The sequence below is a fragment of the Rhodococcus sp. 06-1460-1B genome (assembly GCF_002258475.1).
In the GTDB taxonomy this organism is placed as follows: Bacteria; Actinomycetota; Actinomycetes; order Mycobacteriales; family Mycobacteriaceae; genus Rhodococcoides; species Rhodococcoides fascians.
Genome location: NZ_NOYS01000033.1, coordinates 57,672 through 171,493, shown reverse-complemented (window position 1 = coordinate 171,493; position 113,822 = coordinate 57,672). Strand labels below are relative to the sequence as shown.

Genomic DNA, 113,822 nt, shown 5'->3' with positions numbered 1-113,822 from the left:
TGTGAGTGGAACTTCGTAGCAGGCTACGAAGTTCCACTCACATGGGTGGTGGTCAGTTGAGGTCGGAGGCCCAGTCGTAGGTCTCGAGGAACGGGTCGGGAGCGATGGCTTCGGGGGACTCCCACACCGTGTAGATCAAGCCGTCGGGCCGGATCTCGCCGATGCGGGCGGTCTTGGAGATGTGGTGGTTGTCGCCGTCGATGACAACCTCGCCCTCGGGAGCGGCGAAGCTGACACCGTCGGCTGCGGCCTGAATGTCGGCCACCGCGAACGAATTTGCCTTCTCGACGGTGTTCTTCCACAGGTAGACCGAGGTGTACGCGGCTTCCATGGGGTCCGAGGTGGGCTTGTCGGCACCGTACTTCGCCTTGTAGTCGGCGACGAACTTTGTGTTCTCCGGGCTGTCGACGGTCTGGTAGTAGTTCCAGGCAGTCAGCTGGCCCGCGATGTTCGCGGCTCCGATGCCCGCCACCTCTTCCTCGGCGATGGACACCGAGATGACCGGCATGTCAGCAGCTTTGAGGCCGGCGTTGGTGTACTCACGGAAGAATGCGACGTTGGAATCACCGTTGAGCGTGTTGAACACGGCATCGGCGTCGGCGGAGCGGACCTTGTTGACGATGGTGGAGAAGTCCGTCGAACCGAGCGGGGTGTAGTCCTCGCCCTTGATCTCGATACCGTTGGCGGCCGCATACGCCTTGATCTCGCGATTGGCGGTCTGCGGGAACACGTAGTCGCTGCCCACCAGGTAGAGGGACTTGACGCCCTTCTCCTTCAGGTAGTCCAGGGCCGGGATGATCTGCTGGTTGGTGGTGGCTCCGGTGTAGAAGATGTTCTTCGACGCCTCGAGGCCCTCGTACTGCACGGGGTAGTAGAGGAGTGCGTCGTTGTCCTCGAACACCGGCAGCATCGCCTTGCGCGACGACGACGTCCAGCCACCGAAAACTGCTGCGACACAGTCGCTGCTGATGAGTTTCTCGGCCTTCTCGGCAAACACGGTCGGCTCGGATGCGCCGTCCTCTGCGACGACCTCGATCTGCTTTCCGTTGACGCCACCGGCCGCGTTGATCTGCTCGACGGCCAGTGCGATCGAATCACGCACTGTCACTTCGCTGATCGCCATCGTGCCGGACAGGGAGTTGAGCGAGCCGACCTTGATGGTGTCACCGGAGGTGTCCACACACGAGGTGGACGAGCCTCCGCCGCCCTCGGCGGTGGTGGTGTCGCTCGCCTTGCTACCGCAGGCAGTGGCAACCAGGCTCAATGCAGCCAGTGCTGCGGGAACGACCATGACGCGCTTGACGGACATGCGCTTCGAGACAGCAGGCATCTACGGCCCTTTCGGAAAGTGTGTATACGGAGATGTATTCGCGATTGCGAACAGTAAAGGCAACTTATTGCGTTGGTATTTTCTGCGGTGACGAGTCTGTTTCTCGCGTTACGAGTAGGTAAAGGCGAACGAATGACAAGACTGCTTGACATTTTCTGACAAGCAGAGTTGACTTTTTGTCATGCCCGGATCCAACAACGTTCGCGCGCATCGCAAACAGGCACGCATCACGCAGGCCGAACTCGGCACCATGTGCGGAGTCAGCCGGCAGAGCATCGTCTCCGTCGAGGGCGGCGACTACGCACCGAGCGTGTACCTGGCACTGCGACTGGCCCGAGCACTCGACACGACAGTCGAAACACTGTTCGGCGACGACGAAGGGAAACGAACATGAGCGCATTCACCAAAGCTGCCCGCTTCGTGGGAGACCTGGACGACGACTTCTACGCCGACGAACTACAACGCGACATCTGGAACGAGGCCTCGGCCGTCGGATTCCAATCCCTGCTGTGGATCGGAATGATCGTCGGCGCTGTACTGCCCTTCGCGGCGGGTGTCACCGGGGCCTGGGTGGCATTGGGAATCTTCGTGGCTCTCCTCACGGTCGCCAACGTAGTTGTGGGGTACGCCCGAGCGCGGGGGATCGACATGTACACCTCGCAGAAGCTTCGCCGGTCGCGGATCGGGGTGTTGGTGGTTCTCTATCTCGTGGGTGCTGGTGGTGCCGGCCTGCGCCTGCTGCTTCATTACGGACACGGGAGGCTCGCACCGATCCTGGTCGGTGCCGGCATCGGCCTTGTCGGAGGTCTTGCCGGTGTCGTGGTGGGCATCAGGGGTAGGCGGCGGCAGGCCCGACAGGCCGAGCGTGCCGCCGAGCTGGCCGAGCAGCGGGCTTTCGATACGGACGAATGAATTGGGTCTCGAATGTGTCGCACGATCTGTTACAGGGTGCAAGGATGCGTAAAGGCTTCGGTTGGACCGTCTCCGTTTCGCAGATTTGCAGGCCGGAGGGTATGTTCTGACCGATGACATCGCGATTTCCCGGTGTTGCGGCTGTAGGGGTGCTGTTCGGCGGCGGTTTCGGTAACGCGGACGGATGCACGTTCGATGTAAAGGGAGGCTCGGGTGGACGGCGATGACGACGTGTAATACCAATCCGTCCTCCGTCGCGCCACGAAGTACCAACGAGACCGTGTCGGGCGTCCACCCTCCGGTGGAGCATGCAAACAGGGAAGTCGAGACCGTGCGCAGAGAAAAGAGCTACCTCAGACTCGTAGGGTCGAGCACTCCCACGATCGAGGTTCTGGGCGGCCCCAGAACCATCACCGTCGATGTGGACAACGTTTTTCCGGGTCAGGTATGCGAGGTCCTGCACAACGGCATGCTGTCGCTGAGCCCACGCGTCGTCGTGGAAGACAACGCGACAAGCATCACGATCACCACGTTCGCGCTCAAGCCGGGTGAGTACAACGTCTCGCTGCGTCTCGACGGACGCCTGGATTGCGTCACCGAATCGCAGACTGCTGTCGTCGGCGAGCAGTTCGAGGTCCGACGTAGTTCGTAGGCCGAACACAGCTCCTAGGCCGGATGCAAGGCCCGGTCAACACAAGACAGCGAAGCGGCGCGTAGCTCAGGTGAGCTACGCGCCGCTTCGCTTCGTTGTCGGTCCTCGCTGCCGTCGGGTCGCGCCAGTCAGTGACAGGTGCTGCCGGGATCGGTGTGGCAGTGCTTCTGCTCCGATGGTGCGACGTCGAGCGAGGGGTTGCGGTCGAAGAAGCCGAAAGGCTTGAGCCAGAACGAGACGGTGTCGGACGGCATCACCGGCCAGTCCTCGGGCCTGGTGATGTGATGGATGCCGAAGGTGTACCAGACCACCACATCGGTGTTCTCGATCGAACGGTTCTTCTCGGTCCACTCGGGGAGGCCATGGTCGACGCCACTCTGATTGACGAACTCGCCACTGGGCCAACGCTCGTCGGGTGAATTGGGCGTGACCCATACGGTGTGACCGATCACCTGGGAACGCTGGAAGATCGGCGACGCCGGATCGAACATCGCCGGAATCGCCGAGCCGGGCACCAACTTGTACGCGGGCCGGGTGCCGAGACCGTTGGTGACGTTGTCGTTGACCACCTTCCACGCCTTCTGCGTGTTCCAGTCGTAATCCTGCTTGCCCTCGGACTCGGTGGTGAGCGGGGTGTTCACTTGTGTCAGGGCCAGGCCGTACGGATTGTCGGGACCCATCGGCACCATCTGGGTCTGGCTGGAATAGACGGTGTTCTCGGTGCCGTCGATGTCCAGATCGAGCCGGGCGACCAGGAAGTGCTGGTGGTACGGCGCATACGTGCGATTGTCGATCAGCGTGCCCGACGGATGGGTGCCGCCCTCCTCGAAGTGGGTGACGACCATGATGCCGGTGGCGCGCACCTCGCACTCGATGTTGCCGTCCTGATAGAAGCGCCAGTAGACGAGATACTCGTAGTTGGCGACGGTGGCGTGGAAGCTGACGGTGAGACGGCGCATCCGACGCACCTCTGCCCCGGCGTCGTGATCGACGTGCTTCCACAGCACCGCGTTGTCTTCCTCGTGGATGCAGATCGCGTTGGTGATCGTGTACGGCTCGCCTTTGCTGTTGTGCAGCACGGCATCGAGGTACCGGATCTCACCGAGGCAATCGCAGCCGAGCTCGAGCGAGGTGGTCATGAAGCCCAGGCCCCACTCGCCGATGTCGAATGCGGTGCGCCGATAGTGGTCCTCGGTGGGGTCACGATACGGAACGATCATCTCCGCGAACGACATTCGGTTCGCGACGGATCGCGTGTTCCCGTTGTCGTCGTAGGTGACGGCGTGCAGCGTCATGCCCTCGCGGTAGTTGAACCCCACACGCAGCGACCAGTTCTGCCACGTCAGCTTGTTGCCGTCCAGCTCGAACGACGGGCCGTCCGGCTGGGTGATCTCGAGCGGCTTCAGCGGCGGACGGCTGCTGGCGTTGCGGATGCGCTCCGGAATATGGCGGGGTACATACTCGCCCATGATCTCCGGCCGCTCGACGCGGTAGGTGTCCTCGATCTCGAGCAGTTCCATCGTGTTGGCGTCGATGACGCAGTGGAAGCCGCCCACCGGCCCCGCGTACGGATTGGCACCCTCTGCGGCTTTGACCCACGTGTCCGACCAGCCCAGGCGTCGACCCTTGTACTTCTCGGGCGTCACCGCCTCGCCGTACGTCCAGGTGTCCATGAACACCAGATCGAGATCGGTGATCCCGCGATCGGCAAGCGCGGCAATCACATCGGGGTGTGCACGCAGAGCCGCGTCGGCCTCTTCCCACTCGTCGACGGTGAAGTTGGGCTGCACGTCCGGGATGTGGGTCCAGGATTCGGTGCTCCTGTTGTCCAGTGACACCACGGCCTTGAACGTGCTGTTCTCGGCGCGGTTCAACACCACCGAGACTGCGCGACGGGCGGGGACGGTACCGTCCGCATCGAACGCGGCGACCTCGGACTTGGACGGTTCGATCATCTCGATCGAGGCGAATCGCCACCCGTCGCCGACACCGTGTTCCCGGCCCAGAACCTCGGCGACGGCGGAGAACTCGTCGCTCGAGAGTGGGTCCAGGGGATGAAGTGTCATGCGATGGTCTCCGTCGAGCTCATCACGTGCTTGATGCGGGTGTAATCGTCCACGCCGTAGGCCGAGAGGTCCTTGCCGTAACCGGAGTACTTGAAGCCGCCGTGCGGCATCTCGGCCACCAACGGGATGTGGCAGTTGACCCAGACGGCACCGAAGTCCAGAGCCGCCGAAATACGAAGCGTGCGAGCATGATCGGACGTCCAGACGCTCGACGCGAGACCGAAGTCGACGTCGTTGGCCAGCTCGATCGCCTCTGCCTCGTCGGAGAATTTCTGCACCGTCAGCACCGGGCCGAACGTCTCCTCCTGCACGATGGGATCGGACTGCTGCACGCCCGTGATGATCGTGGGCTCGTAGAAGAATCCCTTGTCGCCGATGCGCTTTCCGCCGGTGACGATGGTGGCGTGCGCGCCGATACCGTCGACCTTGGAGCTGACCTGGCCGAAGTGGTTGACGTTGTTCAGTGGGCCGAGGAAGGTGTCGGGGTCGTCGGGCAATCCGACCTTCAGTGTCTTCGCCTTGGCGACGAGTGCGTCGACGAGCGAGTCGTGTACCGACTCGTGAACCAACACGCGAGTGACCGCCGTGCAGTCCTGGCCGGCGTTGAAGAACGCGGCCTCGGCGATGCCGTCGGCGGCCTTGGTGATGTCGACGTCGTCGAACACGATGGCCGGTGCTTTGCCGCCCAGTTCGAGGTGCGCGCGCTTGAGCTGCTTGGCAGCGGCGACGGCGACGGCGATGCCTGCCCGCACCGAACCGGTGATCGAGACCAGGCCGGGCGTCTTGTGTTCGACGATGGCGGCGCCGGTGCCGCCGTTGCCGAGCACGATGTTCAGCACGCCGTCGGGGACGATGCCCTTCGACAATTTCGCCAGCACCAGGGTGCTCTCGGGGGTGGTGTCGCTCGGCTTGAGGACGACGGTGTTGCCGGCCGCGAGGGCAGGCCCGATCTTCCAGATCGCCATCATGAACGGGTAGTTCCACGGAGTCACCTGCCCTACGACGCCGATCGGCTCGCGGCGTACGTACGAGGTGAACCCGTCCATGTACTCGCCGGCCGACTTGCCTTCGAGCATCCGTGCAGCCCCGGCGAAGAACCGAATCTGATCTGCTCCGACGGTGACTTCCTCGGCGGCGATGGTGGCCTTCGGCTGACCGGTGTTACGACTCTGCGCCTCGACGATCTCGTCGCTGTGGGCCTCGATGGCATCGGCGAGCTTCAGCAGTACTTTCTGCCGCTCACTCGGAGTCGTCTTGCCCCAGGTCTCGAAAGCTTTGGCGGCAGCCGACATTGCGGCGTCGACATCGGCAGCATCGGAAATCGGGGCTCGAGCGACCACCGACTCGTCCACCGGACTGACGACATCGAGCATCTCGGTACCCGAGGGCGTCACGAATGCCCCGTCGATGTAGTTCTGCAGGACAGGCACCGTCATCACAACCCCTAGCGTCGACTATTTCGGTTCTGCAAAGCCTGCACCCGCGGACGAGACTTTGCCACCCGACAAGATGTACACGACGATGCGAGTAATCAGGACGAAATGTCAGAAGAACAAGCAAGTACAGGAGATGCTCAGCGGATAGCCTGTGGCAGTGCGAAACACCGAGGTGGGATACCAGCAGATCGCCGACGACACCTGGGCCTTCATGCGTCCACCGGGCAGTTGGGGGCAGACCAACACCGGGCTCGTCGTGGCACCCGGTTCGGCGTCGATGCTGATCGACACCGTCTGGGACGTGAACTGGGCCGAGCGGGTTGCCGCCGACACCGCCGAGTTGGTTGCCGCCGCACCGATCACCGAGGTCCTCAACACGCATTCGGACGGTGATCACTGGTGGGGAAACGACAGCGTGCCCGCCTCCGCACGGATCACCACCAGTGCGGCGTCGCTGCACGCGATGAAGGAGGAGACCCCGCCGAAGGGAGTATCCGCATTCGCGTCCTTCGGCAAGGCAGTCGGCTGGGTGCCGGGACCGATCGGTGCGATGGGCTCCTACATGGACCGTGTTCGCGGCGATGCGCTGTTTCCGTCGGCGCTGCCCCGGCTGCCTGATCACACCTTCGAAACCACCGAAACCATCGATGTCGCAGGACGACTGGTTCACCTGCGCTACCTCGGTCCGGCGCACACCGAAGGCGATCTCATCGCGCACCTCCCGGACGCGGGGGTCGTGTTCGCGGGCGACCTGCTCTTCATCGACGCCACCCCGGTGCTCTGGCACGGCCCGCTACAGAACTGGATCGACGCCCTCGACCACCTCCTCGAACTCGACGCCGACCTGTACGTTCCCGGCCACGGACCCCTGTGCGGCACCGACGAAATACGCGCCGTGCGCAGCTACTGGACCTGGGTCGGCGAGGCCGGACGAGCGTGCTTCGACGCGGGACTCGGTTCCACCGAGGCCGCCCTGAACCTGCTCAAATCACCCGAATTCGGCCATTACGCGCACTGGGATTCGCCGGAGCGACTCATCCTCAGCATGAGCACGCTCTACCGCCTGTGGCGAGGCGAACCCGCTGCGCCACCCACGCTGACGCGTCGAGCACGCGCGTTCGCCGACGCGGGACGCTATCTGCGGGAGCGCTAGTGTCAGCCTTTGGGTGAGGCTGCTGGTTACCGGGCTCCGAACTCCGCCGTCAAGGACGCGGCGTGCGCGAACAGTGGGGTCGGATCCGGTTGTTCTGCAGTCGGTTCGAGTACGACAGTGGTCGCGCCCGCATCGATCCAGCGCTGCAGATTGCTCATGGCGGCATCGGAGTCGGATCCGACGGCGACATAGACGACGATGTCGTGCCCCGGCCCCGCGGCGATATGCCCGACAGCAGTCCGCAGCTGATCCGGGTCCGTCTCGCTCGTGAGAATGGTGCCGACACTCCTGCGGCCGCTCAGAGCAAGGGTTTTCGGGCCTGTCGCCCCGACGAGCAGTGGAGGTGCCTGCAGCGGAGGCCAATCGAGCTGCACATTGTCGAGCGAGACGTACCGACCCTGCACGGTGACGCTCTCGCCCGCCAACAGCGCGGTGAGCGCCGTCATCTGCTCGTCGAGCAACGTCAGCGGAGACTGCACTCGCGCGCCGATCTGGCCCATCCACGACTGGACGCCGTGGCCGAGCCCCACGCGGAGCCGGCCCGGATGGACCCGAGCGACGGTCGCGATCTCCATGGCCGTCGACGCGACGTTCCGCATCGGAGTGGGCAACACCCCGATGCCGACGTTCACGCGATCGGTGCTCGCGAGAATCAGTGCAGCAGTGGACAGCCCGCCGGAGAAGAAGCAGTCTTCCCACAGCCAGACCTCGTCGACGCCCGCGGCATCGGCTGCGCGAGCCGCGTCGACCAGCGCCTCCGGTGCGATCTCGGGCCGGAGTACAACGCCGATTCGGGTCATGGAAATTCTCTTTCTACTCAGCGAACGAGATACGGGGACACCGAGCTTCGGTGCTCGTCTATGTCGAGATCCTTGCCGAGCGGCGGAAACGCACGCTGCGGGCAGTTCGAGCGTTCGCAGACCCGGCAACCCGCTCCGATCGGAGTTGCGACCGCCGAGCCCTGCACGTCCAGTCCATCGGCATAGACGAGCCGTCCGGCATGGCGCAGTTCGCAACCGAGGCCGATGGCAAAAGTCTTGCCGGGCTGCCCGTATCGAGCGGCGCGGCGTTCCACCGTCCGCGCGATCCACAGGTAGTTGCGGCCGTCGGGCATCTCGGCGATCTGCGTCATGATCTTGCCGGGATACGCGAACGTCTCGTACACGTTCCACAGCGGGCACGTGCCACCGCTGGAGGAGAAGTGAAAGCCGGTGGCGGACTGTCGTTTCGACATGTTGCCGGCGCGATCGACCCGGACGAACGAGAACGGAACACCGCGCATCTCGGGGCGCTGCAGCGTGGAGAGTCGGTGGCAGATGGTCTCGTAACTCACCGAGAAGAAGGCCGACAGCCGCTCGATGTCGTATCGGAAATCCTCGGCGACGTCGTGGAACTGGTGGTACGGCAACACCGTCGCGGCCGCGAAATAGTTGGCGAACCCGAGCACCGCCAATTTCTTCGACGCCTCGCTCGTGAAGTTTCCCTCGTCGGCCATTTTGTTCAACAGATCACCGCATTCGAGATACGCGAGCTCGGCGGCGAACTTGAACACCTTCTGCCCACCAGAGAGGTGAGGAGAAATCTCCAACACCCGCGTCTGCGGGTCGAACCGATGCAACACGTTCTCACCGAGGTCGATGCGATTGACGATCTGCACGTCGTGCACCGTGCGCAACCGCTTCGCGATCTCACCGCCCACATCGGCGCGATGGAACCGAATTCTCGACGTCAATGCCTCTGCGGCGGTATCCAATTCGTGCAGATAGTTCTGTCGTTGATAGAAGTAGTCGCGCACCTCTTCGTGCGGCTTGCTGATCGAGCCGCTGCCACTGCCGTCGGAGAATCGTTCCTCGGTCGCTGCCAACAGCTGAGCCGTCGTATTGCGGTATCGGCGATGCATATTGACCATTGCCCGAGCCAGCTGCGGGTGCGAGCTGACCATCTGCGCGATCTCGTGCGGATCGGCATCGATGCCCATGTCCTGATCGAGTGCGACCTCGCGCAACTCGGCAACCAACCTGGTGTCGTCCTCCGAGGAGAAGAACGAGGTGTCGACGCCGAAGACCTCCGAGATCCGCAGCAGTACCGGAACCGTCAACGGGCGTACGTCGTGCTCGATCTGGTTGAGATAGCTAGCCGAGATGCCGAGCTTCTGCGCCAGAGATACCTGGCTCATGCTGCGTTCGCTGCGGAGCTGCCGAAGGCGAACGCCGACGAAAGTCTTGGACACGGTTGCCAGGCTACGCCTGCGAAGAATTGCCTTAACACCGTTCGCAACTAGCTGCTGGGTCACGATTCGGTGACCGTCGGGAACATTAGCCGAAGTAAAGGCGTATACCGATATACGAGCTATTCATCACGCACCTCGAGGAGCGGTCATGTCCAATCGTCAGCGCACATCGGAAATCGTCAGGGACGTCGTCGTCTTCGTCACCGGAGCCGTTCTCGTCGCCTCCACCGTCTGGCTTCCCGTCCAGGGCGACCAAGAAGTCACCGGAGCCATCCTGGTGCTCGGCATCCTTGCGGCATCGTCGGCGCTCTGGGCCATCGGATCCGCGTCCAGGCAGAGTCACTGGACTCACGTCGGCCTCGGTGTGTTGCTCGCCGTCTCACCCGCGCTGATGGTCTTCCCCTCCGGATTGTTGGCCGCGGACCTGTTCGCCATCGTCGGCGGACTCGTGATCGCCGCCATGGGTGCGTTGGGAGTCATCGCATCGCGCCGGGCACCGGTCACCTCGCGAGTGGTGGCCTCCAACAACGAGCGCACCGGCGTTCGCATCTGAGGCTTCTCTGCAACTGATGCTCCACTGACTGGGGCGGGCGCGGTAAATCCCGTGTGCGGCCCAGCGAGTGGAGCATTGTGTGCAGTCATCGCCGCGATGCCCGTCGTCGTCGAATCACCGCTGCGATTTCGGCAGCCACGGCGTCAGGCGCGGCGAGCACATCGAACGCCGAGTAGCGCAGCACCAACCAGCCATCGAGGATCAGCGCGTTCTGTCGTCGGCGATCCTTGCTGAATACGGCTGCTGCACTGTGGAATTCGCGACCGTCGACTTCGATGATCGTTCGGCTGCGGCGGTCGACGAAATCACACACGAACGGACCGACTGCAGCGTTCATCTCCAGGCGCAGGCCGAGTCGATGCACTGCGCGGCCCAGAGCGCGCTCGGGCTCCGACGCAAATCTCGATACCGCGAGCCGCACCTGACGAGCCAGCTCGACGTTCCCGTGCCGACCCGGGAATCGGTCGAGTAGGCAGAGCAACGAAGCCGGGTCCATTCCGAACTTCAGGCGCTCGTCGATCAGCAACTCGGCATCGGGGCGGGGGAGTAGCGCCAGACAATCGAGCATCGTCTGCGCCGAGATGGTGCAGGGCAACGTCGCGACCTCGTCGACGAGCGTGGAGTCCATGTCGCGACGGTGCAGCCGAAGCCACGACGGAGGTCGCAGCCGCGCAGTTCGAGGGACGGTGGCGTCGAGCATTGTCGGTTCGGTGGTCCAGCCGCGCAGGTACGCGGCCGATCGATGACTGAGGACGGCGTCGGGTCGCCACAGCGTGATCGCCCGACAACGGTCCATCGTCGACGGCTCCCCGCGAATATGGACCGTCGGCAGGACGCGGGTGAAGCGACGCGAGATGGTGCTGGGGTGAATCCCTGCGGCGACGAGATCCCTCCACGTGGTGGGAGTGGAGCCTGCGGGGGTGGGAGTGGAGCCTGCGGAATGACCTGCGGGGGTGGGAGTGGAGCCTGCGGAACGACCTGCGGGGTTGTGGTGTGTCATGGCTGCAACATCGGTGCGTCGTTGTGGGGCGTTGATCGGTCGACCTGGGGAAATGGAATGGCCTGTGCATGGCCGAATGCTTGTGGATGGTGCAATTCCTGCTCCATTCGACGCACTCGCACGGGGGATTCTCCAACGAGAGATCGCGAGAGGAGCACCTTGTGCAGCGTCCACATCGTGAGACAAAGAGTGTGTGACGTCCATCACTACCAAGCTGTTTTCTGACTCGATTCAGACGCTCGATTCAAACCGTACAAGCGTCCCGTAAAGAATTTTGTTCATTCCGTTCACCAACTGGGGATTCGTCGCTACCGACGAGTAACCACGCTGCCCGATCGGCGAGGTATGTGAGCCCCGAAAATTTGCAGACTTAGCAAAGGGCTCTGGAAAGCTAGCCAAGATTGGCACTAACAACTGGTAGACGCCTGTTTTCGGGTGTGCCATTGTTTTGGAGTACACCAGAAGGGCCTGGCAACGATGTGAAGATTCGTCTCGCGGCAGGCCGAGAAGCAGAGAAGAGACTGGAGCTCCGATGTCGACCACCGGCACCCCGAAGACCACCGCCGAGATTCAGCAGGATTGGGACACCAACCCGCGCTGGAAGGGCGTCACCCGTAACTTCACCGCGCAGCAGGTCTCCGACCTCCAGGGCACTGTGGTCGAAGAAGCCACACTCGCTCGCCGCGGCAGCGAGATCCTGTGGGATCTCGTCAACAACGAGGACTACATCAACTCGCTCGGTGCCCTCACCGGCAACCAGGCCGTGCAGCAGATTCGCGCCGGCCTCCAGGCGATCTACCTCTCCGGCTGGCAGGTCGCCGGCGACGCCAACCTCTCGGGCCACACCTACCCGGACCAGAGCCTCTACCCGGCCAACTCGGTTCCGTCGGTCGTCCGTCGCATCAACAACGCACTCCTGCGCGCCGACGAGATCGCCAAGATCGAGGGCGACACGTCCGTCAAGAACTGGGTTGCACCCATCGTGGCCGACGCCGAAGCAGGCTTCGGTGGCGCACTGAACGCATACGAGCTGCAGAAGGCCATGATCGTGGCCGGCGCTGCCGGCGTGCACTGGGAGGATCAGCTCGCATCGGAGAAGAAGTGCGGCCACCTCGGCGGCAAGGTTCTCATCCCCACCCAGCAGCACATCCGCACCTTGACCTCCGCCCGTCTGGCCTCGGACGTCGCCGACGTCCCCTCGGTCATCATCGCCCGCACCGACGCCGAGGCAGCCACGCTGATCACCTCCGACGTCGACGAGCGTGACCGCGAGTTCCTCGACGGAACCCGCACCGCAGAAGGCTTCTTCGGCGTCAAGAACGGCATCGAGCCCTGCATCGCTCGCGCCAAGGCCTACGCACCGTACGCAGACCTCATCTGGATGGAGACCGGCGTCCCGGACCTCGAGGTCGCCAAGAAGTTCTCCGAGTCGGTTCGCAGCGAATTCCCGGACCAGCTGCTCGCCTACAACTGCTCGCCTTCGTTCAACTGGAAGGCGCACCTGGACGACGCCACCATCGCGAAGTTCCAGAAGGAACTCGGCGCCATGGGCTTCAAGTTCCAGTTCATCACCCTCGCAGGCTTCCACTCGCTCAACTACGGCATGTTCGACCTGGCACACGGCTACGCCCGCGAAGGCATGACCGCGTTCGTCGACCTGCAGGAGCGCGAGTTCAAGGCTGCCGAAGAGCGTGGCTTCACCGCCATCAAGCACCAGCGTGAGGTCGGCGCGGGCTACTTCGACCGCATCGCCACCACCGTCGACCCCAACACCTCGACGGCAGCACTGAAGGGCTCCACCGAAGAAGGCCAGTTCCACTAGAGGTACCGCCTCTCCTCACCTTCTAGCGCACCAGTCGGGCGGTCCGCAACTTTCGTTGCGGGCCGCCTGTTCTGTATCGCGAGGGTCTTGGGCGTACCCGGCAAGAGTTACCCCCATCTCACCAAAGATGTTGTAGCGCAATGTTTTTTGAAGGAGTGTCTCAGTGACGGTCGAGAGGGTGGGGATCGTCGGAGCCGGACAGATGGGTGCGGGAATCGCAGAGGTCTGCGCCCGCGCGCACGTCGACGTGTCGGTCTACGAACAGACTCGCGAACTGGCGACGGCCGGCCGCAGCCGCATCCTGCAATCACTGGACCGCGGAGTGAGCAGCGGCAAGATCACCGAGCGCGAACGAGAACACGCCGCCTCCCGGTTGCGGTTCACCTGCGATCTCGGGGACTTCGCAGACCGCCAACTCGTCGTCGAAGCAGTCCTCGAGGACGAAGAGATCAAGGCGGCAATATTCGCAGAACTCGACGCGGTGGTGTCCGACGCGAATGCCGTGCTCGCGTCCAACACTTCGTCCATTCCGATCACGACGCTCGCGTCGGCCACCACGGCACCGCAGCGCGTCGTCGGACTTCATTTCTTCAATCCGGTACCGGTGTTGCCACTCGTCGAGCTGGTCACCACGAGCACAACGTCCGATGCGGTGGCCGACCGCGCCGAAGCCTTCGCCGGAGATGTTCTCGGCAAGCAGGTGGTGCGATCCGCGGATCGCTCGGGCTTCGTCGTCAACGCACTTCTCGTTCCGTATCTGCTCTCGGCGATCCGCATGGTCGAGTCGGGATTCGCCACCAAGGAAGACGTCGACAAAGCGACGGTTCTGGGTTTGGCGCACCCGATGGGACCGCTCGCGCTCGCGGATCTCGTGGGTCTCGACACCGTCAAGTCCATTGCCGACTCCATGTATTCGGAATTCGACGAGCCGCTGTTCGCGGCACCGCCGTTGTTGCTGCGCATGGTCGAGGCGGGACAGACGGGCAAGAAGACCGGGGCCGGGTTCTACCGCTACGAGAACGGCCGCGTAGCAAAGTAGTGGGCGTCTCGGGCGGGTCGCCGCGCAGCGGCTTGCAGAGCGCTATTGTCGGTCTGCCGGTGCAAATCCATCGATCCCAGGGAGCATGTCAGTGAGCAAGTCCAAGAAGTCGAACGGTCTGGTGCCCAAGGCATTCGGAATCGGGTTGGCCGCTACAGGCGCGGCCCATTTCGTGGTGCCGGAGGCCTTCGAGGGAATCACCAAGCTTCCGTTCCCCAAGGACACTCGAACCTGGATCAGTCGTAACGGGGCCACCGAACTGGCCGTCGGCGTGGCGATCGCGTACCCCAAGACCCGCAAGATCGGACTGGTCGGTCTGGCAGCGTATGTTGGATGGCTCGGCGTCAATATCGCCAAGAACAGCTGACGTTACTGTTGCGAACGACTCGTTCGGAGCAGGAATAGCCTGGTCGTAGCGGTAGCTGTGTTGCGCTTACACAGATGCGTAGGTAGCAATGTAGATATGACTTCAGCTACCGCTTACCAGGCCACCGCTCCGGACGCTCCGCTCGAGAAGGCGACGATCGAGCGACGCGCAGTCGGACCGCACGACATCCTCATCGACGTCAAGTTCGCGGGCATCTGCCACTCCGACATCCACACCGCCCGAAACGAGTGGGGCGGCACCACGTACCCCGTCGTTCCCGGACACGAGATCGCCGGCATCGTGGCCGAGGTCGGCTCCGAGGTGACCACCCGCAAGGTCGGCGACCGCGTGGGCGTCGGCTGCTTCGTCGACTCCTGCGGCAAGTGCGAGGCATGTCTCGACGGCGACGAGCAGTACTGCACCAAGGGCGTCGTCCAGACGTACAACTCCACCACCTACGAGGGTGAGTTCACCAACGGCGGCTACTCCACCCAGATCGTCGTCACCGAGAAGTTCGTCCTCGGAATCCCGGAAGGCGTCGAACTCGACGTCGCAGCGCCGCTGCTGTGCGCAGGCATCACGCTGTACTCGCCCCTCAAGCACTGGGGAGCCGGCCCCGACAAGAAGGTCGCCATCATCGGAATGGGCGGCCTCGGACACATCGGCGTCAAGATCGCTCACGCCATGGGCGCGCACGTCACCGTGCTGAGCCAGACGGATGCGAAAGAAGCAGACGGCAAGGCCTACGGTGCCGACGAGTACTACGCCACCAAGGACACCACCGCGCTCAAGGATCTGCAGGGCAAGTTCGACCTGATTCTCAACACCGTCTCGGCCAACCTGCCCATGGGCAAGTACCTGGGACTGCTGGCCCGCAACGGCACCCTCGTCGAGCTCGGTGTTCCCGAGAAGCCCCTCGAGGTGCCTGCATTCAACCTGCTGGCCAACCGTCGCTCGTTCGCCGGTTCCATGGTCGGCGGCATTGCCGAGACCCAGGAAATGCTGGACTTCTGCGCCGAGCACCACATCGGTGCCGAGATCGAGGTCATTCCGGCCGAGAAGATCAACGAGGCATACGACCGCGTCGTCAAGTCCGACGTGCGCTACCGCTTCGTGATCGACGCAGCCACGCTGTAACTTTCTCCTTGGACGCGTGAATGGTCCATCGACCTGCGCAGACGGGGGTCGATGGACCATTCACGCCTTCGAAGGGGGTTCAGCTTTCGGCGAGTCGCTGCTTCTCGTGTTCGACATCGAAATCGGCTGCGGGCCAATCGAGATCGAGCTTTTCGAGCGCGTCGATGAGAATTTCCGTGACGGCCAGTCTGCTGTACCACTTGCGGTCGGACGGGACGACGTACCACGGTGCGTGGTCGGTATCCGTGCGATCGAGAACCCGCTGATACGCCGTCCGGTACTGCGGCAGGAAACCACGCTCGGTGACGTCGCCCGGGTTGTACTTCCAGTGCTTCTCGGGTCGATCGAGCCGTTCCTGCAGTCGCTTCTTCTGTTCGTCGGCCGAGACGAACAGGGCCACCTTGACGACGACCGTGTCCTCGTCGACCAACTCCTTCTCGAAGGCGTTGATCTCGTCGAATCGCTTCTCCCACACCTGCCGTGGCACGAGGTCGTGGACTGCGACGACGAGAACGTCCTCGTAGTGGGACCGATCGAACACCCCGATCCGGCCTGCGCGCGGAAGGGCTTTGCGGATGCGCCACAGGTAGTGGTGTTGCTTCTCTTCCTGGGTCGGCACCCCGAACGACGCGAGGTCGACGCCCTGCGGATCGACCATCCCGATGACGTGCTTGACCATGCCGCCCTTGCCTGCAGTGTCCATGCCCTGCAGCACGAGCAGAACCGACTTGGTGCCGCCTGCGCGCCCGTGGGCATAGAGCTTTTCCTGGAGCGCCGCCAGCACCGCACCGCGCTGCTCGAGGACGTCGTTGCCGTGTGCTTTCGCGCCGTCGAACCCCGGAGTGGCGGTGAAATCGATGTCCTCGACACGAGGAGAGGCACTGGCGCGCAGCACATCGACGGGAGAGAGCGTCCATAGTTTCGACTTGTCGGCCATAGGCGGAAGACTACTTCTCTACCATGGGATTCATGGCCCCTACCATCGCAAAAGCCGAGACTGTGTCGCGTGAGCAACTGCTCGAATTCGTATCTCCGCGGCACCACCACACCCTGATCACACGTAAGCGCGACGACGGTCTGCAGGTCTCCCCGGTGTCCGCAGGCGTGGACTCGGAAGGCCGCATCGTCATCGCCACCTACCCCGAGCGCGCCAAGGTGCACAACATCCGCCGCACGCCGGCCGTCACCGTGTTGGTGCACAGCGACGACTGGAACGGCGACTACGTCCAGGTCGACGGGACGGCCGAGATCATCGATCTCCCCTACGCCGTCGAGCCTCTGGTGAAGTACTTCCGCAGCATCGCCGGCGAGCACTCGGACTGGGACGAGTACCGCGCGGCGATGGTGAAGCAGGGAAAGTCGTTGATACGCATCACGATCGACACCTGGGGACCGATCGCCGCGGGTGGCTTCCCGCCCGGGAGAGTGTGACAAGCCCCCCGGGAAGAGTGTGACAAGCCCGCCCGGGAGGGTGTGAGCTAAGCCTTCAGGGGTGCTGCGAACAGTGGCACTGCGTTGTCGAGTGCGTATCGGGTTCCCGCGACCGAGGCGGCCGAGAATGCGTTGGACAGGTCGGTGTCACCGAGCACGACGAGGCGTCCGTCGCGGGCCGACGGCAGTCCCTGGATGAGCGGGTTCTCGGTGATGACCTCGGGTCCGCTGCCGATGGGGAACATGACCGTCAGGTCGGCGTCGAGGTTCGCGATGTTCTCCTCGGAGAGGTCGACGCTGAACTTCCCGGGTTGGGCGAGGTCCTGGATGGCCGGGGCGTTCGTCAGTCCGAGTGCTTCGAGGAAGTCGACTCGGGTGTCGCCGCGTACGTAGGCCCCGCTCTGGCCGCTGTACAGCGTGCCGACGGCGACGGACTTGCCGGCGAATTCCGGGTTGGCAGCCACGGTCTCGGCGAATTGGGTCTTGGTGTCGTCGATCAGCTTTTTGCCTTCGTCGACTTTTCCGAGTGCCTCGGCGACGATCTCGGTCTGCCCGTCCCATGTGGTGCCGTAGGCGACGTCGGTTCCCGGAGGGGCCGCGACAGTGGGGGCGATGTCGGACAGCTGGTCGTACACGGCCTTGTCGTTGGTGCTCCTGGTCCACAGGATCAGGTCCGGTGCCAGGGCGGCGACCGATTCGACGTCGATGTCGTAGGTGGCCAGGATCGTCGGGTCGGTGTCGTACTTTTCGGTGACCCAGGGGCCGAGGCCGTTGCCTCCGACGCCGAGCCAGTCACTGGCTCCGACGGGCTGCACGCCGAGAGCCAGTGCGGTTTCGGCGTCGGACCAGCCGAGCGCAACAACTCGCTGGGGGTCGGCCGGTACCTCGACCTCCCCGAACATGTCGGTGACGACGGTGCCCGCAGCAGCCGAATCGGCCGAGTCGCCGCCGTCGGAATTACCGGATCCGCACGCGGTCAGGGTCAGAGCGAGGGCCACGGCTGCCGCAGGCAGGGCCAGAGATCGAGAAATGCGCATAGGGCACGCTAACCTATCAAGCGCGGAAGTGCTTTACGATCTTCGCGCAGAAGGCAGGCAGGTCGTCGGGGTTGCGGCTCGACACCAGATTGCCGTCCACGACCACTTCCTCGTCGACGACGGTCGCACCGGCGTTGCGAAGGTCGGTCCGAATGCTCGGGTAGGACGTCAGCGTGCGGCCTTTCAGTACGTCTGCTTCGGCCAACGTCCACGCGCCGTGGCAGATGACTCCGACCGGTTTGCGCGCCTGAACGAATGCGCGCACGAACTCCACTGCGTCCGCATCCACACGCAGTTGATCGGGATTCGTGGTGCCTCCGGGCAGGATCAACGCGTCGAAGTCGTCGACCGATACCTCGCCCGCGATCTTGTCGACACTGAACGTGTCGCCTGCGTTCACGTCGCTGTTCATGGCTTGGATGTCGCCGTGATCGAGCGACACCAATGTGACTGTGCCACCGGCATTTTCGACGGCTTCACGGGGCTGGACCAATTCGACCTGCTCGACACCGTCGGTGGCGAGAACGGCAATGCGACGTCCGGACAATGTTTCGTTGCTCATGCTCGTTCGGATTACCGGCGCGATCGAGTTTCAAACGAGAACCGTGTACGCGGCAGTGGTACGAATGGACACATGAGCGAATCACCGATCGAATCTCCGACCGAGGATCGCGTCGAGCAGAATCTGCCGATCGCGGACGAACCGGACGAGCCGGATGCGGGCGATCTCCCCGTCGAGGCCGACGCCACGGACGTCATCGAACAACGCACCGAAGTTCCGCTCGACGACGAATACGACGAGCGCTAGGGCTTACCCGGCTCGTCGTCCACCAGAGGATGCGGCTGCGACTTGAACTTGGCCGGTGAGCCGTCGGCCATGGCCACGCCGTGGATGCCGCCCCACATCATCATGCAGAGGTAGTCGATCAGGTCGTCGGCGGACATGGACTTGTTCGAGATCCACCAGTGCGTGGCCAACTGGACTGCGCCGACGATGGCGAACGCCCACGGCACCGAGCCGCCCGAATCCATCTCGCGTTGGCGCAGCCGCTCACCCAACACGGTGGAGAGGAGTTCGGCGATCATGCGCTCGGACTCGGCCACCACGTCCCGGTTGTTGCCGGCGTTGTTGGCCATCACGTAGAGGTACACCTCGGGATCGGTGGCCACCGTCTCGACGTAGGCGGTCACCACCACCCGGGTCAGCTCGTACTCGTCGAGTTCGTGGGAGATCGCGGAGTAGATGCGCGGCGCGAGGGTGGTTTCGACGTACCGAGACATCGTCGCGCTGGTCAGATCGTTCTTGTCGGTGAAATACCGATAGAGCACCGTCTTCGAGATACCGATCTCCGACGCGATCTCGTCCATCCCGATCTCGCGACCACGCAGCCGGATCGCGGCCAACGTACCGTCGACGAGCTCCTCGCGTCGGGCGATCTTGTGCTCTCGCCATCGACGCTTGCGGCCGTCCGGCTTCTCGATCTTGGGCTTGTCCGCGTCCGCCTCGGGGGCGTCCTCCGAGGCTGCCGCCGCACTATTTTTCACCACGTCACCCACCTTATGCGTCGGGTACGACACAGGAGGGGGCCGTGCCCGGTTGATCGGTTGCGATTCTGGGCACAATGTCGGGTGTGCTGCTCATGAACTTCGACGACGAGACCAAGCGTCGCGACCTCCGCAAGATGAAAACCGTCGCGACGGGATTCCTCGTCTTCGCCTCGATCGTCTATCTCTTCTGCCGCTGGCAGGAATCCACCGGGGCCGGGGCATGGGTGGGGTACGTCCGAGCGGCGTCGGAGGCGGGCATGGTGGGCGCGCTGGCGGACTGGTTCGCAGTGACGGCCCTGTTCAAGCATCCGCTGGGCATTCCGATTCCGCACACGGCCCTGATCAAGAAGAAGAAGGACCAGCTCGGTGCCAGCCTGAGCTCGTTCGTCGGTAGCAACTTCCTCGCGCCCGAGGTCGTCTCGGAGAAGGTCGCGTCGGCTCAGGTGCCGTTGCGGCTCGGCACCTGGCTCGCCCAACCCGACAATGCGGAACGGGTGGCGGCCGAGGCGGCAACGGTGCTGCACGGCGTGGTCGACGTGCTCAACGACGAGGACATCACCGCCGTCATCGACAGCACCATCGTGCGCCGACTGGCCGATCCGCAATGGGGTCCGCCGATCGGCCGCATCCTCGACGAGCTGCTTCGCGAGAACCGTCAGCTGCCGCTGATCGACATGCTGGCCGAGCGGGCTCATCAGTGGGCACTGGGCAGCCAGGAAATGATCGATCGTGTGGTCGCCCGGGACTCGCCCAACTGGTCGCCGAAGTTCGTCGACACGCTGCTGGGGGAGAAGGTCTACAAGGAACTCGTCGAGTTCACGTGGAAGATCCGCTCCAATCCCGAACACGAGGTGCGCCTGGCGGCGAACAAGTTCCTCGTCGACTACGCCAACGATCTGCAGAACGATCCGGCCACCATCGAGAAGGCCGAGAAGCTCAAGGCACAGATCATGGGCCGCGAGGAGATCACCGGGCTCGCCGCGTCGACGTGGAAGGTGGCCAAGCGTCTGATCACCGAGTCGGTGGACGATCCGACGAGTACTTTGCGCAACAAGATCAAGGAGAACACGGCCAACTTCGGCATTCGACTGCGCGACGACGACGAACTGCGCGGAAAAGCCGACGGATGGCTGCTGGGTGGGGCCCGTTACATCGCTGCCAACTACGCAGACGAGATCACGACGATCATCGGCGACACCGTCGCGCGCTGGGACGCCGAGGAAGCGAGCAGGAAGATCGAACTGCAGGTCGGACGGGATCTCCAGTTCATCCGGATCAACGGCACCGTCGTCGGTTCTATCGCAGGCCTGGCGATCTACACCGTCTCCGATCTGATCTTCGGGCACTAGTGCTAGCAGAGTGCTTGCAATAGTTAGCACCCTTCGGTACCGTCCAGTAGGACACCGAAACCAGGAGGCCGAGATGGCCGAGAACGAGGGGGATCTGGTCGCCAAAGCGACCGAGGCGACGCAGGTGGTCGCCGAGGCCGGAGACCTTGTCGCCGCAGTCGTCACGACTGCAGCCCAGGACATCGGAAGCTACATCCGGTCCCAGCGAGAAGCCGCACAAGTATCCATGCGGCAGCTTGCGAGCAGGGCTGGAGTGAGCAACCCGTATCTGAGCCAGATCGAACGCGGACTACGCAATCCGTCCGCAGAAGTGCTTGCGCAGATAGCCAAGGGTCTGCGCGTCTCCTCCGAGGTGCTGTACGTCCGGGCCGGGATCTTGGAAGCGCGTCCCCACGGTCCGGTGCGCGAAGCTCTGCTCGGCGATGAGCACATCACCGAACGGCAGAAGCAAGTGCTGATCGAGATCTACGACTCGTTCTGTCGTGAGAACGAGTCGACGCAAGAGCCCGAAACCGACGAACAGGAGACACCAGATGTCTGATTCCAAGAACTTCGAGAACGTCAAGACTCCGATCTACGCAGCTGTCGGTGCCGGCGACGCAGTCGTCCAGGCCGTCGCAGATGTCGTGGCACAGGTGCGCTCGCGCGCCGAGAGCCGGACCAGCGAGGTCAACGCTCGCATCGCAGACCTCTCCGAAGAGGTCACCGAGGGCGTCGAGTCGCTCCGCGAGCGCCTGACGAACCTGCCCGCAGAGCTGCCCGACGAGATCGCCGAGCTCCGCGAGCGCTTCACCCCGGACGAGCTTCGCAAGGTAGCCGAGGCGTACCTCAAGGTCGCGTCCGACCTGTACACCTCGCTCGCCGAGCGCGGCGAAGAGACCGTCGAGCGCATCCGCCGCACCCCGGCAGTCGAAGAAGGCCTCGAGCGGGCCAACTCCGCCGCCAACGACGTCGTCGACCTCACCGAGCACGCTCTCGGAACTGTCGCATCGCAGACCCGCGCGGTCGGCGAGCGCGCCGCAGCTCTGGCCGGCATCGCGTCGGACAAGGTTCGTGAAGGTGCCGACGAGATCTCCGAGGCCGCCGACGAGCTCGCCGAGAACATCGACGAAGCCGGCGACGAAGCCAAGGACAAGGCCGTCGAGGCGTCCGACAAGGTGAGCGGTGTGGCAGGCAAGGTCGAATCCAAGACCCGCGGCACCGCCGACGCACCGATCAAGAAGGCTGCTCCGGCACCGGCCAAGAAGGCTGCCCCGGCACCGGCCGCCAAGAAGACCGCACCGGCACCGGCTGCCAAGAAGGCTCCGGCCAAGAAGACCACCAGCTAAAGCACTCGTAAAGAAACGACCCCTGCACCGCACGGTGCAGGGGTCGTTTCTCGTACACTGGGCGACGTGATTGCGAGCAGCTTCTCCCAGACGATCTTCCTGATCCTGCAAATCATCTCGATTGCAGGGGCTGCGTACGCAATCTTCCACGCGCTACGCCAACGTGCCGACGCTTTTCCAGCCACCGGCAAGCTGACCAAGAACGCCTGGCTGGGCATTCTGGCCGTCGGGCTGCTGCTGACGCTGATCGGCCCGATCGTCATCATGTTCTGGATCATCGGAGTCGTCGCGATCGCGGTGTACCTGGTGGACGTGCGTCCCAAGATCGACGGAATTCAGCGCGGACCGCGCTGGTAGAGGGGCTTGAAGCACCCGTTCGGCGCTGGGCGTAACCTCTACCGCACCCGCTCGGGGGTCACAGGTAGAGGGGAATGTCAGTGGTTTCACGCAAGGTAATCGAACGTTCGCTGCTCGGACTCGGAGGCATCGCCGCTGCCGCGAGCATCGGGGCCTTCGTCGTTCGGCGACGTCGACTCCATTCGTTCACCAAGACCACGGACGTGCAGCCGGACGAGTTGCTGCAGCATCCCACGGCCGAGCCGACCGTCACCGAAGTCGTCACCGACGACGGCGCACACCTGCACGTGCGGAGCTACGGTGACCCCGATGCCGAACCAGTCCTGTTCAGTCATGGTTGGACCTGCTCGGCCGATTACTGGTTTCCGCAGATCAATGCGCTCGCAGGTCGCTACCGCGTCATCGTTTACGACCAGCGCGGACACGGGCGCAGCGACGTCGGAACGCGTCCGCTGAGCCCCGACGTACTGGCCGACGACCTGTCGGCCGTTCTCTCGGCCACCGTCACCGAGGACAACAAGACCGTCCTGGTGGGGCACAGCATGGGCGGCATGTCGATCATGGCGTGGGCCGGAAATTACCCCGACCAGGTCGACCGCCTGGTCAGCGCCGTGCTGCTCGCCAGCACGGCGACGGATTCCCTCGTCCGAGAGACCACCGTCATCCCGTTGCCGCAGCGCTTCCCACGGGTGCCGGCGCCGGTGGGACGCGCTGTGCTGAGCTCGGCGCTACCGCTGCGGCCGTCCCCGGTGACCCGCCAAGCCATCAAGTACATCTCGATGGCTCCCGGTGCCACGCCCGCCGAGGTAGCGTTCTGCGAGAAGATCGTGCTCGAGTGCGCGCCTCGTACCCGGGGTATCTGGGGCGCTGCGCTGAGCGACCTCGACATCCGCGAGGCGCTCGAGAACATGTCCGTGCCCACCAGCGTGCTCGTCGGATCTGCGGATCGACTGACCCCGCCCGTGCACGCGCGCAAGCTCGCCCGAGCACTCGACGACCACGATCACCTGAGCCGACTGATCGTGATCCCCGGAATCGGCCACATGAGCTCGGTGGAAGCGATCGACGACTTCAACGCCGAAGTGGTTCGCCTGCGGAACCTGTGACCCGAACGGTCTAGCTGAACACCACGGTCTTGCGTCCGTGCACCAGGACGCGATCCTCGAGGTGCCAGCGCAAACCGCGGGAGAGCACCAGCTTCTCGATGTCGCGCCCCTGACGCACCATGTCGGTCACCTCGTCGGAGTGGTCGACGCGGATGACGTCCTGCTCGATGATCGGACCTGCGTCGAGCTCGGCCGTCACGTAATGGCACGTCGCGCCGATGAGCTTGACGCCACGGGCGAACGCCTGGTGGTACGGCCGAGCACCGACGAACGACGGCAGGAAGCTGTGGTGGATGTTGATGGCGCGACCGGCCCAGTGCTCGCAGAGCGACTCGGGCAGCACCTGCATGAAGCGCGCCAACACCACCGCGTGCGGGTCGTAGGAGTCGACGAGCGACCGAACTTCCTCGAAGGCCTGTCCGCGCTCGGACGGGTCCTTCGCGAACTCGACGTGATGGAAGGGTGTTCCGTGCGCCGCAGCGACGGGCTCGAGCGACCTGTGGTTGCCGATCACCGCCGAGATCTGAGCGGGTAGCTCCCCGCCGGCCGCGCGGCCCAGGAGATCGTGCAAGCAGTGTGCTTCCTTGCTCACCAGCAGTACGACTCGCTTGGGTGCGCCCGAATCATGCAGTGCCCATTCGGTTTCCGGGCCGAGCTCGGCAGCGACCTCGGCGAAGCGGGCACGCAGATCCTCGACACTCATACTCACCGACGAGGCCCGAACGGCCTGACGCGTGAAGAACCAACCGGTATCGGGATCGGCGTGATACGCGGCCTCGACGATCCAGCCGCCGACCTCGGCGAGAAACGTGGAGATACGGGCGACGATGCCCGTCTTGTCTGGGCAACCGAGGGACAGAACGTAGCGGCGATCCTCGGACACGGAAGAACTCATGAGGGCAATTCTCTCAGGGCGCTCGCAACCCGGTTGCCACCAGTGTCCCGAGATCGATCGAATCGATGCCGCGCTCGGTCAGCGACGCGAACAAGTCCGCTCGAATCCGCCCGACAGCTGCGTCGTCGAACGGGGTGAGGGCACCGCGCAGAGCACTGCCCAACACGAAGCTCCACACGAACGACTCCGTGGCGGGTACATGATTGCTCAGCTCGACCACCCGGACGTCCGTCGTACCTGCCGCAACAAGCCACTCACCCAGCAGATCGGCCGTCTCCATCCGCCGGATCGGGTGCTTGCTGTACCCCTCCTGCGCGAGGCGGCCCACCTGCTCGGTGGACGGTGAATGTGCTGCGATCACCTCGAAATACGCACGGGAGAACGCCTCGATCGCGCCCTGACGCCAGACCGTCACCCCGACGCCGCCACCCGGCCGGACCAGCGACACCAGACGCGAGAAGTCCCGCTCGGGATCCGGCAGGAAGAAGATGCCGTACGAACACGCCAGGGCGTCGTATCCGGCGTCGGGAACGGTCGACGGCGGTTCCCAGGCAGTGGCGTCGGCGACGACGAAGTCGATGTTGCGCAGGGCGCGCTCGGTGGCTTTCACCCGGCCCACCTCCAGCAGGTCGTCGGCGAGGTCGACGGCATGGACCAGACCGTCCGGGCCGACAGCTGCCGCGGCGGGGAGCGCGGATGCCCCCGTGCCGGAACACACGTCCAGCACGGCGTCGCCGGAGCGCAGCCCGAGAGCGAATGTCAGCGACTGCCCGGCCGGGCCCCAGACCAGCGGCGTCACCGCGTCGAACTCCCTGCTGGTGGCGTTGAACGTGTCGGCGAGCGAGGCTGCGTCCATAGCCGAGAATGGTAGACCGACAGGGCCGCGACATGCGGTGCTGTGAAAAGCTGGGTTCATGACACTCACCCGCGCCGCCCTCGCCGGAATGGTCGATCACACCCTGCTCAAGCCGGAGGCCACGGCCGCCGACGTGGAGGCCCTCATCGAGGAAGGCCGCGAGCTGGGAGTGCTCGCCGTGTGCGTCTCCCCGTCGATGCTGCCGATTCGCGCCGAGGGAATGCTCACCGCAGTGGTGGCCGGATTCCCGTCGGGCAAGCATCATTCGTTGATCAAGGGATCCGAGGCGCGCCTCGCGGTGCAGCAGGGTGCCGACGAGGTCGACATGGTGATCGACGTCGGCGCGGCCATCGCCGGGGACTACAACGCCGTACTGGCCGACATCGTGACCGTTCGCGAAGGCATCGGCGACGCCGTACTCAAGGTGATCATCGAATCGGCAGCGCTGTCCGACGAGGCGATCGTCGAAGTGTGCCGCGCCGCGGAGAAGGCCGGAGCTCACTTCGTCAAGACATCCACCGGATTCCATCCCGCTGGCGGCGCGAGCGTCGAGGCGGTGCGGCTGATGGCCGAGACCGTCGGCGGACGATTGGGCGTCAAAGCCAGCGGCGGCATCCGCACCACGGATGCTGCCCTGGCCATGATCGACGCCGGTGCCACGCGGTTGGGGCTATCGGGGACCCGCGCGGTACTCGACGGGTTGAACTAGAGCGACTGCGTCGCATGTGAGCGCTGCGCGTTCAGGTCGTTCCGCAGGCTCCACTCCTGCCTCGTAGTGGGCTACGAGGTTCCACTCACATGGATTACGCAACCAGCGAGCAACCCTCGGGCGTCTGCTGATTCTGGTTCTGCTGGGTGGCCGGGATGGTGTACTGGCCGCCTTCGAGGGCGAGTTCGATGCCGGAGTCGGTGACGGTCAGCGACGTCGGAGCCATGTCCAGCGGGTACGCCTGCAGGCTGTCTGTGAGCACGCCGACGACGGAATCGACCAGATCGGTGGGGATTCCCAGGCCCAGAATCGATGCGTCGACGGTTTGGACGTCGACCTTGCCGCCCGTGACCTGCGGCTTGACGGTCAGCTTCGCAAGCGCGCCGACGGCGAACTCCAGGGTGCCCGCCGACGCGTCGGATGTGACTCCGGAGACGATGGCACCGATGCCCTGGCTCTGCAGGGTGCGGGTGATGCCGTCGGTCGACCACGAGATGTCGGCACTCGAGCTACCGATGGTGCCGCCGGAGTCGGCGCTCTGGGTCAGGTTCAGATCGTTCGCCTCGGCGTGCACGACCATGCCCTCGGCCGGGCCGAATCGAGCATCGTCGCTGTCGACGGTCACCGACGAGACCTTCTTGTCTACCAAGGACAGCAAGACCGGCTTGAAGCCGAGACCCACCTCCACCTGGCTGCCCAGCTCGGACTCGAGCTGGCCGGCGAGGCAGGATTTGATCTGCTGCCGAACGAACAGTTCTCCGCCGATGACGGCGACGAGGAGGACGACAACAACGGAGACTGCGATCAGCGGTACTGTGCTGCGCCTGGCTGAGGATGTCATTCCCGGCAGTCTTCCCGATGTTTCTGAGCAAGCTCTGTGAAACTCGCCGAGTCCGGGGATTGGAAGCCAAAGTTTGTGATGTGTAACACATTCTGACGTACTCTTGCTGCATGAGCACGATAGGACCGAGTGTGCAGGAGCTGCACTCGCTCGCGACCCGGCAGGACGGCTACTTCACCGCCGAACAGGCCGGTGAACTCGGCTTCGACTCTGCGATGGTGCGCGTCAACCTGGCGACGGCCACGTGGACTCGCGTCGAGCGCAACCTGTTTCGGCTCGGACAGTGGCCGCACAGCGAACTCGAAGTGTTCGCCATGTGGTGCGCGTGGTTCGGCGGCGAGGCAGTGATCTCACACCAGAGCGCCGCCGAATTGCACGGTTTCGGACACCTGCACCCGCAGTTCGTACATCTCTGCGCGTTCGGCGACCTACGACTCACCGACACTCGCCTGGCAGTGCACCGACTGCGGCTCGAGCCGCGTGACGTCGAATCGGCCGGCACGTTCAACATCACCACTCCCGTACGCACGGTCCTCGACCTCGCCGCAGGCGGTATCTCGCAGATCACCCTCGACGAGGTGGTGGGCGACGCCGTGGCTATCGGTCGCGTCGACCCGCAGGCGCTGTACTCCGAGGCCGGCAGCAGCACCGATCGAGTGGCCGAACGCGTCGAACTGGCACTGTCCGCCTGTACGTAGCACCCGATTCACGGTGCCGGGGCTACCGTCGACCAGGGCACTGTGAGCACGTTGTCTCGCATGCGGCGGCGGGGGAGTGCGACCGGGAGTCCTTGCTCTGCAAGCACTTTCAATGCCGCCCGCCAACGCAGTCGGGGGCCGAACGGGGCCAATGGTGCCGAGACCGACCACGCGCGGTCGGCGCGGCGGAGCACATCGTGGATCAGCTCGCCCTCGATGTTGCGGTGTATCAACACTTTCGGAAGCCGCTCCGCGATGTCCGACGGCATCTCGACATCGAACGGGTCCCAGGCCAGGGTCAGAGATCGCGGCCCATCGGCGTCGAGCAGCACCCACGCGCAGCGTCGACCGAGTTCGTCGCACGTGCCGTCGACCAACAGGCCGCCGGGTGCCAGGCCCGACAGAATGCGGTGCCAGGCACCGGGAACCGCGTCCTCGGGATATTGCCGCAGCACGTTGAAGGCCCGCACCAGATTCGGACGCAGTCCGGCCAACTCGAAACCGCCATGGGCGAATTCGACGCCGCCGCTTCCTTCGACCACCCGCGCGGGATCGATTTCCAGACCGGTGACGCGGAGATCGGGCCTGACGGTGCGAAGTCGGCCCGCGAGTTCGAGAGTCGTGTTCGGCATCGCCCCGTAGCCGAGGTCGACGACGAGGGGGTCCGGTGATTCGCGCAGGACGCGTCGGACATCGGGATCGTGCATCAACCACCGGTCGCTACGACGCAACCGATTGATGCCGGTGGTGCCGCGGGTGATGACGCCTTCAGCATGAGTGGAGCCTGCGGAACGACCCCTATGAGGAGGCTTCAGTGGGCTAGGCGTTCTTCTCGAGCCAGTCGGCGGTCACTTCGCCCTCGCCGCGCCACAGGTCGATCAGGTTGACGAGCATCAGTTGCTCGAGTTTGCCGCCGATGAACGGCAGGAACACCTTGGCCTCGGAGGACGTGCGCAGCGTCGAGCCACCGTTGGTGGGGAACAGTGACGTGGTGCCCTTCAGTGAGCCGGGTCCGGCCGGAATCGACGCGTCGTAGTGCCCCGCCGTGGTTTCCCCGTACGCGTCGAAATGCACGTTGCGGGTGATGACCATGTCTTTCTTCATCACCGTCTGTGCGATGTCGGGCAGTTCGGTACGGGGGATGACGTGGTGCATCACGATGTCGATTCCGGCGTCGGACACCTCGAAGCTCTTCAGCTCGTTCTCCGAATACTTACGCATCTCCTCGATGCGCGCGTCCCAGTGCTCGCGACTGGACAGCGCTGCATAGACCTGCTGCGTCGAGTGGGTGAACCGGGCGGAGTAGTTCATTCGGCGAGCCATAGTGCGCCAGGTTACCCAGGAGTGGAGCCTGCGGAACGACCAGGCTCAGCTGCTTGCTTGCGCGGCGATCCAGTTACCGGTGAAGTCCTGCTCGTTGTCGATGAGGGCGAGGACCTGCTCGCTGATCATCGCTTCGATCTTCCCGCCGAAGATGGGGACCTTGACCTCGGTGGTGCCGGCCAGAGCGACGGTGGTCGTCTCGCCCTTGCCGTCGAGGCTGGTGGTGCCGGTAATGCGCGCAGGTGCTCCATCGACGGTGGCTCCGAAAGTGCCCGCGGCGTGGGTGCCGTCGAACTGTCCCCAGCTCTCGGTTCGTTCGATGATGAGGTCGCCCTTCTTGAAGGCGGTGACCGCGGACGGCAGCTCTTCTTCGGGGACCGACTGGGTCATGACGACGTCGATGGTGCCGTCGCCGACGGTGACGCTCTTCAAGCTGGCACCGGGGCCGCCGATCTGCTCGATGCGGTCCTTCCAGTACTGCTCGGACGTCAGCGCTGCGTGGACCTTGTCGGCGGAGGCGGGCACAGTCGAGCTGTGCTCAATAGGGCGAGGCATCCCCGCAGGTTACCGGGTGACTGAGGACGTTCGTGCGCGACCGGTAGCGTGAGAGTCCGTGCCTACTGCAATTTCCGAACTCACCACCATCCGGGTGGGCGGCCCAGCCCGTGAATTCACCGTCGCGACGAACGCTGACGAGTTGGTCTCCCTGGTGCGTGACGCGGACCGTGCAGGGACGGATGTGCTGGTCATCGGCGGCGGATCCAACCTGGTCGTCGGCGACGACGGGTTCGACGGCCGGGTGGTTCGGGTGACCGGCTCGCGGTTGGAGATCGACGGCGAGCGGGTGACCGTGGACGCCGGTGTCGAGTGGGATGCCGTCGTACAGGCGACGATCGATGCGGGTCTGTCCGGGATGGAAGCGCTGTCGGGGATTCCTGGAACGACGGGCGCGACGCCCATTCAGAACGTCGGCGCGTACGGCGCGTCGACGTCGGAATTGCTGCACAGCCTCACCGTCTACGACCGGCAGACGCAGGAGACCTCGGTGTGGACGCCCGAGCAGTGCGGATTCGGAACGCATCGGTCGTCGGTGTTCAAGCGATCGTCGCGTTACGTGATTCTGGACGTGACGTTCGCGCTGAAGAAGACCACCGAATCGCTGCCGGTGCGCTATGCCGCGTTGTCGGAGCGGCTCGATGTGCAGATCGGCGACGTCGTTCCGGTGCCGGACGTCCGCGCAGCAGTGCTCGCGCTGCGCGGTGAGCGTGGAATGGTGCTGGATGCGGCCGATCACGACACGTGGAGCGTGGGGTCGTTCTTCCTCAACCCGGTGTTGCCGGAGGTGCCGGAGCAGGCAACCCACGCGCCGAGCTTCCCCGATCCGGCCGGCACGAAGATTCCGGCCGCCTGGCTCATTCAGAACTCGGGATTCCCGCGGGGCTACGGCACCGAGTTCGGCCGCGGTACTGCGGCCCTGTCGACCAAACATGTACTCGCGATCACCAACCGGGGTGGGGCCACCGCGTCGGACATCATGGCTCTTGCCGCGCACGTCCGAGACGGTGTGCGAGAGAAGTTCGGGGTCACGCTGACCCCCGAGTGTGACCTCGTCAACTGCGCTCTGGGTTAGGGACGCTCGAAACGGCGCATACGATGGAGATTCGAGAGTTCGGCTCGTAGGAGGTAAGTCAGTGCAGGTCACCAGCGTGGGGCACGCGGGATTCCATATTCGGACCGAGGCGGGGAGCATCCTGTGCGATCCGTGGGTGAACCCGTCCTTCTACGCGTCGTGGTTTCCTTTCCCCGACAACTCGGGCCTGGACTGGGACGAGTTGGGTGATTGCGATTACCTCTACGTCTCGCACCTGCACAAGGATCACTTCGATCCCCGCAACCTGGCCGAACACGTCAACAAGGACGCGACGGTCCTGCTGCCGGACTACCCGGTGCTCGATCTCAAGCACGAGCTGGAGAAGCTCGGCTTCTACAAGTTCTACGAGACCACCGACTCGGTCAAGCACACGCTGACCGGGCCCAAGGGCGATCTCGACATCATGATCATCGCGCTCCGCGCGCCTGCCGACGGCCCGATCGGCGACTCCGGCCTGGTGGTGTCCGACGGGAAGACAGTCGCGTTCAACATGAACGACGCGCGGCCGGTGGACCTGGACATGATGACCGAGCAATTCGGTCCGGTCGACGTCCACATGCTGCAGTATTCGGGCGCGATCTGGTACCCGATGGTCTACGACATGGTCTCGCGTGCGAAGCGGAACTTCGGTATCCAGAAGCGTCAGCGACAGATGGATCGTGCGCGCCAGTACATCGAGCAGGTCGGCTCCACCTGGGTCATTCCGTCGGCGGGCCCGCCGTGTTTCCTCGACGACGAACTGCGCTCGCTCAACGACGTCTACGGCGACCCGGCCAACGTGTTCCCGGACCAGATGGTGTTTCTCGAGCAGATGCGCCTGCACGGTCACGACAAGGGTCTGCTGATGATTCCGGGCACGACGGCCACGTTCGAGGGTTCGGATCTGAAGTCCCACGAGCATCCCATCCCCACGGCCGACGCCGAAGCCATCTTCACCACCGGCAAAGCCGACTACATCGAGGCCTACGCCCAGCGTCAGGCGTCGGTGATCGCAGCCGAGAAGGCCGGCTGGGCACCGGCCGAGGGCGAGCCGCTGCTCGAGCCGCTGCGCGGACTGTTCGAGCCGATCATGGCGCAGACGGATCTGATCTGTGATGGCATCGGCTACCCCGTCGGGATCACGATGGGTGACGAGACGGTTGTGCTGGACTTCCCGAAAAGGATTGTCCGAGAGCCTATCTCGAACGAGAAATTCCGTTACAGCTTCACCATCCCGCCGGAACTCGTACGCACCGCAGTGCGTGATCAGGAGCCGGACTGGGTCAACTCGATCTTCCTGTCCACGCGGTTCCGTGCTCGACGGGTCGGCGGGTACAACGAGTTCCTGTACACGTTTTTCAAGTGCCTCACCGACGAACGCATCGCCTACGCCGACGGCTGGTTCTCCGAGGCGCACGACGACACGGCCACCATCACGATGGGCGGCTACGAAATTCAACGTCGCTGCCCGCACCTGAAGGCGGACCTGACGCAGTTCGGCATCGTCGAGGGCAACAAGCTCACCTGCAACCTGCACGGCTGGGACTGGAACCTGGACTCGGGCCGCTGCCTGACGTCGAAGGGACACGAGCTGCGCTCGCAGAAGCTCTGACTCGTCGTCGACGGTTCGCTGTGAGACTGCCCCCAAAAACAGTGGGAAAAGTGGGGTAGTTCGCAGACGCAGGTACGTTGGACAACGTGCATGAGCAGGTAGAACAGACAAAACGGACGCGCATGGTGTGGTTGGTCACCGTGCTCGTCGCACTGGTTGCGCTCGTGGCGGGCTGCACCGTCGGATCGGGCGACAAGAGCCCGGGTGCTTCGGCACCGACAACTGAGGCAGCGCCCGTCGCGCAGATCACCCAGAACCCGGCCGAGGGTGCCACCGACGTCAGCCCGGTGGCACCGATCTCGGTGTCGGTGGCGAACGGAACACTCACCCAGGTCGAGCTGACCAACCCGGACGGCAAGATCGTTCAGGGCGCGCTGGCACCCGACAAGGCGTCCTACGCCGTCACCGAGCCACTCGGGTACGGGGTGAAATACACGTGGTCCGGTTCCGCCGTCGGCGCGGACAACAAGACCGTGCCGATCGAGGGCAGCTTCACCACCGTCGAACCGGACAGCCGCACCTCGGTGAGCACCAACATCGGCGACGGCCAGGAAGTCGGCATCGCAGCGCCGATCATCCTGCAGTTCGACTCGGCGATCGAGGACAAGGCAGCCGTCGAGAAGGCGCTGACCGTCACCACCAATCCGCCGACGCCCGGTGCCTGGGCGTGGTTCCCCGACGACAACGGCTCGCGCATCCACTGGCGTCCCACCAACTACTGGACGCCCGGCACGACGGTCTCGGTGAACGCCAAGCTCTACGGCGTGAACTACGGCGACGGTGCCTACGGGGCCGACGACGTCACCCTCAACTTCAGCATCGGACGCAGCCAGGTCGTCGTCGCCGACGCCACCAGCCACCGCATGCAGGTGGTGCGCGACGGCGCGACGATCATGGACATTCCCGTCAGCTACGGCGAGGGCAACGAGGACCGCAACGTCACCCGCAGCGGCATCCACGTCGTCACCGAGAAGCACGAGGACTTCCTGATGTCGAACCCGCCATTCTACGAGAACGTGCGCGAACGCTGGGCGGTGCGCATCTCGAACAACGGCGAGTTCATCCACGCCAACCCACTGACCACCGGCGTGCAGGGTGCATCGAACGTCACGAACGGATGTATCAACCTCTCGACCGAGGACGCGCAGCAGTACTTCGGCACGGCGATGTACGGCGATCCGGTGGAGGTCACCGGCACCCGCATCGACCTCTCCGCAGCGGACGGTGACCTGTACGACTGGGCCATCGACTGGCCGACGTGGGAGTCGATGTCGGCGCTTCCTGCCGGCGGGGCACCAGCGACGACGACGCCTGCGACAACGGCACCCGCGACGACAACGGCACCTGCGCCCGCGGGGTAGAGCGCTGCGCGCATGTGAGTGGAACCTCGTAGCCCACTACGAAGTTCCACTCACATGGGTTACTTACGGGAGAAGCGCCCCGGACCGGCCTGATCGCGTGGCTTGATGATGATCTGGTCCAGGTTGACGTGGGACGGGCGCGAGGCCACGAAGCCGATCACCTCCGCGATGTCGCTCGCGACCAACGGCGTGATGCCCTGGTAGACCGCGTCGGCCTTGGCTGCGTCACCGTCGAAGCGGACGAGTGAGAACTCGGTTTCCACGGCACCAGGCGCGACCTCGGTCAACCGCACGGGCTTGCCGAGCAGCTCTCCGCGCAGTGTCCGATGCAGTACGGCCTGAGCATGTTTGGCGGAGGTGTAGCCCGAGCCGTTGTCGTAGGCCTCGAATGCCGCGACGGAGGTGATGGTGACGATCAGGCCGTCTCCGGAATCGATCAGCTTGGGCAGCAACGCTTTCGTGACGCGGAGTGTGCCGAGAACGTTGGTCTCCCACATCCAGCGCCAGTCGTCGAGGTCGGCGTCGATCACCGGGGCCAATCCCTTTGCGCCACCGGCATTGTTGATCAGGACGTCGACGCGGGGGATGACGGCGGTGAAGGCGGCCACCGAATCCTCGTCCGTCACATCGAGTTCCAGGGCGGTGCCGCCGATCTCCGAGGCCAGTTCTTCGAGTCGGTCGAGCCTGCGTGCGCCGATGACGACGTGGAATCCGTCGGCGGCGAGTTGGCGCGCAGTGGCCGCGCCGATGCCGGAACTCGCTCCGGTGACGACGGCGATGCGGGTATCGGGTGCGAAGTGTTCGGGCGAGGTCATGGAGAAATTCTAGTTCGGGAGAAACAGCGCATCCGGACGGGCCCGATTGGACAATCGGGCTTCGAGTGCTAATTTTGGGTTCATGTCCGCCAGCGAGACCACCGCGATGCGGGTCACCTATGTGACCGCGTCCCTCGGGTCTCGCCTCCCGCTTCCTCGGGAATTGTGTTGTCTCGGCCAAGGAACCTGTCTCTAGCCTTCTTGCGCTACGGGCAGTCGATTCGCGTGACGTGGACCTCCCCGGTCTGCCTCACCCCTTGACCTGCATCACTTCGCTCTTTCGTCGACGTTGCACACGAGACGAGAGTTTTCCACTGCTGAGGAACACGACGGATGTCCGTATCCACGCTGCACCACCACTCTCGCCCCACCGCGCTGCGCTCGCCGGCGCGGTCCACCTCCCACAGCCCGCTGCGATCGCGGGTCCAGCTCGTCGCGCCCGATCTTCGGATTGCCGACAGTCCCGCGGCGTCGGTACTGCGGGTAGCATGCGTCGAGGGCCCGATCTCGCGTGACAGTGCCGCGCGCACAACGGGTTTGAGCATTGCCACGGTCAATCGTCAGGTGTCTGCTCTGCTCGGCGTCGGATTGCTGCGCGAGCGCGCAGACCTCACGGCCGCCGGTGCGATCGGACGACCCCGCGTGCCGTTCGAGGTCAATCACGAGCCGTTCTCGACCATCGGGATCCATATCGGTGCCGTCGTCACCGGAATCATCGTCAGTGACCCGCGCGGAAAGATCCTGGGGGCTGTGGAGATTCCCACGCCCAGCGGGTCCGCCGATGCGGCGCTCGCTTCGATCACCCGCAGCGCCGGGGCCTTCGCCGGCAGATGGCATCGGCGCACCCCACTGTGGGTGGGGGTTGCCCTCGGCGGCCGTGTCGACACGACGACCGGCACCGTCGATCATCCGCGTCTGGGCTGGGAGAACGCCCAGGTGGCGGGTGTCATCGGCGGTGGGTTGGGGCTACCGATCTCTGTTTCCGGCCACGTCGAAGCGATGGCGGCGTCGGAACTTCTGCTCGCGCCCCGCGTATCGGACGCCGCTGCTCCGCCGAGCACCACCGGCACCTCGCTCTACTTCTATGCACGCGAAAGCGCAGGTATGGCGCTGACGATCGACGGCCGCGTGCACACTCCGTCCAGCGGACCCGGGTCGATCGCTCACCTGCCCACCGGCTCGTCGGTGCTGTGCAGCTGCGGCAACCGGGGCTGCCTCGAAGCGGCCGTCAGCGATCGCGCGATCGTGACCGCGGCGATCGACCGCAAAATTTTCGCGAGCGTAGCCCGCGGAGCCCGGCCGACTATCTCCGCCGTGTACCGAGCCGCGACCGACGGCTCGGAGGCGGCCCGGGAATTGCTCGTCGAACGCGCCGTCACGTTGGGCCGGACGGTCGCCCTGTTACGCGACATGTTCAATCCGGATCGAGTGGTACTCGGTGGCCAGGCGTTCACGGCGTATCCCGCCGGGATTCCGCACGTGGGGGAGGCCTTCGCCGCCAATTCGACGTTGCCGCGCAGGGACATTCGGGTCACCGGATTCGGCGACAGGGTGCAGGAGTTCGCCGCAACGGTGGTTTCGCTCAGTTCCCTGTACTCGGATCCACTGGCCTCGATGCGCCGAGCAGCCGCGTAAGTTGACCCCACATGAGCACCCCTGCAGCAGGACCGGTTCGGCAGGCCACCGGCATCGACGGAACGAACATCGTCTATCGCGTCACCGGTGACCCGGCGGCGAGACCGCTGGTTCTGCTGCACGGGTGGGCGCAGAGTTCGGCGTGTTGGGGCGACGGGCTGCTGGCCGATCTGTCCTCGCACTACCGCGTCGTTGCCGTCGACCTGCGTGGCCACGGTTACTCCGATGCCCCCGAGGCCGGATACGACGACTCGAAGATCTGGGCCGGGGACGTGGCCGCGGTGCTGGACGCCGAGAACATCACGGCGGGTGCAGTGCTGCTGGGGTGGTCGTACGGCGGGCTGGTGATCTGCGATTATCTCGCGACTCACGGCTCGGACGCGATCGCGGGCATCGTGCTCGTGGGCGCGATCACGAGTATCGGCAGAGGCGAGGCAGGCGGACGGGTGGGCACGGCCATGCGGGCGGCGATTCCCGGGGCGATGGCGGAAGAACCGCGTATCGCGATCAAGGCGCTGGGTAGTTTCGGTAACGCGTTGACGGGCCCTGTCGAGGGAAAGGGCACCGAGGCGCAGGCCCTGTTCGGGCTGACCCTGTCCACCCGGCCGCGGGTTCGCGCCGCGTTGTTCGATCGCACCGTCGGCCACGACGAGCTGCTGCGCAACCTCGATGTCCCCGCCTTCGTGCTGCACGGAACCGACGACACCGTCGTCGATGTCTCGGCCGGTCGGCACGCCGCGGACCTCATTCCCGGAGCCGGCGCGTCGTACTGGGACGGCGTCGACCACGGCCCGTTCGTCGCCGATCCCGAGCGCTTTCTCGGCGAGGTGAGCGAATTCGTCGACGGTCTGGACGGGTGAGCAAAAGCGCAGGCCGTGCGAAGCGGAAGACGTGGCGACGTAATGTGGAGGCGTGCACGCTGAAGAAGTGACTGGACGCCGGCTGAACAGGGTCGCTGTGTTGTCCTTGCATACCTCCCCGCTGGCGCAGCCCGGAACGGGCGATGCCGGGGGAATGAACGTCTACGTACTGCAGAGCGCCAAGCAGTTGGCCGAACGCGGCGTCGAGGTCGAGATATTCACCCGCGCGACGTCGTCGAGCGACGCGCCGGTCGTCGAGGCCGCTCCCGGGGTGCTGGTACGCAACATCGTCGCGGGGCCGTTCGAGGGTCTGGACAAACACGACCTGCCCACTCAACTGTGTGCGTTCGCGGCCGGGGTGCTCCGCGAGGAAGCTCGGCACGAGCCCGGCTACTACGACCTGGTTCATTCGCACTACTGGCTGTCGGGTCAGGTGGGGTGGTTGGCGCGTGATCGCTGGGGAGTGCCGTTGGTGCACACGGCGCACACTCTCGCCGCCGTCAAGAACGCGTCCCTGGCTCAGGGCGACGCACCCGAGCCCGCGGCCCGTCAGATCGGTGAGCAGCAGGTGGTCGCCGAGGCCGATCGATTGATCGCCAACACCACCGAGGAAGCGAAATCGCTCGTCGAGATCTACGGGGCTCGGCAGGAGTCGATCGACGTGGTTGCCCCGGGAGCCGATCTGGCGCAATACAATCCGGGAGACAAGCGGGCAGCACGTGCCGCACTCGGACTCTCGCAGGACGAGGCCGTCGTCGCGTTCGTCGGGCGGATCCAACCGCTCAAGGCCCCCGACGTTCTGGTCGCTGCGGCTGCCGAAGTGCTGCAACGACATCCGAGCATGCCGCTGCGGATCCTGATCGTCGGCGGACCGTCCGGCAGCGGGTTGGACCGACCCGACAGTCTGATCGATCTGGCCGATACGCTCGGGATCACCCCGCACGTCACGTTCATGCCGCCGCAGCCGTCCGCTCGCCTGGCGCAGGTGTACCGAGCCGCCGATCTCGTGGCGGTGCCGAGCTACAACGAATCGTTCGGCCTGGTGGCGATCGAAGCCCAGGCCTGCGGAACACCGGTTCTCGCAGCAGATGTCGGCGGGCTCGGTGTCGCGGTGCGATCCGGTGAAACCGGGCGACTGGTGCAGGGACACCGCATCGCGGACTGGGCCGACGCGTTGGCGTCGATGCTCGTCGATCGAGCGGCGTTGTCCGAGATGGCAATTGCCGCACCGCTCCATGCGCGAAACTTCTCGTGGGAACACACCGCGGACGGCCTGATCGAGAGCTACCGGCAGGCCCGATTCCACTTCGATCGAGGCGAGGCACCGAGTGAATTCTCGCCGCGACGAGTCCGAGGATTGTCGAAATTGCGCAGATCGGGAGCAGTGACTGCATGAGCGAAACCGCCGAACTGATCGACCGGGTCCTGAAGGATCGCGAACTGGATTACACGCGGCGCGGCGAGGTGTTCACCGTCGAACTGCCCGGAGAACGCAAACTGAAGACGACGACGATGGTGACCGTCGGACACCACGGGGTGCGCATCGAGGCGTTCGTCTGCCGCAAGCCCGACGAGAACTTCGAGGGCGTCTACAAATACCTGCTGCGTCGCAACCGTCGGCTGTACGGAGTGCATTACACGATCGACAAGGTCGGTGACATCTACCTGGTGGGCCGAATGTCGTTGCGCGCCGTCGACGGTGACGAACTCGATCGGATCTTCGGTCAGACCCTCGAGGCCGCCGACGGCGACTTCAACGTGTTGCTCGAGCTGGGTTTCGCGGAGTCGATCAAGCGCGAATGGGCCTGGCGTGTGTCACGCGGTGAATCGCTCGCGAATCTGAAGGCGTTCGAGCACCTGGTGGCCGGTGGCAGCAGCGACGAGCCGGAACATCCGTAACTCGCCGGAAACGGCTGGGTATTGCCCCCGGTAACGTCCGGTTCCTAGCCTGAGGTCATGACCAGGCCCGAGGACACTCGCCCGCCGTTGCTGCAGATGTTCGGCTACGGCATGCAGCACATTCTGTCCATGTTCGGCGGTGTCATCGCCGTCCCGATCATCGTGGGCGGAGCAGCGGGCTTGTCCGGGGCCGATCAGGCGCTGCTCATCTCGTGCGCGCTGTTCGTCAGTGGCGTCGCGACCGTGCTTCAGACCGTCGGAGTGCCCTTCTTCGGCTCGCAACTGCCGCTGGTGCAAGGCATCTCGTTTGCATCGGTGTCGACGGTGCTGACCATCATCGGCAGCGCCGAGGACGGTAGAACCGGACTGCGCACGGTCCTCGGGGCCGTCCTGGTGGCCGCGCTGATCGGTTTGGCCATCGCCCCGTTCTTCTCGAAGATCGTCCGCTTCTTCCCACCCCTGGTGACCGGAAGCATCATCACCGTCATCGGGCTATCGCTGATGCCGGTGGCAGCACGCTGGATCACCGGCCAAGAAATGGTGGGCGGTGCGCCGAACCCCGAGTACCTGGACCCCGGCAACATCGGACTGGCGATGTTCACCCTGCTCGCCGTGCTGGTGATGACCAAGATCAAGGTGCTCTCGCGCCTGTCCATCCTGCTCGGACTCGTCGTCGGGACGATCGCAGCACTGATCGTGGGCAAGACGGACTTCGGCGGCGTCGGGGACGCCGCGGTGGTCGCGGTGCCCACCCCGTTCGCCTTCGGCTCGCCGATCTTCGCCGTCGGTGCGATCGTGTCGATGACGATTGTGATCCTGGTGGTGATGGTGGAGACCACGGCCGACATCCTGGCCGTGGGGGAGGTCGTCGGAACCGACGTCGACTCCCGACGCGTCGGCGACGGTTTGCGCGCAGACATGGTCTCCTCGGCCGTCGCACCCATCTTCAACACGTTCCCCGCCACGGCGTTCGCGCAGAACGTGGGACTGGTCGCGATGACCGGCATCAAGAGCCGCTTCGTCGTCGCCCTGGGCGGCGGCGTGCTTGCGCTGCTGGGTCTTTCGCCGGTTCTCGCGGCGGTGGTCGGCGTGGTTCCGCTGCCCGTGCTCGGCGGTGCCGGAATCGCCCTGTTCGGAACCGTCGCCGCCAGTGGAATCCGCACCCTCGGCAAGGTGAACTACGACAACAACGCCAACGTCGTCATCGTGGCGGTGACCTTGGCTTTCGGTCTCATTCCTGTTGTTGCGAGCGACTTCTGGGACGAGTTCCCGAACTGGTTCGTCACGGTGTTCCATTCCGGAATCAGTGCCGCAAGCATTGTCGCAGTGGTGCTCAACGTATTCTTCAACGTATTCAAGCCCGGTACGCCGTCGAATCCATCGGTGGTCGCCGCGGGCCCGGCAGTGATGGTGCGCGAGGACGAAGCACGGGTACTCGGCAAAGGCGGAACCTTGCCCGGCAAGGTCGCGCCCGACACCGATACCTGAGTGAAATCCTGCGCACCCAGGTTCGCGCGAGTACCGTCCCGAAACAGACGAAACACACATCGATATTGGAGGACATCTTGTCATTCGTTACCCGCACGAGTACGCGGAAGGCAGCACTCGGCGGCGTCGCGTCGCTCGGTGCCATCGCCCTGATCGCAGGCTGTGGATCCGCACCCGAGAACGAAGGATCCGGCGGGGGCGGCTCGAGTGACTTCCTGCCCTGCATGGTCTCCGACAGTGGCGGATTCGACGACAAGTCGTTCAACCAGCTCGGTTTCGAAGGACTCACCGAGGCAGCAGGCGAGCTCGGCGTCGAGCCGCGCACCGTCGAGTCCACGTCGCCCACCGACTACGCCCCCAACATCAACAACCTCGTCGATCAGGGCTGCAACCTGATCGTCACCGTCGGATTCGACCTGGCCGACGCCACCAAGGTCGCGGCCGAGGCCAACACCGACATCGATTTCGCGATTATCGACGACTCCTCGATCGATCTGCCGAACGTCAAGCCGCTGACCTACGACGCGTCGCAGTCGGCATTCCTGGCCGGTTACGCCGCCGCCAGCTACAGCAAGACCGGAGTCGTCGGCACCTTCGGCGGCTCGCAGCTGCCGACCGTCACCATCTTCATGGACGGTTTCGCCGACGGTGTGAACTACTTCAACGAGCAGAAGGGCAAGGCAGTCCGCGTCATCGGCTGGGACGTGCCTTCCCAGAACGGCTCGTTCACCGGTGGATTCACCGCCAACGAGGTCGCCAAGAACACCGCCCAGGGCCTGATCGACCAGAACGCCGACGTCATCTTCCCGGTCGGTGGACCCATCTATCAGAGTGCGGCGCAGGCCATTCGGGACTCCTCTCGTCCGGTCGCACTGATCGGTGCGGACGCCGACGTCTTCGAGTCGGACCCGTCGGTCGGCGACCTGCTGCTCACCTCGGTGACCAAGGGCCTCAAGACCAGTGTCGACGAGGTAGTGGCCAACTCCGGTGCAGACAAGTTCGACAACAGCCCGTACGTGGGCACCCTCGAGAACGACGGCGTCGGCATCGCGCCGTTCCACGACTTCGAGTCCCAGGTCGACCCCGCGCTGCAGGGCGAACTGGACACGATCAAGGCCGGCATCGTCGACGGGTCCATCACCGTCGAATCGCCGTCGGCACCCAAGTAGCCCCGGTCGTAAAGGGATATGAAGCTCGAACTTCGCGGTATAACCAAACGATTCGGCTCGTTGATCGCCAACGATCACATCGATCTGACGGTCGAATCCGGCGAGATCCACTGCCTCCTCGGTGAGAACGGTGCAGGCAAGTCCACGTTGATGAACGTGCTCAGCGGCCTGTACCGCGCCGAGGAGGGCCAGATCCTGCTCGACGACGTCGAGCAGAACTTCGCCGGTCCGGGCGAGGCGATGACTGCAGGAATCGGCATGGTGCATCAGCACTTCATGCTGATTCCGGTGTTCACCGTGGCCGAGAACATCGTGCTCGGCAACGAAACCACCTCGCTCGGTGGACGACTCGACCTCGTGGCAGCACGAAAGCTGGTACGAGAAATATCCGCGAGGTTCGGCTTCGACCTCGACCCCGATGCTCTCGTCGACGATCTCCCCGTCGGCGTGCAGCAGCGGGTCGAGATCGTCAAGGCGCTCTCTCGAGAAGCCAAGGTGCTCGTGTTCGACGAGCCCACGGCCGTGCTGACGCCGCAGGAAACCGACGATCTGATGCGGATCATGCGGGAACTTGCGGCGTCGGGCACCACCATCGTGTTCATCACCCACAAGCTCCGTGAAGTACGCGAAGTAGCAGACAAGATCACCGTCATCCGGCTCGGCAAGGTCGTCGGCGAAGCGAAGCCGACGGCAGGCAACACCGAACTCGCCGCGTTGATGGTGGGACGTGATGTGCAGCTGACAGTTTCGAAGGAACCGGCCGAGCCGGGTGCTGCCGCACTGGTCGTCGAGAACCTGTCGGTGTTCGACGCTCAGGGCAACAAGACCGTCGACGACATCAGTCTCGAGGTCGCCGCGGGAGAAATCCTCGCCATTGCCGGCGTGCAGGGCAACGGGCAGACCGAATTCGTCGAGGCGCTACTCGGCTTGCAGAAGAACGTATCCGGAAAGATCGCCCTCGACGGTCGCTCTCTCGTCGGGGCGACAGTTCAGCAGGTGCTCGACGCCGGCGTCGGGTTCGTGCCCGAGGACCGGACCGTCGACGGCCTGGTGGGGGAGTTCTCGATTGCCGAGAACCTGATGCTCGACCGCTCCATCAGTGAGCCGTTCGTGCGGCGCGGAGCGGTACAGCGGGAGTATCTCGACACGTTCGCGTCGGAGAAACTGAGCGAATTCGACGTTCGGGCACCGGGAATCGGAACCGCCGTCGGACGCCTGTCCGGTGGTAACCAGCAGAAGGTGGTACTCGCACGCGAACTGAGCCGCGATCTGCGACTGTTCGTCGCCGCGCAGCCCACTCGCGGAATCGACGTGGGATCCATCGAATTCGTACACAAGCGCATCGTCGCCACCCGGGATTCGGGGATCCCGGTCATCGTGGTGTCGAGCGAACTGGACGAGGTCGCCGCACTGGCCGACCGCATAGCCGTCATGTATCGAGGAGCAATCGTGGGAATCGTCCCCGGGGATACGTCCCGCGAAACACTCGGATTGATGATGGGCGGCGAGCGCGGTGAGTGAGACCGAGCAGCCGTCGAAAGCTCATGTCGTACTTCGGCAGATCTTCACCGGCAGTGCGATCATCTCGGTTCTCGCGGTGTTGCTTGCGCTGATCGTCGGTGCCGTCCTCATTGCCGCGACCAACTCCGGCGTCCAGGAATCGGCAGGCTACTTCTTCTCCCGTCCGTCGGACATGCTGACGGCGATCTGGGATTCGGTGTCCGGCGCGTATTCGTCGCTGTTCCAGGGGTCGGTGTACAACTTCCGTCGTCCCGGATTCGAGAACGGCATCCGGCCGTTGACCGAGACGTTGACGTTCGCGACACCGCTCATCGTCGCCGGACTCGGTGTGGCCCTTGCCTTTCGGGTCGGTATGTTCAACATCGGTGGTCGTGGCCAGATGCTGATCGCCGCCGCATGCGCGGGCTGGGTCGGTTTCGGGGTGAGCCTGCCCGCCGGCATTCATCTGCTGGTGGCCGTTGTCGCAGGCGTTGTCGGCGGCGCGGTCTGGGGCGGCATCGCCGGATTTCTCAAGGCCCGCACCGGTGCTCACGAGGTGATCGTCACGATCATGCTCAATTACGTTGCGTTCTATCTCATCTCGTACCTGCTGCGTACTCCCGGTGCGCTGCAGGCTCCGGGATCGAACAATCCCAAGACGGCCCCCATCGAATCGACGGCCGTGTTCCCGAAGCTGTTCGGCGACAAGTACAACCTGCATCTCGGGTTCGTGCTGGTCATCCTCGTGACGGTCGCGGTGTGGTGGCTGCTCGAACGATCGAGCCTCGGATTCCGATTCCGTGCCGTCGGTGAGAACCCGCACGCGTCACGCGTCGCCGGAATGAACGTCAACCGCATCTACCTCTACGCGATGATCCTGTCCGGAGCTCTCGTCGGCCTGGCCGGCGTCGCTCAGGTGCTCGGTACGGTCACCACCGGCTTCAGTGCCGACATCGACGCCGGTATCGGATTCGACGCCATCACCGTGGCCCTGCTCGGGCGATCCAAACCGTGGGGCGTCTTCTTCGCGGGAATCCTGTTCGGCGCGTTCAAGGCCGGCGGGTTCGCCATGCAGGCGGCCGAGGGCGTACCCATCGACATCGTGCTCGTCGTGCAGTCGGTGATCGTGCTGTTCATCGCCGCACCGCCGTTGGTGCGAGCGGTGTTCCGATTGCCCAAACCCGGTGAAGAGAAACTCGCCAAAGCCGAGACCGCGAAGGTGGGTGCACTGTGACCACCTCCGTCGACTCACCCGCAGAGACGGTCCTCGGTCGTAGTTGGAAGGTACCCACGATCCTCGGGGTCGTGACACTGCTGGCGTTGGTGCTGTTCGTGGTCCGAAAAGGCTCAGGAACCAGTACATTCGCGCTGGCCTCGGAAGACGACTTCTTCGCACTGCCCGCCGTCGGCGTACCGTCGTACGGTGCCGGCCTGGTCGTGGTCGTATTGCTGGCCGTCATCACCGGCTACGCGGCCCTGTTGGCGTCGCGTTACCGGTCGACGCCGCTGTGGCTGCTCGCCGTGTTCGCAGTGCTGTTCGTATTCGGATTTCTCGCGTGGGCCGCGGACGGGGAGACGATCCCCGTACCCGGATTGCTCATCGGCGCAGTCGCTTTGAGCACACCGCTGATCTTCGGTGCGATGGGCGGAGTGATCTCCGAGCGTGTCGGCGTCATCAACATCGCCATCGAGGGGCAGCTGCTGGCCGGTGCGTTCGTCAGCGCCGTCGTCGCGTCGATCACCGGTTCGACCTACGTGGCGCTGCTCGCCGCTCTGGTCGCCGGCGCACTGACCGCGTCGCTGCTGGCGGTGTTCTCGATCCGCTACTTCGTCAATCAGGTCATCGTCGGTGTGGTGCTCAACGTGCTTGTCGTCGGACTGACGAGCTTCCTGTACTCGGTGGTGCTCACCAAGAACGCCGAGACGCTGAATTCGCCACCGCGCTTCGCGCGCATCGACATTCCGGTGCTCTCGCAGATTCCGATCCTCGGTCCGGTGCTGTTTCGACAGACACTGATCGTCTATTTGATGTACATCGCCGTGGCCCTGGTGTTCTTCGGTCTGTTCCATACCAAGTGGGGTCTGCGACTACGTGCCGTCGGTGAGCATCCGCAAGCCGCCGACACCGTCGGAATCAACGTGGCCCGAACGCGGTTCTGGAACGTCTGCCTCGCCGGTGCCATCGCCGGGCTCGGCGGTGCGTATTTCACGCTCGGGTCCGTCGGAGCCTTCGGCAAGGAGATGACCGCAGGTGCCGGCTACATCGCACTCGCCGCGGTCATCTTCGGCCGATGGGATCCGGTGCGTGCCACCCTGGCCGCATTGCTGTTCGGCTTCGCGTCGAATCTGCAGAACGTACTGGGCATCATCGGGTCCCCGGTGCCGAGCGAGTTCATGCTGATGCTGCCGTACGTGGTCACCATTTTCGCCGTTGCCGGCCTGGTGGGCCACGTGCGAGGACCGGCCGCGGCGGGCAAACCGTACGCGTCCAGGAGTTGACGGTTTCGCCATCTGACTCAGCGGTAGGGTCGCTGTCCGATGTGACCGCTTTCACTGTAAGGTTCGATCATTGTTGCCGCAGTTTTTCGAAGGAGAGCCATGAGCTTCCGCAGTCCCTTTCCCGACGTCGAGATCCCGAATCTGAGCGTCTACGACTTCCTGTTCGGGTCCATCGCCGAGACCGATCTGGACAAGCCTGCGCTCATCGACGGCACGTCGGGTGACGTCACCACCTACAAGAGCCTGATCGGCCAGGTCGACGCGATCGCCGGGGCGCTCGCTGCCCGTGGGCTCGAGGTCGGCGACGTCGTCGGACTGCATTCGCCGAACGTCCCAGCATTCGCTTCGGTGCTGCACGGCATTCTGCGTGCCGGCGGAACTGCGACGACGATCAATGCGCTCTACACCGCCGAGGACATCGCCAAGCAGCTCACCGGCTCGGGCGCGAAGTTCCTGTTCACCGTCTCCCCGCTGTACCCGCAGGCCAAGGCCGCCGCGGAGAAGGTGGGTATCGACGCCGATCACGTGATCGTGCTCGACGGCGCCGAAGGCCACCCGAGTCTGCGGGACCTGCTCACCCAGGGCGCGCCTGCTCCCGAGGTCTCGTTCGATCCGGCGACGCACGTTGCCGTGCTGCCGTACTCGTCCGGCACGACGGGTGTGCCCAAGGGCGTCATCCTCACGCACCGCAACCTCGTCGCCAACGTGGCCCAGATGGAACCGCGCGTGGGCATCGACAGCAACGACGCGATCCTGGCGCTGCTGCCGTTCTTCCACATCTACGGACTGACGGTGCTGCTCAACATCGCCCTCAAGTTGCGCGCGCACCTGGTCACGATGCCGAAGTTCGACCTCGTCGAGTTCCTGCGCATCATCCAGGACCAGAAGCTGACCTACCTGTTCATCGCCCCGCCGGTGGCCGTCGCGCTCGCCAAGCACCCGATGATCGATCAGTACGACCTCTCGAGCGTGCACACCATCTTCTCCGGCGCGGCCCCGTTGGACGAGGAGCTCGGTAAGGCCGTCGCCAAGCGCTTGAACACGCGGGTACGTCAGGGCTACGGCATGAGCGAGCTCAGCCCGGTCAGCCACGCGATCCCGTTCGATCGCGACGACATGCCGCTCAGCTCGGTGGGCCAGCCGTTGGCCAACACCGAGAACAAGCTCGTCGACCCGGGCACGCTCGAGGAAATCGAGCTGCCCACAGAGGGATTGAGCAAGCCGGGCGAGCTGTGGGTCAAGGGGCCGAACGTGATGGCGGGATACCTGAACAATCCCTCCGCCACCGCGGAGACCCTCGACTCCGACGGTTACCTGCACACCGGCGACATCGCCGTCGCCGACCACGAGGGCGTCGTCTACATCGTCGACCGCCTCAAGGAACTGATCAAGTACAAGGGCTACCAGGTGCCCCCGGCGGAGCTCGAGGCGCTGCTGCTCACGCACGAGGAAATCGCCGACGCGGCCGTCATCGGTGTTCTCGACAACGAGGGCGAGGAAATCCCCAAGGCGTTCGTCGTCCGCCAGCAGGGTGCCACGATCGACGAAGAGGGCATCATCGCGTTCGTCGCCGAGCGCGTCTCCCCGCACAAGAAGGTTCGACGCGTCGAGTTCATCGACATCGTGCCGAAGTCTGCGGCCGGCAAGATTCTTCGTAAGGATCTGCGGGCCGCGGAAGCCGGAAAGTAATACTCCGTTCCACGACAACACCCCGTCCCACACTCAGTGGGGCGGGGTGTTGTGTTGTGGCGCATACGTTTCGATAGTGCACACCCCTTTTCTCGACCGCGCGACCCTCCTCGGGCGCAAACATGGGCGCTCAGTCGGTAGCAGGGGTGTGAGGTTGTCGTGGAACCGCGCTCGAATCAGCCGGGTGCACTCATCGCCGGGCATCGGGTGAGGCGGTTGTATTCGTCCAGGGTGGTCAGTGGGGGACGGTCGACGAGAGACAACGGTGCCACGCTCATCGAGAGCTGAGTTCCGGTGGTGGAGAACGTGGTGAACCCGGCTCCGGAATCGCTCAGACCCAGGCGCGAGAACATCGTGGCGATGATCTGCCGACTCATGACAGCCAACTCCGACGTCGGCCGATTTCGATGCCGTCGGGTTCCCAGTCCGACCTGGCCGATCGCGCCGATACCCAACCGGTCGCACGTATCGAGCAGAACACCGATCTCGACTCCGTAGCCGGGGGCGAACGGAAGTGCTTCCAGGAGGCGACGAGTCGCGGCGTATTCCCCGCCCAACGGTTGGAAGACGCCGGCGAGTTCGGGCCGAAGCGCCGTCAGCAGCGGTCGTACCGTCAGCTGCGTGACGCGGCCGCCGCCGTCCTCGTCGGTGGTGTCACCGATCGTCAGCGGTCGACGGTAGAAGCCTTTGACCAACTCGACGTCGTCGGACATGACCAGTGGACCGACGAGGGAGGGAACGAAGTGCGAACCGGGATCGACCAGATCGGAGTCGACGAACACCACGAGGTCGCCCGAGGTGGCGGCCACTCCGCGCCACAGCGCTTCACCCTTGCCGCGAACCACGGGTGTGCCGGGTAGTGCGTCCTCCCTGGAGACGACGGTGGCACCGGCGCAGCGGGCCCGCGCCGCGGTGCGGTCGGTCGATCCCGAATCCAGCACCACCAGCTCGTCGATCAGGCTGCCCAGATGGGGAGTCATCGAGGCGATGACGCCGGCGACGGTGTCTTCCTCGTCGAGAGCGGGCAGCACGACCGAGACGGTCCGGCCACGTTTGGCCCGGATGATGTCTGCCAGTGGCCACGGAGAGCGGGCCCAGGTGGCAGCCAGAGCCGGAGTGCCCGCAACGTCGGTTCGGTTCATCGCTTTTCCTTTGTCATCGCTCGAGGAGTGCACGGCTCAGGACGGGCCGGTCGGCAGCCCCAACGACGGTGCGATCACCGACCACGAATCGTGCAGATCCTGTTGCCAGTAGGCCCAGGAATGGGTCCCGTTGGGTCGGAAGTTGTAGGTGGCCTCGATGTTCAACTCCTGCAACCGTTTCTGCATCTGTTGCGAGCACACATCGGTCGTCGCTTCGATCACTGCGCCGACGGCGAGTTGTTGGGCGAGCTTGCCGTAATCGCTGCCGATACCGGGGCCGCCCGGCACGTCGAACGCACCGGGCGCTCCCGTTCCGGACGAGATGTAAACGGCCATGCCGCGCAGCCCCTCGGCATTGACGTAGGGGTCGTTGGCAATCCAGTCGGCGCTGCCCTGTGGTCCCCACATGTTGGCGGTCGACCCACCGCCGCGGGCCTCGACGACGGACCTGACGTACATGGCACCCACCGGGTCGCTGGTGCGTGCGCATCCACTGAACGCGGCGACGGATCGATACACCGGGGGATGGGCGATGGCCAACTGCAGAACGGACGTGCCTGCCATCGATATACCGGCGACCGCATTGGCCCCGTTGCCGTCGAGCAGAGCATCCATCACGGGAGGAAGTTCGCGACCGAGGAAGGTGGACCACATGTTTCGGCCCAGTACCGGATCGTCGTGCAACCAGTCGGTGTAATAGCTCGCAGCGCCGCCCCGCGGAACCACCACGTTGACGTTCTTGTCTCCGAAGAAGCCGGCGATGTCGGTCTGGTCGAACCAGCTGCTTCCCCCGTCACCGCCCGCCGCTCCGTTGAGTAGATAGAGCGTGGGTGAACCGGTCTGCGCCGACCGAAATACGTCGAGCTGGATATCGCGGTCCATGGCTGCCGAATGCACCCACACGATGTCTCGTCGGTCGGCAACTCCCTCGACGCCGACCACCGACGAGACGGTGTCGGCGGAAGCCGACCCCGTCGTGATCGATAGGAGAACGACGACGGTAGCGAGCACACTCAGAGCCGACAAGGCCGCCTGACCGAGGCGAAATCGACTGGGCATCAACGGTTCCTGACATTGTGGGAGCCGCGCACGACAAACCTCCGGCGAGCGCGATGTGCCTTTGGACGGTAATGCGAATCACTGGTGTCGACAACAATGTTGACGATCCTTCAGTTCTGACACAGATATCCCGTGAATCGTTGTCAATTTTCCAAAATGCTCGTCGACGGGGTTTCTCGGCCTCTGCCCGGGTGATGCACTGGCCCCTCCGACGCACCTCGCCGCGTCGAATCGCTCTGTCTCCTTCGAAAGGTTGTGTCGTGGTCGCATTCGGACTCATCGACGAGTGGAAGCCCGCTCCAGGACCGCTCACCACGTGGTCACCCACCGTCGCCTCACGAGCTGCTGCCGCGGCTGCGCCCGTTCACCCGGCACCGCCCTCGCACATCCAGCAGGCGTATCTCGAAGCCGCCTACCGCAACCGGGGATCGTCGTTCCGATTCTCCCGGCTGTGCCTGGTGACGTTCAAGATCGAAGGCACACTGGACCGCACCGCGATGGGACGAGCATTCAACACGTTCGTCACCCGACACGATTCGTTCCGTAGCTGGTTCTCGACGACGGCCGAGGGTTCGACGCGCCACCTCGTCGACGTCGCCGACATCGCGCTCGAAGCGACCGATTTCGGAACGCCTGCGGACGCCGAGGCCATTCGGAGTCACGTGCAGGACAGCACGCCCGGCCCCGAGAGCTGGGACTGCTTCTCGTTCGGAACGATCGAACACGACGATCACTTCGTGGTGTACGCGGCGGTCGATCACCTCGACACCGACGGCATCTCGCAGGCCCTGACCTACTACGAACTGCGCCAGCTCTATCGCAACGCGGTGACGGGCGAGTCCGACGGCCTGTTCACCCCGGGCAGCTACCTCGAGTACTGCCAGCGCGAACGCCTCGAGAGCGACGCGACGACTCTCGAGAGCCCTGCGGTTCGGACCTGGATCGACTTGGTCACCGACAACGGGGGAGATCTGCCGACGTTCCCACTTCCGTTGGGACGCAACAGCGCCGACTACACGCGGACCTCGCACAGTTCGTTCCCGTTGTTCGACGGTGCCACCGCGCAGGCAGTCGACGAGGCGTGTGCAGCCGTGGGAGTCAAGTTCATCGGCGGAATCTTCGCCGCCGCAGCTCTGGCGGAGTACGAGCTCGCCGGCCGGGGCAGCTACCTCGGTCTGACGCCCAAGAGCACGCGGGCGACCCCGGGCGAATTCGCGTCGATCGGGTGGTATTCGAGCCTGATTCCTGTGCAATTCGACCTCGGTGAGCAGCCGACGTTCCGTACCCTCGCAGTGCTCGCACAGGCGGCATTCGACTCGGGAAAGTTGCTGGCGAACACCTCGTACCACCGGGTGCTCGAGCTGGCCTTGCCGGAACACGGAATCACGACGCAGCCGGGATGGACCGCGCCGATGATCTCGTACGTCGACGTTCGCAAGTTGCCGGGCGAAGCCGAATTGGATGCGGCGGGAGCGGGTCTGTACGGCAACCGCGGCAGTTCCGAGGAAGTCTTCATGTGGATCAACCGCTTCGAGGACCACACCGGCGTCGAGTTCCTGTACCCGGGCACCGACGAGGCCGATCGTTCGATCGACCTGTACTTCTCCAAGATTTCCGAAATCTACGCCGCCGTGGTCGACAAGGGCGACTACATCCCACAGCCACCCGAGGCTCACGTGTTGGCCCACGAGCTTCCGGACGTCAGCAGGGTATGACGCTCCCTCGCCGCGGGTCGTGGCTGACGCTGGGTGCCTGTCTGCTGGCCGTCACGATGCAGATGATCGACGTCACCGCCGTCACCGTGGCGTTGCCGACGATCGCGCGTGACCTCGACGCGTCGGGCACCCAGCAGGTCTGGATCCCGACGGCGTATCTGCTCGCCTTCGCCTGCGCGCTGCTTTCGATGGCGCGCGCAGGCGAGGTGTTCGGGCGCAGAACGGTATTCGTCACCGGCACTGCACTGTTCGCCGTGACGTCGGTGCTCTGCGCGTATGCGCCCACCGTCGAACTGCTCGTCCTCGCTCGCGTGCTGCAAGGGCTCGCGGGAGCGGCGATGTCGGCCCAGACGGTGGCGATCGTGACAGCGGCCTACTCCGGCACCCGGCGCACCACCGCGTTCGCGCTGTACGGTGGCACCGCGGGGCTGGCCGGACTCGCCGGGCCGTCCATCGGCGCAGCGCTGCTGCACCTCGACATCCTCGGAGCCGGTTGGCGAGCACTGTTTCTGATCAACGTCCCGATCGCGGCGGCGGCGATCGTTCTCGGCCGTAGGTTCGTGGCACCGGGTACCGAGCAGGTCCCGGCCGGACACGGCGGGCGGTTCGACCCGGTCGGTGCCGTCCTGTGGTCGATCGCGGCCCTGCTGATCGTCTGTCCCGTCATGATCAGCTCGAGTGTCGCCGCAGCGTTGCCCGCGGTTGCGCTCGGTCTGACGACACTGGCCGGGTTCGCGATGTGGGAGCGTCGCCGACGTGCTGCAGGAGCACACGTCATGGTGAACATCGGCGTCTTCGGTGAGCGAGGATTCTCCGTGGGATGCGCCGTATCGGCTCTCGTGTACGGGACCTTCACCGGGTTCGTTCTGACGATGTCGGTGACACTGCAATCCGGATTGGGTGAGAGCGCGTCGACGGTGGGAGCGATCACTGTTCCCTTCGCGCTCGGGGCAGTGCTCGCTTCCGTGGCCGCGCCGATCTCGTTCCACCACTGGGATTCTCGCGTCGTTGCGGCCGGCGCGGCCGCTATGGGACTGGCTCTGCTCGTTCTCGGCGTCACCACAGAATACCTGGACCGTGCCGGCTTTCCCTGGTGGGCGGTCGTGCCGCTCGGGGTACTCGGCGCGGGTCTCGGGTCGGTGATCGCGCCGTTGCAGAGCACCATCGTCGCGGGGGTGGCCCCGCACGCCATCGGCTCGGCCTCGGGAATTCTGCCGACCGTCCAACAAGTGGGATCGGCTGTGGGAACCGCGGTGACCGGGGCCCTGTACTTCGGTCTGCTTCCTGCGGAGCCGGTTGCCGCGGACTATCTGGCGTCTCAGCGGACGGTGTTGTTCGGGCTGGCCGCGACCATGGTGGTGGCCACCACAGTCGCGGCCCCGCTGCCCCGCGGCGTCATCGAACGCAGCTCGTCGATGGTTTCCCAGGGTGTGCCGTGAATATTTCTAAGTGATTGTTCCGCAACAGTATCCGTCAATATCTCACCCGGACCAGGAGTTCGGGACGATCGAAATCGAGAAGAGTTACACCATGTTTCGCACCTTCGTGACCTCGACACTCGTCGTCGGGTTGATGTCGCTGTTGTTCGTATCTGCTCCCCATGCGTCGGCCGCGCCCGGTGATCCGGCCCCGCTACCCGGCACGTTGTATGCGGCGGCTGCGGACCTGAACGGGAAGAACAACGGCGATGTCGTTGCCAGTCGGCGGTTTTCGAGCCCCCTGTATCCCGGTGCCGACATCTGGCAGCTCCAGTACCGGTCGTCCGATTCCCGAGGCGACGCCATCGCCGCAGTGACAACCGTTCTGGCACCGACGAACCGCGCACCCGGTGGGCCTCTACTGTCGTATCAGCCGTTCGTCAACGCGCTCGGGTTGCAGTGCGCACCGTCGGAGTCCCTGTTCGGTGCCGACCCGACGACCGGTGTGCAGGAACGCGAATTCCTCAACCTCGCGCTGATGCGTGGATGGACCGTGGCGGTACCGGACCACCTCGGGCCGAAAAGCGCTTACGGCGCAGCCAAGTTGGGCGGACAGATCACGCTCGACGGCGTCCGCGCCGCACAGCGCGTGCCGGAACTCGGTTTGGCAGCGAGCCCGGTAGGTATGGCCGGTTACTCCGGCGGCGGTATGGCGACGGCGTGGGCCGCGGCGCTCGCTCCCAGCTATGCACCCGAGCTGAACATCGTGGGTGCCGCAGCCGGAGGTGTGCCTGCGGATCTGGACAACATTGCTCGCGCGTTGGGTTTTCAGCCCCATCAGGCATTCGGTCTCGCGTTCGCGGCCGCCCTCGGACTCGAACGCGAATACCCGGATCGCCTGCCGATCACCGCGCAGCTCAATCCCACCGGTCTGGCGTTGAAGGATCAGGTGTCGAATGCGTGCACGCCGGTGATTCTTGCGACCGGAGCCTTCAAGAGTGCGCTGGCGGTCTCGACCACTACGTCGTTGGTGGACAGCCCCGAGGCGCAGCAGATCATCGACGAGAACAGTCTGGTCAAGTACGCCGGTGTGCCGACGGCACCCACGCTTCTGTGGGGAAGCGACAACGATCCGCTCATTCCGATCGGTGCGTTGCGTGACACTGCTGCTCGGTACTGCGCGAGTGGTGCCACCTTGCAGTTCGACGTCGTCCACGCACCGCAGCACATCCAGGCGGCGTTCGAGGGTCTTCCCGCGGCACTGACATTCCTGGACAACAGGTTCCGGGGTGTCGCACCGCCGACGAACTGCCTCCGATGAGACGACTGGTAACCGTCGTCGCTGCTGTGACGACGGCTCTGGTCGCGGCTTCCGCGCCCGGATATGCAGCAGAGCTTCCGGTCCTGGCACCGCAGACGCTCGGCGACTTCTCGGTGCAGACTCGATACTTCGACGTCGCAGTGGGGCCCGAACACGATCAGCACTGCACCGTCCTCGGAGATGTGTACGTTCCTGTCGGGCTCGGACCGGACCACCGAGCTCCAGCCATTCTGACCAGCAACGGTTTTGGCGGATCCAAGGACGACCAGGCCGGTGCCGCTGCCAGATTCGCCACTCACGGCTACGTGGTACTGACGTACTCGGCCCTGGGTTTCGGCGGCTCGACATGCAAGATCTATTTCGCCGACCCCGATTACGACGGCATGGCCGCGTCGGCCCTCATCGGCTATCTCGCCGGTGAGAGCAGCGGGGTGTTCACCGATCCCGCACGGACGGTGGCCGCCCCGGCGCTGGATGTGGTTCGCCTCGACGCACCGGGTGACCCGCGCGTCGGGTACCTCGGCGGTTCCTATGCCGGCGCAACGGGATTGGCGACGGCGGCGGTCGATCCACGATTGGACACCGTCGCGTCGATGATCACCTGGAACGATCTGGCGCGGTCGTTGGCACCGGACGGGGCCGGCCGCAGATCCGTCGGGCCGGTCAAGAGCGTGTTCGGTTCGGCATTTCTGGCCGCCGGTGCCGTTCTGACCGGACCGGGCGGATACGCCGTGGATCCGGCGCGGGCACAGGGGTGCCCGAACTACGCCCAGTGGGTGTGCGACGCCGCGTCCGCCTTCACGGCCAATCGCGAACCCGACCCGGGAACTCTGGCGGCGATGCGTCATGTCTCACCGGTGGACTATCTCGATCGAGTCGATGTGCCGGTGTTGCTCACGCAGGGGCAGAAAGATTCGCTGTTCAGTCTCGACGAGGCCGCAGCCACGTTCGAGGCACTGCGGGCGCGGGGAGTGGAGACGTCCATGGTCTGGCACTCGTGGGGACACAACGATCGCAAGGGTTATCCGGGTGAGTTCGACATCAAGGCCCCCGACCCGTTCACGCAGCACGAAGCGGCACTGGTGGGCAATTGGCTCGACCGGCACCTCAAGGAACGTGACGTCGACCCAGGACCGGCTTTCACCTACTTCCGGGACTGGGTGCCCTACACCGGCGTCGCGTCGCCGGCCTACGTCGAATCCGAGACATTTCCCGTCGGTGCTCGCCGCACGTTCCGTCTGTCGAATGGATCGCTGGCGGAGAGGGATTCGACGAATGATGTGTGGACGCAGACGATTCGGGGTGCAGGTGCGCCGATGCCCACCACGTTCGGACTGCCGAATCTCGCGGCCGAGTTGCCCGTGCCGCGGGTCTCGCTACCCGGCTCTGCCGCGAACTGGACGACGCCGCCACTGACCGAACCCATCGACGTCGTCGGCGCACCGGAACTGTCCATCGGTCCCACGGTGTCCGGTCCCGCGACCGTCTTCGTCACCGTGCTCGACGTAGCACCCGACGGTGCGCGGAGCCCGATTCACGGACTTCTCGCACCCGCCGTACTCACCGGATCCGGTGAACCGGTGACCATCTCGCTGCCCAGCATCGTCCATCGATTCGACCGCGGTCATCGCGTCGCCGTCGAGATCACCGCGTCGGATCCGTCCTTTGCAGGTGGGCCGGGTCCAGCGGACGTCACCGTGTCCTCGACGGATCCGATCAACCAGTTCTCTCTTCCCGTAGTCCCGTGATCTTCGATTTTGCTCACCCGAAAGGCTCGCTGTGATCCGAAAATTCTTTACCCTGGGGTCCATCCTGGTGGCACTCTGCGCGTCCCTGTTCGCAGTGGGCACAACAGCTTCGGCGGCTCCCGCGCCGACGGCCCCGGATCCGGACGTCTTCTACGCGGCACCGGCCGACATCGCCGATCACGCGCCGGGCGACATCCTGGCCAGCCGACGGGCCGACGCCTGGATGTACCCCAACACCGACATCTGGCAACTCAAGTATCGGTCCACCAACTCCGCAGGTGCACCCGTCGCCGCGGTGACGACCGTGCTGATGCCGCGAGGCAAGGGCGCGGGAACCCCACTGGTGTCCTATCAAGCCGTCATCAATGCCCTGGGCGTCAAATGTGCACCGTCGCATGGTCTTTTCACATACGAGATCGGTGAAGCGCCGAGCCTGTACGTCGGTATGGTCGCCCGCGGTTGGGCGGTTGCGGTGCCGGATTACCTCGGCCCGACCGGAGCCTACGGAGCCGCGGAGTACGAAGGTCGTCTGACGCTCGACGGCGTGCGGGCAGTGCAGAACTTCGAGCAGTTGCCGCTGAAGGACAGTCCCGTTGCACTGTTGGGTTACTCTGGAGGCGCACTGGCGACCTCGTGGGCCGGTGCCATGGCACCCACCTACGCGCCGGAGCTGAACATCGTGGCCAGTGTGCACGGTGGAACCCCGGCCGACCTGGGATTGATCGCACAGAACCTGGGCTACAGCGCGATTCCGCACCCCGCCTTCGGAATGGCACTCGCGGCATCACTGGGACTCGAACGTGAATACCCGACCGAATTCCCCGTCTCGGAGAACCTGAATGCAGCGGGCCTGGCCCTGCGAGATCGCGTGAGCAACGAATGCAGGCGCCCCATCATCATCGGCGGAGCGTTCAAGAGCGCGAGAGATCTGTCGAACGTCGACATCGCGTCCCTGCCCTCTGCGCAGGCGGTACTGAAGAAGAACAGTCTCGTCGACTACGAAGGCGTCCCCACGGCCCCGGTGTACATCTGGCACGGCATCAACGACTTCATCACCCCCTACGCGCCGGTGAAGGAGACGGTCGACCGCTACTGCGCAGCCGGGGCAACCGTGCAGTTCCGGGCGTATCCACTCGCCGAGCACTTCAGCGGATCGATAGTCGGACTACCCGAGGCCTACGCCTACGTGGACGCACGATTCCGAGGAGAGCCGGCACCGTCGAACTGCGGCTGATGTCCGCTCGGTGGTGACCTCACACCGTATTTGTCGACTGCGCGCCCTTGCTCCTGAGAGTGGGGGCGCGCAGTCGGTAGTAAGGGTGTGAGGTTGCCGGGGAACCGAGAGGGTGCTCGCCGCGTCCAACCAGTTGTGAGAGCAACAGGGCGCTGGGTGACGGGTGTGGTCGGACTGATGATGCTGGTCGCCGGATGTGGTGAGTCGACGCCGAGTGCACCGAATGCTGCGTTGCCGACGTCGACCAGCGTTGCGCCGATCGCCACCGAGCCCTGGGATCCATGCACCATCCCGGACAATGCCGTCGAGGCCGCGGGATTGGATGTGGGGAGCAAAAGCTCGAACTTGTTCGGAGACGCCCCGATATCCCTCGATTGGAAGATTTGCTCTTGGAGAGACCCCGACCCGGGTTCTTGGTATTTCCTCGGAGTGTTCTCGTCCGACCACGATCTCGCGTACTTGAAGACGAATGACCAGTTCGACGAGTTTGCCGTGGTCGATAGCTCCGGAGCTGTTCAGTTCCGGCGAACTGCGAACTACGAAGAAGTCAGTTGCGGTCTCGCTTACGAAGTGGCTGGGGGGATTGTCTACTTCATTCTCGACGGGCGCGCCTCTCGCGAACCACAGGGCGATCCCTGTGTCGAGATCGGGCGCGTTGGAGAAGCGCTTCGCTCATCGTTGCCGCCGTCGAGCCGATAGGGGGGGGGGGCACAGTGGGGTCAGAGTCGAATGAACTCGGCGTCGCAATGCTGAGGTGGCAGGAGTTTGCATCGAATGCTGAGTCGGGTCAGCTGCAAATTCCAGAGGGCGTCGCGTTTCAATGCGACAGAGTCTGCGCGGAGTACGTTTTGCACCTCGAAAAGATGCTGGAGAAGACGAAGTGGCTAGTCGATACCCGCGCGTTCGGCACCCTTCCGTCAGCTCAGATGTTGGGTGCAAAGTTCAAGCGACTGGCCGATGGTGAGGAACGGTCGGCGGCTGTTGCGATCAGGCAACACATCGAGGTCGTCGAATTGATGCGCTCGGTGTTTCGTCGCTATTTCGTCGACACCGAAGAGGTTGATCAGAGCGTGGGAGCTCGGGTCGGCGAGATCGGAGCGGCGCTGGGGGAGTAGTCCCGCAACCTCACACCCTTTCTCCGGACCTCGCACCCCCGCTATGCGGGGAACCCCGGCGCGCGGTCGTCACAAAGGGTGGGAGGTTCCGTACATGCCAACGCCATACCGTCGACCCTGCCCGAAATGTCCGTAAAGGCAACTACGGCAACGCAATCACGACAACATTCGCGAATCGGATGCCTTACTCTGCCTTCGTGAATCTTTCCACGGCCCGGCTGGTACAGATGCGTCCGCGCGATCCGAACGAACCGCATCGCGCGGCGAGTCCACTCGAATTGTTCTTCGACCTCGTCTTCGTCGTGGCCGTCAGTATCGCGGCGGTGCAACTCCATCACGCGCTCACCGAGAACCACGTCGCCGACGGTCTGCTCAGTTACGCCCTCGTGTTCTTCGCGATCTGGTGGGCGTGGATGAACTTCACGTGGTTCGCCACCTCCTTCGATACCGACGACTGGCTCTATCGAACGCTGACCGTCGTACAGATGGCCGGCGTGCTGGTGCTCGCCGCCGGAGTCGAATCGGCGTTCGTGGACAAGAATTTTGCGGTCGTAGTGCTCGGCTACGTCGTGATGCGCGTGGCGATGGTGACGCAATGGGTTCGAGCGTCTCGGACCGGTGACTACAAGAAGACCGCACTGACATACGCGACAGGCATTGCGGGCGTTCAAGTTCTGTGGATTCTCTGGCTGGTGCTGTTCGACGGCACAGCCGCCATCGTCTTGTTCTTCGTCCTGGCAGCCGCGGAAATGGCGGTTCCACTGATCGCCGAACGCAGCGGGTCGACGCCATGGCACCCGCACCACATCACCGAACGCTACGGGCTGTTCACGCTGATACTGCTCGGCGAGAGCCTGCTCGCATCGGCCAACGCCATCATCGAAGCGCTGCACGACGAGACGGCTCTGGCACCGTTGATCTCGATTTCCGTCCTCACCCTCGTCGTCACCGCGAGTCTGTGGTGGATCTACTTCTGGCCGCCGCATCACCGGGCCATCGGAAAGTTCGGCAACTCGCTGATCTACGGCTACACGCACTACTTCATCTTCGCCGCGGCGGGCGCGTTCTCGGCCGGCATCGAGGTCGAGATCGATGTGCTCACCGAACACAGCAAGCTCGGCGACGTCGCCGCGTCGTTCACCGTCACGGTTCCGATTGCGATATTCGTCCTCGGAGTGTGGCTGATCGCCATCCGCGCCCACGCGGATCGCGTCGTCAACATCGCGGTTCCGGTCGGTGCCGTGCTCGTGTTGTTCGACCCCGTCATCCCCATCCCGATCACCCTCACCGCGGTCGTCATGATCGTCGTCGTCGGCGTGCTCGTCGCACGCGGGCCACGACCCCCAGCGTTAGGTCGTTCCGCAGGCTCCACTCCCCAGCGTCCCGCATGAGAAACTGACCACATGAGTATCGGAACCCTGATTCTGCTTCGTCACGGCGAGAGCGAATGGAACGCGTCCAACCAGTTCACCGGCTGGGTCGACGTGCGACTGACCGAGAAGGGCGAGGCCGAGGGCAAGCGCGCCGGCCAGCTCCTCGCCGAGGCGGGCGTACTGCCCGACCTGCTGTACACCTCGCTGCTGCGCCGCGCGATCAGCACCGCGAACCTCGCGCTCGACGCGGCCGAGCGGCATTGGATCCCCGTCGTGCGCGATTGGCGTCTGAACGAGCGGCACTACGGCGCACTGCAGGGCTTGAACAAGGCCGAGACCAAGGACAAGTACGGCAACGAGCAGTTCATGCTGTGGCGTCGTAGCTACGACACGCCGCCGCCCGCCATCGAGGTCGGCAGCGAGTTCAGCCAGGATGCCGATCCCCGTTACGCCGACCTGGACAGCGTTCCGCTGACCGAATGCCTCGCCGACGTCGTCGAACGGCTCATCCCGTACTTCGAGGAGACGATCGTCGCCGATCTGAAGGCCGGCAAGAACGTGCTCGTCGCCGCACACGGCAACTCGCTGCGTGCACTCGTGAAGTACCTCGACGAGATCTCCGACGCGGACATCGCCGAATTGAACATCCCCACCGGCATCCCACTGCAGTACGACCTCACCGAGGTCGACGGCAAGCTGAAGCCGACCAATCCGGGTGGCACCTACCTGGATCCGGAAGCAGCGGCTGCGGGTGCGGCTGCCGTGGCAAACCAGGGCGGTAAGTAACTCCGCCACGCACAAACCGGCAGTTTGTCGAAACTGCAGGTGAACGAACGAAGAACACTGCCGACGAGGGCTATGACGACCAGGGAAATGCCTGCACCCTGCGTATGTGAGCCGTCCATCGAACGTACGATTCCGGTGTGAGTGTTGCATCGGCCGTACTACTGGCAATCGCCGCGGCCTTCGTGGGATACCTCGTCGGCGGTGTTCTGATCCCGTACCTCAACACTCGACACTCGGAGCGTCGCCGCGCCACCTCCGGATTGACGATGTCGCAGGTCCTGGACCTGATCGTGCTGGCGTCGGAGAGCGGTATCGCCGTCGTCGATCAATTTCACGACGTCGTGTTGTCGAATCCTCGGGCCGAGGAGCTCGGCCTGGTGCGTAACCGTTCCATCGACGAGCGGGCGTGGGCCGCGGCGACGAAAGTGCTGTCCGACGGCAATCCCGTCGAAGTCGATCTCAGTGCCAAGGCCCCCCGGCCCGGCCGCGACAAGATCGCCGTCCGGTGCGTCGCGAGACTGCTCAGCAAAGAGGACCGACGGTTCGTCGTTCTCTTCGCCGACGACGATTCCGAGCAGGTACGGATGGAGGCCACGCGTCGCGACTTCGTGGCCAACGTCAGTCATGAACTGAAGACGCCGGTCGGTGCGATGAGCCTGCTGGCCGAGGCGCTGCTCGAATCCGCGGACGACCCGGACTCCGTCCGGCACTTCGGCGGCAAGGTCGTCGCCGAATCCAAACGCCTGGGCAACATGGTGACCGAGCTGATCGCACTGTCGCGTCTGCAGGGGGCCGAGAAACTGCCCGACCTGGAAGTGGTCGACGTCGACACCGTCGTCAACGAGGCGATGGACCGGTCCAAACTCGCTGCCGAGAACGCGGGCATCTCCGTCACCACCGACCACCCGAGCGGGCTCGAAGTACTCGGCGACCAGGCGCTCCTGGTGACGGCCCTGGCCAACCTCATCCAGAACGCGATCGCGTACTCCTCCGACGGTTCACCCGTCTCGGTCAGTAGGGCACTGCGCGGATCGAACGTCGCGTTCGCCGTCACCGACCGAGGAATCGGTATCGCCAAGGCGGACCAGGAACGCGTCTTCGAGAGATTCTTCCGCGTCGACAAAGCTCGGTCGCGGGCCACCGGCGGCACGGGCCTGGGCCTTGCCATCGCCAAACACGTCGCAGCCAACCACAACGGCAGCATCTCGCTGTGGAGCAAGCTGGGCACCGGATCCACCTTCACCCTCCAGATCCCCGCGTACTTCGAAGAAGAAGACGACGCCGCGGTTACAGAAAGAGAGAATCAGTGACCAACGTTCTGATCGTGGAAGACGAAGAGTCGTTGGCCGATCCACTGGCCTTCCTGCTCCGCAAAGAGGGGTTCGAGGCCACCGTCGTCGGCGACGGACCGTCGGCACTGGCCGAATTCGATCGTGCCGGCGCGGACATCGTGCTGCTCGACCTGATGCTTCCCGGAATGAGCGGCACCGACGTGTGCAAGCAATTGCGTTCGCGCTCAGGCGTTCCCGTGATCATGGTGACCGCGCGTGACAGTGAGATCGACAAGGTCGTCGGGCTCGAACTCGGTGCCGACGACTACGTCACCAAGCCGTATTCGGCCCGCGAACTGATCGCTCGTATCCGCGCCGTACTGCGCCGCGGCAGTGACGCCGAGGTCGACGGCGGCACCGACACCGGAGTGCTCGAAGCCGGGCCGGTGCGGATGGACGTCGAACGGCATGTGGTGATGGTCGGATCCGATCAGATCACGTTGCCGCTCAAGGAGTTCGACCTGCTCGAATACCTGCTGCGCAACTCCGGCCGGGTCCTGACCAGGGGCCAGTTGATCGACCGAGTGTGGGGTGCGGACTACGTGGGCGACACGAAGACTCTCGACGTGCACGTCAAACGACTGCGGTCGAAAATCGAGACCGACCCGGCCAAGCCGGAGCATCTCGTCACCGTGCGCGGTCTGGGCTACAAGCTCGAGGGGTAGAGCCTGCGGCATGTGAGTGGAAAATCGTAGTGGGCTACGAGTTTCCACTCACGTGCGGCGCCAGCCGCTCTACCGGCGCTGGGCCTCACGAGTAGCCGGATGTACGGCAATCAGACCGAGGCCACGACGACGCTTGCACAGGGACGCCAACTCCTCGTACGCGGCCTTGCCGAGCAGCTCGGTCAATTCCGGCTTGTACGACTCGAACACCTGCTTGGCTCCGACGTGCGCGTCGGGTGAGCCGGAGCAGTACCAGTGCAGATCGAGTCCGCCTTCGCCCCAACCGCGTCGGTCGTACTCGCCGATGGTGGTCTTGAGAATCTCGGAGCCGTCGGGCCGCGTCACCCAATCCTGGGTGCGCCTGATGGGCAACTGCCAGCACACGTCGGGCTTGACCTCGAGCGGCTCGATGCCTTTGCGCAGCGCCATCGAATGCAGTGCACACCCGATGCCACCCTCGAACCCGGGTCGGTTCTGAAAGATGCACGCACCCTTGTAGCGCCGCGTGCGCAGAGATTGCTCGTCGTCGAGATCGTCGTATTCGACGTATCCCTTCTTGCCCAGACCCTTGTCCATCAGCTGCCAGTCCTGCGGCGTGAGCAACTTCACCGACTCGTCGAGCTTGCGTTTGTCGTCCTCATCGGACAGGAACGCGCCGTGCGAGCAGCATCCGTCGTCGGGGCGACCCTCGACGGTGCCCTGGCAGGCGGGGGTACCGAAGACGCAGGTCCAGTTGGACAACAGCCACGTCAGATCGGCGGCAATGACATGTTCGGAGTTGTCGGGGTCGGGAAACTCGACCCATTCTCGCGGGAAATCCAACTCGACCTCTGCAGCGAACGACTGCTGCTCACGACCTGCTGTCACAAACGACGACGGTAGACCCAGTACCGTGGGGTTGTGCGATTAGGGGTGCTCGACGTCGGTAGCAACACGGTGCATCTGCTCGTAGTGGACGCACACCGTGGCGCACACCCGACGCCGATGAGCTCGAGCAAGGCGACGTTGCGCCTGTCGGAGAACACCGACGCGTTCGGCAACATCACTCCTGCAGGTGCCGATCGGCTCGTCGACGAGGTGCGTGAGTTCGCCGCCATCGCCGCCCGGTCGGGTTGCAGTGAACTGATGGCGTTCGCCACCTCCGCGGTGCGCGACGCCTACAACTCCGACGACGTTCTCGCGCGGGTTCTCGCCGAGACCGGAGTGGCCTTGGAAACCCTGTCGGGCGCGGACGAGGCCAGATTGACGTTCCTGGCCGTGCGCCGCTGGTACGGCTGGAGCGCCGGGCGCATCCTCGGACTCGACATCGGCGGCGGATCGCTGGAACTGACCAGCGGCAGCGACGAGAATCCCGACGTGGCGTTCTCCCTGCAGCTCGGTGCCGGCCGCCTCACTCGGGACTGGCTCGACGAGGATCCTCCGGGAAAGCGTCGTATTGCCGTTCTTCGTGACTGGTTGGATGCCGAACTCGCGACACCGGCCAAAGAACTGTTGGCTGCGGGCGATGCGGACCGCGCGGTGGGAACGTCGAAGACATTTCGTTCGTTGGCTCGCTTGACCGGTGCTGCGCCTTCCGCGGCCGGTCCGCGAGTGACGAGAACGCTGACGGCGAGCGGTCTGAGGCAACTCATCGCGTTCATATCGCGGATGACGGCCGCCGACCGTGCAGAATTGGAAGGCATCAGTGCCGACAGGTCACCACAACTGGTGGCCGGGGCGCTGGTAGCGGAAGCGAGCATGCGGGCACTGTCGGTGGAATCACTCGAGATCTGTCCGTGGGCGCTGAGGGAAGGTTTGATTTTGAGGAAGCTGGACACCGAAGCCGACGGCGATCTGGTGGGGAGTTCGAGATGAGCGACGCCAACCCGGAAGACACCGGGCAGATCTCGGTCGCCGAGCTGTTGGCCAGAAACGGCCAGAAGACCAACCTGACGGCAGGAGGGCGACGCCGACGAGGCGTCAAGGGCGGCATCTCCGTGGCCGAACTGACCGGGGAGATTCCCGTCGTTCGTGACGAACCCGGCGACCGCAGCGCACCCGTCGTCGACGAGCCGCAGGACGAAGCTCCCGATACCGCTGCGAACGAGCCCACGAGCAGTGCATCCGACGGCAACACGACCACGTCGTCCACGCCGCAACCGCCCCGGCCCCAGAGCACCCGCCCGACCCCGTACCAACCGGCAGGCAAGCGCGACAAGCAGCAGCCCGAACCGGAACTGCTGTCGGGCTCCACGACCGTCGCCGGAGACCTGCTCAATCGATCGCACGACGACACCGCGCGCGGGTTGCGGCCCGCTGCTCCTGCCGCGCAGGGATCGGAGCGACGCCCGTACGGGTCGACCCAGGCCGAGCAGGGACGGGCCCGCCGATCGGCGGGATTCCAGCCGCCGCGTTCGACCGAATCCGCCGAACCCAAGACCGACGTCACCTCGCGTGCGCCGCTCGTGGAGAGCCCACATGCCGCTCTCGTCGAGGTGGACGACCTGGCGAAGACCGCGGTCACCCCGCGCATCACGCGCGGCATCGAGGTCGACGACGAGAAGACCGCTGACAAGAAGACCGCTGACAAGAAGATCGCTGACGAGAAGGCCACTGATGAATCGGCCGACGAGGCCGGCACTCAGGTCATACCCGAGGTAGTCGACCTCACGAAGCCGACCACCGACGAAGGCCCTGCCGACTCGACGACCGTCGACCCGAAGACCGTCGACACCGCGAGTACCGGCTCGCGTGCCGATCGTCGTAAATCGGCGAGTAAGGACAAGGCGAGCAAGGACAAGTCCCCGGTCAAGGGCAAGGGCGGCGCGGTTCGGCAGTGGCTGGTGCTCATCGGGCAGGCCGTGGTGTCGATCGTCGTCGGTGCGCTGCTGTTCAAGGGCTTCGAGCAGCTGTGGGACGTGCTGCCATGGGTGGCACTGGTGCTGTCGGTGCTGGTCATCGTCGGTCTCGTCGCCGTGGTGAGGATTCTCCGGCGTACCGACGATCTGGTCTCGATCGTCATTGCCATAGCCGTCGGTGTGTTCGTCACGCTCGGTCCGTTGGCCTTCCAGCTCAGTACCGGCTGAGTTTCGACAACGATGGCGGCGAAGCGAATCAAGGTCGGATTGTCCACGGCCTCGGTGTACCCGCAGAACACCGAGGCAGCGTTTCGCTATGCCGCCGATCTGGGTTACGACGGCGTCGAACTGATGGTGTGGGCCGAATCGATCAGTCAGAACGTCGATGCGGTGGCCGCGTTGTCACGTGAGTACTCGATACCGGTGCAGGCCATCCATGCGCCGTGTCTGCTGATCTCACAGCGGGTGTGGGGATCGGATCCGATCGTCAAACTGGCCCGGTCGGTCGAAGTGGCCGAGAAGCTGGGTTCGGCGACCGTCGTCGTGCATCCGCCGTTCCGCTGGCAGCGCAAGTACAGCGACGGATTCGCCGATCAGGTGGCGGAACTCGAATCGAACTCCCACGTCGTGGTCGCGGTGGAGAACATGTTCCCGATGCGTGCCGACAGATTCTTCGGGCGCAAGGAGAAATCCGCCCAACGGCTGGAACGACGCGGAGGCCCGGGAGCGGCGCTGTCGGCGTTCTCGCCGTCGTACGACCCGACCGACGTCGGTCACGGCCACTACACACTCGACCTCTCGCACACCGCGACCGCAGGCTCCGACGCACTCGAGATGCTCGACCGGATGGGCGACGGGATAGCGCACCTGCATCTGGCCGACGGCCGCGGCGCGTCCGTCGACGAGCATCTGATCCCGGGGCACGGCAGCCAGCCCTGCGCCCAGGTCTGCACCGAACTGGTGCGGCGTGGATTCGACGGCCAAGCCGTCATCGAGATCAACACTCAGAATGCGCGCACGGTGCCCGAGCGTTCGTCGATGCTGGACCAGGCGCTGCAGTTCGCCCGCGCACACCTGTCCTGACTGCCGGTAAGTTGTCCGGAATGAGTTCCACCAGCCCGTTCCGGGCAGCAACCACACTGGTCCCACTCGACGTCTCCGCAGACACGGCGTCCTTCGCCGGTGCGATCGATTCCACCTGGACCATCGGCCCCAAAGTGCACGGCGGGGCGATGCTCGCCATCTGCGCGGCCGCGGCGCGTCAGCAGATCGTGCTGATCGACCCGGCCCAGGTCGAGATCCAGCCGTTGGCCGTCAGCGTCAGTTATCTGGCCGCGCCCGATCCCGGCGAAGTGGCGCTCACGACGATCGTGCGTAAGCGCGGCAGGCAGGTCTCGCACGTCGACGTCGAGCTGACTCAGGCCGGACGTGTTGCAGTGCGGGCGGTGGTCACCCTCGGTCGGCCCGACTCGGAGGAACCGAACCACGAAACCCCGTTGTCGCTGGCGTCGATGGCCGCGGAGCCTCCTGCGGACACCCTCGCGGTGGCAGGCGATCACCCCATGGCGTCGATCGTGCACGTGGCCAAGGGCTGCGAGATGCGGATCGAACCGTCGTCGGCATCGTTTCTCACCGGTCAGCAGGGTGAGGCCGAAATTCGACTGTGGGTGCGCCCCTTCGCGGGCGACGAAGCCGACGCCGACACGTCGGTGCTCTTCGCGTTGATGGCAGGCGACATCTCGGCCCCGGTGACGATGAACCGCGGAATGTTCGGCTGGGCGCCGACGGTCCAGCTGACGACATATCTGCGTCGCCGCCCGGCTCCGGGGTGGCTGCGAGTGGCAGCGACCAGCTCCGTCATCGGCAGCACCTGGTTCGAGGAGGACCACCTGATACTCGACTCGACCGGTGCCGTGGTGGTGCAGAGCCGACAGTTGGCGATGGTGCCGCGCTCGAACTGACATGGCAGGCTTGGCCGTATGACGAGAATTGCAGTGATCGGTGGCGGACGGATCGGCGAGGCATTGATTGCGGGACTCCTCGAGGCCGGTCATGCCGTGCGCGACCTCGTGGTCGCCGAGAAGTCCGAGCCGCGCGCCAAAGAGATCGCGAAGGACTTCGGAGTGCTGACCGCCAGTGTCGCCGACGCGGCCGAGGGAGCCGACGTCATCGTGCTGGCGGTCAAGCCCGCCGACGTCGAGGGCGCACTGAATCAGATCACCAAGATCGAGCTCGACGGTGACCGCGAACAACTCATCGTCTCGCTCGCCGCAGGCGTGCCCACCGCCAAGTTCGAGCCCAAGCTCCCCGCCGGATTCCCGGTCGTACGGGTCATGCCCAACACCCCCATGCTGGTGGGGGAGGGCGTCAGTGTGCTGGCGCCGGGGAAGTACGCCCGCGCCGAGCACCTCGAGCTCGTGCGTTCCATCCTCTCGGCCGTCGGCAAGGTCGTCGTCGTCAAGGAACATCAGCTCGATGCGGTGACGGCCGTGTCCGGGTCCGGTCCGGCCTATTTCTTCCTGGTCGCCGAGGCCATGATCGACGCGGGAGTGGGCCTGGGATTGAGCCGGGATGTCGCGTCTGCACTCGTCGCACAGACGATGGTGGGGTCGGGAGCGATGCTGGATCGCTCGGACGAGTCCGCCAGCGAGCTTCGGTATGCCGTGACCTCCCCGGGCGGAACGACCGCCGCGGCGGTACGCGAATTGGAGCGAAACGGCCTCCGAGCTGCGTTTTTCGATGCTCTCGGTGCAGCCAACGCCCGATCGATTGAGATGGGCATCACAGCAGAATAAAAAATCTTTTCCCCACACCCGTCGCAGTAACCCCATCTGTCCCTATAGGCTCGGGGGCAGCACGTGCGTGTCTGTTCGGCAGGAGGGGAAGCCTGCCGCATGAGACGTGCCGGAGGTAAGTGGATTGATGGCGTCTATAAACAAGCCGTCCAAGGGTTCGTCCCCGGACGGTCAACCGGCTCTGGCCGGAACACAGTTCCTCACTGTCGCCGAGGTGGCGACTTTGATGAGAGTTTCGAAAATGACCGTGTACCGACTGGTGCACGGCGGAGAGCTGCCCGCAGTACGGGTGGGTCGATCTTTTCGTGTGCACGCCAAGGCGGTACACGACTATCTCGAGACCTCGTATTTCGACGCAGGCTAGTGCACGTAGCTAGGTCGTAAGACCGGGCCGGTTTCGTAAGTCACGGCTCACACCGGTAGGATTGGCGTTCGTCGTGCCAGCCAGCCGGTGTGCAGCCGTGGGCGAGTACGTGGCCCCAGCGCCAGCTCGGTGACCAAGGTTGTTGGCTCGAAGCCTTCGGGCTTGGTTGTCAGGTAGGCGTACGCAAACGGCGTGCGCGAAAACGCTAGAGAAGAACGTGAGGACACCCGCATGGGTTCAGTGATCAAGAAGCGTCGCAAGCGCATGTCGAAGAAGAAGCACCGCAAGCTGCTTCGTCGTACCCGCGTGCAGCGCAGGAAACTCGGCAAATAAGCCTGCCGTCATCTGCTTCACGGCCGAGCCCGTCACCATCGGTGGCGGGCTCTGCTCGTTCGAAGGCGAGTTGCATCTCTCCTTCCAGGCCTCCTTTCCTTTCAGACCTCGCGGAAACCTGTCGATCCAGTAGGCTCGGCACGGGAGCCGAAGTTGGGGAGGCGCAGTGAGTCCGAGCGATCGTGGTGTTGCCGCGCCCCGGGTGGTGCTCGTGACCGGTGCCAGTCGATTCCTCGGCGGATACCTCGTGACCCGGCTCGCTCAGAATCCTCGCATCGAACGTGTCATCGCCGTCGACGAGAAATCTCCGAGCAAAGATCTGCTGCGACGTATGGGTCGCGCGGAATTCGTTCGTGCCGATATTCGAAACCCGTTGATCGGCAAGGTGATTCGTAACGCCGGCGTCGATACCGTGGTGCACGCGGCCACGGTCGCCAAGCCCCCAAAATCCGGCGGCCGCGCGACGATGAAAGACCTCAACGTCATCGGAGCCATGCAGCTGTTCGCGGTGTGCCAGAAGTCGCCGACCGTGGAGAAGGTGGTCCTGCGGTCGTCGTCCTCGGTGTACGGATGCAGCGCCAAGGACCCGGTGAAATTCACCGAGGAGATGAGTGCCCGACGCCCACCGAGCGGCGCGTACGCCAAGGACACCATCGACATCGAGGGCTACATTCGCGGACTCGGTCGTCGTCGCCCGGATATCGCGGTATCGATCCTGCGTATGGCCCCACTGATCGGCCCGCGGCTCAACGGCACCATCTCCCGGTATATGACGTCACCCCTCATTCCGAGCATCGTCGGACGCGACGCGCGCATGCAGCTGTTGCACGAGGAGGACGCCCTCGCGGCTCTCGAACGCGCGACCATCGGCGGGCCGGCAGGCACGTTCAACATCGGTGCCGACGGCACCATCATGCTCTCGCAGGCCATTCGACGTGCCGGTCGTGTGCAGGTTCCGGTGCCGTTTCCACTGTTCAAGAGCGTGGGGCGGGCGCTCATGGGCGGGATGATGCGCGAATTCACGACCGAGCAACTCGATTACTTCCATTTCGGCTGCGGGCTGGACACCACACGGATGCGGTCCGTGCTGGGGTTCGAGCCTCGGTGGACCACAGTCCAGGCGTTCGACGACTTCGTGCGCGGCGCGGCTCTTCGGCCGGTCGTCCGAACCGAATGGGTCGACGCCATCGAGAATCGGCTGCTCGGGGCCGTCGACACGGGGGCGTCCGCGGCGCGCGTACTGGCCTCGCTCGGCAGTGCCGACACGGCGCGAGAATCCGGAGCGGACAGGTGAGCGACGTGGCCAAAGTCATTCCCTTGCACGGCGGCGCGTCCGCCCGGTCCGCCCGCGCCGCGCAGGGTTCACGCGAGCGGCACCCATCGGCCTACGCCGATCCACGTGAGCCGACGCCGCTCGTGGACCCGACCCCCGCCGCTTCTGCGGCCACGATCGCCGCAGAAGCGGCACCCGTGCTGTCGATGATCGACGACACCAAGACCGCGATCGTCGACCAGATCTCCTCGGTCGCCGAGTTCGTGCGTCGACGCCTGGCCGGCGACTACAGCGTCGACGAGTTCGGCTACGACCCGCACTTCGCCGATGCCGTCTGGCTGCCGCTGCTGCGTCCGCTGTTCGACAAGTGGTTCCGCGTCGAGGTCAAGGGCATCGAGAACATCCCCTCCGAGGGAGGTGCGCTCGTCGTGGCCAACCACGCCGGAGTCGTACCGGTCGACGCGCTGATGACGTCGGTTGCCGTGCGCGATCATCACCCTGCCCACCGGCCGTTGCGAATGTTGGCTGCCGACATGGCATTCGAGATGCCCGGCGTCGGCACGATCGCCCGCAAGGCCGGGCATACGTTGGCGTGCAATCCCGACGCGGAGCGGCTGCTGCGCACCGGGGAAGTTGCCGCCGTGTTCCCGGAGGGGTTCAAGGGGATCGGCAAACCGTTCAGCGAGCGGTACAAGTTGCAGCGGTTCGGCCGCGGCGGCTTCGTCTCGGCTGCGCTGCGAACGGGTGCGCCGATCATTCCGTGCTCCATCGTCGGGTCAGAGGAGATCTACCCGAAGATCGGCGACATCGCCCCGCTGGCACGACTGATGGGGATGCCGTACTTCCCGGTGACACCGTTCTTCCCGCACCTCGGGCCGCTGGGCCTGATTCCGTTGCCGTCGAAGTGGTACATCGAGTTCGGCAAGCCCATCCACACCGACTCCTACGACGCCACCGCGTTCGAGGATCCGATGGTGCTCTTCGAGCTGACCGACCACGTGCGCGAAACCATCCAGCACACGTTGTACCGACTGCTTGCCAAGAGACGCAACGTCTTTCTCGGATAGCTCGGGTTATCCTCTGCCAGTGCATATTCGCGACACCACGGTAGAAGACCTCCCCGACATTCTCGACATCCACAACGATGCGGTCGCCAACACCACCGCCATCTGGGACGAGGAACAGGTGGACCTCGCCGATCGCACAGCGTGGTTCGAGGGACGGATCGCTGCCGGGTACCCGGTACTCACCGCGGAGGTCGACGGCCGGGTCGCCGGCTACGCGTCGTACGGCCAGTGGCGAGTCAAGAGCGGCTACCGGCACTCGGTGGAACATTCGGTGTACATCCACCGCGACTTCTATCGCCGCGGCCTGGCCAGTGCCTTGCTGAGCGAATTGATCGACCGCGCCCGAGGCGGCGACATCCACGTGCTGGTGGGGTTCATCGAATCCGAGAACACCACGTCCATCGCACTGCACGAGAAGTTCGGATTCGTTCGCGTCGGACAGATGCCGGAGGTAGGGGTCAAGTTCGGGCGCTGGCTGGACCTGACCCTGATGCAACTGACGCTCTGACCCGACGGAGGGACGAGGTCAGGCCTTACGGCGACCGATCACCGCAGCGAGACCGCCGCCCACCGCGCCCAGGGCCAGCGCAGTGGGAACGCCGATCTTGGCGGCCTTGCGTCCGGTGCGATAGTCGCGAATTTCCCAGCCGCGGTTCTTCGCCAGCTCACGCAGGTCCGGATCGGGGTTGATCGCGACGGCAGTACCGACGAGCGACAGCATCGGCACGTCGTTGTGGCTGTCCGAATACGCGGTGCACCGCTTCAGGTTGAGGCCTTCTCGTACGGCCAACGACCGCACCGCATGAGCTTTGCCGATGCCGTGCAGGATGTCGCCGACGAGACGGCCGGTGAACACCCCGTCCTTACTCTCGGCGACAGTTCCCAGCGCGCCCGTCAGGCCCAGCCGCTTGGCGATGATCTGCGCCAGTTCGAGGGGAGTGGCGGTGACCAGCCACACCTGCTGACCTGCGTCGAGGTGCATCTGGGCGAGGGCACGGGTGCCCGCCCAGATCTTGTCGGCGATCATCTCGTCGTAGATTTCCTCGCCGAGCCGGCTCAGTTCGGCAGTGGGGCGACCGGTGATGAACGAGAGCGCCTTCTCGCGGCCACTGGCCACGTCCTCGCTGTTCTCCTTGCCGCTGACCCTGAATTTGACTTGCTGCCAAGCGAATTGGGCGACGTCGCCCGTGGTGAAGTACTTTCGGGCGGCGAGTCCGCGCGCGAAGTGGATGATCGATGCGCCCTGGACCATGGTGTTGTCCACGTCGAAGAAGGCGGCTGCGGTCAGATCGCGGGGAACCGCTCCCTCGGACTCGACCTGCAGGGCGAGAGCGGCATCGGCGCTCGCTTCACCCGCGACGTTGGCGCGGACCTCCGCATCCGACGGGCCGAACGGATTGCGAATCCGGCGAATACGCCGCTTGCGCTGCTTGTCCCCGTCCGGATCGTTCGTGTCGACCATGTCGACATCGGGCGTGTCCTCGATCGGCAGGTCTGTGCCCCCGTCAGTCACCACGTCCACCTCCCTCGCCAGTACGTCACTCGCAGCCTAATGCGTGCGTCCGACACGAGCGTCGCACGACGGCACCTCCCGACGATGAACAGTTCCCGACGCACCGCGCAGCTGTGACCTTCGTCTCTGTTACCGGCATGTCAGAGTGGACGGATGGAAACGACTCCGTCCGGCGTGGCACTTCTCACCCGCGCAGGCTGCCATTCCTGCACCCACGCGTCCGCGGTGCTCCACGAGGTGTGCGCCGAATTCGGCGTCGCCGTGACGGTCATCGACGTGGACGAGGCCGCGGCCGAATCGCCTGACCTGCGCGCGGAGTACGGCGATCGAGTGCCCGTGGTGCTACTCGACGGTGTCGAGCACAGTTACTGGGAGGTCGACGTTCCCCGATTGCGGGCCGATCTGGGCCGGGCAGGGCACCCTAAGAACGTGTGATTGCTCTCCGTGTGCAGGTGAGGGCCGGTATGCGCAACTTTGTTCATTCGTTCACAAGCAGTTACCGTGGTGTGAACAGCATTCGTGAAATAGACACGAACGCAGGATCAGCGTGAAGACCGGCATCGACGCCGTTCGGACGAGGAGCCCCAGACGTGACCGAAGAGCGCCCGTCGCCCAGCGGCGTAGAGCGGGTCATCCCTCAGGCTACGGTCACTCGTCTGGCGACATACCTGCGGGTCCTCTCGATACTTGCAGACGAAGGCGTTCTCATCGTCTCGAGTGAAGAACTTGCCACCGCAGCAGGCGTCGGATCAGCGAAATTGCGCAAAGATCTCTCGTTCCTCGGACCCAACGGTGTGCGCGGAGTCGGTTACGACGTCGCGCGCCTGCGCGCCAAGATCGACAGTGCTCTCGGGCTCGACCGTGGCCACCGCGTCGTACTGGCCGGAGTGGGCAACCTCGGTCAGGCTCTCGCCGGATACGGCGGCTTCGCACGTCGCGGATTCACCATGGTCGGCCTGTTCGACAACGACCCCGCGCGAGTCGGCACCGAGGTCGAAGGACTCACGGTTCGGCATATCGACGAGCTCGAAGACGCCTGCCGCGAACTCGAGGCGACCATCGGTGTCATCGCCACTCCCGACGAGGCCGTCCACCAGGTGGCGGGCCGGTTCGTTTCGGGCGGAGTCGAGTGCATCCTGAGCTTCTCGCCGATGGTGCTCGACGTCCCCGACCACGTCGAGGTACGCCGAGTGGACCTGGCCGTCGAGATGCAGGTTCTGTCCTTCAACAGCTCCCGCAATGTGTCCGGGCCGACGATCGTGACAGCCCCGGTGCCGACGCCCGTGTCGGCGTCACCACTGCCTTCCACCTCGCGTCTGGGTCGCAGTCACGGCCCGCGCATCGCCGGTAATCCAAGCCCAGTCAACAGTTCGACAAGAAACGGATCGGTGATTGCACCGTGAGTGTCCTTCTCGTCGGGATATCGCACCGTAGCGCTCCCGTCGCAGTCCTCGAGCGTGTCGCCATCACGGACACCGATCGCCCGAAACTGACCGACAAACTGATGGCCAGCGGAAACATCTCCGAGGTCATGGTGGTCTCCACGTGCAACCGCGTCGAGATCTACGCGGTCGTCGACGCGTTCCACGGCGCACTGACCGCCGTCGGCGAAGTTCTCGGTGAGCACTCCGGCCTCGAAATCGCCGACCTGACCAAGCACGCCTACGTTCGGTACAGCGAGGCAGCCGTCGAGCACCTGTTCGCCGTGGCCAGTGGCCTGGACTCGATGGTCATCGGAGAGCAGCAGATCCTCGGCCAGATTCGATCGGCGTACGCCGCCTCGGACGGTCAGCAGGCATCGGGCCGCGTCATGCACGAACTCGCGCAGCAGGCTCTGCGAGTCGGCAAGCGCGTGCACAGCGAAACCGGCATCGACGCCGCCGGAGCCTCGGTGGTGTCCGTCGCTCTCGACCGCGCCGCAGACGTGTTCGGCGGCTCGCTCCGCGGACGCACCGCGGTGGTCCTCGGCGCAGGAGCGATGGGCGGACTCGCCGTCGCACACCTGGGCCGCGCCGGAATCGACTCGCTGACCGTCGTCAACCGCACCCGCGAACGAGCCGACCACCTGGCCGAGAACGCCGTCTCGAACGGAATCACCGCCTCCTCGGTCGCGCTCGAGAACCTGGCCGACGCAGTGGCCGCCGCCGACATTCTCGTCACCTGTACCGGTGCGGTGGGGGCCGTCGTCTCCATCGCCGACGCCCACCTCGCACTCGCCCGCCGCGACGCAGACCGGCCGCTCGTGATCTGCGACCTGGGACTGCCGCGCGACGTCGACCCGGCCGTCTCCGGTCTGCCGGGCATCACCGTCTTCGACATGGAATCCCTGCAGCGCGACCCCGCTGCCGGAGCTGCCGCGAACGACGCGTCGGCCGCACGCGAGATCGTTTCCAACGAGCTCTCGGGTTACCTTGCGGGACAACGACTTGCCGAGGTCACCCCCACTGTCACGGCGCTGCGCCAGCGCGCCGCCGAGGTGGTCGAAGGGGAACTGCTCCGGCTCGAGTCGCGGCTGCCCGGGCTCGACTCCCCACAGCGTGACGAAGTGGCCCGCACCGTGCGCCGCGTCGTCGACAAGTTGCTGCATTCACCGACGGTGCGCGTCAAGCAGCTCGCCAGCACTCCCGGCGGAGATTCCTATGCTGCGGCGCTGCGCGAATTGTTCGAGCTCAGCCCCGGTTCGGTCGAGGCCGTGGCGACTCCCATGGAAATCGGCTCCCTGGAGTTGGTCGACGACTTCACGGCAAGCCGTACCGATCTTCGCCCCGGAACCACCGCCGAGGGGGATCAGGAATGACCGGCGTCGTCAAGATCGGTACTCGCGGAAGCCTTCTCGCGACCACTCAGGCCGATACGGTTCGGGTGGCTCTCGCTGCGGCGGGAGTCGAAGCCGAACTGGTGATCGTCAAGACCGCAGGCGACCTGTCGGCTGCACCGGTGCAGACCATCGGCGTCGGAGTGTTCACCGCGGCGTTGCGTGAGGCCCTGGCCGACGGCACCGTCGACATCGCCGTGCACTCGTACAAGGATCTGCCGACCGCCGCCGACGAGCGGTTCACCATCGCCGCCATTCCGGCGCGTGAAGATCCCCGCGATGCACTGGTGGCCCGCGACGGGCTCGTGCTCGGTGAGCTGCCGGCCGACGCGAAGGTGGGTACCTCCGCGCCCCGCCGTATTGCTCAATTGCGTGCTCTCGGACAGGGATTGGACGTTCGACCCCTGCGCGGCAACCTCGACACCCGCATCGGCAAGGTGGCCTCGGGTGAGCTCGACGCCGTCATCGTCGCGCGGGCGGGACTGGCCCGTATCGGCAGGTTGGACGTCGTCACCGAAGCGCTCGATCCGGTGCAGTTGCTGCCGGCTCCCGCACAGGGAGCACTGGCCGTCGAATGTCGCAGTGGCGACACCGATCTCGCCGCCTCCATCGCCACACTGGACGATGCACATTCGCGGGCCGCAGTGGCCGCCGAACGCGGACTGCTGGCCGAACTCGAAGCCGGCTGCACCGCGCCGGTGGGTGCGATCGCCGAGGTCGTCGAGTCCATCGACGAGGACGGCCGCATCTTCGACGAGTTGTCGCTGCGCGGCTGCGTCGCGGCCATCGACGGCAGCGACACCATTCGCGCGTCGATCGTCGGGTCACCCGACCGGGCCGAGGAACTGGGCCGCGAACTGGCCCGCGAACTACTCGATCTCGGTGCACGCGAACTCGTTTCGGTCACCGAACCAGCACAGGGCGGATCTCATGTCTAGGGCAATAACGGCACCCGTTCGCGGACGCGCCAAACGCGCGGCGACCCGTCCCGTAGTGCGAAGAGAGTCGATCGCCACTGCCCGGCTGATTCCCAAACGGGGCACCGCAACCCCGATAGAACTGCAGTACCCATACAAGACAGCACTGGAGAACAACCGATGAGCCCAGTCCGCAAGAACACCAACGGACGGATCCTGTTCGTGGGATCCGGGCCCGGTGACCCGGCTCTGCTCACGGTCCGGGCACGGGAAGTGCTCGGAGCGGCCGAGCTCGCTTTCACCGATCCCGACGTCGACAAGGGTGTCACCGCTCTCGTCGGTGCCGACGTCCCTCGCGATGCCGAGACGGGTGAGAACGGGGTCGAGGTGCGCCCGGCACTGGGCGAGCCCGCCGAGGTCGCCAAAACCCTTCTCGCCGAAGCCAAGAACGGCCACGATGTGGTGCGTCTCGTCTCGGGAGATCCGCTGACCACCGACTCGGTGATCGCCGAGGTCAGTGCCGTGGCCCGCACTCACGTGCCGTTCGAGGTGCTGCCCGGTCTGCCTTCGGGCTCCGCGGTACCCAGTTACGCAGGCATGGCACTCGGCTCCGGCCACACCGAAGCGGACGTTCGCGGCGAGGTCGACTGGGCTGCACTCGCGGCTGCTCCCGGCCCGCTGGTGTTGCACGCCACGGCGGGGCACCTGGCCGAAACCGCCAGTGCCCTTGTCGAACACGGCCTGGCACCGCAGACACCTGCAGCCATCACCGTGCGCGGCACCACCCGTCAGCAGCGCACCGTCGAGGCAACACTGGCCACCCTCAACGACGCGGGATCCGAGCTCGTCGGATCTCTGGTGGTCACCGTCGGCAAGGTCGTCTCCGGACGAAACAAGATGTCCTGGTGGGAGTCTCGCGCACTGTACGGCTGGACCGTGCTGGTGCCGCGCACCAAGGACCAGGCCGGCGAGATGAGCGATCGCCTCGTCACCCACGGGGCCATCCCCATCGAAGTTCCGACCATCGCCGTCGAGCCCCCGCGCAGCCCGGCTCAGATGGAACGGTCCGTCAAGGGCCTGGTCGACGGCCGCTACCAGTGGGTCGTGTTCACCTCGACCAACGCCGTTCGCGCGGTGTGGGAGAAGTTCGAGGAATTCGGCCTGGACGCGCGTGCGTTCTCCGGCGTCAAGATCGCCTGTGTCGGTGAGGCAACCGCGGCCAAGGTGCGCTCGTTCGGCATCAATCCCGAACTCGTTCCGTCGGGGGAGCAGAGCTCACTCGGGCTGCTCGAGGACTTCCCGCCCTACGACGAGGTCTTCGACCCGGTCAATCGAGTTCTGTTGCCGCGCGCCGACATTGCTACCGAGACGCTCGCCGAAGGGCTGCGCGAACGCGGCTGGGAGATCGACGACGTCACGGCCTACCGCACCGTCCGGGCAGCGCCGCCCCCCGCCGAGACCCGCGAGATGATCAAGACCGGTGGATTCGACGCGGTGTGCTTCACCTCGAGCTCCACCGTTCGGAACCTGGTCGGCATCGCAGGTAAGCCGCATGCTCGCACGCTCGTCGCGTGCATCGGCCCGAAGACCGCCGAGACGGCCGTCGAGTTCGGTCTGCGCGTGGACGTGCAGCCGGAGTCGGCTCAGGTCGGACCGCTGGTCGAGGCACTGGCAGAACACGCGGCTCGGCTGCGGGCCGAGGGTGCACTGCCGCCACCGCGCAAGAAGTCACGCAGGCGGTAAGAAGTCACGCAGGCGCTGAATGCGCCTCGTGCGCGTTGTGCGTGGCTCCGGCTATGCACAACGCGCACGACGAACCAAGTGAGGCAGGTTCGCTTGTTCCCCACCGACCGTCCCCGACGCCTTCGCCGCACTCCGGCACTGCGCCGCCTCGTGGCCGAAACGTCTCTGCAGCCACGGCATCTGGTGTTGCCGATGTTCGTCGCCGACGGCATCTCCGAGCCCCGCGCGATCAGCTCGATGCCCGGAGTGTTCCAGCACACGCTGGACTCGCTGAGCAGGGCCGCCGAGGAAGCAGTCGCAGCCGGTGTCGGCGGCGTGATGTTGTTCGGTGTCCCCAAGGTCGAGGACAAGGACGAGAATGGTTCGGGGGCAACGGATCCCGACGGAATCCTCAACCGGGGCCTGGCCCGTCTGAAAGCCGATCTCGGTGACTCGACGGTCATCATGGCCGACACCTGCCTCGACGAGTTCACCTCGCACGGCCACTGCGGTGTGCTGAGCGAGAACGGCTCGATCGACAACGACGCGACGTTGCTGCGCTACGTCGACATGGCCGTCGCGCAGGCGGAATCCGGAGCGCACCTGCTCGGGCCGAGCGGCATGATGGACGGCCAGGTCGGTGCCATTCGTGCTGGACTCGATGCGGCCGGCCACGTCGAGGTGGGGCAGCTGGCGTATTCGGCGAAGTACGCGTCTGCGTTCTACGGACCGTTTCGTGAAGCGGTCGGCTCGTCGCTGCAGGGCGACCGTCGGACGTATCAGCAGGACGCGGCCAACCGCCGTGAGGCGACCCACGAGGTCGAGCTCGATCTTGCCGAGGGTGCCGACATGGTGATGGTCAAGCCGGCGATGTCGTATCTGGACATTCTCCGCGACGTGGCCGAGATGTCACCGGTTCCGGTTGCGGCGTACCAGATTTCGGGGGAGTATGCCATGATCACCGCCGCTGCCCAGAACGGGTGGATCGACCGGGACGCCGCGGTCCTCGAATCGCTCGTCGGCATCAGGCGCGCCGGTGCAGATGTCGTACTGACCTATTGGGCAACCGAAGTGGCGGGCTGGCTGTGAACGATTTTCCTCCGAGCAACAACGCGGACGGTAACAATCCTGACAGCAACGTGCCGAACAATCCTCCGTTGCAACCGGACTGGCAGCGCTGGGAGCTCGAACACGGCTTCCCTCAGTCCGGTCCCGAGCTCGAGCCGTCCGCTCGCCCGGCACCGGTGGATGTGGAGACTGCCCGGCACCTGTGGTGGGGAGTTGCGCTGATCGGTGCGATCTCGGCGCTGTACTCGGTGTGGACGCTGTTCGGCGCACGCGCGGAATTCGCGCAGTCTCTGCTCGACGACCTCGCAGCACAGGGTGCGGCGGCGGACATGACCGTCGAGTCCACGCAGTCGATGGTGACGGTGATGCTCGTCGTGACGCTGTTCGTCGTCGCGGGATTCGGTGCGTTGTTCCTGTTCTGGGTGAAGCGGATGCGCGCCGGCAAGATGTGGGCGCGCATGCTGCTGACCGTCATCGGCTCGATCACCGTGTTCACCACGATTCTCGACCTGTTCGCGATCGCATCGAGTACTGGTGCGATGAACATCGTCATGAGCGTGCTGAGCATCGGCCAAGGTGTGCTCGCTGCAGGTGCGATCTACCTGATGCACCGCAAGGAATCCAACGAGTACTTCCTGTCCTCGCGGAAGCGCTGATTTCGAGCGTGTTCCGCGCGCCGAGCCTGTCGGTGTGACTACCATCACTTTCGATAAACGTATCGAGTGATCGGATCGAACATGGCAGAGAACATTCCGGTGCCGCCCAGTCGTGCCCTCCCGGAGTCGATCGCGGCGGCCGAGAGCAACGCGTGTCCCGCCGAGAACGGCAGGCCCGGGTGGGCATTGCTCGGTCTGCTGCTCGCCGTGTCGGCGGCCATCGCCATCATGGCGCTGGGAATCTCTGCCGGCTGAACTCCGTGCCACCGCGCGGTGGCAGTATGTCGAGCGTGAGTGCTGACATTGACGAATCGATGGTTCGTCCCCGGGTGGTCTCCACCGCGTACTGGTTGTGGTTGGCGTCGGCAGTGATGCTGATCGTCGTCTGCATGATCGCGCTCACGTTGCCCGTCGATCAGATCCGCGCGTCGTTCACCGACGGTGGTGCGAGCGACGAACAGATCGACTCTTTTCTGACCGTGTTCCGAGGTCTCGGTGTCATCTTCGGCGTGGTCGGCCTGGCAGTGGGGCTGATGTCGGGCCCCGTCCGAGGTGGCGACCGACGGTTCCGACGGGCGTTGGTGGCGCTGTCCGGGGCCACCGCGCTGCTCTTGACCTTCGCCGCGCTCGTCTTCCCGTTCGTGCTGCTGATCATCACGATCGCACTGGTCGTTGCATCGGTGCTGGTGTATCGCCCGTCGGCGCGAGAGTGGTTCGTTCGTGAGCAATGATCTCGGCGGCACCGACCCCGTTCTGTTCCACGAGCCCGGTGGCCGTTGGCGCGCCCTGCTGTGGGGCCCCGCGTTCTGTCTGGTGGTGCTCGCGGTCGAGCTGGCGTCGGGACCGGTGATCCACTGGTTCGCCCTGGCGCTGTTCTCGCTGATTCTCGTCGGACTGACCTACGTACAGCTCCGCGCAGCCCGGATGCATGTCAGCGTCGAGCTGACCACTCGGCAGCTGCGCCAGGGGACCGAAACCGTCGACGTCGCCGAGATCACGGAGATCTTCCCGCCTGCCGAGTACGAGGACGGCGAATACGAGCCGAAGAAGTGGGAAACCGCACGCGTTCTCGGTGAGCTCTCGGGGGTGCCGCGCAAACGGCACGGCATCGGGCTGCGACTGGTCGGCGGCGGTCTGGTGCAAGCGTGGGCAAAGGACGACGACGGTCTACGCGCCGCACTCGAGACGGCGAAGCAGGAGTACGTGTGAGGAAGTCCGTCGGCTGGGTTGAACTGGTCCTCGCAGTATTCGCGGTGATCTGCGCGGTGGTGTGCTGGAAGGCAGGCGTACGCACCACCGAGTTCGCCGCCGTTCCCGATGTGTCTCCGGCGTACACGGGCACCTACTACTCGGGGTCGTGGATTGCGGTCGCCGCCCTGGCGGTGATCGTCGGGGGACTGGTTGCCATCGATGGCGTCCGTCGACTGCTGACAGACGAACCTTCCCATACCGGGTAGGGGTATGATCGACGGCATGAGCAGCTACAGCGCCGAACAGGACGACCTGCTGAAAAGACTGCGTCGCATCGAGGGGCAGGTGGCCGGCATTTCACGCATGGTTGCCGACGACCGGTACTGCATCGACGTTCTCACGCAGGTATCCGCGGTGACGAAGGCGTTGCAGTCCGTCTCGCTGAAGCTGCTCGACGCCCACCTCGCCGGGTGCGTCGTCGACGCCGCCCGGCAGGGCGGGCCCGAAGCAGACGCCAAAGTCAAAGAGGCGTCCGAGGCCATTGCGCGTCTCGTACGTTCCTGACCAGACATGGGAGGCAACAAAATGCAGACGACCTACTCCGTCGAGGGTATGACGTGCGCGCATTGCGCAGCGTCGGTGAAGGAAGAAGTGTCCGAGGTTCCGGGCGTCACGGGCGTCGATGTGGACGTCGACACCGGAGCCGTCGTGATCAACAGTGACGCGGAACTCGACGCTGCTGCCGTCGACGCCGCGATCGAAGAAGCCGGCTACCGAATCGCGTCCTGACTGCGTCGGCCATCTCCTCGGTGTGTTTATGATCGTGTGATACCGGTCATATCGGGCTGGTGGCCGATCGTCGTCAGGAGTGTGGATGAACAAGCTGGTGTCCAGTTCCGGTGTACTCGCCGCCAGCGTCTTCCTGACGCTGGCATGCTCGACGGGCGCGACGGCACAGGCCGATCCACTGCCCGACCTGACAGTCACCACCGTGCTCGACGGGCTCGCGAAACCGTGGGATGCCGTGGTTGCCCCCGACGGGACGGTGCTGACCGGTGAGCGAGCGGGGCGATTCGTCATTCGTGATGTCGGCGGTGCCACTCGCGAGCTCGACGCGGATCTAGGCGATCTCTACGCGTCGGGCGAGACAGGCCTGATGGGCATCGCACTGGCGACGGACTTCGCCACATCCAGAACCATCTACACCTGCCAGGGCGTGCAGGGTCAGGGAACAGGTGCCGGCAGTGCGGGCACCGGTAGTGCGGGCGGGGGCACCGACAACCATATCGCCGTGGTGTCGTGGACCGTCGACTCCGCATGGACCGAGTTGACGCGCACCGGCACTCTCGTCGACGACATCCCCGTCGCCGACGGTGGTCGCCACGGCGGCTGCCGCATCTTGGCCCACCCCGACGGCACCCTGTACATCGGCACCGGCGACACCGCGTCGCCGTCGGTGCCGCAGGATCGAAACTCGTTGGGCGGCAAGGTGTTGCACATCAACGCCGATGGCTCGGCGGCGGCCGATGCACCCGGACGTGTCTTCACGCTCGGTCATCGGAACGTACAGGGGCTCGCGATACGGCCCGGCACTCAAGACATCTACGAGGTGGAGCAGGGAACCACCAGGGACGACGAACTCAACCTACTGGTCCCCGGCGGCAACTACGGCTACCGGCCGGATCGGCTGCCGTTCGTCTACGACGAGTCGGTGCCGATGACCGATCCCACCCGGGTGCCCGGGGCCCGCGCGGCGGTGTGGAGTTCGGGTAGCCCCACTATCGCGACGCCCGGCCTGACGTTCGCCAACGGCGCGGGATGGGGTTCCTGGAACGGTTCCGCAGTGGTGTCGAGTCAGCAGGGCGAGAAGCTCGTGTTCCTCAAGCTGTCCGAGGACGGCACGGACTACGTCGACGAAGCCGACGCCCTGGTGGGTACCTACGGTCGGCTGCGCTCGCTCACCAGCTTCGGAAGCGACGGAGCCTTCCTGCTCACCACGGACAACGGATCCGACGACAAGGTTCTTCTCGTCACCCCTGCTGCCGACTGATGTGCGGCCCCGAGGTCGTCGAGTCTGTTCACCGCAGGATCGGACGTAGGGCGCTGTTCGGGTCGTTGGGGGCAGCTGCTCTGACGGTCGCGGCCGGCGGTGCTGCACGCGCCGCACCGGCGGTCGCAGCGGTGATCCCCGCAGGTCGACTGATCGATCTGACGCACACGTTGAGTCCGACGTTTCCGGTGTGGCCGGGTAACGAACCGTTCTCGATGCACCCGGTCGCCGCCTACGAGTTGGGCGGCTTCCTCGTCAACAAGCTCTCGTACTACGAGCACACGGGCACGCACATCGATGCCCCCGCGCATCGAGTGCGCGGCGGTGCGACGGCCGACATCCTGCCGCTGGAAGACCTGATCGCCCCGCTGGTCGTGCTGGACATCTCCGCGCGGGCCGCGTCGGATCCGGAATCGGTCGTGACGACCGAGGACATCGCCCGGTGGGAGCGCGAGCACGGACGGATACCCGATCGCGCACTGGTGGTCATGCACAGTCGATGGCAGGACCGGCTCGCCGAACGTGCCGCACCCGGGTTCGGCGGTGACGCGGCACGGATGCTGGTGCGCGAGCGCAACGTCGTCGGAATCGGGGTAGACACGCTCAGTCTCGATCGGATGAGCGACCGCGACTATCCAGCGCACACAGCGGTACTCGGCGCAGGCCGATACGGAGTGGAGGCACTGGCGAATCTGGATGCCGTGCCCCCGACAGGGGCCACGGTCGTCGTCGGCGCACCGAAGCACGCGGGCGCGACCGGTGGTCCCTGCCGGGTCTTCGCGATCTCTCCCGGCTGAACCCCGATTACGCGTCAGTGCGCGTGGCTGGGGTTTCCGGCCGGTTCTTCCTCGGTTCCCGCTCCGGGCTCGCCGAGCATCGCGGCACCGACGAGAGCCTCGGGCACACCGAAGCCGTCGACCAGCAACTCCGCATGCGGACGCAGGGTGCGGCACCGCTCGTTGATCGCGCGAGTCACTGCCTTGGAGCGCTCGGTGGACAGGTAGCGATGCTCGATGAACCAGGCCTTGTCGTCCTCGATCACCGACAGGGCGTAGAGATCGCAGACCTCCTCGAGCAGGTCCTTGGTGGTCGCGTCCTCACAAGACTCGATACCGGCGATGAAGGCCTCGAAGATGATGCGGTCGATGTGGGCGCTCGCAGCGTGCAGGACGTGGTCCTGTACCGCGTTGAACGCGTCGAACGAACTGCTCTCCTTCGACTTCGACTGCAGACGGCGCGCGACCGTGGACAGCAGATACTCCTCACGATCCTCGAACATCTTGACCTGGGTGCCGCGGTTGAACAGCGACCCCTCCTCTTCGTTGTCCTGACGCCGATCGAGAATGGTCTGCATGATCGCCTGCGCCGCAGTGCGTTTGACGACGCGATCGCCGACCATGTCGGCTGCGAACTTGACCCACTCGACCGGGCTCATCGACTTCACGTCGTCGGCGTACGCGGTGAGCAGTTCCTTGGCCACCAACTGCGTGAGCACGTGGTTGTCGCCCTCGAAGGTGGTGAACACATCGGTGTCGGCCTTGAGTGAGATCAGCCGGTTCTCGGCCAGGTAGCCCGCGCCGCCACATGCCTCGCGCGCCTCCTGGATCGCGGCAGTGGCGTGCCAGGTGTTGGCGGCTTTGAGGCCGGCGGCACGCGACTCGAGCTCACGCTGCTCCTCGGCATCCGGGTTGTCCGCAGTCTGCAGCTCGTGCATCTTCGACACCAGCTCGTTCTGCGCGAACTGCAGAGCGTACGACTTGGCGATGAGCGGGAAGAGTCGACGCTGATGCACCAGGTAGTCCATGATCAGCACTTCCTGATCGGAACCAGGGGCAGCGAACTGCCTGCGCTGCAACGCATATCGCGTCGCGATGTCGAGGGCGACACGAGCTGCGGCCGCAGCGCTGCCGCCGACGGTGACGCGCCCGCGGATCAACGTGCCGAGCATCGTGAAGAACCGCCTGGACGGATTCTCGATGGGGGAGGTGTACGTGCCGTCGGCAGAGACGTCGGCGTACTTGTTGAGCAAGTTGTCCCGCGGAATGCGGACGTGGTCGAACATCAGTCGGCCGTTGTCCACGCCGGGGAGTCCGCCCTTGTACTGACAATCCGAGGTCGTCACGCCGGGGAGATCGTCGCCGTTCTCGTCCCGCAGCGGTACGAAGAAGCAGTGCACGCCGTGGCCCTCGGGCTCCTCGCCCGGCCCTGCGGTGATCAGCTGCGCGAAGACGGCAGCGACGGTCGCAGTCTCGGCGGCACCACCGATGTAGTCCTTGCGGGAGGACGGAGTGGGTGAGTTGATCACGAACTCGTCGGTCTTCGGGTCGTACGTCGCGGTCGTCTCGAGAGACTGCACGTCACTGCCGTGTCCGGTCTCCGTCATGGCGAAGCAACCCAGCAACTCGAGGTTGATGATCTTCGGTACGTACGCCTCGTGGTGCCGCTCGGTACCCAGGTTCTCGATGGCACCGCCGAACAGTCCCCACTGGACCCCGGCCTTGACCATCAACGACAGGTCGCTCATCGCGAGCATCTCGATCATGGTCACCGCGGCACCGACGTCTCCGGTACCGCCGTGTTCCTTCTTGAATCCGTTGTCGGCAGCCCCGGCCGCGGCGAGAAGCTTGAGCTGCTCGAGCGCCTTGGTGCGGGCGATGACGGTGTTCGGTGTGTAATGCGGGCGGAACTCGTCGCGCGCGAGTTGCTTGCGCGCCTCGTTCTTCACATCACGCCAGCGGCCGTCCAGAGTGTTCCGAAGGTGATCCGTTGTGGTTGCCATACTCGACGGTAACCTTTTGCCGCGGCCCGTGAGGCCCGGAACTTCAGACCGGCCAGACGAATTCTCGGAACACGGCCCGGAAGGTCCGCCAGAACCCGGATCTGCCGTAGGGACCGTCGTGGAACAGCGACGCGCAGTTGTCCTCCATGGCCCTGGTCACCAGGGGACTGAAGTCGGTGAACTCGCAGACCAGGAACTCTTTGAAGCCCGTCGGCCACGCCTGCTGAGCCGGTTCGTGTTGTGCCTCCACGAACACGAGTGTAATCCAGCGGTAACACCGGTGTTACAAATCCCACTCACTTCAACAGAGCAAAAGCTTCCTGCGCAACCAGGAACGCGTAGCTGGACGGGATCAGGTCGATGGCACCGTCCGCCCGGAACTGCTCGGTGACGATCCAGTCCTGCCCCGAGGCGTCGGTTGTCAAAAACGCCGCGGCGAGGTCGCCAGGAGCGTTTCCGCCTTTGAAGCCGGAGTACGGCCACCGAGCGGGATCGAGCTGCACACCCGGGGTGATGGCCAGGATCCGACGGTTCTCCTCCGCCGACGGGCCGGTCGCCAGGTACCCCACGGCCGCACACACGTCCTGCGCGTTGGCGAACCACTCCACGCCGTCGGCCGATGCCGGGTTGTCGAGAAAATTCTCGAAGTCGATGTCCAGCGGCCGGGAATCGGCTTGCTTCAGGAGCTGCTCGCGAGCGTCGGCGTCCGCGTCCGCCCATTCGGAACGAAGATTCGGATTCCCGAACCCGATGACGAAGAACTGTCGGGTGTCCATCATCGGCGTCATCGCCGCGGGATCGTGATGACCCATCGTGGCGAGCTGAGCCTCGACGCGGCCCCGACCGAGGCGTTCCATCAGCAGGTCCGTGGCGGTGTTGTCGGACAGTGAGATCATCTTCTCCGCGGCCTCGCGCACCGACACCGTCGTGCCGTCGCGGCGATTCTGCAGCTCACCCGATGGCGCACTCTTGTTCTCGTCGCGGATGGTCAGCTGCTCGTCCCATCGCACGCTGCCCGCCTCGATCTCGTCGGTCAGCGCCCCGAGAACGTACAGCTTGAACACCGATCCCAGCGGAAGCATCGCGTCGGCATTGACCGAGTACACCGACTCGCACTCACCGCCGTTCAGACGAGACGCGCTGTAGGAGTAATTCGGAGCCACCTTCGACAGGGCGGCATCGAGCTCGTCGAAGGACGAGATCTTCGGAGTTTCCGGACTGGCCAGTATGCCGTCGAGCGTGCCGTCGGCACCGAGGGAGGTGGTGATCGTGGCCGGAATGCCGGCGGTGGTGAAGCGAAGAACGGCGCTGTCCGGGCCGGCCTCGAAACCCGTCGCCACGTTCGGCGCCCCGGCGCGCAACTGCTCGAGAGGGGTGACGAGCCCGCCCATCGGCTCGAGTGCTGCCGCCAGCTCCGCGCCGGTGACGGCGTCCACCGCCGCCGGATCCGGGGCGGCGTCGGCGTTGATCCACTGCAGAATTCGGTCGTTGATCGCGCCCAGCGGCGTCGAGGTGTCGATCGCGAACGCCGGTGCCGTGGTGGTCGTGGGCGTCGGCGTTTCGGACGGTCCCCCGCAGGCGGACATCGTCAGAGTTACGGCCACGACCACCCCCGCCAGTCTCGTCACGGTGCGCGTCGTCATGTCGCAATGCTAAAGGATTCGGACATTTCGCCACCCGCCCAGTCTCGGTACGGCCGGTCGGGTGCTGTGGCAGTGTGCTCTGGCGTGCTGACTTCAGACGACGTCCGTCGAATAGATACCGAGCATCTCTGGCATCCCTACAGCGGGTTTCCGTCGACGACGACACCGTTGGTCGTCGACAGCGCGTCCGGGGTTCGACTGACGTTGGCCGACGGCCGCCAACTCGTCGACGGCATGAGTTCGTGGTGGGCGGCGGTGCACGGCTACCGGCATCCGGTGCTGGACGCGGCAGCGCGAGACCAGCTCGACCGCATGAGTCACGTGATGTTCGGAGGCCTCACTCATGCGCCGGCGGCACGATTGGCGGAGCTGCTGGTCTCGATCACGCCGGCCGGGCTGGACAAGGTGTTCCTCGCAGATTCCGGGTCCGTGTCCGTCGAAGTCGCGGTGAAGATTGCATTGCAGTACTGGCGTGGGCGGGGTGAGAGCGGGCGTACGAAGTTGCTGACGTGGCGGGGCGGCTATCACGGGGACACGTTCGCGCCGATGAGTGTCTGCGATCCGGACGGCGGGATGCACAGGTTGTGGACCGGTGTGCTGGCGCAGCAGGTGTTCGCGCCCGCGCCACCCGCCGCGTCCGATACGGCGGGTATTGCCGCCTACGTCGCCGAGTTCGAGCAGGTGCTCGCGGCGCACGCGAACGACGTGGCCGCGATCATCGTCGAGCCGATCGTGCAGGGTGCCGGCGGAATGCGCTTCCACGACGCACGTCTGCTGCTCGCACTGCGCCGACTCGCGGACGAGTACGGCGTGCTGTTGATCTTCGACGAGATCGCCACCGGGTTCGGCCGCACCGGTGAGCTGTTCGCCGCCGATCACGCGGGCATCGCACCCGACATCATGTGTGTCGGCAAGGCGTTGACCGGCGGCTACATGACGCTGGCGGCGACGCTGTGCACTACCGAGGTGGCCGAGACGGTGTCGAGCGGTGAGGCGGGCGGTCTGATGCACGGGCCCACGTTCATGGGCAATCCGCTGGCCTGCGCGATCGCGGTGGCGTCGGTGGAGCTGCTGCTCTCGCGCGATTGGCGCGCCGAGGTCGCCGCCGTCGCAGGCGTGCTGACCGAGCGGCTCGAGCCGGCCCGGTCGATCCCGGGCGTGGCCGACGTGCGCGTGCTCGGCGGAATCGGGGTGATCGAACTGACCGGCGCGGTCGACATGGCACGTGCGACGGCCGTCGCCGTGGACGCAGGTGTCTGGCTGCGGCCGTTCGGCAGATTGGTCTATGCGATGCCGCCGTATGTCTGTACCGATGCCGATGTGGCAGCCATTGCCGACGCCATGGTGGCGGTGGCGCGCGACCATACTTGAACACCCATACTTGAACACTGTTCAAGTATGGTCGTGGACATGAGTGCACTCGATTGGCTCGACGCCGCCGCATACGACCGTCGCGCGGCCGGGCTCGAGCGCGTCGTCCACGCTCGCAGTCCCGAGGATTCGACACTCGACCTGGCGTCGAACGATTACCTCGGCCTGTCTCGACATCCGCACGTCGTCGATGCGGCCTGCGCGGCCACGCGTCGGTGGGGCGCCGGGTCCACCGGATCTCGACTGGTCACCGGCACGACCACCGCCCACGAACAGCTCGAGCAGGACCTTGCCGACTTCGTCGGTGCCGAGACCGGACTGGTCTTCTCGTCCGGCTACACCGCCAATCTCGGAGTCGTCACCGCGCTCGCCGACCGCGACTCCGTCGTGATCTCGGACGCCGCGTCGCACGCGTCGTTGATCGATGCCTGCCGTCTGTCTCGGGCGCGGGTGGCCGTGGCGCGGCATCGCGACGTCGAGCACGTCGAGCAGTTACTCCGCGAACGAACGGAACCCCGCGCGCTCGTGGTGACCGACTCGATCTTCAGCGCCGACGGCGACCTCGCGCCGCTGCACGAGCTGTACGCGGCCTGCCGGAGATGGAACGCGGTTCTGGTCGTCGACGAAGCCCACGGGCTGGGCGTCCGAGGTGACGGTGGGCGCGGTGCCGTGCACGACGCCGGTGTGGCGGGACTGCCGGACCTGGTGATCACCGCGACGCTGTCCAAGGCGCTCGGATCGCAGGGCGGGGTGGTGCTCGGGCCGGCGTCGGTACGGCACCAGGTACTGCACAGTGCGCGCAGCTTCGTCTTCGATACCGCGCTCGCCCCGGCCGCGGTCGGCGCGGCATCGGCAGCGCTGGCGGTGCTGCGCAGCGAACCCGATCGGGTCGCCGCGATCGGTCGGCGGGCAGGGCAATTGGCGGTGGCCGCCGGTGTTTCGCCGACGGCGTCGGCGGTGGTTCCGGTAGTACTCGGCGACGCCGTGCGTGCCGTCCGCGCGGCCGGGGAGTGTCTTGACCTGGGCGTGCGCGTCGGGTGCTTTCGGCCGCCGTCGGTTCCCGCGAACGCATCTCGGCTGCGTTTGACCGCGCGCGCCGACCTCGGCGACACCGATATCGACCGTGCCACGTCCGTTCTCTCGACGGTGTTGCGTGCGGCGGTGTCGGGATGACGGTCCTTCTCGTCACCGGAACGTCGACCGGCGTCGGCAAGACCGTGGTGACCGCGGCGCTCGCGGGCGCAACCCGGGCACATGGACGGACGGTGGCGGTGTGCAAACCGGCGCAGACCGGAGTCGGTGACGACGGCCTGGACGAGTCGGATATGGATGTGGTGGAACGTCTTTCGGGAGTCCGCGGAATCGAGCTGGCGCGGTACCCCGAGCCACTCGCGCCCGACGTCGCAGCACGCCGTTCGGGTCGGTCGATGCTCGAACTCGACCACGTCGTCGACGCGGTGCGAGTGCTCGACGAGGCCCACGATCTCGTCGTGGTCGAGGGTGCGGGCGGGGTAGCGGTGCGCCTGGGTGCCGGCGGGTTCACTGCACTCGATGTCGCCGGTGCCGTCGGCGCACCGGTCCTGATCGTGGCAGGGGCGGAGCTGGGGACGCTCAACCACAGCGCGCTGACCGTCGCCGCGGTGCGCGCAGCGGGTGTGGCATGTGCGGGCCTGGTGATCGGATCGTGGCCGGCCGAACCCGATCTGGCGGCGCGGGTCAACGTGGAGGAGTTGCCGCTCGTGACGGGCGTCGAGCTGCTGGCGTGTGTGCCGAACGGGGCCGCCGCGCTGGACGAGAAGGACTTCGGTGCGCTCGCCTGGACGATGTTCGGCGAGTTTGCCGGCTCATTACTCGGGTAACCAGCTCGGAACGTCTGCCACTTCGGCAGTCGGAACAGATCGGGAGTTCCATCATGAGCACCGCAGTGTGGATCATCGTTGCAGTAGTAGTCGTAGTGTTGGTCGTTGCCGTCGCCCTGGTTGTGGCACGCAAGGGCAAAGAGCGAAAGAGGCTGGAAGCGAACCACCTTCGCGAGAAGGCGGCCGATCAGGCGACCGTCGTCGAGGAGCGTGAACTGCAGGCCCGCGAGAGCGAGGCCAAGGCACGTCGCGCCCAGGCGGAGGCGGACGTCAAAGCTGCCGAGGCAGAGAAACTTGCTCAGCAGGCCCAGTCTCACCAGGGAGTCGCGGCGGCATCACGCGACGAAGTGAACTCACAGTTCGAGCGCGCGAACCACATCGATCCGGATGTGAAGGGCGACCGCAAGGTGACCGGTGACCACAACGTCGGCCGCGACGCGGGCGCGGATCGGGACTTCGGTGCGCAGCACAACGCGACTGTCGATCGGAACGCGAGTGCCGATCGGAATGCGACTGTCGATCGGAACGCGAGTGCCGACCGGTCCGAGGCAGGACAGCATGGCGTGACCGGTAATCCGGACCTGCCCCCGACGGCGGCCCGGCACGAGCGCAACTAGCTCGTCGAGGTATTGGGCAGTTCGAGTTCGACCACGTCGTTCTCGCCCAGGTTCGGACGCTCGTGGGTGACCTTCGCTTTGGCGTAGGCCAGCAGGGTCGACACCTTCGAGCCCGGGGTGGACCAGTACTCGGCACCTTCGGCGGCCACGTGGATCAGAGCGACCTCACGCGAATCGGGGTTCTTCTCGAACCACGCGGCCGCCCGAGAATTCCATAGCTCCTCCGCCTTGGCCTTGTTCTCGACGACCGCAGCAGTACCGGACAGTGACACCCAGCCCTGACCGGATTGGAACGAGACGTTGACCGTCGGGTCGGCGGCGATGTCGCGTACCTTTCTGGAGTCCTGCGCTGCGAAAAACCACAGGTCCCCGTCGAACTCCGCTTCCTGCAATGCCATCGGACGCGAGATGAGGTGGCCGTCCCGGCCCACGGTGGTGAACATGCACAGTCCGGCTTCGGACATCAATTCGGCGACCTTGGTGACGCCATCGGTGTTTGTCATCGAAAGTAAATACCCGGGGCGGGGGTCTTCAATCGCCGAAACCAGGCCGACTCCCCGTTTCGGTGATTATTACGCCCTGTAGTTGGTGATTTCGCAGAACCTGGGACACTGGAAGTCGTGACTGTTCCTGACGGCAACGACGCCCCCGTATCGGCCCAACTCTTCGCCCGCGCGAGCACAGTGATTCCAGGTGGCGTCAACTCTCCGGTGCGTGCGTTCGCATCGGTCGGCGGCACTCCACGCTTCATCACGCAGGCCAGCGGATACACGATGACCGACGCGGACGGGAAGTCCTACGTCGACCTCATCTCGTCCTGGGGTCCGATGATCCACGGACACGCGCATCCGGCCATCGTCGAGGCAGTCCAGAAGGCGGCCGCAACCGGACTGTCGTTCGGCGCACCCACCGAGCGCGAAATCGAACTCGCCGAGGAAATCGTGCGCCGCGTCGGCCCCGTCGACCAGGTTCGCCTTGTGAATTCGGGCACAGAGGCCACGATGAGCGCGGTGCGTCTGGCGCGCGGCTTCACCGGCCGCACCAAGATCCTCAAATTCTCCGGCTGCTACCACGGCCACGTCGACGCCCTGCTGGCCGACGCGGGCTCGGGACTGGCCACCTTCGGACTGCCGACGTCACCCGGAGTGACCGGCGCTCAGGCGTCGGACACCATCGTCGTTCCCTACAACGACCTCGACGCCGTCACCGCCGCGTTCGACGCCAATCCCGGCGAGATCGCGTGCATCATCACCGAAGCGGCCGCGGGCAACATGGGCGCGATCCCGCCGGTCACCGGCTTCAACGAGGGACTACGCCGACTCGCGACCGAGCGCGGCGCATTGCTGATCATGGACGAGGTGATGACCGGATTCCGTGTCAGCGCCGCAGGCTGGTACGGCATCGACGGTGTCGCCGGCGACCTCTACACCTTCGGTAAGGTCATGTCCGGCGGGCTGCCGGCCGCAGCATTCGGTGGCCGCGCGGACGTCATGGCCTACCTCGCACCGGCCGGGCCGGTGTACCAGGCTGGCACCCTCAGCGGTAACCCCGTCGCCGTCGCTGCCGGTCTGACGAGCCTGCAACTGGCCGACGCCGCCGTCTACGAGAAGCTGCAGACCAACTCACAGCGACTCGGAACACTGCTCGGCGACGCTCTCACCGCCGAAGGCGTCGACCACCACGTGCAGTTCGCGGGCACTATGGTGAGTGTGTTCTTCGCCGATGGACCCGTCACCGACTACGCGCAGGCCAAGGCTGCCCAGACGTGGCGCTACCCGGCGTTCTTCCACGCGTTCCTCTCTCGCGGGGTGTACCCGCCGCCGAGCGCATTCGAGGCATGGTTCGTCTCGGCTGCGCTCGACGACCGAGCTTTCGAGATCATCGCCGACGCGGCCCCGGCTGCCGCGAAGGCTGCGGCAGCCGCTGTAGCACCACTGTGACGTCCACTCAGAAGTGATCACCACCCGACTAGCGAGAAACAGGACCCCGACGTGACCGAGGCCCCCGCAACACACCCGCACTCGACGACGCGCACCATCGTGCACGTCCTCCGGCACGGCGAGGTGCACAACCCCAAGGGCATCCTCTACGGGCGGTTGCCCGGCTTCAAGCTGTCGGTCACCGGCCAGTCCCAGGCCAAGGCCGTCGCAGATGCGCTCGCCGGTCACGACATCACGCACGTCGTCGCGTCGCCGTTGCAACGCGCCCAGGAGACTGCTGCCCCGATCGCGGCAGCCCACGGCCTGACGGTGTCCGAGGACGAGAACCTTATCGAGGCGGGCAACGAGTTCGAGGGGCTGCGCGTTGCCGTCGGCGATGGAGCCTTGCGTAGGCCTCGGCACTGGTGGAAGCTGCGCGACCCGTTCACCCCGTCCTGGGGCGAGCCGTATCTGCAGATCGCGCACCGCATGCTCGCCGCCGTCAACGCGGCCAGAGTCGCAGCCGTCGGGCACGAGGCCGTCTGCGTGAGCCACCAACTCCCGGTCTGGACGCTGCGCCGGTTCCTCCAGGGCGACCGGCTCTGGCACGACCCGCGCAATCGCCAGTGTGGACTCGCGTCGCTGACGTCACTGGTCTACGAGGGCGATCAGCTCGTCGATCTCGTCTACTCCGAGCCAGCAGGAGCATCCGACCCGAGGATCACCGGTGCGTAGGTTACTGCTTGCGATTGCCGCTGTGGCCCTCGTCGCCGGCTGTTCGACCGGCACCGACGCGGTTGCTCAGGGCGGAACCTTCCAGTTCGTCTCGCCCGGCGGAAAGACCGAAATCTTCTACGATCCGCCGTCCGACCGCGGCGCACTCGGCGAACTCTCCGGGCCCGACCTGATGACCGAGGGCAAGACGACCTCGCTGTCGGACTACGAGGGTGACGTCGTCGTCCTCAACGTCTGGGGTCAGTGGTGCGGACCGTGCCGCGGAGAAGCGGACGACCTCGAGAAGGTCTACGAGGCCACCAAGGCCTCCGGCGTCGAATTCCTCGGCATCAACGTGCGCGACGAATCACAGACCGCAGCACAGGATTTCGTCGTCAGCAACAACGTCACGTACTCCTCGATCTACGACCCGCCGATGCGCACCCTGACCGCGCTCGGTGGCGTTCCGACCTCTGTCATTCCGACGACCATCGTGCTCGATCGACAGCACCGCGTGGCCGCAGTGTTCCTGCGTGAACTGCTCGTCGAGGACCTGCAGCCCGTCGTCGAGCGCGTGGCAGCCGAGGAGCCTGTGCAGCCGTGAGCGAGATGTACCTAGCCGGAGTCGGCGCGAGTTTCCAGGAAGCTGCGGCCTCCGGGCCGCTGCTGCTGGCCCTCGGAGCCTGCGTCCTGGCCGGGCTCGTCTCCTTCGCATCACCGTGCGTCGTACCGCTGGTTCCGGGATATCTGTCGTACCTCGCCGGGGTCGTCGAAGCCGACGCACCGGCGGTCAGCGCCGACGAAGCGGCCGTCAAGACGAAGGTGCGCAGCGGTCGGCTGCGCGTCGCGGGAGCCGCGGGGCTGTTCGTCCTCGGATTCACCGTGGTGTTCGTTCTCGCCACCGCGTCGGTGTTCGGCGCAATTTCGGTGCTGGCGATCAACCGCGAACTGCTCATGCGAATCGGCGGCGTCGTCACCATCGCCATGGGCCTGGTGTTCGTCGGACTGATTCCCGCGCTGCAGCGCGATGTGCGGTTCGAGCCGAAGCAGATCGGCTCCCTCGCCGGAGCGCCCTTGCTCGGGGGAGTGTTCGCACTCGGCTGGACCCCGTGCCTCGGGCCCACCCTCGCCGGCGTCATCTCGCTCGCCGCAGGCACCGACGGTGCCACGGCTGCCCGCGGAGTCACCCTCATCGTGGCGTACTGCCTCGGTCTTGGATTGCCGTTCGTGATCCTCGCGTTCGGATCGGTCAGCGCACTTCGAGGCGTCGGCTGGCTACGTACACACGCACGACAGATACAGGTGTTCGGCGGAATCATGTTGATAGCGGTAGGAATTGCACTGGTCACCGGTGCCTGGGATCAATTCGTCGGCTGGGTGCGCGACGCCTTCGTCTCCGATGTGGTGTTGCCGATATGACCGCCGAGACCGAGGAGCGGACAGAAGCGTCGCCGCCGCACAAGCAATCCGTACTCGGTAAGGCCGTGGCCGTGGTGCGCAACACCTGGCGCGGGCTCACCAGTATGCGGACCGCGCTGGTGCTGCTGTTCCTGCTGGCCTTCGCTGCCGTGCCCGGAGCCCTGGTACCGCAACGCAGCCTCAACGCGGGCAAGGTCGACCAATACATCGCCGACCGTCCGACACTCGGCCCCATCATGGACAAGCTCGAACTGTTCGACGTGTTCGGCAGCTTCTGGTTCACCGCGATCTACGCACTGCTGTTCGTCTCCCTGATCGGCTGCATCCTGCCGCGGTGCATCGAGCACGCAAAACAGTTGCGTACCAAGCCCGTTCGTGCGCCGCGGAACCTCTCGCGCTTGCCGCACCACACCCGGTACGACGTCGACGGCGCACCCGAGGAGATCGCAGCCCAGGTCCGTACTCAGCTGCGTGGGTGGCGCGTCGCGCAACGGTCCGAGGGCAGCGGGGCAGTGACGCTCTCGGCGGAGAAGGGCTACGTTCGCGAACTCGGCAACCTCGTGTTCCACCTCTCGCTCGTCGGACTGTTGGCCGCGATCGCCATGGGCAAGCTGCTCGGCTACGAGGGAAACCGCATCGTCATCGCCGACGACGGCCCCGGATTCTGTACCTCCACGCCTGCCAACTACGACTCGTTCCGGGCGGGCAACCTCGTCGACGGCACCGACCTCGAGCCGTTGTGCTTGCGAGTCAAGGATTTTCAGGCGGACTACCTCGACAACGGCCAGGCGGAAATGTTCACCTCGAACATCCAGTACCAGGCCGGCGAAGATCTGGCGAACAACGACTGGCAGGACGACCGACTGCAGGTCAACCATCCGCTGCGGGTCGCGGGCGACCGCGTCTACCTGCAGGGCCACGGCTACGCGCCCACGTTCACGGTGACGTTCCCGAACGGCGAGACCCGCACCGACACCATCCAATGGCAGCCGACGGACGCCACCACATTCCTCTCCAGCGGGGTACTGCGAGTCGACCCACCCGGTGGCCTCTACCCCGACGCGCTGGACCGGCGTAAGAACCAGATCGCCATCGAAGGACTGTTCGCCCCGACGGCGTCGTTCCACGGCAGTCTGCTGTCGTCGAGCTTCCCGGCGATGAACGACCCCGCCGTCGCCATCGACATCTACAAAGGCGACACCGGACTCGACACGGGACTCCCGCAGTCCATCTTCTCGCTCGATCAGGAAATGATCGCCCAGGGCAGGCTCGTCAAGCAGGACCGCGTCAACCTCATGCCCGGGGAATCGGCCACACTCAGCGACGGCACCGTCGTCAGATTCGACGGGGCGAAGGAATTCGTCAACCTGCAGGTCTCGCACGACCCGGCTCAGACCTGGGTCCTGGTGTTCGCGCTGACGATGATGGGCGGACTGCTCGTCTCACTGGTGATCAAACGTCGCAGAATCTGGGTCCGACTCACCGCCGACGGCGACTCACGACGTACTGTAGTAGAACTCGGCGGACTTGCACGCACCGATCAGGCGGGGTGGGGCGAAGAGTTCGACCGCCTGTGCACCCGCCTGCTCGGCGACACCTCGAAACAGGAGAACTGACCGATGCCGATCAACGAGACACTCTCGCAGTACAGCGACTGGTCGTTCGAATCAGCCTTCACCATCTACGTGCTCGCATTCGTCCTGCTCATCGCTCAGTACGCCTCCGCCAAGGCGACGGCCGCTCAGGCCAAGGAGCTCGTCGGTGCCGGAGCCCCGGTGACCGCGTCGTCGGTGGCTGCGTCCTCCGGCCCGGGACGCGTCATCGAGGCACCCAAGCGCCCGCTGTCCGAACGCCTCGCAGGTATGGGCTTCGCGCTGCTCGCACCGGCCCTCGTCCTACACATCGCCTCGGTCGTGCTCCGCGGATTCGCCACCCACCGATTCCCGCTGGGCAACATGTACGAGTTCGTCACCATGGCAACCGCTGCCGCAGCACTGACCTCCGTGGTGGTGCTGCGCAAGAAGACGATGCGCCCGATGCTGGTGTTCGTCCTCGCACCCATCATCGTGCTGATGTTCTTCGCCGCCACCAAGCTCTACGCCGATGCCGCACCCGTCGTCCCGGCACTGCGCTCCTACTGGCTGCCCATCCACGTCACCATCGTCAGCGTCGGCAGCGGCATCCTGCTGGTCTCCGGTGTCGCGAGCCTGCTGTTCCTGCTGCGCATCAAACAGCCCCTCGGCGAGGAAAGCGTGGGATTCTGGGGCCGCTTCGCCTCCAAGCTCCCTGACGCCCAAGCCCTCGACCGACTCGCCTACAAGACGACCATCGTCGCCTTCCCGCTGTTCGGAGCCGGCGTCATCCTCGGCGCGATCTGGGCCGAGGCCGCCTGGGGACGTTTCTGGGGCTGGGACCCCAAAGAAACGATGTCCTTCATCACGTGGATCATCTACGCCGCTTACTTGCACGCCCGCGCCACCTCCGGCTGGCGAAACACCCGCGCCGCGTGGATCAACGTCGGTGGATTCACTGCCATGCTGTTCAACCTCTTCATCATCAACATGGTCGTCTCCGGTCTGCACAGCTACGCAGGACTGAACTGACCTCTGCGCGTTCCACACGCTCCGCTGCCGACGCGCAGCTGGTAGCGTCCGATCCGGCTCGATGGGGGAGACATCCGAGCCGGCACTTGACGCGGGACGCACAGTGGGGGGAAATCGGTCATGGCCGATCGGCACGGAAACAATTGGCAACCCGTCCGACCGATGGACGACGACGAACCCCCGAACACGCCGGAGCCGGTGGTGACCGAGACCCCGGTTCCCGGGTCTGCTGGAGTTGGGGAAGTTTCGGGGGTTGCGGGGTCTGCTGAGACTGCGGGGTCTTCTCGGGTTGTAGGGGAGTCTCGGGTTGTGGGGGAGTCTCGGGTTTCGGGGGAGCGTGAACCGTTCCGATCCACCCCCATCGCCATGCCGCCCGCGGATGCTCCGAGCCCGACTCCTGTTGTCGCGGCAATGTCGACTCCACCCGTCGAGGTGACGCCACCGATCGACGAGATGCCGACGATGCCCGAAGCGTCGGGTCCACCGGTTGTGCCACCGGTTTCGTCCGACACGGCCATGCTCCTTGGTCCGCCGACTCGGCCCACGGGCGAGCCGCAGCCGCCTGGGCAACAGGGTCAGCACCCTGTCCAGCCGCAGAACGGGGTGGTGTTGCCCCCGAATGCTGTTGTGCCCCAGCAGTATTGGCAGCCGAACAACGAGTGGGCGGCCCAGAATCAGTGGCAGGCCCAGAACGGATGGCCGACGCATGGGCAGGGAAATGGGCAGGGTCAGGGGTATGGGCAGTGGGCTCCGCAACCCGGTTCGTGGCCGCAACCGATGTTGCCCGGCCATGTTCCTGCTGTGGTTCCTGCCGCGGCTGCTGTCGTTCAGCCGGATCATCGACCACCGTCGCAGCCGATGTCGGCGGCCGACCTCGGCGATTCGTTGCTCATCAGGTCGGCAAGTGTCGCTCCGGTGGCCGGGTGGCGTCGTGCGCTGTATCTGATGTCCGGTGGTCGGATCGATGTGGGGAACAGTCCGGCGCAACAGCGACGCCTCGAATTGACCGCGCAGGTCGATCGACCATTGGTGGGGTGCTACCGCGTCGCGGTGCTCTCGTTGAAGGGTGGGGTCGGAAAGACGACGACAACGGCCACGTTGGGCTCGACGTTCGCGGACATCCGCGGTGACCGCGTGATTGCGATCGACGCGAACCCCGACCGCGGAACGCTGGGGCAGAAAGTACCGTCGGAAACGACGGCGACGGTCCGAAATCTGTTGCGAGACATGGATTCCTTGGAGCGCTACAGCGACGTTCGGGCCTACACCTCACAGAACGTCCATCGGCTGGAGGTGCTGGCCTCCGATTCGGACCCGGCGGCGTCCGAGGCATTCAGCGGTGACGACTACGACCGAACGGTGACACTGCTCGAGAAGTTCTACAGCATCGTCATCACCGACTGCGGCACCGGATTGATGCATTCGGCGATGGAAAGCATTCTCGAGGGCGCGGACACTCTGGTCGTCGTCAGCTCAGGGTCTGTGGACGGGGCGCGGAGCGCGTCGGCGACATTGGATTGGCTGGATGCTCATGGCTACCGAGAACTGGTGGCCACGTCGGTGGCGGTGGTCAACGCGGTAAGACCGAGGGCGGGAAAAGTCGACTTGCAGAAGGTGGTCGAACATTTCGAGCAGCGATGCGCTCAGGTTCGGACGATTCCGTTCGACCCGCATCTGGAGGAGGGGGCTGAGATCGAACTGGGCAGGCTTCGTGGACGCACGCGAAAGGCACTCCTCGAAGTAGCTGCGGCGGTGGCAGCAGGCTTTCCGGCCTCGCCCACTACTTCTCGCCGCAGCTGATCGGAAACTTTATTCGCCGACTTCAGTGCCGGCGTCGGTCCCGTCCTTGCCTCCGCGACGAGCGTCCCGGTTGATTTTCCAGAGAAATTCCGGATCGTCATCGGGTCCGACAGTCCGCGGGGGTTCAGGTTGCGTGCTGGGTCCGAATGCCTTCCACAGCAGCACAATCACTGCCACCAAACCGATCAACGCCAATAGATAGATCACGACGCACCTCCTACTACGAGGGTAGCCGTCATGCAACGACCTCCGCACCCGTCGAGCGTCGAAGATTCCTGAGAATGTTCGATGAGTTCGTACGGGTGCGGAGGTCGTTGTCGAAACTGCGCCGAATGGCTTGTCTCAGTGCTGTACGCCGGCTTCGGTCGTCAGTGAAGTCAGCAGCTGCATGACCTCGGTTTCGCGGAAGCGACGGTGTCCGCCGGGAGTGCGGAGCGATCCAAGACGTCCGGCGTGTGCCCAGCGAGTCACGGTCTTGGGGTCGACGTGAAAAAGCGCTGCTACCTGACCCGGTGTGAGAAGTGAGTCCTGAGCTTTGTGGAACGTGGGTGCGCTCATCTGTCGTGTCCTCCTACGGTGCGGTTCTGTGCATTTGCGTCGAACCGGAGATATCGGTCTGCGGTGTTGTGAGCCCCATGGTTGCACTCGGACCCCTAGGTACTCGACTGATACAAGGTTGGTAAAGGGGAGGTAATGGACAAATCGGTCACGCCAGGGGTGGGTGGGAAGCCCCGCACGGCCCGGTAACCTTGAGCTCGTGAGCGATGCGACGAATGCCGACCGAAGCGACCCGACCAGCGGAAACCCCACGCCCGGCCGTTCTGCGAAGAAGTCCCTTGCCGTCAATCTCGCCGTGTACACGTTCGCGCGTCTGGCGCTCGTCATCGTCATTGCCGCGATCATCATCGGTGTCGGTTTACTCTTCGGCATCGAGGTTCCGATCCTCGTCGCCGCGATCTTCGGCGTCCTCATCTCGCTGCCGTTGTCCCTGCTTCTGTTCAAGCAGATGCGCATCCGCGTCAACGAGTCCATCGCTGCGGTCGACGAACACCGGCGCACCGCTCGCGCGGACCTGCAGTCCAAGCTGCGCGGTGAAGACGGCCGCAAGTGACCGGATCGGTGGACCACTCCGGATCGCGTGAGTGGGTCGACAACGCAGTCCGGTTGATCGAAGCCGATTCTCAGCGCAGTGCCGACACACACCTGCTGAGCTATCCACTGCCTGCCGCATGGGGAATCTCGCTGTACCTCAAGGACGAATCCACTCACATCACCGGCAGCCTCAAACACCGGCTGGCGCGATCGCTGTTTCTGTACGCGATCTGCAACGGCTGGGTCGCCGCGCGAACCACGGTCGTCGAGGCGTCGTCAGGCTCCACGGCGGTCAGTGAGGCATATTTCGCCGGCCTGCTGGGATTGAAATTCGTCGCAGTCATGCCCAGAAGTACAAGTCCCGCCAAGATCGCCCTCATCGAATCGCACGGTGGGCGATGCCACTTCGTCGACCACCCCGGCGAGATGTACACCGAGGCGCACCGGCTCGCGGCCGAGCCCGACTGCCACTACATGGACCAGTTCACCCACGCCGAACGGGCCACCGATTGGCGAGGAAACAACAACATCGCCGAGTCCATCTACGATCAGCTCCGGCTCGAGAAATGTCCCATCCCCGATTGGGTGGTCGTCGGTGCGGGAACAGGCGGAACGAGCGCCACCATCGGTCGCTACATCCGATACCGCAGGCACGCAACGCGTTTGGCTGTGGTGGATCCAGAGAATTCAGCCTTCATCGGAGGCTACGAAACCGGTGACGCGAGTTTCGAGACCGGTAAGTCTTCACGTATCGAAGGCATCGGGCGCCCGCGGGTGGAACCGTCCTTCGTCGGCCAAGTGATCGATCGAATGATCGCGGTGCCCGACGCTGCGTCGGTGGCGGCCGCGAGATTCACTTCGGCTGCGATCGGTAAACGAGTGGGAGGATCCACCGGCACCAATATCTGGGGTGCCTTCGGATTGATCTCCGAGATGATTGCCGCGGGACGCACCGGCAGTGTGGTGACGTTGTTGTGCGACGGCGGAGACCGTTACTCGCAAACCTATTTCGACGACACCTGGGTCGCGGGCCAGGGGATGGATCTCGACGAACCGACCGCCGTGCTCGAGCAGTTCATCCGTACCGGGGTGTTCTGAGCAGATCTACCAGGTCACGACCATCGACGTCACCGCAGTGACAGCGGCGACCGTCCCGACGGCCGGCCACGCACCGATCTTCTTCGCGAGCGGATGCGACGCACCGAACGCCACGAGGTACGTCCCGAGCAGTGCGCCGGCACGAGCCGAGCCCGACGACTTCTGCCATTGCGTGGTGCAGGCAACGCCGACTGCAGCGAGCACTGCTCCGCCGAGTTGGCGATTGTGCGACCGGCGAGCAACAGCGAAGCCGCCGAGCAAGCCGCCTGCGGCGAGAGCGGATGTGGCGAACGAACGTCGAGCATCATGGTCGGACATGATCGTCACCCTAGCCGAGCCTGCACGCGCAAACTCCGGGCCAGGTGATCTCTCTGCTCGATCACCAAGCGCCGCAACGCAGCCGGTGCCCACTCGTGCTCGGCGAGCCACACGTCTGCACTGTCGGTCGACGATTGCTGAGGAAAGAGGCGAACAACTATCCTCCGTGCGATCTCGATGCTGCGTGAGGTCCACAACGAGGAGATGGACTCGAAATACCGGTCCTCGTACGGTTGAGTGAGGTCCGGTCGGTGACCCGCCCCAAACCCGGTGATGTAGGCGTCGAGAACATCGTTGGACACGTCGTCGCGCTCGGTGATGGAAGTCCACGCGCTCGCTTTGACTGTGGCGTCAGGGATCGCCGTCGCCGCCGCGGTGTGGGCAGTGCGCCCCGAAAGTGTGTCGTCCGAACCGAGTTCGGCATCCAGCTCTGCGATAGTTGCGTGTCCGGTGGCGGCGAGTGCCAGCCAGAATGCCCAGCGCTGATCGGGGTCCAGCCTCAGCCCGGCAATGGTCGCGGTGCCATCGAGCAGGGAGCGTAGATCGTCGGCCAGGAAGTCGTCGAGCTGCGCAGCCGAGGCGACCGCCCGCGCCCACACCAACTGCGCGTCGCTTCCGGGTTCGCTCGACTGCAGCTGCCGCCACGACGCTTCCAGCCAATGCCGGGTGGGCTGGTCCCGTCGGTCTTCGGGGAGGTAGTGCGCAAGTGTGTACGCCACGTTGGCCGTGACTGCGGAGAGCAACCCGATCTTGGGTTCGGTCGGCGCGAATCTGGTTGCGATGTCCAGGTATTCGATCGCAGAGAGCTCGGCATCCCGGGTGGAGTTCCACAGTGCCGACCACACCAGCCCTCGTGCAAGGGGATCGACGATGCGATCGAGTGAGGTCCGCACGGTGGCGGTGGAGCGCTCGTCGAATCGGATCTTGGCGTAGGTCAGATCGTCGTCGTTGAGCAGAACCAGTGCAGAATCGGGGAAGTCGACGGGCGTTCGCGAGTCGGTGATGTCGAGTTCGTAGCGGTGGGTCCTCGTGAGATTTCCGGCCTCGTCCGGATCGTAGAGCCCGACCGCGATGCGGTGCGGACGCGGATCCGACTGCTCGACGGCGTCGCCTGTATAAGTCAGTGTGGACACGCCGGTGGTCTGCAGCCACGCGCCCGCCCAGGCCTCGAGGTCTCGCCCGCTGGCGGTGGACATCTCGCTCAAGAGATCCGTCAGGGTCGTATTACCGAAGGCATGCGTACGAAAGTAGTTGCGGGACGCTGCGAAAAAGGCGTCGGCACCGACGAACGCCCCCAACTGTTTGAGCACGCTTGCGCCCTTGGCGTAGGTGATGCCATCGAAGTTGAGCTTGGCTGCCTCGAGGTCGGTGATGTCGGCGACGATCGGGTGAGTGGTGGGAAGCTGGTCCTGCAAATAGGCCCACGCCTTTCGGCGGTTCGCGAAACTGACCCAGGCATCGGTGAACCGGGTGGCTTCGGCCGACGCGTACGCACCCATGTAGTCGGCGAACGACTCCTTGAGCCACAGATCGTCCCACCATTGCATCGTGACGAGGTCGCCGAACCACATGTGCGCCATCTCGTGCAGAATCGTGTTCGCCCGAGCCTCGTACTGGGCTTCGGTTGCTGCCGAACGGAATACGTACGATTCGGTGAACGTGACGAGCCCGGGGTTCTCCATCGCACCGAGGTTGTATTCGGGGACGAAAATCTGGTCGTACTTACCGAACGGGTACGCATAGTCGAACTTGTCGTGGAAGAAGTCGAGGCCACGCTCGGTGATGTCGAAGATGTCCTCGGCGTCGAAATACTCGGCGAGGGATGCGCGGCAGTACGCGCCGAGCGGGACAGTCAGATCGCCTCGGGTCCAGGACGATTCGACGCCGTGGTACGGCCCGGCCGCAACCGCGGTGATGTACGTCGATATGGGCAGCGTCGGGGCGAACGTGGTGACTGTGCCGTCGGTGACTCCCGCGCGGTTGGACAGGACCGTCCATGCCGGGGGTGCTGTGACCCTCAGCGTGAACGAGGCCTTCAGATCGGGTTGCTCGAAATTCGCGAACACCCGTCGAGCATCGGCAGGTTCGTACTGGGTGTACAGGTAGACGTTGTCGTCGACGGGGTCGACGAAGCGGTGGAGTCCTTCACCCGACCTGCTGTACCGCCCGCGTGCACGTATCCGAACGACGTTGTGGTCGGCGAGTCCGACCAGTTGAATGCGAGCTCCGTCGTAATCGACCTGCGCATCGGTGCCGTTGACGGTGACCTCGTCCACGGCGGCACCGATGAAATCGACCCATGTCGCCGCCGTCGTCGCATCGAATTCGATGGTCGTCACCGACTCGAAGGTGTCGACGTCCGTGTTCTCGGCGCGCAGGAGGTTCAGATCGACGAGATACTTCACCCCGTCTATGTGGCGCGATCGCCTGCGAGTTTCGGTTCGGGTCAGATTCGCGGTGCTCACCGAACCAACCCTAGGTGATTGTTTTTCACAGGGCGGGTGGGGTGAAGTAGTGACGTCCGAGTGGATCGACGATATGTAGCACTCCATCCGGAAGCAGTTCGGTGCGCCAAAGTTTGCGCGTTTTGAGGTTGTGGTGGAGCCGACAGCGCGGACCGATGTTCGTGAGGATGGTCCAGCCGCCCTTCTCGGGGCGGTGTCGGTCGAATTCGACGATGTGGTCGAGGTCGCATCGTTCCGAGGGCACGTTGCAGCCAGGATGCAGGCAGTACGGGTTCTCGGCTCGAACCTTCGCCGCGAGAGCTCGACTGGGCGTATAGCTCAGCGCGCCTGGCGGCGGGAGTTTCATGCCCCCATGGCCGTCGGGGTACAAGGCGTGGATCCCGATGGGGTCGTCCCCGACGGTGGCACGCCACCGTTCGATCAGCGTTCCCCCACCCGGCCGCGATCGGGTAGCTCTGGTATTCACAGAGCCGGGCGTGGGAAGCCTGGGTGGCGGTGCGTCCGGTGGGATCGTGTTCGGTGATTGGCTCGTCGGCGGCTCGTCCCCCGGTGCAGCGGAAGAAAAATTGCCGCTGCGTGTTCCGTCGGTTGCGGCGCAGTCGGTGTCCGATGGTTCGTTGTCCGCTGTGTCCGGATCATCGTGCTCGGGGGCCCTGTCGCCGTCGCGCGGCGTCAGGCATGTCGCGCACTCGCACAGCAGTGTCTCCCCGCGCATCAAGGCGGTCTGAGCGTCGGCCCGTCGTTGGTCGTCCGACCGCGGATCCTCCGGGTGCAGGCGTATGACCTCGGCGTCGATCCGCGCAAGTTGTTCGTCGGCTTCGCCGTCGGTCATCAGTGTGGTCAGGCTCGACAGTCCTCGTGCCCGGCGACGAAGGCGGATTCGCTTCTCGGTGCGTGCGGCACGCTTGCGTACCGCACGGTCCCAGTCGGCATCGGCCTCGATGAGCAGTCGATCGATTTCGCGGCCCAGAGCTCCCGGTGCCATCTCCCGGGCGGCCTTGAGAATCTCGGTCTCCAGGGCAACGGCCGTCTCCGGACGGGCATGAAGTAGATGATCGTGGATCGTTCTGACTCGCTCCAGATCGAGGGCACCGTCGATGAAGCCCTGACGCACGAGAGGGCGCAGTTGACGCCACATCTGCACCTTGTTGTTGATGGCGGCAAACGTGGACGACAGAGCCGCCGCCAGTTCACAGACTGCCGAGTTGAACAGATCTCTCTCGGTGACCCCGGTGTCCGACGGTGACGCGCCGGCCGTTCGGCTGCGGACATACTCGTCCAGCAGAGCAAGTTCCGAAGCGACGGCAGCGTTGATCGTCCGTCGCGCTCCCAGAACGTCGGCGAGCGGAGAATGGTCCCCCGTCACCCACACCGCTTTCCGTAGCCCCATGTCACCCCCCAGCGACTGAAGATCGAACACGTATTCGATCCACTGCGGCAAGTGTAGAACAGGGCACCGACACATTCTTCGGCGCTGGCAGGAGGCGTCAGACCGCGCTGACGGCTCGGGTCACATCGAGTTCGAGTAGGTAGTGATTGACGGCGATTGCAGCCTTCGATCCTGCTGCTGCCGAATTGATGAGCTGGGCGGGGGAATCCGAGACGTTCCCCGCAGCCCACAGGCCGTCGACGCTGGTGAGCCCGGTCGGGTCGGTGGCCACCCAGCCGTTGTCGAGGCGAGTGCATCCGATCGATCGCAGGAGCGCGTCGTTCGGAACGAACGTCGGCCCGACGAACACGACTGTTCGAGGAACGACGGTCCCGTTCGTCAGCTCGATGCCTATGACGCGACCGTCCTGCACAACGATTCGAGCAACCGGTACGTCGACGATTCCGACGGACCGCGCGTCGAGTCGAAGGCGTTCGTTTTCACTCAGTTCGATGCCGTTGGTGAAGAAGACGACGTCGTCCGACCATTGGCGAATCAGCGACGCCTGGTGGATCGTGAACGGTCGGTTGGATCCGCCGACCACGGCTATCGGCTGATCCCGAACTTCGTAGCCGTGGCAGTACGGACAATGCAGCACTCCCGAGCCCCACTGTTCGTGAACGCCGGGGATATCGGGCAGTTCGTCTCGAAGCCCGGTGGCCACCAAGACCGACCGCGAGTGCCGGGACTCGCCGCCCTCGAGGCGGACCTCGAATCCCTCGTCGAGTCCAATTACTTTGCCGCGCAGAATTTCTCCGCCGTATCGGAGGACTTCCTCGCATCCAGCCCGATGCAACTCCTCGGGTGTGGAACCATCGCGCGAGAGGAAGTTGTGAACATGGTCGGCAGGCGCGTTGCGTGGTTCTTCGGCATCGACAACGATCACCTTTCGGCGGGCGCGAGCCAGAAGTGTCGCGGCACTGAGTCCGGCTGGGCCGCCACCGATTACCACGGTGTCGTACGTCAAGATGCCTCCTCGGTGGTGCGATATGTTGTGAACGTAGCAGAACTGTCAACTAGTTAACAATATTGGTGGTGCCGATGACCGATGCCTCGCTTCGTGAGCTGACCTGTGCACGGTGGGCCGAGTTCAACCCGGAGCTGGACACCTCGCCGATGCAGGTGGTGGCCGAGATCAAGCGCATCGTCGCGCTGCTCGACGTGGCCGTCGAACCGATATACGCCGCGGCCGATGTATCCGTCGCCGAGGTGGAATTGATGGTGCCCCTGCGTTACGCGATCGAACCGGTGACGGCAGCGCGGTTGGCGGAGCTGCTCGGCATGACCCGCGCAGGTGTGAGCAAGACGCTCGGAAAGCTCGAACGCCGCGGCTTTCTGCAGCGCGTGCCCAGCGCCGAAGACCGACGGTCTGCGTCGATCACCCTGACCGATCAGGGGAGGCGCATCGTGGATGATGTATTTCCCCGAGAGCTCGAAGCGCACGGACGATTGTTCGATGCGTTGGGTGCACGTCGAAACCGTGTTCTCGAGGCCCTGACCACGCTCGCCGAGTCGATGGAGTCCGGTCTGCCGTCTCGGTGACGTTCCCGTCGGCCTGTGTCACGGCTACGCTCGCCAACACGTGCGGGGCGATTCGTAAGGCGGACACGATGAACACATTTCAGAAGTCGGCGGCAGGGTTCAACAAGGTCTTCATGGTCGTGATGAAGGCACCGGTGCTCGACAGGGTGCTCGGACGCTCGATGGGCATTTTGACCTACACCGGCCGGAAGTCCGGCAAGAGGATCACATTGCCGCTTGCGATCAGCCGGAAGGGCGAGCACCTGAAGGTCAGGGTGGCGATGCCGGACAAGAAGAGCTGGTGGCGAAATTTCGTGGACGGCGGCGGTCGTGTCGATGTCGACCTCGGCGGCGTCCGGTACTCCGGCCTCGCGACGGCGACCCGTGACGACCGTGGGCGGGTCTCTGTCGATATCGCTGTGGACCACTGACTTGTGTGTCAATAAAGGTTGACAACCCCCTCTCTGTCAACCTACATTGACATTCATGACAGAAGCCACTGCATTGGCCGCCGCGGCCGCCAGTTCCGATCCGGGGGAGGGGTTGCGTGCCGTAGCCGCACTTCGCCGTCTACTCGAACGTCTGGAAGCCGTCCAGGTTCGCAATGCGCGGAATCAGGGATGGGCGTGGCAGGCGATAGCGGATTCGCTGGGTGTCAGCAGGCAGGCCGTTCACAAGAAGCACGGCGGAAAGGGAAGGTAGACAACCATGTTCGAGCGATTCACCACTCAGGCCAGGGCGGTCGTCATCAGTGCCCGGCTGCACGCCCGGGCGTTGCACTCGGAGCGGATCGAACCCATTCATCTCTTCCTCGGTGCGCTCGACAAGGCCGACGAACCGCTCGGGTCTGCGCTGGCCGAGGCGGGGTTCACCCTCGACAACGCGCTCGAGGACGTGCTGTCGAGGGACGCCCGGGCCCTACGGTCCATCGGCATCGACCTTCACGACGTGATCGACACCGTCGAGACTGCGGTGGGGTTCGGAGACGTCGACCATTCGAACGATTCTCACCTGCCGTTCGCGCCGTCGGCCAAGGAAGCGCTGAAGCTGGCCTTGAAGGAGGCCGTCGGATTGCGGGACAGGGAGATCGGCGTCGAGCACATGCTTCTCGGTGTGATCGCAGGTGCCGATCCGTCGTTCACCGAGCTCGTGAGTGTTCGCGGCAGCCTGAACGATCTGCGCGACGCCGTCCTGCTGGTTCGCACGTCGTAGCTCCGAGCCGTTCCGAACCCTACGATGGGCGCCATGAACTTTCTGATTCGGCTCGTGATCAATGCCGTCGCCATCTGGGTTGCCAAGGAATTCGTGGACGGCATCACCGTGACCAGCTCGGGCCGCGGTGACGGGTGGGACATCGTGGTTCTGCTCGGTATCGCGGCCGTGTTGACGATCGTCAACGCATTCATCAGGCCGATGGTGAAGCTGTTGTCGCTGCCGCTGCTGATTCTCACCCTCGGACTGTTCACCCTCGTCATCAATGCGTTGATGCTGGTGTTGACGGGGTGGCTGTCGTCGCAGACCGGTTACGGCCTCGAGATCGTCGGTTTCGCTGCCGCGTTCTGGGGCGCGATCATCATCTCGATCGTGAACTTTCTGCTCGGCGCATTCGTGCCCGAGAAGCGTTAGGCGAACGCCAGCGCCACACCGGTAGCGGCACCCCAAACGAGCATTGCCAGTCCCGAATCACGCAGCGCCGGTATCAATTCGAAGCCGTGAGCGCCGCCGCGAACCGGCGAATTGGCGCGCGCAGCGAGAGGTAGCGCGAGCAGGGCAACCAGTGCCCACGGGGTTCGGGCGGTCAGCGCGACGGTCATGGCGAACGGGACGACCAACAGTGCCAGGTGTAGATAGCGCGTGCGGGTATCGCCCAATCGCACTGCGAGCGTTCGCTTTCCGGATTCGGTATCGGTGGGGATGTCCCGAAGGTTGTTCGCGACGAGTACGGCACTGGAGAAAGATCCGACGGCTACCGCGGCCAGCACGCCCGCCCAGTCGATCTGCTCGGCCTGCACGTATTGGGTGCCGAGCACGGCGACGAGTCCGAAGAACACGAATACGGCAATCTCGCCGAATCCGCTGTAGCCGTAGGGCTTCGAGCCGCCTGTGTAGTACCAGGCACCGGCTATGCAGATCAGGCCGACGATCACCAACCACCAAGCGCTCGTGGCGGCCAGGACAAGACCTGCGACGGCACCGACCGCGAAGCAGCCGATGGCGGCCCGTTTGACGGCTCCTGCCGAGGCGGCCTTGGAGCCGACGAGTCGGAGTGGGCCGACTCGGTCGTCGTCCGTGCCGCGGATTCCGTCGGAGTAGTCGTTGGCGAAGTTGACGCCCACGATTAGCGCCAACGAGACGATCAGTGCCAGTAGAGCCTTCCACCACACGCCTGCGTCCAGGGACACGGCTGCACCGGTGCCGACGAGGACGGGGGCGATAGAGTTGGGGAGCGTTCGGGGTCGCGCCCCTTCGATCCATTGTGCTGTGGTGGCCATGAGCGACGATCTTTCCGTATCTGCCGGGAGGGTGCGGACGCGGCCGGTCAGAATGGCAGGCGCGGCAGTACCGGCAGCGGGATGACAGGCATCTGGACACCGGGGATCTGCGGTAGCGGCACCGTCGGAGCGGGCGGCGGTGGCGGCGGGTTGTAGTGCGGTTGATACTGCACGTACGGCGCGCGGTCGGCGGCTGGAGGTGGTGCAGCGGACGTCGGCGGCGGGGCCGAGATGTCCGGGGTCGGTGACGGGGTGGCGGTGGTGGTCCGTGCAGCCGAGGGTGTCGTGGTCTGCCGGATGCCCTCGTCCACGCTGGCAGGGGTGCTCAGCGGTTGGTCTTCGCTCTCGGAACTCAGGCCCGAGAACAGTCCGACGGCGGCGATGACGCCCACGATCGGTAGCGCGATCAATCCGAGCCGCGCCAACGCCGGTCGGTGCGAGACGACCGGTGCAATGCGGTCGACGTCGACGCGCGCAGCGTGTACGGCCGCCCCACCTGCAACGACGAGTTCTGGTTGCTCGGGGACGATGATCGGCAGCTGCAGAAACCGTTCGAGTGTCGTGCGGACCAGAGGGACATTGCTCGTACCGCCGATGGCGATGACGGCGTCGGGATAGAACTCGGCTTCGAGCCCCAGTTGGCGGACCGTGGTGGCCGCCTGTTCGGTGGCCCGGGCGATCGACAGCTCGAAGATGTGGCGCTCGAGAAGAATGTGTTCGCCGTCGGGCGTGCTGGTGGTCTCGTGCGTGGACAGTGCCTCTTTGATGCCACGGCAGAATGCCGTCAGAGCAGTGTCCTCGTCGTGTGTGTGCGGCTCTCGCACGATGCCGAGGCCCAGTACGTGTTCCCGAACCACCGCGTCGAACGAGGCTCCGCTGATTGCTGTCGTACGAGTCGAGCCGTAGGAGCGGCCGGATTCGACGTCGACGATGTCTATGTCGACACCGGTCTCGCCTGCGTCGAACAGGGCGATGGTGCGGTGCTGGCTGGCCAGGCCGGGACGCAGGTACTCGAGGGCAGCGTCGGTCTCGTCGATCAGATGTACGTCCGAGACGTATTCCTCGGCCAGAGCGTTCGTGATGCGATCACGCTCGTCGGCGGTCCGGTATGCAATGCCCAGCGATTGCGGCGCGTCCGGGCGGTCGACGATTCCGCGAACGACCCGCGCGACGTCCTCGGGGGAGGGGGAGAGCTGCCAGTCGTCGAAGGGAGCGGCGTCTGTCCACGTGCCGTCTTCGGTCGTCCGAGACGTGCGGATGCCGCACGTTCCCAGGGACACACCTACCGACGAACGCATCTCCAACCGGCCTCTCCTGTACGGCGACGTGGACACTGTACCGTCTCGAGGTTTGATTAGAGGTCCAAAACAATCCGAACGTCAGGTCGAGGGTGTTCGACGGGCGGCCTCCGACCCCAATACGACGGACCTCACGACCGGCGACCCGGTGGTGTCAGAGCGGCAGCGATGTCTCTGTCAGTCCGACCCCGCCGGTACCTCGCAGTTTGCGGAACCATTCGAGACCGAACGCTGTGGTCAGTTGTTCGATCGGCATTGCGAGAAACGGCCCGAAATCGCCGACCTGCGTTTCGTGCGCTTCCATCGCGGCCCGCTTGGCCGCGATGACGCTCGACACGTCCACGACAGTGGTGATTTCGGTTTCCGGCAGTCCGAACGACTCCATGTCCGGTGGTGACGCCTCTTCGCTCCAGTGGGGATTGGCTTCCATCAACCTGCGCATGTGGTCACGGTTGGTGGTCGTCTCGTACACGTACGGCGTCTCGGCGATCTCGGCGGCGCGCTTGCCGACGACGTGCACCTGAATGTGGTCGGGGTGGCCGTATCCACCGTTCGGGTCGTAGATGGTGACGACGTCGGCCTGCTCCTCGCGCAACACGTCGGCCAATCGCTTAGCCGCAATGTCGACGTCGACGTTGCAGAACGCCTCCGGGTTGCCGTTCTCCGGCGTGCCGGCCATTCCGGAATCGGCATAGTGCAGGCGAACGACGCGCGCGACGCCCAGGACGGCAGCCGAACGGTCCAATTCGATGTGTCGGCGCTCGGCCAACGTCTCTCCGTCGGCGAGGATGCCGTCGGGATATTCGCCGACGGCACCGTCGGTGGCCGTCACGAGTACGACGCGGTGGCCGGCGTCGGCCGCGAGCCGCATGACGCCGCCCGTGCCGAACACTTCGTCGTCGGGATGCGCGTGGAAGCAGACCAGAACACTCATGGCGTGAATGCTTGCACGTCGAAGTGGGTGCGGCCCAGTCGGCGGGCCAATACGATCTATGGGTGACCACACGGCGGTCGGCCTCGATACGTTCGTATTGGCGGCATTCGCGAGCGGATCGGTACTGCCGCGCACTACATCCGGTGGGGATCTTCTTCGCTCTGGTGTTCTTCGCGCTGTCGATGACTCCGTCTCTGCTACCTCGTGTGTGGTACCTGCAGGCGGTGGCCACGGGGATCAGCGTCGCGATCGGGTACGGCGTGGGGTGCCTCGTTGCCTGGGTGGTCCGGCGCTGCGGAGTGTCACCGAACTGGTCGGAGCAGTGGCGTCGACGTGGTTGGTGGGCGTTGGCCGCGGCTGCGGCGGTGGTGATTCCGCTCTTCCTGATCCTCGGTTCGTGGTGGCAGCAGATCGTGCGCAAGCTGGTCGGCGTGGAGGATCCTGGCCGGCCGCTCTACGTCGCGGTGCTGGTGCTCTCGTTGGTGGTAGCGGTGGCGGTGCTTGCTCTCGGCCGCCTGCTGCGCAGAGCGACTCGGGCACTGACGCGATGGGGCAAGCAGTACGTGCCGAGGCCGGTGGCGCGGATCGCCAGCGTGATCGTCGTTGCCCTGCTGGTGGTGTTCGCCGTCAACGGTGCACTGATTCGGGGAATTGTGGCCGTCGCGGAAAAGTCGGCCTCGACCGCCGATCGCGGCAACCACGATGGGGTGGAAAAGCCTGATGTAGCAGAACTTTCGGGGTCCGATGCGTCGAACGAGGACTGGGAGTCGCTGGGTCAGGAGGGTCGACGGTTCGTCGTCTCGGGAGCATCGCCCGACGAGATCGGCGAGTTCACCGGAAGGCCTGCAGTGCAACCGATCCGCGTGTACGCCGGTGTCGAGTCGGCCGAAACGGTCGAGGGTGTGGCAGAGCGGGTGGTGGCCGAACTCGAACGCACGGATGCGTTTTCTCGGGCCGTGCTTGGTGTCGCGACCACCACCGGACGCGGATGGGTCAACGAATCCGTGGCTCGTCCACTGGAATACCTGTTCGACGGCAATTCGGCGATTGCGTCGATGCAGTACTCGTTCCTGCCGAGCCCGATGGCATTTCTGGCCGATCGGCAGACCCCGCAGGATGCCGGACGAGCCCTGTTCGAGGCGATCTACGCGGTGTGGAGCGAACTCCCGGAAGATTCACGACCCAAATTGGTGTTGTTCGGCGAGAGCCTCGGCGCCTACGGCGGGCAGGATGCATTCAGCGGTGCGCAGGACATGATCGCGCGCATCGACGGTGCTCTGTGGGTCGGCAACCCCAATTTCACGCCTCAGTGGGCGCGTATCACGAGCGGACGTGACGCCGGTTCCCGCGAGATCCTGCCTGTCATCGACGGCGGCGAACACGTCCGTTTCGCCGGGTCTTCCGGGGATCTCGACATCGGTGGTCCGTGGGAAGAGCCGCGAATCGTATACTGGCAGCACGCATCCGACCCGATCGTGTGGTGGTCACCCGATCTGATCCTCGGTAGGCCCGACTGGCTGCGGGAACCGCGCGGCACCGACGTCGATCCGGGCGTGCAGTGGTTCCCGTTCGTGACGTTCTGGCAATTGACCTTCGACCAGGTGTTCTCCA

At 65.0% G+C, this 113,822-nt stretch carries 120 protein-coding genes (1 of these 120 only partly in view); 86 read left to right on the top strand and 34 right to left on the bottom strand.

Annotation, left to right across the window (positions count from 1 at the left end):
- Positions 1-52: 52 nt before the first annotated feature.
- Positions 53-1,330: an urea ABC transporter substrate-binding protein gene (urtA, locus tag CH268_RS19095; protein ID WP_032369802.1), complete on the bottom strand. Its 1,278-nt coding sequence runs from the start codon at positions 1,328-1,330 to the stop codon at positions 53-55.
- 181 nt (positions 1,331-1,511) lie between these two features.
- On the opposite strand from urtA, the gene CH268_RS19090 reads away from it, so the two are divergent.
- From CH268_RS19090 to CH268_RS19080, 3 genes are all read left to right on the top strand, one after another.
- Positions 1,512-1,724 carry a helix-turn-helix transcriptional regulator gene (locus tag CH268_RS19090; protein WP_032389029.1) on the top strand — a complete coding sequence of 71 codons (213 nt, stop codon included), beginning with the start codon at positions 1,512-1,514 and terminating at the stop codon, positions 1,722-1,724.
- Positions 1,721-2,242 (top strand): hypothetical protein, encoded by a 522-nt coding sequence (locus tag CH268_RS19085; RefSeq protein ID WP_032381223.1) that lies wholly within the window; start codon positions 1,721-1,723, stop codon positions 2,240-2,242. Before CH268_RS19090 ends, CH268_RS19085 begins: the two co-directional genes overlap by 4 nt.
- Before the next feature lie 223 nt (positions 2,243-2,465).
- Positions 2,466-2,894, top strand: a complete 429-nt coding sequence (locus tag CH268_RS19080; RefSeq protein WP_052056973.1) for a hypothetical protein — start codon at positions 2,466-2,468, stop codon at positions 2,892-2,894.
- Positions 2,895-3,022: 128 nt separating this feature from the next.
- On the opposite strand, the gene CH268_RS19075 is transcribed toward CH268_RS19080, so the two are convergent.
- Positions 3,023-4,960, bottom strand: a complete 1,938-nt coding sequence (locus CH268_RS19075; RefSeq protein WP_094665576.1) for a primary-amine oxidase — start codon at positions 4,958-4,960, stop codon at positions 3,023-3,025.
- Positions 4,957-6,396 carry a gamma-aminobutyraldehyde dehydrogenase gene (locus tag CH268_RS19070; protein ID WP_094652000.1) on the bottom strand — a complete coding sequence of 480 codons (1,440 nt, stop codon included), beginning with the start codon at positions 6,394-6,396 and terminating at the stop codon, positions 4,957-4,959. The genes CH268_RS19075 and CH268_RS19070 overlap by 4 nt, the downstream gene beginning before the upstream one ends.
- A 157-nt stretch (positions 6,397-6,553) precedes the next feature.
- On the opposite strand from CH268_RS19070, the gene CH268_RS19065 reads away from it, so the two are divergent.
- Positions 6,554-7,549 carry an MBL fold metallo-hydrolase gene (locus CH268_RS19065; protein ID WP_230597367.1) on the top strand — a complete coding sequence of 332 codons (996 nt, stop codon included), beginning with the start codon at positions 6,554-6,556 and terminating at the stop codon, positions 7,547-7,549.
- Between the two features lie 26 nt (positions 7,550-7,575).
- Here the strand turns inward: CH268_RS19065 and CH268_RS19060 are convergent, their stop codons facing one another.
- Positions 7,576-8,349 carry an LLM class flavin-dependent oxidoreductase gene (locus tag CH268_RS19060; protein WP_094665574.1) on the bottom strand — a complete coding sequence of 258 codons (774 nt, stop codon included), beginning with the start codon at positions 8,347-8,349 and terminating at the stop codon, positions 7,576-7,578.
- A gap of 17 nt (positions 8,350-8,366) precedes the next feature.
- Positions 8,367-9,779: an acetate metabolism transcriptional regulator RamB gene (ramB, locus tag CH268_RS19055; RefSeq protein WP_027498407.1), complete on the bottom strand. Its 1,413-nt coding sequence runs from the start codon at positions 9,777-9,779 to the stop codon at positions 8,367-8,369.
- 148 nt (positions 9,780-9,927) lie between these two features.
- Between ramB and CH268_RS19050 the strand changes: the two genes are divergently transcribed.
- Positions 9,928-10,332 (top strand): SPW repeat domain-containing protein, encoded by a 405-nt coding sequence (locus CH268_RS19050; RefSeq protein WP_094665573.1) that lies wholly within the window; start codon positions 9,928-9,930, stop codon positions 10,330-10,332.
- An 85-nt stretch (positions 10,333-10,417) separates the two neighbouring features.
- On the opposite strand, the gene CH268_RS19045 is transcribed toward CH268_RS19050, so the two are convergent.
- A complete protein-coding gene (locus CH268_RS19045; protein ID WP_141215168.1) occupies positions 10,418-11,332 on the bottom strand; it encodes a DUF559 domain-containing protein in 915 nt (304 codons plus the stop codon).
- 532 nt (positions 11,333-11,864) lie between these two features.
- On the opposite strand from CH268_RS19045, the gene aceA reads away from it, so the two are divergent.
- From aceA to CH268_RS19025, 4 genes are all read left to right on the top strand, one after another.
- The gene (aceA, locus tag CH268_RS19040; protein ID WP_027498404.1) at positions 11,865-13,154 is read left to right on the top strand and encodes an isocitrate lyase; all 1,290 of its coding nucleotides are present in this window, start codon (positions 11,865-11,867) and stop codon (positions 13,152-13,154) included.
- 163 nt (positions 13,155-13,317) lie between these two features.
- Positions 13,318-14,193, top strand: coding sequence for a 3-hydroxybutyryl-CoA dehydrogenase (locus tag CH268_RS19035; RefSeq protein ID WP_094665569.1), 876 nt, complete (start codon positions 13,318-13,320; stop codon positions 14,191-14,193).
- A gap of 91 nt (positions 14,194-14,284) precedes the next feature.
- A complete protein-coding gene (locus CH268_RS19030; RefSeq protein WP_027498402.1) occupies positions 14,285-14,560 on the top strand; it encodes a hypothetical protein in 276 nt (91 codons plus the stop codon).
- Positions 14,561-14,656: 96 nt separating this feature from the next.
- The gene (locus CH268_RS19025) at positions 14,657-15,697 is read left to right on the top strand and encodes an NAD(P)-dependent alcohol dehydrogenase (RefSeq protein WP_027498401.1); all 1,041 of its coding nucleotides are present in this window, start codon (positions 14,657-14,659) and stop codon (positions 15,695-15,697) included.
- Between the two features lie 79 nt (positions 15,698-15,776).
- Here the strand turns inward: CH268_RS19025 and CH268_RS19020 are convergent, their stop codons facing one another.
- The gene (locus CH268_RS19020; RefSeq protein ID WP_032381231.1) at positions 15,777-16,634 is read right to left on the bottom strand and encodes a PPK2 family polyphosphate kinase; all 858 of its coding nucleotides are present in this window, start codon (positions 16,632-16,634) and stop codon (positions 15,777-15,779) included.
- Positions 16,635-16,666: 32 nt separating this feature from the next.
- Here CH268_RS19020 and CH268_RS19015 point away from each other — a divergent pair, with 32 nt between their 5' ends.
- Positions 16,667-17,128: a PPOX class F420-dependent oxidoreductase gene (locus CH268_RS19015; protein WP_094665703.1), complete on the top strand. Its 462-nt coding sequence runs from the start codon at positions 16,667-16,669 to the stop codon at positions 17,126-17,128.
- 47 nt (positions 17,129-17,175) lie between these two features.
- Here the strand turns inward: CH268_RS19015 and CH268_RS19010 are convergent, their stop codons facing one another.
- Both CH268_RS19010 and CH268_RS19005 read right to left on the bottom strand, forming a co-directional pair.
- Positions 17,176-18,165, bottom strand: coding sequence for an iron-siderophore ABC transporter substrate-binding protein (locus tag CH268_RS19010; protein ID WP_094665567.1), 990 nt, complete (start codon positions 18,163-18,165; stop codon positions 17,176-17,178).
- A 16-nt stretch (positions 18,166-18,181) separates the two neighbouring features.
- Positions 18,182-18,727: a type 1 glutamine amidotransferase domain-containing protein gene (locus CH268_RS19005; protein ID WP_176457993.1), complete on the bottom strand. Its 546-nt coding sequence runs from the start codon at positions 18,725-18,727 to the stop codon at positions 18,182-18,184.
- Between the two features lie 72 nt (positions 18,728-18,799).
- Here CH268_RS19005 and CH268_RS27950 point away from each other — a divergent pair, with 72 nt between their 5' ends.
- On the top strand, positions 18,800-18,973 hold the full coding sequence (locus CH268_RS27950) for a hypothetical protein (protein WP_167326064.1): 174 nt from the start codon (positions 18,800-18,802) through the stop codon (positions 18,971-18,973).
- Here the strand turns inward: CH268_RS27950 and CH268_RS19000 are convergent.
- Positions 18,970-19,647 carry a TetR/AcrR family transcriptional regulator gene (locus CH268_RS19000; protein WP_255182458.1) on the bottom strand — a complete coding sequence of 226 codons (678 nt, stop codon included), beginning with the start codon at positions 19,645-19,647 and terminating at the stop codon, positions 18,970-18,972. The genes CH268_RS27950 and CH268_RS19000 overlap by 4 nt on opposite strands.
- A gap of 140 nt (positions 19,648-19,787) precedes the next feature.
- Between CH268_RS19000 and CH268_RS18995 the strand changes: the two genes are divergently transcribed.
- From CH268_RS18995 to CH268_RS18975, 5 genes are all read left to right on the top strand, one after another.
- Complete coding sequence (locus CH268_RS18995; RefSeq protein WP_176457992.1) at positions 19,788-21,062, top strand: DUF445 domain-containing protein; 1,275 nt, start codon at positions 19,788-19,790, stop codon at positions 21,060-21,062.
- A gap of 73 nt (positions 21,063-21,135) precedes the next feature.
- Entirely contained in the window at positions 21,136-21,603 is a 468-nt protein-coding gene (locus CH268_RS18990; RefSeq protein ID WP_027498394.1) for a helix-turn-helix domain-containing protein, read from the top strand.
- Complete coding sequence (locus CH268_RS18985) at positions 21,596-22,390, top strand: heparin-binding hemagglutinin (protein ID WP_027498393.1); 795 nt, start codon at positions 21,596-21,598, stop codon at positions 22,388-22,390. Before CH268_RS18990 ends, CH268_RS18985 begins: the two co-directional genes overlap by 8 nt.
- Before the next feature lie 66 nt (positions 22,391-22,456).
- Complete coding sequence (locus CH268_RS18980) at positions 22,457-22,747, top strand: DUF2516 family protein (RefSeq protein WP_027498392.1); 291 nt, start codon at positions 22,457-22,459, stop codon at positions 22,745-22,747.
- A gap of 74 nt (positions 22,748-22,821) precedes the next feature.
- A complete protein-coding gene (locus CH268_RS18975) occupies positions 22,822-23,853 on the top strand; it encodes an alpha/beta fold hydrolase (protein ID WP_027498391.1) in 1,032 nt (343 codons plus the stop codon).
- Between the two features lie 10 nt (positions 23,854-23,863).
- Here the strand turns inward: CH268_RS18975 and purU are convergent, their stop codons facing one another.
- Positions 23,864-24,748 carry a formyltetrahydrofolate deformylase gene (gene purU / locus CH268_RS18970; RefSeq protein WP_094665565.1) on the bottom strand — a complete coding sequence of 295 codons (885 nt, stop codon included), beginning with the start codon at positions 24,746-24,748 and terminating at the stop codon, positions 23,864-23,866.
- A 13-nt stretch (positions 24,749-24,761) separates the two neighbouring features.
- Positions 24,762-25,604, bottom strand: a complete 843-nt coding sequence (locus CH268_RS18965; RefSeq protein ID WP_094665563.1) for a class I SAM-dependent methyltransferase — start codon at positions 25,602-25,604, stop codon at positions 24,762-24,764.
- Positions 25,605-25,662: 58 nt separating this feature from the next.
- Here CH268_RS18965 and deoC point away from each other — a divergent pair, with 58 nt between their 5' ends.
- Positions 25,663-26,313: a deoxyribose-phosphate aldolase gene (deoC, locus tag CH268_RS18960; protein ID WP_027498388.1), complete on the top strand. Its 651-nt coding sequence runs from the start codon at positions 25,663-25,665 to the stop codon at positions 26,311-26,313.
- A gap of 94 nt (positions 26,314-26,407) precedes the next feature.
- Here the strand turns inward: deoC and CH268_RS18955 are convergent, their stop codons facing one another.
- Complete coding sequence (locus tag CH268_RS18955) at positions 26,408-27,154, bottom strand: LmeA family phospholipid-binding protein (RefSeq protein WP_027498387.1); 747 nt, start codon at positions 27,152-27,154, stop codon at positions 26,408-26,410.
- A 110-nt stretch (positions 27,155-27,264) separates the two neighbouring features.
- Between CH268_RS18955 and CH268_RS18950 the strand changes: the two genes are divergently transcribed.
- Positions 27,265-27,852, top strand: a complete 588-nt coding sequence (locus CH268_RS18950; protein ID WP_032365186.1) for a type IV toxin-antitoxin system AbiEi family antitoxin domain-containing protein — start codon at positions 27,265-27,267, stop codon at positions 27,850-27,852.
- Between the two features lie 8 nt (positions 27,853-27,860).
- Here the strand turns inward: CH268_RS18950 and CH268_RS18945 are convergent, their stop codons facing one another.
- The 3 genes from CH268_RS18945 to CH268_RS18935 all read right to left on the bottom strand — a co-directional run bounded on the left by CH268_RS18945 (position 27,861) and on the right by CH268_RS18935 (position 29,730).
- Positions 27,861-28,559 (bottom strand): SAM-dependent methyltransferase, encoded by a 699-nt coding sequence (locus CH268_RS18945; RefSeq protein ID WP_094665561.1) that lies wholly within the window; start codon positions 28,557-28,559, stop codon positions 27,861-27,863.
- Positions 28,560-28,671: 112 nt separating this feature from the next.
- On the bottom strand, positions 28,672-29,175 hold the full coding sequence (locus CH268_RS18940) for a DUF2505 domain-containing protein (RefSeq protein WP_032381240.1): 504 nt from the start codon (positions 29,173-29,175) through the stop codon (positions 28,672-28,674).
- A 45-nt stretch (positions 29,176-29,220) separates the two neighbouring features.
- Positions 29,221-29,730 carry a DUF2505 domain-containing protein gene (locus CH268_RS18935; RefSeq protein WP_048316298.1) on the bottom strand — a complete coding sequence of 170 codons (510 nt, stop codon included), beginning with the start codon at positions 29,728-29,730 and terminating at the stop codon, positions 29,221-29,223.
- A gap of 58 nt (positions 29,731-29,788) precedes the next feature.
- Between CH268_RS18935 and CH268_RS18930 the strand changes: the two genes are divergently transcribed.
- From CH268_RS18930 to CH268_RS18920, 3 genes are all read left to right on the top strand, one after another.
- Positions 29,789-30,805: a UDP-N-acetylmuramate dehydrogenase gene (locus CH268_RS18930; protein WP_032369786.1), complete on the top strand. Its 1,017-nt coding sequence runs from the start codon at positions 29,789-29,791 to the stop codon at positions 30,803-30,805.
- Positions 30,806-30,866: 61 nt separating this feature from the next.
- Positions 30,867-32,417: an MBL fold metallo-hydrolase gene (locus tag CH268_RS18925; protein WP_094665559.1), complete on the top strand. Its 1,551-nt coding sequence runs from the start codon at positions 30,867-30,869 to the stop codon at positions 32,415-32,417.
- 122 nt (positions 32,418-32,539) lie between these two features.
- The gene (locus CH268_RS18920; protein WP_176457991.1) at positions 32,540-33,778 is read left to right on the top strand and encodes a L,D-transpeptidase; all 1,239 of its coding nucleotides are present in this window, start codon (positions 32,540-32,542) and stop codon (positions 33,776-33,778) included.
- A gap of 59 nt (positions 33,779-33,837) precedes the next feature.
- Here CH268_RS18920 and CH268_RS18915 read toward each other — a convergent pair whose 3' ends face one another.
- Positions 33,838-34,593, bottom strand: coding sequence for an SDR family NAD(P)-dependent oxidoreductase (locus CH268_RS18915; RefSeq protein WP_032386178.1), 756 nt, complete (start codon positions 34,591-34,593; stop codon positions 33,838-33,840).
- 333 nt (positions 34,594-34,926) lie between these two features.
- Here CH268_RS18915 and CH268_RS18910 point away from each other — a divergent pair, with 333 nt between their 5' ends.
- The 10 genes from CH268_RS18910 to CH268_RS18865 all read left to right on the top strand — a co-directional run bounded on the left by CH268_RS18910 (position 34,927) and on the right by CH268_RS18865 (position 47,332).
- Entirely contained in the window at positions 34,927-36,228 is a 1,302-nt protein-coding gene (locus tag CH268_RS18910) for an ROK family transcriptional regulator (RefSeq protein WP_094665555.1), read from the top strand.
- Positions 36,229-36,239: 11 nt separating this feature from the next.
- Positions 36,240-37,088, top strand: a complete 849-nt coding sequence (locus tag CH268_RS18905) for an alpha/beta fold hydrolase (RefSeq protein WP_094665553.1) — start codon at positions 36,240-36,242, stop codon at positions 37,086-37,088.
- Between the two features lie 67 nt (positions 37,089-37,155).
- Positions 37,156-38,484, top strand: coding sequence for a D-inositol-3-phosphate glycosyltransferase (gene mshA, locus CH268_RS18900; protein ID WP_032390617.1), 1,329 nt, complete (start codon positions 37,156-37,158; stop codon positions 38,482-38,484).
- Positions 38,481-38,987 carry a YbjN domain-containing protein gene (locus tag CH268_RS18895; RefSeq protein ID WP_094665551.1) on the top strand — a complete coding sequence of 169 codons (507 nt, stop codon included), beginning with the start codon at positions 38,481-38,483 and terminating at the stop codon, positions 38,985-38,987. Before mshA ends, CH268_RS18895 begins: the two co-directional genes overlap by 4 nt.
- 57 nt (positions 38,988-39,044) lie before the next feature.
- Positions 39,045-40,475, top strand: coding sequence for a nucleobase:cation symporter-2 family protein (locus CH268_RS18890; protein ID WP_094665549.1), 1,431 nt, complete (start codon positions 39,045-39,047; stop codon positions 40,473-40,475).
- Positions 40,476-40,552: 77 nt separating this feature from the next.
- Positions 40,553-41,644 (top strand): BMP family lipoprotein, encoded by a 1,092-nt coding sequence (locus CH268_RS18885; protein ID WP_228139285.1) that lies wholly within the window; start codon positions 40,553-40,555, stop codon positions 41,642-41,644.
- Between the two features lie 18 nt (positions 41,645-41,662).
- Positions 41,663-43,165 (top strand): ABC transporter ATP-binding protein, encoded by a 1,503-nt coding sequence (locus CH268_RS18880; RefSeq protein WP_094665547.1) that lies wholly within the window; start codon positions 41,663-41,665, stop codon positions 43,163-43,165.
- On the top strand, positions 43,158-44,378 hold the full coding sequence (locus CH268_RS18875) for an ABC transporter permease (RefSeq protein WP_032365197.1): 1,221 nt from the start codon (positions 43,158-43,160) through the stop codon (positions 44,376-44,378). Before CH268_RS18880 ends, CH268_RS18875 begins: the two co-directional genes overlap by 8 nt.
- Positions 44,375-45,643 carry an ABC transporter permease gene (locus CH268_RS18870; RefSeq protein WP_027498372.1) on the top strand — a complete coding sequence of 423 codons (1,269 nt, stop codon included), beginning with the start codon at positions 44,375-44,377 and terminating at the stop codon, positions 45,641-45,643. Before CH268_RS18875 ends, CH268_RS18870 begins: the two co-directional genes overlap by 4 nt.
- A 99-nt stretch (positions 45,644-45,742) precedes the next feature.
- Positions 45,743-47,332: an AMP-binding protein gene (locus CH268_RS18865; RefSeq protein ID WP_094665545.1), complete on the top strand. Its 1,590-nt coding sequence runs from the start codon at positions 45,743-45,745 to the stop codon at positions 47,330-47,332.
- A 176-nt stretch (positions 47,333-47,508) separates the two neighbouring features.
- Here the strand turns inward: CH268_RS18865 and CH268_RS18860 are convergent, their stop codons facing one another.
- Both CH268_RS18860 and CH268_RS18855 read right to left on the bottom strand, forming a co-directional pair.
- A complete protein-coding gene (locus tag CH268_RS18860; protein WP_094652021.1) occupies positions 47,509-48,474 on the bottom strand; it encodes a glucosyl-3-phosphoglycerate synthase in 966 nt (321 codons plus the stop codon).
- Positions 48,475-48,510: 36 nt separating this feature from the next.
- On the bottom strand, positions 48,511-49,533 hold the full coding sequence (locus CH268_RS18855) for an alpha/beta hydrolase (protein ID WP_094665543.1): 1,023 nt from the start codon (positions 49,531-49,533) through the stop codon (positions 48,511-48,513).
- A gap of 260 nt (positions 49,534-49,793) precedes the next feature.
- On the opposite strand from CH268_RS18855, the gene CH268_RS18850 reads away from it, so the two are divergent.
- The 11 genes from CH268_RS18850 to CH268_RS18800 all read left to right on the top strand — a co-directional run bounded on the left by CH268_RS18850 (position 49,794) and on the right by CH268_RS18800 (position 62,239).
- Positions 49,794-51,248, top strand: coding sequence for a condensation domain-containing protein (locus CH268_RS18850; protein WP_094665541.1), 1,455 nt, complete (start codon positions 49,794-49,796; stop codon positions 51,246-51,248).
- Positions 51,245-52,687: an MFS transporter gene (locus CH268_RS18845; RefSeq protein WP_094665539.1), complete on the top strand. Its 1,443-nt coding sequence runs from the start codon at positions 51,245-51,247 to the stop codon at positions 52,685-52,687. The genes CH268_RS18850 and CH268_RS18845 overlap by 4 nt, the downstream gene beginning before the upstream one ends.
- A gap of 91 nt (positions 52,688-52,778) precedes the next feature.
- Positions 52,779-53,987: a lipase family protein gene (locus CH268_RS18840; protein ID WP_094665699.1), complete on the top strand. Its 1,209-nt coding sequence runs from the start codon at positions 52,779-52,781 to the stop codon at positions 53,985-53,987.
- Complete coding sequence (locus tag CH268_RS18835) at positions 53,984-55,735, top strand: CocE/NonD family hydrolase (protein ID WP_094665537.1); 1,752 nt, start codon at positions 53,984-53,986, stop codon at positions 55,733-55,735. The genes CH268_RS18840 and CH268_RS18835 overlap by 4 nt, the downstream gene beginning before the upstream one ends.
- A gap of 34 nt (positions 55,736-55,769) precedes the next feature.
- A complete protein-coding gene (locus CH268_RS18830; RefSeq protein WP_441346988.1) occupies positions 55,770-56,969 on the top strand; it encodes a lipase family protein in 1,200 nt (399 codons plus the stop codon).
- A gap of 165 nt (positions 56,970-57,134) precedes the next feature.
- Positions 57,135-57,668, top strand: a complete 534-nt coding sequence (locus tag CH268_RS18825; protein WP_141215167.1) for a DUF3558 domain-containing protein — start codon at positions 57,135-57,137, stop codon at positions 57,666-57,668.
- Positions 57,669-57,715: 47 nt separating this feature from the next.
- Positions 57,716-58,084 carry a hypothetical protein gene (locus CH268_RS18820; protein ID WP_255182446.1) on the top strand — a complete coding sequence of 123 codons (369 nt, stop codon included), beginning with the start codon at positions 57,716-57,718 and terminating at the stop codon, positions 58,082-58,084.
- A gap of 227 nt (positions 58,085-58,311) precedes the next feature.
- Entirely contained in the window at positions 58,312-59,475 is a 1,164-nt protein-coding gene (locus CH268_RS18815) for a low temperature requirement protein A (RefSeq protein WP_094665697.1), read from the top strand.
- Between the two features lie 12 nt (positions 59,476-59,487).
- Complete coding sequence (locus CH268_RS18810) at positions 59,488-60,243, top strand: phosphoglyceromutase (RefSeq protein WP_032365206.1); 756 nt, start codon at positions 59,488-59,490, stop codon at positions 60,241-60,243.
- A 137-nt stretch (positions 60,244-60,380) separates the two neighbouring features.
- Positions 60,381-61,553, top strand: a complete 1,173-nt coding sequence (locus CH268_RS18805) for a sensor histidine kinase (RefSeq protein ID WP_027498362.1) — start codon at positions 60,381-60,383, stop codon at positions 61,551-61,553.
- Positions 61,550-62,239 carry a response regulator transcription factor gene (locus tag CH268_RS18800; RefSeq protein WP_027498361.1) on the top strand — a complete coding sequence of 230 codons (690 nt, stop codon included), beginning with the start codon at positions 61,550-61,552 and terminating at the stop codon, positions 62,237-62,239. The genes CH268_RS18805 and CH268_RS18800 overlap by 4 nt, the downstream gene beginning before the upstream one ends.
- Positions 62,240-62,308: 69 nt before the next feature.
- Here CH268_RS18800 and CH268_RS18795 read toward each other — a convergent pair whose 3' ends face one another.
- The gene (locus CH268_RS18795) at positions 62,309-63,106 is read right to left on the bottom strand and encodes a hypothetical protein (protein WP_032365207.1); all 798 of its coding nucleotides are present in this window, start codon (positions 63,104-63,106) and stop codon (positions 62,309-62,311) included.
- A 33-nt stretch (positions 63,107-63,139) separates the two neighbouring features.
- Here CH268_RS18795 and CH268_RS18790 point away from each other — a divergent pair, with 33 nt between their 5' ends.
- From CH268_RS18790 to CH268_RS18745, 10 genes are all read left to right on the top strand, one after another.
- Positions 63,140-64,093, top strand: coding sequence for a Ppx/GppA phosphatase family protein (locus CH268_RS18790; RefSeq protein WP_176457990.1), 954 nt, complete (start codon positions 63,140-63,142; stop codon positions 64,091-64,093).
- The gene (locus CH268_RS18785; RefSeq protein WP_094665529.1) at positions 64,090-65,304 is read left to right on the top strand and encodes a hypothetical protein; all 1,215 of its coding nucleotides are present in this window, start codon (positions 64,090-64,092) and stop codon (positions 65,302-65,304) included. Before CH268_RS18790 ends, CH268_RS18785 begins: the two co-directional genes overlap by 4 nt.
- A gap of 12 nt (positions 65,305-65,316) precedes the next feature.
- Positions 65,317-66,159, top strand: coding sequence for a sugar phosphate isomerase/epimerase family protein (locus tag CH268_RS18780; protein ID WP_032365210.1), 843 nt, complete (start codon positions 65,317-65,319; stop codon positions 66,157-66,159).
- A gap of 20 nt (positions 66,160-66,179) precedes the next feature.
- Positions 66,180-67,037 (top strand): thioesterase family protein, encoded by an 858-nt coding sequence (locus tag CH268_RS18775; protein ID WP_048316267.1) that lies wholly within the window; start codon positions 66,180-66,182, stop codon positions 67,035-67,037.
- Between the two features lie 18 nt (positions 67,038-67,055).
- A complete protein-coding gene (gene proC / locus CH268_RS18770) occupies positions 67,056-67,871 on the top strand; it encodes a pyrroline-5-carboxylate reductase (RefSeq protein ID WP_027498355.1) in 816 nt (271 codons plus the stop codon).
- 127 nt (positions 67,872-67,998) lie between these two features.
- Complete coding sequence (locus CH268_RS18765) at positions 67,999-68,235, top strand: helix-turn-helix domain-containing protein (protein ID WP_008713658.1); 237 nt, start codon at positions 67,999-68,001, stop codon at positions 68,233-68,235.
- 231 nt (positions 68,236-68,466) lie between these two features.
- Positions 68,467-68,568 carry a 30S ribosomal protein bS22 gene (locus CH268_RS18760; protein WP_003402602.1) on the top strand — a complete coding sequence of 34 codons (102 nt, stop codon included), beginning with the start codon at positions 68,467-68,469 and terminating at the stop codon, positions 68,566-68,568.
- 166 nt (positions 68,569-68,734) lie between these two features.
- On the top strand, positions 68,735-69,862 hold the full coding sequence (locus CH268_RS18755) for an NAD-dependent epimerase/dehydratase family protein (RefSeq protein WP_228139283.1): 1,128 nt from the start codon (positions 68,735-68,737) through the stop codon (positions 69,860-69,862).
- Positions 69,859-70,908 carry a lysophospholipid acyltransferase family protein gene (locus CH268_RS18750; RefSeq protein WP_094665527.1) on the top strand — a complete coding sequence of 350 codons (1,050 nt, stop codon included), beginning with the start codon at positions 69,859-69,861 and terminating at the stop codon, positions 70,906-70,908. The genes CH268_RS18755 and CH268_RS18750 overlap by 4 nt, the downstream gene beginning before the upstream one ends.
- 19 nt (positions 70,909-70,927) lie before the next feature.
- On the top strand, positions 70,928-71,416 hold the full coding sequence (locus tag CH268_RS18745; protein WP_032365213.1) for a GNAT family N-acetyltransferase: 489 nt from the start codon (positions 70,928-70,930) through the stop codon (positions 71,414-71,416).
- 18 nt (positions 71,417-71,434) lie between these two features.
- On the opposite strand, the gene CH268_RS18740 is transcribed toward CH268_RS18745, so the two are convergent.
- Positions 71,435-72,370, bottom strand: a complete 936-nt coding sequence (locus CH268_RS18740; protein ID WP_045840673.1) for an HAD family hydrolase — start codon at positions 72,368-72,370, stop codon at positions 71,435-71,437.
- Positions 72,371-72,574: 204 nt separating this feature from the next.
- Between CH268_RS18740 and CH268_RS18735 the strand changes: the two genes are divergently transcribed.
- The 15 genes from CH268_RS18735 (at position 72,575) to CH268_RS18665 (ending at position 83,637) form a co-directional block, all read left to right on the top strand.
- The gene (locus CH268_RS18735) at positions 72,575-72,856 is read left to right on the top strand and encodes a glutaredoxin family protein (protein WP_027498351.1); all 282 of its coding nucleotides are present in this window, start codon (positions 72,575-72,577) and stop codon (positions 72,854-72,856) included.
- A gap of 155 nt (positions 72,857-73,011) precedes the next feature.
- Positions 73,012-73,824 (top strand): redox-sensing transcriptional repressor Rex, encoded by an 813-nt coding sequence (locus CH268_RS18730; protein ID WP_027498350.1) that lies wholly within the window; start codon positions 73,012-73,014, stop codon positions 73,822-73,824.
- A complete protein-coding gene (locus CH268_RS18725) occupies positions 73,821-75,218 on the top strand; it encodes a glutamyl-tRNA reductase (RefSeq protein ID WP_032365215.1) in 1,398 nt (465 codons plus the stop codon). Before CH268_RS18730 ends, CH268_RS18725 begins: the two co-directional genes overlap by 4 nt.
- Positions 75,215-76,174 carry a hydroxymethylbilane synthase gene (gene hemC, locus CH268_RS18720; protein ID WP_027498348.1) on the top strand — a complete coding sequence of 320 codons (960 nt, stop codon included), beginning with the start codon at positions 75,215-75,217 and terminating at the stop codon, positions 76,172-76,174. The genes CH268_RS18725 and hemC overlap by 4 nt, the downstream gene beginning before the upstream one ends.
- Positions 76,175-76,333: 159 nt before the next feature.
- Entirely contained in the window at positions 76,334-77,896 is a 1,563-nt protein-coding gene (locus CH268_RS18715) for a uroporphyrinogen-III synthase (RefSeq protein WP_027498347.1), read from the top strand.
- A 93-nt stretch (positions 77,897-77,989) separates the two neighbouring features.
- A complete protein-coding gene (gene hemB / locus CH268_RS18710) occupies positions 77,990-78,964 on the top strand; it encodes a porphobilinogen synthase (protein ID WP_027498346.1) in 975 nt (324 codons plus the stop codon).
- Positions 78,961-79,599 carry a hypothetical protein gene (locus CH268_RS18705; RefSeq protein WP_255182445.1) on the top strand — a complete coding sequence of 213 codons (639 nt, stop codon included), beginning with the start codon at positions 78,961-78,963 and terminating at the stop codon, positions 79,597-79,599. Before hemB ends, CH268_RS18705 begins: the two co-directional genes overlap by 4 nt.
- 81 nt (positions 79,600-79,680) lie before the next feature.
- The gene (locus CH268_RS27945) at positions 79,681-79,854 is read left to right on the top strand and encodes a hypothetical protein (RefSeq protein WP_155288423.1); all 174 of its coding nucleotides are present in this window, start codon (positions 79,681-79,683) and stop codon (positions 79,852-79,854) included.
- A 35-nt stretch (positions 79,855-79,889) separates the two neighbouring features.
- Positions 79,890-80,330, top strand: coding sequence for a hypothetical protein (locus CH268_RS18695; protein ID WP_027498344.1), 441 nt, complete (start codon positions 79,890-79,892; stop codon positions 80,328-80,330).
- Positions 80,320-80,808, top strand: coding sequence for a hypothetical protein (locus CH268_RS18690; RefSeq protein ID WP_027498343.1), 489 nt, complete (start codon positions 80,320-80,322; stop codon positions 80,806-80,808). Before CH268_RS18695 ends, CH268_RS18690 begins: the two co-directional genes overlap by 11 nt.
- Positions 80,805-81,056 carry a hypothetical protein gene (locus tag CH268_RS18685; protein ID WP_255182444.1) on the top strand — a complete coding sequence of 84 codons (252 nt, stop codon included), beginning with the start codon at positions 80,805-80,807 and terminating at the stop codon, positions 81,054-81,056. Before CH268_RS18690 ends, CH268_RS18685 begins: the two co-directional genes overlap by 4 nt.
- A 16-nt stretch (positions 81,057-81,072) precedes the next feature.
- Complete coding sequence (locus CH268_RS18680) at positions 81,073-81,354, top strand: metal-sensitive transcriptional regulator (RefSeq protein ID WP_027498342.1); 282 nt, start codon at positions 81,073-81,075, stop codon at positions 81,352-81,354.
- 21 nt (positions 81,355-81,375) lie between these two features.
- Positions 81,376-81,579, top strand: coding sequence for a heavy-metal-associated domain-containing protein (locus tag CH268_RS18675; RefSeq protein ID WP_094665695.1), 204 nt, complete (start codon positions 81,376-81,378; stop codon positions 81,577-81,579).
- Between the two features lie 85 nt (positions 81,580-81,664).
- Positions 81,665-82,840 carry a PQQ-dependent sugar dehydrogenase gene (locus tag CH268_RS18670; protein ID WP_094665523.1) on the top strand — a complete coding sequence of 392 codons (1,176 nt, stop codon included), beginning with the start codon at positions 81,665-81,667 and terminating at the stop codon, positions 82,838-82,840.
- Positions 82,840-83,637 carry a cyclase family protein gene (locus CH268_RS18665; protein ID WP_094665521.1) on the top strand — a complete coding sequence of 266 codons (798 nt, stop codon included), beginning with the start codon at positions 82,840-82,842 and terminating at the stop codon, positions 83,635-83,637. Before CH268_RS18670 ends, CH268_RS18665 begins: the two co-directional genes overlap by 1 nt.
- Positions 83,638-83,651: 14 nt before the next feature.
- Here the strand turns inward: CH268_RS18665 and CH268_RS18660 are convergent, their stop codons facing one another.
- The 3 genes from CH268_RS18660 to CH268_RS18650 are packed head-to-tail and all read right to left on the bottom strand — an operon-like array spanning position 83,652 to position 87,262.
- Positions 83,652-85,619, bottom strand: coding sequence for an acyl-CoA dehydrogenase family protein (locus CH268_RS18660; RefSeq protein WP_027498339.1), 1,968 nt, complete (start codon positions 85,617-85,619; stop codon positions 83,652-83,654).
- A gap of 43 nt (positions 85,620-85,662) precedes the next feature.
- The gene (locus CH268_RS18655) at positions 85,663-85,869 is read right to left on the bottom strand and encodes a hypothetical protein (protein ID WP_027498338.1); all 207 of its coding nucleotides are present in this window, start codon (positions 85,867-85,869) and stop codon (positions 85,663-85,665) included.
- 46 nt (positions 85,870-85,915) lie between these two features.
- Positions 85,916-87,262, bottom strand: coding sequence for a serine hydrolase (locus CH268_RS18650; RefSeq protein WP_094665519.1), 1,347 nt, complete (start codon positions 87,260-87,262; stop codon positions 85,916-85,918).
- Between the two features lie 84 nt (positions 87,263-87,346).
- Between CH268_RS18650 and CH268_RS18645 the strand changes: the two genes are divergently transcribed.
- Genes CH268_RS18645 through CH268_RS18630 form a run of 4 tightly spaced genes read left to right on the top strand, consistent with a single transcriptional unit; the run spans position 87,347 to position 91,109 of the window.
- The gene (locus CH268_RS18645; protein WP_441346984.1) at positions 87,347-88,633 is read left to right on the top strand and encodes an adenosylmethionine--8-amino-7-oxononanoate transaminase; all 1,287 of its coding nucleotides are present in this window, start codon (positions 87,347-87,349) and stop codon (positions 88,631-88,633) included.
- Between the two features lie 39 nt (positions 88,634-88,672).
- The gene (locus tag CH268_RS18640; protein ID WP_094665693.1) at positions 88,673-89,806 is read left to right on the top strand and encodes an 8-amino-7-oxononanoate synthase; all 1,134 of its coding nucleotides are present in this window, start codon (positions 88,673-88,675) and stop codon (positions 89,804-89,806) included.
- On the top strand, positions 89,803-90,492 hold the full coding sequence (gene bioD / locus CH268_RS18635) for a dethiobiotin synthase (RefSeq protein WP_094665517.1): 690 nt from the start codon (positions 89,803-89,805) through the stop codon (positions 90,490-90,492). Before CH268_RS18640 ends, bioD begins: the two co-directional genes overlap by 4 nt.
- Positions 90,493-90,545: 53 nt before the next feature.
- Positions 90,546-91,109 (top strand): hypothetical protein, encoded by a 564-nt coding sequence (locus CH268_RS18630; protein WP_052061314.1) that lies wholly within the window; start codon positions 90,546-90,548, stop codon positions 91,107-91,109.
- Here the strand turns inward: CH268_RS18630 and CH268_RS18625 are convergent.
- Complete coding sequence (locus CH268_RS18625) at positions 91,106-91,612, bottom strand: pyridoxamine 5'-phosphate oxidase family protein (protein ID WP_032365223.1); 507 nt, start codon at positions 91,610-91,612, stop codon at positions 91,106-91,108. The two genes, CH268_RS18630 and CH268_RS18625, sit on opposite strands and share 4 nt — an antisense overlap.
- 117 nt (positions 91,613-91,729) lie before the next feature.
- On the opposite strand from CH268_RS18625, the gene hemL reads away from it, so the two are divergent.
- The 7 genes from hemL (at position 91,730) to CH268_RS18590 (ending at position 99,564) form a co-directional block, all read left to right on the top strand.
- A complete protein-coding gene (gene hemL, locus CH268_RS18620) occupies positions 91,730-93,049 on the top strand; it encodes a glutamate-1-semialdehyde 2,1-aminomutase (RefSeq protein ID WP_094665515.1) in 1,320 nt (439 codons plus the stop codon).
- Between the two features lie 51 nt (positions 93,050-93,100).
- Positions 93,101-93,763: a histidine phosphatase family protein gene (locus tag CH268_RS18615; RefSeq protein WP_027498332.1), complete on the top strand. Its 663-nt coding sequence runs from the start codon at positions 93,101-93,103 to the stop codon at positions 93,761-93,763.
- Positions 93,756-94,346: a TlpA disulfide reductase family protein gene (locus CH268_RS18610; RefSeq protein WP_032365225.1), complete on the top strand. Its 591-nt coding sequence runs from the start codon at positions 93,756-93,758 to the stop codon at positions 94,344-94,346. The genes CH268_RS18615 and CH268_RS18610 overlap by 8 nt, the downstream gene beginning before the upstream one ends.
- Before the next feature lie 5 nt (positions 94,347-94,351).
- Positions 94,352-95,161 carry a cytochrome c biogenesis CcdA family protein gene (locus CH268_RS18605; protein WP_094665692.1) on the top strand — a complete coding sequence of 270 codons (810 nt, stop codon included), beginning with the start codon at positions 94,352-94,354 and terminating at the stop codon, positions 95,159-95,161.
- A complete protein-coding gene (resB, locus tag CH268_RS18600) occupies positions 95,158-96,777 on the top strand; it encodes a cytochrome c biogenesis protein ResB (RefSeq protein WP_032407367.1) in 1,620 nt (539 codons plus the stop codon). Before CH268_RS18605 ends, resB begins: the two co-directional genes overlap by 4 nt.
- 3 nt (positions 96,778-96,780) lie before the next feature.
- Positions 96,781-97,764: a c-type cytochrome biogenesis protein CcsB gene (gene ccsB, locus CH268_RS18595; RefSeq protein WP_032375566.1), complete on the top strand. Its 984-nt coding sequence runs from the start codon at positions 96,781-96,783 to the stop codon at positions 97,762-97,764.
- 516 nt (positions 97,765-98,280) lie between these two features.
- The gene (locus CH268_RS18590; protein ID WP_217900927.1) at positions 98,281-99,564 is read left to right on the top strand and encodes a MinD/ParA family ATP-binding protein; all 1,284 of its coding nucleotides are present in this window, start codon (positions 98,281-98,283) and stop codon (positions 99,562-99,564) included.
- Between the two features lie 9 nt (positions 99,565-99,573).
- On the opposite strand, the gene CH268_RS18585 is transcribed toward CH268_RS18590, so the two are convergent.
- Both CH268_RS18585 and CH268_RS18580 read right to left on the bottom strand, forming a co-directional pair.
- The gene (locus CH268_RS18585; protein ID WP_027498326.1) at positions 99,574-99,771 is read right to left on the bottom strand and encodes a membrane protein; all 198 of its coding nucleotides are present in this window, start codon (positions 99,769-99,771) and stop codon (positions 99,574-99,576) included.
- A gap of 135 nt (positions 99,772-99,906) precedes the next feature.
- Positions 99,907-100,122 carry a BldC family transcriptional regulator gene (locus CH268_RS18580; RefSeq protein WP_027498325.1) on the bottom strand — a complete coding sequence of 72 codons (216 nt, stop codon included), beginning with the start codon at positions 100,120-100,122 and terminating at the stop codon, positions 99,907-99,909.
- Between the two features lie 199 nt (positions 100,123-100,321).
- Between CH268_RS18580 and CH268_RS18575 the strand changes: the two genes are divergently transcribed.
- Positions 100,322-100,675, top strand: coding sequence for a DUF4229 domain-containing protein (locus CH268_RS18575; RefSeq protein ID WP_027498324.1), 354 nt, complete (start codon positions 100,322-100,324; stop codon positions 100,673-100,675).
- On the top strand, positions 100,672-101,754 hold the full coding sequence (locus CH268_RS18570; protein WP_094665511.1) for a PLP-dependent cysteine synthase family protein: 1,083 nt from the start codon (positions 100,672-100,674) through the stop codon (positions 101,752-101,754). Before CH268_RS18575 ends, CH268_RS18570 begins: the two co-directional genes overlap by 4 nt.
- A gap of 6 nt (positions 101,755-101,760) precedes the next feature.
- On the opposite strand, the gene CH268_RS18565 is transcribed toward CH268_RS18570, so the two are convergent.
- From CH268_RS18565 to CH268_RS18550, 4 genes are all read right to left on the bottom strand, one after another.
- The gene (locus CH268_RS18565; protein WP_032369908.1) at positions 101,761-102,072 is read right to left on the bottom strand and encodes a hypothetical protein; all 312 of its coding nucleotides are present in this window, start codon (positions 102,070-102,072) and stop codon (positions 101,761-101,763) included.
- Between the two features lie 5 nt (positions 102,073-102,077).
- Positions 102,078-104,537, bottom strand: a complete 2,460-nt coding sequence (gene pepN / locus CH268_RS18560; protein WP_094665509.1) for an aminopeptidase N — start codon at positions 104,535-104,537, stop codon at positions 102,078-102,080.
- Positions 104,538-104,562: 25 nt separating this feature from the next.
- Complete coding sequence (locus CH268_RS18555; protein ID WP_141215166.1) at positions 104,563-105,957, bottom strand: HNH endonuclease signature motif containing protein; 1,395 nt, start codon at positions 105,955-105,957, stop codon at positions 104,563-104,565.
- Between the two features lie 67 nt (positions 105,958-106,024).
- Positions 106,025-106,933, bottom strand: coding sequence for an NAD(P)/FAD-dependent oxidoreductase (locus CH268_RS18550; RefSeq protein WP_094665505.1), 909 nt, complete (start codon positions 106,931-106,933; stop codon positions 106,025-106,027).
- Positions 106,934-107,007: 74 nt separating this feature from the next.
- Between CH268_RS18550 and CH268_RS18545 the strand changes: the two genes are divergently transcribed.
- The 5 genes from CH268_RS18545 to CH268_RS18525 all read left to right on the top strand — a co-directional run bounded on the left by CH268_RS18545 (position 107,008) and on the right by CH268_RS18525 (position 109,113).
- A complete protein-coding gene (locus CH268_RS18545; RefSeq protein WP_052054599.1) occupies positions 107,008-107,508 on the top strand; it encodes a MarR family winged helix-turn-helix transcriptional regulator in 501 nt (166 codons plus the stop codon).
- Between the two features lie 68 nt (positions 107,509-107,576).
- On the top strand, positions 107,577-107,918 hold the full coding sequence (locus CH268_RS18540; RefSeq protein WP_094665691.1) for a nitroreductase/quinone reductase family protein: 342 nt from the start codon (positions 107,577-107,579) through the stop codon (positions 107,916-107,918).
- A gap of 55 nt (positions 107,919-107,973) precedes the next feature.
- Positions 107,974-108,189, top strand: coding sequence for a hypothetical protein (locus CH268_RS18535; RefSeq protein ID WP_032365231.1), 216 nt, complete (start codon positions 107,974-107,976; stop codon positions 108,187-108,189).
- A 6-nt stretch (positions 108,190-108,195) separates the two neighbouring features.
- Positions 108,196-108,699 (top strand): Clp protease N-terminal domain-containing protein, encoded by a 504-nt coding sequence (locus tag CH268_RS18530; RefSeq protein ID WP_094665503.1) that lies wholly within the window; start codon positions 108,196-108,198, stop codon positions 108,697-108,699.
- Between the two features lie 33 nt (positions 108,700-108,732).
- Positions 108,733-109,113 carry a phage holin family protein gene (locus CH268_RS18525; RefSeq protein ID WP_176457986.1) on the top strand — a complete coding sequence of 127 codons (381 nt, stop codon included), beginning with the start codon at positions 108,733-108,735 and terminating at the stop codon, positions 109,111-109,113.
- On the opposite strand, the gene CH268_RS18520 is transcribed toward CH268_RS18525, so the two are convergent.
- From CH268_RS18520 to CH268_RS18510, 3 genes are all read right to left on the bottom strand, one after another.
- Positions 109,110-109,979 (bottom strand): 1,4-dihydroxy-2-naphthoate polyprenyltransferase, encoded by an 870-nt coding sequence (locus tag CH268_RS18520; protein ID WP_094665499.1) that lies wholly within the window; start codon positions 109,977-109,979, stop codon positions 109,110-109,112. The genes CH268_RS18525 and CH268_RS18520 overlap by 4 nt on opposite strands.
- Before the next feature lie 47 nt (positions 109,980-110,026).
- Complete coding sequence (locus CH268_RS18515; RefSeq protein WP_141215165.1) at positions 110,027-111,277, bottom strand: Hsp70 family protein; 1,251 nt, start codon at positions 111,275-111,277, stop codon at positions 110,027-110,029.
- Positions 111,278-111,431: 154 nt separating this feature from the next.
- Complete coding sequence (locus CH268_RS18510; protein ID WP_094665495.1) at positions 111,432-112,211, bottom strand: PIG-L family deacetylase; 780 nt, start codon at positions 112,209-112,211, stop codon at positions 111,432-111,434.
- A 62-nt stretch (positions 112,212-112,273) separates the two neighbouring features.
- Between CH268_RS18510 and CH268_RS18505 the strand changes: the two genes are divergently transcribed.
- On the top strand, positions 112,274-113,822 hold the 5' portion of the coding sequence (locus tag CH268_RS18505) for an alpha/beta hydrolase (protein WP_255182443.1). It continues 128 nt past the right edge of the window; 1,549 of the gene's 1,677 nt are visible here — the first part of the coding sequence; the start codon lies at positions 112,274-112,276; its stop codon lies off the right edge, out of view.

Coding starts and splice junctions, on each gene's coding strand:
- CH268_RS18520 (WP_094665499.1), bottom strand. CDS start 109,979: ATGGCCACCACAGCACAATGGATCGAAGGGGCGCGACCCCGAACGCTC.
- deoC (WP_027498388.1), top strand. CDS start 25,663: ATGACACTCACCCGCGCCGCCCTCGCCGGAATGGTCGATCACACCCTG.
- ccsB (WP_032375566.1), top strand. CDS start 96,781: ATGCCGATCAACGAGACACTCTCGCAGTACAGCGACTGGTCGTTCGAA.
- CH268_RS18535 (WP_032365231.1), top strand. CDS start 107,974: ATGACAGAAGCCACTGCATTGGCCGCCGCGGCCGCCAGTTCCGATCCG.
- CH268_RS18640 (WP_094665693.1), top strand. CDS start 88,673: ATGAGTGCACTCGATTGGCTCGACGCCGCCGCATACGACCGTCGCGCG.
- CH268_RS18985 (WP_027498393.1), top strand. CDS start 21,596: ATGTCTGATTCCAAGAACTTCGAGAACGTCAAGACTCCGATCTACGCA.
- CH268_RS18580 (WP_027498325.1), bottom strand. CDS start 100,122: ATGAGCGCACCCACGTTCCACAAAGCTCAGGACTCACTTCTCACACCG.
- CH268_RS19090 (WP_032389029.1), top strand. CDS start 1,512: ATGCCCGGATCCAACAACGTTCGCGCGCATCGCAAACAGGCACGCATC.
- CH268_RS18865 (WP_094665545.1), top strand. CDS start 45,743: ATGAGCTTCCGCAGTCCCTTTCCCGACGTCGAGATCCCGAATCTGAGC.
- purU (WP_094665565.1), bottom strand. CDS start 24,748: ATGAGTTCTTCCGTGTCCGAGGATCGCCGCTACGTTCTGTCCCTCGGT.
- CH268_RS18950 (WP_032365186.1), top strand. CDS start 27,265: ATGAGCACGATAGGACCGAGTGTGCAGGAGCTGCACTCGCTCGCGACC.
- CH268_RS18670 (WP_094665523.1), top strand. CDS start 81,665: ATGAACAAGCTGGTGTCCAGTTCCGGTGTACTCGCCGCCAGCGTCTTC.
- CH268_RS19005 (WP_176457993.1), bottom strand. CDS start 18,727: ATGAGCAACGAAACATTGTCCGGACGTCGCATTGCCGTTCTCGCCACC.
- aceA (WP_027498404.1), top strand. CDS start 11,865: ATGTCGACCACCGGCACCCCGAAGACCACCGCCGAGATTCAGCAGGAT.
- hemC (WP_027498348.1), top strand. CDS start 75,215: ATGACCGGCGTCGTCAAGATCGGTACTCGCGGAAGCCTTCTCGCGACC.
- CH268_RS18905 (WP_094665553.1), top strand. CDS start 36,240: ATGAGCACCCCTGCAGCAGGACCGGTTCGGCAGGCCACCGGCATCGAC.
- CH268_RS18665 (WP_094665521.1), top strand. CDS start 82,840: ATGTGCGGCCCCGAGGTCGTCGAGTCTGTTCACCGCAGGATCGGACGT.
- CH268_RS19045 (WP_141215168.1), bottom strand. CDS start 11,332: ATGACACACCACAACCCCGCAGGTCGTTCCGCAGGCTCCACTCCCACC.
- CH268_RS18895 (WP_094665551.1), top strand. CDS start 38,481: ATGAGCGAAACCGCCGAACTGATCGACCGGGTCCTGAAGGATCGCGAA.
- urtA (WP_032369802.1), bottom strand. CDS start 1,330: ATGCCTGCTGTCTCGAAGCGCATGTCCGTCAAGCGCGTCATGGTCGTT.
- bioD (WP_094665517.1), top strand. CDS start 89,803: ATGACGGTCCTTCTCGTCACCGGAACGTCGACCGGCGTCGGCAAGACC.
- resB (WP_032407367.1), top strand. CDS start 95,158: ATGACCGCCGAGACCGAGGAGCGGACAGAAGCGTCGCCGCCGCACAAG.
- CH268_RS18845 (WP_094665539.1), top strand. CDS start 51,245: ATGACGCTCCCTCGCCGCGGGTCGTGGCTGACGCTGGGTGCCTGTCTG.
- CH268_RS19010 (WP_094665567.1), bottom strand. CDS start 18,165: ATGCGCATTTCTCGATCTCTGGCCCTGCCTGCGGCAGCCGTGGCCCTC.
- CH268_RS18625 (WP_032365223.1), bottom strand. CDS start 91,612: ATGACAAACACCGATGGCGTCACCAAGGTCGCCGAATTGATGTCCGAA.
- CH268_RS18945 (WP_094665561.1), bottom strand. CDS start 28,559: ATGCACGATCCCGATGTCCGACGCGTCCTGCGCGAATCACCGGACCCC.
- CH268_RS18935 (WP_048316298.1), bottom strand. CDS start 29,730: ATGCCTCGCCCTATTGAGCACAGCTCGACTGTGCCCGCCTCCGCCGAC.
- CH268_RS18955 (WP_027498387.1), bottom strand. CDS start 27,154: ATGACATCCTCAGCCAGGCGCAGCACAGTACCGCTGATCGCAGTCTCC.
- CH268_RS19080 (WP_052056973.1), top strand. CDS start 2,466: ATGACGACGTGTAATACCAATCCGTCCTCCGTCGCGCCACGAAGTACC.
- CH268_RS18785 (WP_094665529.1), top strand. CDS start 64,090: ATGAGCGACGCCAACCCGGAAGACACCGGGCAGATCTCGGTCGCCGAG.
- CH268_RS18515 (WP_141215165.1), bottom strand. CDS start 111,277: ATGCGTTCGTCGGTAGGTGTGTCCCTGGGAACGTGCGGCATCCGCACG.
- CH268_RS18530 (WP_094665503.1), top strand. CDS start 108,196: ATGTTCGAGCGATTCACCACTCAGGCCAGGGCGGTCGTCATCAGTGCC.
- CH268_RS18815 (WP_094665697.1), top strand. CDS start 58,312: ATGCGTCCGCGCGATCCGAACGAACCGCATCGCGCGGCGAGTCCACTC.
- CH268_RS27950 (WP_167326064.1), top strand. CDS start 18,800: ATGAGCGAATCACCGATCGAATCTCCGACCGAGGATCGCGTCGAGCAG.
- CH268_RS18660 (WP_027498339.1), bottom strand. CDS start 85,619: ATGGCAACCACAACGGATCACCTTCGGAACACTCTGGACGGCCGCTGG.
- CH268_RS18715 (WP_027498347.1), top strand. CDS start 76,334: ATGAGCCCAGTCCGCAAGAACACCAACGGACGGATCCTGTTCGTGGGA.
- CH268_RS19050 (WP_094665573.1), top strand. CDS start 9,928: ATGTCCAATCGTCAGCGCACATCGGAAATCGTCAGGGACGTCGTCGTC.
- CH268_RS18860 (WP_094652021.1), bottom strand. CDS start 48,474: ATGAACCGAACCGACGTTGCGGGCACTCCGGCTCTGGCTGCCACCTGG.
- CH268_RS18920 (WP_176457991.1), top strand. CDS start 32,540: ATGGTGTGGTTGGTCACCGTGCTCGTCGCACTGGTTGCGCTCGTGGCG.
- CH268_RS18735 (WP_027498351.1), top strand. CDS start 72,575: ATGGAAACGACTCCGTCCGGCGTGGCACTTCTCACCCGCGCAGGCTGC.
- CH268_RS18880 (WP_094665547.1), top strand. CDS start 41,663: ATGAAGCTCGAACTTCGCGGTATAACCAAACGATTCGGCTCGTTGATC.
- CH268_RS19060 (WP_094665574.1), bottom strand. CDS start 8,349: ATGACCCGAATCGGCGTTGTACTCCGGCCCGAGATCGCACCGGAGGCG.
- CH268_RS18775 (WP_048316267.1), top strand. CDS start 66,180: ATGAGTTCCACCAGCCCGTTCCGGGCAGCAACCACACTGGTCCCACTC.
- CH268_RS18605 (WP_094665692.1), top strand. CDS start 94,352: ATGTACCTAGCCGGAGTCGGCGCGAGTTTCCAGGAAGCTGCGGCCTCC.
- CH268_RS18765 (WP_008713658.1), top strand. CDS start 67,999: ATGGCGTCTATAAACAAGCCGTCCAAGGGTTCGTCCCCGGACGGTCAA.
- CH268_RS18835 (WP_094665537.1), top strand. CDS start 53,984: ATGAGACGACTGGTAACCGTCGTCGCTGCTGTGACGACGGCTCTGGTC.
- CH268_RS19075 (WP_094665576.1), bottom strand. CDS start 4,960: ATGACACTTCATCCCCTGGACCCACTCTCGAGCGACGAGTTCTCCGCC.
- CH268_RS18760 (WP_003402602.1), top strand. CDS start 68,467: ATGGGTTCAGTGATCAAGAAGCGTCGCAAGCGCATGTCGAAGAAGAAG.
- CH268_RS27945 (WP_155288423.1), top strand. CDS start 79,681: ATGGCAGAGAACATTCCGGTGCCGCCCAGTCGTGCCCTCCCGGAGTCG.
- CH268_RS18990 (WP_027498394.1), top strand. CDS start 21,136: ATGGCCGAGAACGAGGGGGATCTGGTCGCCAAAGCGACCGAGGCGACG.
- CH268_RS18915 (WP_032386178.1), bottom strand. CDS start 34,593: ATGACCTCGCCCGAACACTTCGCACCCGATACCCGCATCGCCGTCGTC.
- CH268_RS18840 (WP_094665699.1), top strand. CDS start 52,779: ATGTTTCGCACCTTCGTGACCTCGACACTCGTCGTCGGGTTGATGTCG.
- CH268_RS18975 (WP_027498391.1), top strand. CDS start 22,822: ATGTCAGTGGTTTCACGCAAGGTAATCGAACGTTCGCTGCTCGGACTC.
- CH268_RS19020 (WP_032381231.1), bottom strand. CDS start 16,634: ATGGCCGACAAGTCGAAACTATGGACGCTCTCTCCCGTCGATGTGCTG.
- CH268_RS18510 (WP_094665495.1), bottom strand. CDS start 112,211: ATGAGTGTTCTGGTCTGCTTCCACGCGCATCCCGACGACGAAGTGTTC.
- CH268_RS19085 (WP_032381223.1), top strand. CDS start 1,721: ATGAGCGCATTCACCAAAGCTGCCCGCTTCGTGGGAGACCTGGACGAC.
- CH268_RS18590 (WP_217900927.1), top strand. CDS start 98,281: ATGCTCCTTGGTCCGCCGACTCGGCCCACGGGCGAGCCGCAGCCGCCT.
- CH268_RS18650 (WP_094665519.1), bottom strand. CDS start 87,262: ATGACGACGCGCACCGTGACGAGACTGGCGGGGGTGGTCGTGGCCGTA.
- CH268_RS19015 (WP_094665703.1), top strand. CDS start 16,667: ATGGCCCCTACCATCGCAAAAGCCGAGACTGTGTCGCGTGAGCAACTG.
- CH268_RS18630 (WP_052061314.1), top strand. CDS start 90,546: ATGAGCACCGCAGTGTGGATCATCGTTGCAGTAGTAGTCGTAGTGTTG.
- CH268_RS18965 (WP_094665563.1), bottom strand. CDS start 25,604: ATGGACGCAGCCTCGCTCGCCGACACGTTCAACGCCACCAGCAGGGAG.
- CH268_RS18780 (WP_032365210.1), top strand. CDS start 65,317: ATGGCGGCGAAGCGAATCAAGGTCGGATTGTCCACGGCCTCGGTGTAC.
- CH268_RS18545 (WP_052054599.1), top strand. CDS start 107,008: ATGACCGATGCCTCGCTTCGTGAGCTGACCTGTGCACGGTGGGCCGAG.
- CH268_RS18680 (WP_027498342.1), top strand. CDS start 81,073: ATGAGCAGCTACAGCGCCGAACAGGACGACCTGCTGAAAAGACTGCGT.
- CH268_RS18940 (WP_032381240.1), bottom strand. CDS start 29,175: ATGGCTCGCCGAATGAACTACTCCGCCCGGTTCACCCACTCGACGCAG.
- CH268_RS18810 (WP_032365206.1), top strand. CDS start 59,488: ATGAGTATCGGAACCCTGATTCTGCTTCGTCACGGCGAGAGCGAATGG.
- proC (WP_027498355.1), top strand. CDS start 67,056: ATGACGAGAATTGCAGTGATCGGTGGCGGACGGATCGGCGAGGCATTG.
- CH268_RS18740 (WP_045840673.1), bottom strand. CDS start 72,370: ATGGTCGACACGAACGATCCGGACGGGGACAAGCAGCGCAAGCGGCGT.
- CH268_RS18890 (WP_094665549.1), top strand. CDS start 39,045: ATGACCAGGCCCGAGGACACTCGCCCGCCGTTGCTGCAGATGTTCGGC.
- CH268_RS18855 (WP_094665543.1), bottom strand. CDS start 49,533: ATGCCCAGTCGATTTCGCCTCGGTCAGGCGGCCTTGTCGGCTCTGAGT.
- CH268_RS18675 (WP_094665695.1), top strand. CDS start 81,376: ATGCAGACGACCTACTCCGTCGAGGGTATGACGTGCGCGCATTGCGCA.
- CH268_RS18540 (WP_094665691.1), top strand. CDS start 107,577: ATGAACACATTTCAGAAGTCGGCGGCAGGGTTCAACAAGGTCTTCATG.
- CH268_RS18995 (WP_176457992.1), top strand. CDS start 19,788: ATGTCGGGTGTGCTGCTCATGAACTTCGACGACGAGACCAAGCGTCGC.
- CH268_RS18525 (WP_176457986.1), top strand. CDS start 108,733: ATGAACTTTCTGATTCGGCTCGTGATCAATGCCGTCGCCATCTGGGTT.
- CH268_RS19025 (WP_027498401.1), top strand. CDS start 14,657: ATGACTTCAGCTACCGCTTACCAGGCCACCGCTCCGGACGCTCCGCTC.
- CH268_RS19070 (WP_094652000.1), bottom strand. CDS start 6,396: ATGACGGTGCCTGTCCTGCAGAACTACATCGACGGGGCATTCGTGACG.
- CH268_RS18565 (WP_032369908.1), bottom strand. CDS start 102,072: ATGTCCGACCATGATGCTCGACGTTCGTTCGCCACATCCGCTCTCGCC.
- CH268_RS18820 (WP_255182446.1), top strand. CDS start 57,716: ATGCTGAGGTGGCAGGAGTTTGCATCGAATGCTGAGTCGGGTCAGCTG.
- CH268_RS18910 (WP_094665555.1), top strand. CDS start 34,927: ATGTCCGTATCCACGCTGCACCACCACTCTCGCCCCACCGCGCTGCGC.